Origin of the sequence: Peribacillus acanthi, from assembly GCF_003073175.1 — a bacterium.
GTDB classification, from domain to species: domain Bacteria; phylum Bacillota; class Bacilli; order Bacillales; family DSM-1321; genus Bacillus_BN; species Bacillus_BN acanthi.
Genome location: NZ_QBBX01000011.1, coordinates 51,345 through 152,203 on the forward strand (window position 1 = coordinate 51,345; position 100,859 = coordinate 152,203).

General features: G+C 36.0%; 98 protein-coding genes, 1 other RNA gene and 1 riboswitch. Of the genes, 83 read left to right on the forward strand and 16 right to left on the reverse strand.

All coding sequences use genetic code 11. The features are described 5' to 3' along the window. The 4 genes from DBX25_RS12495 to DBX25_RS12510 all read left to right on the forward strand — a co-directional run. A partial coding sequence (locus DBX25_RS12495; protein WP_240620291.1) for a menaquinol-cytochrome c reductase cytochrome b/c subunit occupies positions 1 to 645 on the forward strand: 645 nt, incomplete at its 5' end. A 100-nt stretch (positions 646 to 745) separates the two neighbouring features. Then, positions 746 to 1,336 (forward strand): lipoprotein heptaprenylglyceryl N-acetyltransferase LhaT, encoded by a 591-nt coding sequence (gene lhaT / locus DBX25_RS12500; RefSeq protein WP_108671139.1) that lies wholly within the window; start codon positions 746 to 748, stop codon positions 1,334 to 1,336. 84 nt (positions 1,337 to 1,420) lie between these two features. Next, positions 1,421 to 2,212, forward strand: a complete 792-nt coding sequence (gene ypjB / locus DBX25_RS12505) for a sporulation protein YpjB (RefSeq protein ID WP_108671140.1) — start codon at positions 1,421 to 1,423, stop codon at positions 2,210 to 2,212. A gap of 55 nt (positions 2,213 to 2,267) precedes the next feature. Next, entirely contained in the window at positions 2,268 to 2,942 is a 675-nt protein-coding gene (locus DBX25_RS12510; RefSeq protein ID WP_108671141.1) for a zinc metallopeptidase, read from the forward strand. A gap of 288 nt (positions 2,943 to 3,230) precedes the next feature. Here DBX25_RS12510 and DBX25_RS12515 read toward each other — a convergent pair whose 3' ends face one another. Beyond that, positions 3,231 to 4,103, reverse strand: coding sequence for a YitT family protein (locus DBX25_RS12515; protein ID WP_108671142.1), 873 nt, complete (start codon positions 4,101 to 4,103; stop codon positions 3,231 to 3,233). A gap of 255 nt (positions 4,104 to 4,358) precedes the next feature. On the opposite strand from DBX25_RS12515, the gene DBX25_RS12520 reads away from it, so the two are divergent. From DBX25_RS12520 to DBX25_RS12605, 18 genes are all read left to right on the forward strand, one after another. Continuing rightward, positions 4,359 to 4,712, forward strand: a complete 354-nt coding sequence (locus DBX25_RS12520) for a nucleotide pyrophosphohydrolase (protein WP_108671143.1) — start codon at positions 4,359 to 4,361, stop codon at positions 4,710 to 4,712. Continuing rightward, a complete protein-coding gene (dapB, locus tag DBX25_RS12525; protein ID WP_108671144.1) occupies positions 4,699 to 5,499 on the forward strand; it encodes a 4-hydroxy-tetrahydrodipicolinate reductase in 801 nt (266 codons plus the stop codon). The genes DBX25_RS12520 and dapB overlap by 14 nt, the downstream gene beginning before the upstream one ends. Positions 5,500 to 5,511: 12 nt before the next feature. After that, positions 5,512 to 5,925, forward strand: a complete 414-nt coding sequence (gene mgsA, locus DBX25_RS12530) for a methylglyoxal synthase (RefSeq protein ID WP_108671145.1) — start codon at positions 5,512 to 5,514, stop codon at positions 5,923 to 5,925. Further along, positions 5,922 to 6,635: a bacillithiol biosynthesis deacetylase BshB1 gene (gene bshB1 / locus DBX25_RS12535; protein ID WP_108671146.1), complete on the forward strand. Its 714-nt coding sequence runs from the start codon at positions 5,922 to 5,924 to the stop codon at positions 6,633 to 6,635. The genes mgsA and bshB1 overlap by 4 nt, the downstream gene beginning before the upstream one ends. Next, a complete protein-coding gene (gene bshA, locus DBX25_RS12540) occupies positions 6,635 to 7,762 on the forward strand; it encodes an N-acetyl-alpha-D-glucosaminyl L-malate synthase BshA (RefSeq protein ID WP_108671147.1) in 1,128 nt (375 codons plus the stop codon). Before bshB1 ends, bshA begins: the two co-directional genes overlap by 1 nt. Positions 7,763 to 7,782: 20 nt before the next feature. Then, entirely contained in the window at positions 7,783 to 8,973 is a 1,191-nt protein-coding gene (locus DBX25_RS12545; protein ID WP_240620297.1) for a CCA tRNA nucleotidyltransferase, read from the forward strand. Continuing rightward, on the forward strand, positions 8,958 to 9,938 hold the full coding sequence (locus tag DBX25_RS12550) for a biotin--[acetyl-CoA-carboxylase] ligase (RefSeq protein ID WP_108671149.1): 981 nt from the start codon (positions 8,958 to 8,960) through the stop codon (positions 9,936 to 9,938). Before DBX25_RS12545 ends, DBX25_RS12550 begins: the two co-directional genes overlap by 16 nt. 248 nt (positions 9,939 to 10,186) lie before the next feature. Beyond that, positions 10,187 to 11,020 (forward strand): 3-methyl-2-oxobutanoate hydroxymethyltransferase, encoded by an 834-nt coding sequence (panB, locus tag DBX25_RS12555; RefSeq protein ID WP_108671150.1) that lies wholly within the window; start codon positions 10,187 to 10,189, stop codon positions 11,018 to 11,020. Beyond that, positions 11,020 to 11,865 (forward strand): pantoate--beta-alanine ligase, encoded by an 846-nt coding sequence (gene panC, locus DBX25_RS12560; protein ID WP_108671151.1) that lies wholly within the window; start codon positions 11,020 to 11,022, stop codon positions 11,863 to 11,865. The genes panB and panC overlap by 1 nt, the downstream gene beginning before the upstream one ends. Before the next feature lie 73 nt (positions 11,866 to 11,938). Further along, complete coding sequence (gene panD / locus DBX25_RS12565; RefSeq protein WP_108671152.1) at positions 11,939 to 12,325, forward strand: aspartate 1-decarboxylase; 387 nt, start codon at positions 11,939 to 11,941, stop codon at positions 12,323 to 12,325. A 353-nt stretch (positions 12,326 to 12,678) separates the two neighbouring features. Beyond that, positions 12,679 to 15,468: an ATP-dependent DNA helicase DinG gene (gene dinG / locus DBX25_RS12570; protein ID WP_108671153.1), complete on the forward strand. Its 2,790-nt coding sequence runs from the start codon at positions 12,679 to 12,681 to the stop codon at positions 15,466 to 15,468. 405 nt (positions 15,469 to 15,873) lie between these two features. Next, positions 15,874 to 16,044, forward strand: a complete 171-nt coding sequence (locus DBX25_RS12575) for a YpmA family protein (RefSeq protein WP_108671154.1) — start codon at positions 15,874 to 15,876, stop codon at positions 16,042 to 16,044. A gap of 14 nt (positions 16,045 to 16,058) precedes the next feature. Beyond that, entirely contained in the window at positions 16,059 to 16,535 is a 477-nt protein-coding gene (locus DBX25_RS12580; RefSeq protein ID WP_108671155.1) for a cell wall elongation regulator TseB-like domain-containing protein, read from the forward strand. An 18-nt stretch (positions 16,536 to 16,553) separates the two neighbouring features. Beyond that, positions 16,554 to 17,744 (forward strand): pyridoxal phosphate-dependent aminotransferase, encoded by a 1,191-nt coding sequence (locus DBX25_RS12585; protein WP_108671156.1) that lies wholly within the window; start codon positions 16,554 to 16,556, stop codon positions 17,742 to 17,744. Between the two features lie 457 nt (positions 17,745 to 18,201). Then, positions 18,202 to 19,494 (forward strand): asparagine--tRNA ligase, encoded by a 1,293-nt coding sequence (gene asnS, locus DBX25_RS12590; protein ID WP_108671157.1) that lies wholly within the window; start codon positions 18,202 to 18,204, stop codon positions 19,492 to 19,494. Positions 19,495 to 19,718: 224 nt separating this feature from the next. After that, positions 19,719 to 20,408 carry a DnaD domain-containing protein gene (locus DBX25_RS12595; RefSeq protein ID WP_108671158.1) on the forward strand — a complete coding sequence of 230 codons (690 nt, stop codon included), beginning with the start codon at positions 19,719 to 19,721 and terminating at the stop codon, positions 20,406 to 20,408. A gap of 14 nt (positions 20,409 to 20,422) precedes the next feature. Then, positions 20,423 to 21,094 (forward strand): endonuclease III, encoded by a 672-nt coding sequence (gene nth / locus DBX25_RS12600; protein WP_108671159.1) that lies wholly within the window; start codon positions 20,423 to 20,425, stop codon positions 21,092 to 21,094. Beyond that, positions 21,075 to 21,614: a YpoC family protein gene (locus DBX25_RS12605; RefSeq protein WP_108671160.1), complete on the forward strand. Its 540-nt coding sequence runs from the start codon at positions 21,075 to 21,077 to the stop codon at positions 21,612 to 21,614. Before nth ends, DBX25_RS12605 begins: the two co-directional genes overlap by 20 nt. Positions 21,615 to 21,639: 25 nt before the next feature. On the opposite strand, the gene DBX25_RS12610 is transcribed toward DBX25_RS12605, so the two are convergent. Further along, on the reverse strand, positions 21,640 to 24,270 hold the full coding sequence (locus DBX25_RS12610) for a penicillin-binding protein 1A (protein WP_108671161.1): 2,631 nt from the start codon (positions 24,268 to 24,270) through the stop codon (positions 21,640 to 21,642). Between the two features lie 42 nt (positions 24,271 to 24,312). Continuing rightward, entirely contained in the window at positions 24,313 to 24,924 is a 612-nt protein-coding gene (recU, locus tag DBX25_RS12615) for a Holliday junction resolvase RecU (protein ID WP_108671162.1), read from the reverse strand. A gap of 134 nt (positions 24,925 to 25,058) precedes the next feature. Between recU and DBX25_RS12620 the strand changes: the two genes are divergently transcribed. The 4 genes from DBX25_RS12620 to DBX25_RS21370 all read left to right on the forward strand — a co-directional run bounded on the left by DBX25_RS12620 (position 25,059) and on the right by DBX25_RS21370 (position 28,196). Beyond that, positions 25,059 to 26,042 (forward strand): DUF2515 family protein, encoded by a 984-nt coding sequence (locus DBX25_RS12620; RefSeq protein WP_240620293.1) that lies wholly within the window; start codon positions 25,059 to 25,061, stop codon positions 26,040 to 26,042. Positions 26,043 to 26,691: 649 nt separating this feature from the next. After that, complete coding sequence (locus tag DBX25_RS12625) at positions 26,692 to 26,958, forward strand: hypothetical protein (protein WP_108671164.1); 267 nt, start codon at positions 26,692 to 26,694, stop codon at positions 26,956 to 26,958. 68 nt (positions 26,959 to 27,026) lie between these two features. Beyond that, positions 27,027 to 27,389 (forward strand): YppE family protein, encoded by a 363-nt coding sequence (locus tag DBX25_RS12630; RefSeq protein WP_108671165.1) that lies wholly within the window; start codon positions 27,027 to 27,029, stop codon positions 27,387 to 27,389. Between the two features lie 132 nt (positions 27,390 to 27,521). After that, on the forward strand, positions 27,522 to 28,196 hold the full coding sequence (locus tag DBX25_RS21370) for a YppG family protein (RefSeq protein WP_240620294.1): 675 nt from the start codon (positions 27,522 to 27,524) through the stop codon (positions 28,194 to 28,196). A 197-nt stretch (positions 28,197 to 28,393) separates the two neighbouring features. Here the strand turns inward: DBX25_RS21370 and DBX25_RS12640 are convergent, their stop codons facing one another. Then, complete coding sequence (locus DBX25_RS12640) at positions 28,394 to 28,870, reverse strand: Hsp20/alpha crystallin family protein (RefSeq protein ID WP_108671166.1); 477 nt, start codon at positions 28,868 to 28,870, stop codon at positions 28,394 to 28,396. A gap of 201 nt (positions 28,871 to 29,071) precedes the next feature. Between DBX25_RS12640 and hcp the strand changes: the two genes are divergently transcribed. The 13 genes from hcp to DBX25_RS12700 all read left to right on the forward strand — a co-directional run bounded on the left by hcp (position 29,072) and on the right by DBX25_RS12700 (position 45,402). Then, a complete protein-coding gene (gene hcp, locus DBX25_RS12645; RefSeq protein ID WP_108671167.1) occupies positions 29,072 to 30,361 on the forward strand; it encodes a hydroxylamine reductase in 1,290 nt (429 codons plus the stop codon). Between the two features lie 239 nt (positions 30,362 to 30,600). Continuing rightward, positions 30,601 to 32,862 (forward strand): DEAD/DEAH box helicase, encoded by a 2,262-nt coding sequence (locus tag DBX25_RS12650; RefSeq protein ID WP_108671168.1) that lies wholly within the window; start codon positions 30,601 to 30,603, stop codon positions 32,860 to 32,862. Between the two features lie 59 nt (positions 32,863 to 32,921). Further along, positions 32,922 to 34,196, forward strand: coding sequence for a ribonuclease H-like domain-containing protein (locus tag DBX25_RS12655; protein WP_108671169.1), 1,275 nt, complete (start codon positions 32,922 to 32,924; stop codon positions 34,194 to 34,196). Positions 34,197 to 34,625: 429 nt separating this feature from the next. After that, positions 34,626 to 35,108 (forward strand): CotD family spore coat protein, encoded by a 483-nt coding sequence (locus tag DBX25_RS21715; protein WP_338066684.1) that lies wholly within the window; start codon positions 34,626 to 34,628, stop codon positions 35,106 to 35,108. A 191-nt stretch (positions 35,109 to 35,299) separates the two neighbouring features. After that, the gene (locus tag DBX25_RS12665; protein ID WP_108671235.1) at positions 35,300 to 35,851 is read left to right on the forward strand and encodes an SLOG family protein; all 552 of its coding nucleotides are present in this window, start codon (positions 35,300 to 35,302) and stop codon (positions 35,849 to 35,851) included. A gap of 120 nt (positions 35,852 to 35,971) precedes the next feature. After that, a complete protein-coding gene (gpsB, locus tag DBX25_RS12670) occupies positions 35,972 to 36,283 on the forward strand; it encodes a cell division regulator GpsB (protein WP_108671170.1) in 312 nt (103 codons plus the stop codon). Between the two features lie 69 nt (positions 36,284 to 36,352). Continuing rightward, positions 36,353 to 36,739: RNase P RNA component class B (gene rnpB / locus DBX25_RS12675), an RNA gene on the forward strand. A gap of 173 nt (positions 36,740 to 36,912) precedes the next feature. Further along, complete coding sequence (locus DBX25_RS12680) at positions 36,913 to 38,988, forward strand: sensor domain-containing protein (RefSeq protein ID WP_240620295.1); 2,076 nt, start codon at positions 36,913 to 36,915, stop codon at positions 38,986 to 38,988. 13 nt (positions 38,989 to 39,001) lie between these two features. Then, on the forward strand, positions 39,002 to 40,141 hold the full coding sequence (locus DBX25_RS12685; RefSeq protein ID WP_108671171.1) for a THUMP domain-containing class I SAM-dependent RNA methyltransferase: 1,140 nt from the start codon (positions 39,002 to 39,004) through the stop codon (positions 40,139 to 40,141). Positions 40,142 to 40,211: 70 nt separating this feature from the next. Then, on the forward strand, positions 40,212 to 40,385 hold the full coding sequence (locus DBX25_RS20645; RefSeq protein ID WP_157950963.1) for a hypothetical protein: 174 nt from the start codon (positions 40,212 to 40,214) through the stop codon (positions 40,383 to 40,385). A 320-nt stretch (positions 40,386 to 40,705) separates the two neighbouring features. Further along, entirely contained in the window at positions 40,706 to 42,637 is a 1,932-nt protein-coding gene (locus tag DBX25_RS12690; protein ID WP_108671172.1) for an ATP-dependent DNA helicase, read from the forward strand. A gap of 240 nt (positions 42,638 to 42,877) precedes the next feature. Beyond that, positions 42,878 to 44,392, forward strand: coding sequence for a carboxypeptidase M32 (locus tag DBX25_RS12695; protein WP_108671173.1), 1,515 nt, complete (start codon positions 42,878 to 42,880; stop codon positions 44,390 to 44,392). A gap of 107 nt (positions 44,393 to 44,499) precedes the next feature. Next, on the forward strand, positions 44,500 to 45,402 hold the full coding sequence (locus tag DBX25_RS12700; RefSeq protein WP_108671174.1) for a DMT family transporter: 903 nt from the start codon (positions 44,500 to 44,502) through the stop codon (positions 45,400 to 45,402). Between the two features lie 51 nt (positions 45,403 to 45,453). On the opposite strand, the gene DBX25_RS12705 is transcribed toward DBX25_RS12700, so the two are convergent. The 3 genes from DBX25_RS12705 to DBX25_RS12715 are packed head-to-tail and all read right to left on the reverse strand — an operon-like array spanning position 45,454 to position 47,753. Continuing rightward, positions 45,454 to 47,106 (reverse strand): b(o/a)3-type cytochrome-c oxidase subunit 1, encoded by a 1,653-nt coding sequence (locus DBX25_RS12705; RefSeq protein WP_108671175.1) that lies wholly within the window; start codon positions 47,104 to 47,106, stop codon positions 45,454 to 45,456. Further along, entirely contained in the window at positions 47,106 to 47,582 is a 477-nt protein-coding gene (locus DBX25_RS12710) for a cytochrome c oxidase subunit II (protein WP_108671176.1), read from the reverse strand. Before DBX25_RS12710 ends, DBX25_RS12705 begins: the two co-directional genes overlap by 1 nt. A 21-nt stretch (positions 47,583 to 47,603) precedes the next feature. Next, complete coding sequence (locus tag DBX25_RS12715) at positions 47,604 to 47,753, reverse strand: cytochrome c oxidase subunit 2A (RefSeq protein WP_108671177.1); 150 nt, start codon at positions 47,751 to 47,753, stop codon at positions 47,604 to 47,606. Between the two features lie 744 nt (positions 47,754 to 48,497). On the opposite strand from DBX25_RS12715, the gene DBX25_RS12720 reads away from it, so the two are divergent. Beyond that, positions 48,498 to 49,271: an SDR family NAD(P)-dependent oxidoreductase gene (locus DBX25_RS12720; protein ID WP_108671178.1), complete on the forward strand. Its 774-nt coding sequence runs from the start codon at positions 48,498 to 48,500 to the stop codon at positions 49,269 to 49,271. Positions 49,272 to 49,374: 103 nt separating this feature from the next. On the opposite strand, the gene DBX25_RS12725 is transcribed toward DBX25_RS12720, so the two are convergent. Further along, entirely contained in the window at positions 49,375 to 49,827 is a 453-nt protein-coding gene (locus DBX25_RS12725; RefSeq protein ID WP_108671179.1) for a chemotaxis protein CheX, read from the reverse strand. Between the two features lie 195 nt (positions 49,828 to 50,022). Between DBX25_RS12725 and DBX25_RS12730 the strand changes: the two genes are divergently transcribed. The 8 genes from DBX25_RS12730 to DBX25_RS12765 all read left to right on the forward strand — a co-directional run bounded on the left by DBX25_RS12730 (position 50,023) and on the right by DBX25_RS12765 (position 58,535). Next, positions 50,023 to 51,117, forward strand: a complete 1,095-nt coding sequence (locus DBX25_RS12730) for a type III polyketide synthase (RefSeq protein WP_108671180.1) — start codon at positions 50,023 to 50,025, stop codon at positions 51,115 to 51,117. Beyond that, positions 51,110 to 51,634 carry an isoprenylcysteine carboxyl methyltransferase family protein gene (locus tag DBX25_RS12735; RefSeq protein ID WP_108671181.1) on the forward strand — a complete coding sequence of 175 codons (525 nt, stop codon included), beginning with the start codon at positions 51,110 to 51,112 and terminating at the stop codon, positions 51,632 to 51,634. Before DBX25_RS12730 ends, DBX25_RS12735 begins: the two co-directional genes overlap by 8 nt. Positions 51,635 to 51,984: 350 nt before the next feature. Further along, a complete protein-coding gene (locus DBX25_RS12740) occupies positions 51,985 to 55,650 on the forward strand; it encodes a dynamin family protein (RefSeq protein ID WP_108671182.1) in 3,666 nt (1,221 codons plus the stop codon). Between the two features lie 13 nt (positions 55,651 to 55,663). Beyond that, positions 55,664 to 55,975 (forward strand): DNA polymerase beta superfamily protein, encoded by a 312-nt coding sequence (locus tag DBX25_RS21645; RefSeq protein WP_108671183.1) that lies wholly within the window; start codon positions 55,664 to 55,666, stop codon positions 55,973 to 55,975. 7 nt (positions 55,976 to 55,982) lie between these two features. Next, the gene (locus DBX25_RS21650) at positions 55,983 to 56,429 is read left to right on the forward strand and encodes a DNA polymerase beta superfamily protein (RefSeq protein WP_276309607.1); all 447 of its coding nucleotides are present in this window, start codon (positions 55,983 to 55,985) and stop codon (positions 56,427 to 56,429) included. Positions 56,430 to 56,443: 14 nt separating this feature from the next. Then, complete coding sequence (locus tag DBX25_RS12755) at positions 56,444 to 57,280, forward strand: sulfurtransferase (protein WP_108671185.1); 837 nt, start codon at positions 56,444 to 56,446, stop codon at positions 57,278 to 57,280. Between the two features lie 15 nt (positions 57,281 to 57,295). Next, positions 57,296 to 58,198, forward strand: coding sequence for a 5'-3' exonuclease (locus tag DBX25_RS12760; protein WP_108671186.1), 903 nt, complete (start codon positions 57,296 to 57,298; stop codon positions 58,196 to 58,198). Between the two features lie 70 nt (positions 58,199 to 58,268). Continuing rightward, the gene (locus DBX25_RS12765; RefSeq protein WP_108671187.1) at positions 58,269 to 58,535 is read left to right on the forward strand and encodes a DUF6123 family protein; all 267 of its coding nucleotides are present in this window, start codon (positions 58,269 to 58,271) and stop codon (positions 58,533 to 58,535) included. 53 nt (positions 58,536 to 58,588) lie between these two features. On the opposite strand, the gene DBX25_RS12770 is transcribed toward DBX25_RS12765, so the two are convergent. Both DBX25_RS12770 and DBX25_RS12775 read right to left on the reverse strand, forming a co-directional pair. After that, positions 58,589 to 59,509 (reverse strand): DMT family transporter, encoded by a 921-nt coding sequence (locus DBX25_RS12770; protein ID WP_108671188.1) that lies wholly within the window; start codon positions 59,507 to 59,509, stop codon positions 58,589 to 58,591. A gap of 5 nt (positions 59,510 to 59,514) precedes the next feature. Beyond that, complete coding sequence (locus DBX25_RS12775) at positions 59,515 to 59,907, reverse strand: reverse transcriptase-like protein (RefSeq protein ID WP_108671189.1); 393 nt, start codon at positions 59,905 to 59,907, stop codon at positions 59,515 to 59,517. A gap of 315 nt (positions 59,908 to 60,222) precedes the next feature. Between DBX25_RS12775 and DBX25_RS12780 the strand changes: the two genes are divergently transcribed. The 5 genes from DBX25_RS12780 (at position 60,223) to DBX25_RS12800 (ending at position 64,660) form a co-directional block, all read left to right on the forward strand. Continuing rightward, on the forward strand, positions 60,223 to 60,876 hold the full coding sequence (locus DBX25_RS12780) for a reverse transcriptase-like protein (protein ID WP_108671190.1): 654 nt from the start codon (positions 60,223 to 60,225) through the stop codon (positions 60,874 to 60,876). Between the two features lie 15 nt (positions 60,877 to 60,891). Next, entirely contained in the window at positions 60,892 to 61,068 is a 177-nt protein-coding gene (locus tag DBX25_RS12785) for a zinc-finger domain-containing protein (RefSeq protein WP_108671191.1), read from the forward strand. Positions 61,069 to 61,168: 100 nt separating this feature from the next. After that, positions 61,169 to 63,334: a DNA topoisomerase III gene (locus tag DBX25_RS12790; protein ID WP_108671192.1), complete on the forward strand. Its 2,166-nt coding sequence runs from the start codon at positions 61,169 to 61,171 to the stop codon at positions 63,332 to 63,334. Positions 63,335 to 63,430: 96 nt separating this feature from the next. After that, complete coding sequence (mntR, locus tag DBX25_RS12795; RefSeq protein ID WP_108671193.1) at positions 63,431 to 63,862, forward strand: transcriptional regulator MntR; 432 nt, start codon at positions 63,431 to 63,433, stop codon at positions 63,860 to 63,862. Positions 63,863 to 63,979: 117 nt separating this feature from the next. Further along, entirely contained in the window at positions 63,980 to 64,660 is a 681-nt protein-coding gene (locus DBX25_RS12800; protein WP_108671194.1) for a class I SAM-dependent methyltransferase, read from the forward strand. Between the two features lie 60 nt (positions 64,661 to 64,720). Here the strand turns inward: DBX25_RS12800 and metA are convergent, their stop codons facing one another. Further along, the gene (gene metA / locus DBX25_RS12805) at positions 64,721 to 65,629 is read right to left on the reverse strand and encodes a homoserine O-acetyltransferase MetA (protein WP_108671195.1); all 909 of its coding nucleotides are present in this window, start codon (positions 65,627 to 65,629) and stop codon (positions 64,721 to 64,723) included. A 212-nt stretch (positions 65,630 to 65,841) separates the two neighbouring features. On the opposite strand from metA, the gene DBX25_RS12810 reads away from it, so the two are divergent. From DBX25_RS12810 to DBX25_RS12885, 15 genes are all read left to right on the forward strand, one after another. After that, positions 65,842 to 66,396 (forward strand): hypothetical protein, encoded by a 555-nt coding sequence (locus DBX25_RS12810; RefSeq protein WP_108671196.1) that lies wholly within the window; start codon positions 65,842 to 65,844, stop codon positions 66,394 to 66,396. 97 nt (positions 66,397 to 66,493) lie between these two features. Next, positions 66,494 to 66,970, forward strand: coding sequence for a glutathione peroxidase (locus DBX25_RS12815; RefSeq protein ID WP_108671197.1), 477 nt, complete (start codon positions 66,494 to 66,496; stop codon positions 66,968 to 66,970). A 193-nt stretch (positions 66,971 to 67,163) separates the two neighbouring features. Then, positions 67,164 to 68,009 carry a DegV family protein gene (locus DBX25_RS12820; protein ID WP_108671198.1) on the forward strand — a complete coding sequence of 282 codons (846 nt, stop codon included), beginning with the start codon at positions 67,164 to 67,166 and terminating at the stop codon, positions 68,007 to 68,009. A 141-nt stretch (positions 68,010 to 68,150) separates the two neighbouring features. Then, the gene (locus DBX25_RS12825; protein WP_108671199.1) at positions 68,151 to 68,855 is read left to right on the forward strand and encodes an SGNH/GDSL hydrolase family protein; all 705 of its coding nucleotides are present in this window, start codon (positions 68,151 to 68,153) and stop codon (positions 68,853 to 68,855) included. Positions 68,856 to 69,017: 162 nt separating this feature from the next. Beyond that, complete coding sequence (locus DBX25_RS12830; protein ID WP_108671200.1) at positions 69,018 to 69,665, forward strand: HD domain-containing protein; 648 nt, start codon at positions 69,018 to 69,020, stop codon at positions 69,663 to 69,665. After that, a complete protein-coding gene (locus DBX25_RS12835) occupies positions 69,662 to 71,551 on the forward strand; it encodes an ABC-F family ATP-binding cassette domain-containing protein (protein ID WP_108671201.1) in 1,890 nt (629 codons plus the stop codon). Before DBX25_RS12830 ends, DBX25_RS12835 begins: the two co-directional genes overlap by 4 nt. 13 nt (positions 71,552 to 71,564) lie before the next feature. Further along, entirely contained in the window at positions 71,565 to 72,695 is a 1,131-nt protein-coding gene (locus DBX25_RS12840) for a conserved virulence factor C family protein (RefSeq protein ID WP_108671237.1), read from the forward strand. A 438-nt stretch (positions 72,696 to 73,133) separates the two neighbouring features. After that, a complete protein-coding gene (gene ilvD / locus DBX25_RS12845) occupies positions 73,134 to 74,846 on the forward strand; it encodes a dihydroxy-acid dehydratase (RefSeq protein ID WP_108671202.1) in 1,713 nt (570 codons plus the stop codon). A gap of 241 nt (positions 74,847 to 75,087) precedes the next feature. After that, positions 75,088 to 75,522: a BrxA/BrxB family bacilliredoxin gene (locus DBX25_RS12850; protein WP_108671203.1), complete on the forward strand. Its 435-nt coding sequence runs from the start codon at positions 75,088 to 75,090 to the stop codon at positions 75,520 to 75,522. 71 nt (positions 75,523 to 75,593) lie between these two features. Next, the gene (locus tag DBX25_RS12855; RefSeq protein WP_108671204.1) at positions 75,594 to 76,376 is read left to right on the forward strand and encodes a class I SAM-dependent methyltransferase; all 783 of its coding nucleotides are present in this window, start codon (positions 75,594 to 75,596) and stop codon (positions 76,374 to 76,376) included. A gap of 263 nt (positions 76,377 to 76,639) precedes the next feature. Continuing rightward, a complete protein-coding gene (locus DBX25_RS12860; protein WP_108671205.1) occupies positions 76,640 to 77,254 on the forward strand; it encodes a YpjP family protein in 615 nt (204 codons plus the stop codon). Positions 77,255 to 77,765: 511 nt separating this feature from the next. Continuing rightward, positions 77,766 to 78,512, forward strand: coding sequence for an anthrax toxin lethal factor-related metalloendopeptidase (locus tag DBX25_RS12870; RefSeq protein ID WP_240620296.1), 747 nt, complete (start codon positions 77,766 to 77,768; stop codon positions 78,510 to 78,512). A gap of 58 nt (positions 78,513 to 78,570) precedes the next feature. Next, a complete protein-coding gene (locus tag DBX25_RS12875; RefSeq protein ID WP_108671207.1) occupies positions 78,571 to 79,365 on the forward strand; it encodes a thymidylate synthase in 795 nt (264 codons plus the stop codon). Continuing rightward, entirely contained in the window at positions 79,362 to 79,862 is a 501-nt protein-coding gene (locus DBX25_RS12880; RefSeq protein ID WP_108671208.1) for a dihydrofolate reductase, read from the forward strand. Before DBX25_RS12875 ends, DBX25_RS12880 begins: the two co-directional genes overlap by 4 nt. Positions 79,863 to 79,865: 3 nt before the next feature. Continuing rightward, positions 79,866 to 80,612 (forward strand): lysophospholipid acyltransferase family protein, encoded by a 747-nt coding sequence (locus DBX25_RS12885; RefSeq protein WP_108671209.1) that lies wholly within the window; start codon positions 79,866 to 79,868, stop codon positions 80,610 to 80,612. A gap of 260 nt (positions 80,613 to 80,872) precedes the next feature. Here the strand turns inward: DBX25_RS12885 and DBX25_RS12890 are convergent, their stop codons facing one another. Continuing rightward, complete coding sequence (locus DBX25_RS12890) at positions 80,873 to 81,106, reverse strand: hypothetical protein (RefSeq protein ID WP_108671210.1); 234 nt, start codon at positions 81,104 to 81,106, stop codon at positions 80,873 to 80,875. A gap of 161 nt (positions 81,107 to 81,267) precedes the next feature. On the opposite strand from DBX25_RS12890, the gene ilvA reads away from it, so the two are divergent. The 4 genes from ilvA (at position 81,268) to DBX25_RS12910 (ending at position 84,331) form a co-directional block, all read left to right on the forward strand. After that, positions 81,268 to 82,536, forward strand: coding sequence for a threonine ammonia-lyase IlvA (gene ilvA, locus DBX25_RS12895; protein WP_108671211.1), 1,269 nt, complete (start codon positions 81,268 to 81,270; stop codon positions 82,534 to 82,536). Between the two features lie 174 nt (positions 82,537 to 82,710). Then, the gene (locus tag DBX25_RS12900) at positions 82,711 to 82,905 is read left to right on the forward strand and encodes a twin-arginine translocase TatA/TatE family subunit (RefSeq protein ID WP_108671212.1); all 195 of its coding nucleotides are present in this window, start codon (positions 82,711 to 82,713) and stop codon (positions 82,903 to 82,905) included. 103 nt (positions 82,906 to 83,008) lie between these two features. Further along, entirely contained in the window at positions 83,009 to 83,761 is a 753-nt protein-coding gene (tatC, locus tag DBX25_RS12905; protein WP_108671213.1) for a twin-arginine translocase subunit TatC, read from the forward strand. Between the two features lie 318 nt (positions 83,762 to 84,079). Next, on the forward strand, positions 84,080 to 84,331 hold the full coding sequence (locus DBX25_RS12910) for a DUF2535 family protein (RefSeq protein WP_108671214.1): 252 nt from the start codon (positions 84,080 to 84,082) through the stop codon (positions 84,329 to 84,331). Positions 84,332 to 84,367: 36 nt separating this feature from the next. Here the strand turns inward: DBX25_RS12910 and DBX25_RS12915 are convergent, their stop codons facing one another. Then, positions 84,368 to 84,883, reverse strand: coding sequence for a PCYCGC motif-containing (lipo)protein (locus DBX25_RS12915; protein WP_108671215.1), 516 nt, complete (start codon positions 84,881 to 84,883; stop codon positions 84,368 to 84,370). A gap of 170 nt (positions 84,884 to 85,053) precedes the next feature. Here DBX25_RS12915 and DBX25_RS12920 point away from each other — a divergent pair, with 170 nt between their 5' ends. From DBX25_RS12920 to DBX25_RS12935, 4 genes are all read left to right on the forward strand, one after another. Continuing rightward, complete coding sequence (locus tag DBX25_RS12920; protein WP_108671216.1) at positions 85,054 to 86,013, forward strand: nucleoside hydrolase; 960 nt, start codon at positions 85,054 to 85,056, stop codon at positions 86,011 to 86,013. Positions 86,014 to 86,169: 156 nt separating this feature from the next. Next, entirely contained in the window at positions 86,170 to 86,754 is a 585-nt protein-coding gene (locus DBX25_RS12925) for an SCO family protein (RefSeq protein WP_108671217.1), read from the forward strand. 228 nt (positions 86,755 to 86,982) lie between these two features. Then, positions 86,983 to 87,807 (forward strand): SGNH/GDSL hydrolase family protein, encoded by an 825-nt coding sequence (locus tag DBX25_RS12930; protein ID WP_108671218.1) that lies wholly within the window; start codon positions 86,983 to 86,985, stop codon positions 87,805 to 87,807. A gap of 25 nt (positions 87,808 to 87,832) precedes the next feature. Beyond that, positions 87,833 to 88,411 carry a YpmS family protein gene (locus tag DBX25_RS12935; protein ID WP_108671219.1) on the forward strand — a complete coding sequence of 193 codons (579 nt, stop codon included), beginning with the start codon at positions 87,833 to 87,835 and terminating at the stop codon, positions 88,409 to 88,411. Between the two features lie 53 nt (positions 88,412 to 88,464). Here DBX25_RS12935 and DBX25_RS12940 read toward each other — a convergent pair whose 3' ends face one another. Continuing rightward, the gene (locus tag DBX25_RS12940; protein WP_108671220.1) at positions 88,465 to 89,223 is read right to left on the reverse strand and encodes a DUF4397 domain-containing protein; all 759 of its coding nucleotides are present in this window, start codon (positions 89,221 to 89,223) and stop codon (positions 88,465 to 88,467) included. 187 nt (positions 89,224 to 89,410) lie between these two features. Between DBX25_RS12940 and msrA the strand changes: the two genes are divergently transcribed. Genes msrA through DBX25_RS12955 form a run of 3 tightly spaced genes read left to right on the forward strand, consistent with a single transcriptional unit; the run spans position 89,411 to position 90,907 of the window. Next, entirely contained in the window at positions 89,411 to 89,947 is a 537-nt protein-coding gene (msrA, locus tag DBX25_RS12945) for a peptide-methionine (S)-S-oxide reductase MsrA (RefSeq protein WP_108671221.1), read from the forward strand. Then, complete coding sequence (gene msrB / locus DBX25_RS12950; protein WP_108671222.1) at positions 89,940 to 90,365, forward strand: peptide-methionine (R)-S-oxide reductase MsrB; 426 nt, start codon at positions 89,940 to 89,942, stop codon at positions 90,363 to 90,365. Before msrA ends, msrB begins: the two co-directional genes overlap by 8 nt. 44 nt (positions 90,366 to 90,409) lie before the next feature. Next, positions 90,410 to 90,907, forward strand: coding sequence for a PTS sugar transporter subunit IIA (locus DBX25_RS12955; protein ID WP_108671223.1), 498 nt, complete (start codon positions 90,410 to 90,412; stop codon positions 90,905 to 90,907). A gap of 32 nt (positions 90,908 to 90,939) precedes the next feature. Here DBX25_RS12955 and DBX25_RS12960 read toward each other — a convergent pair whose 3' ends face one another. Both DBX25_RS12960 and DBX25_RS12965 read right to left on the reverse strand, forming a co-directional pair. Then, on the reverse strand, positions 90,940 to 91,512 hold the full coding sequence (locus tag DBX25_RS12960; RefSeq protein ID WP_108671224.1) for a DUF502 domain-containing protein: 573 nt from the start codon (positions 91,510 to 91,512) through the stop codon (positions 90,940 to 90,942). Between the two features lie 8 nt (positions 91,513 to 91,520). Further along, positions 91,521 to 92,618, reverse strand: coding sequence for an SGNH/GDSL hydrolase family protein (locus DBX25_RS12965; protein ID WP_108671225.1), 1,098 nt, complete (start codon positions 92,616 to 92,618; stop codon positions 91,521 to 91,523). A 205-nt stretch (positions 92,619 to 92,823) separates the two neighbouring features. Here DBX25_RS12965 and DBX25_RS12970 point away from each other — a divergent pair, with 205 nt between their 5' ends. The 4 genes from DBX25_RS12970 to DBX25_RS12985 all read left to right on the forward strand — a co-directional run bounded on the left by DBX25_RS12970 (position 92,824) and on the right by DBX25_RS12985 (position 100,631). After that, entirely contained in the window at positions 92,824 to 92,964 is a 141-nt protein-coding gene (locus DBX25_RS12970; protein ID WP_108671226.1) for a YjcZ family sporulation protein, read from the forward strand. A gap of 316 nt (positions 92,965 to 93,280) precedes the next feature. Next, a riboswitch (purine riboswitch) is annotated at positions 93,281 to 93,379 on the forward strand. A gap of 83 nt (positions 93,380 to 93,462) precedes the next feature. Further along, a complete protein-coding gene (gene guaC / locus DBX25_RS12975; RefSeq protein ID WP_108671227.1) occupies positions 93,463 to 94,446 on the forward strand; it encodes a GMP reductase in 984 nt (327 codons plus the stop codon). Between the two features lie 377 nt (positions 94,447 to 94,823). Next, positions 94,824 to 99,044, forward strand: a complete 4,221-nt coding sequence (locus DBX25_RS12980; RefSeq protein ID WP_108671228.1) for a C39 family peptidase — start codon at positions 94,824 to 94,826, stop codon at positions 99,042 to 99,044. Between the two features lie 168 nt (positions 99,045 to 99,212). Continuing rightward, positions 99,213 to 100,631: an aldehyde dehydrogenase family protein gene (locus DBX25_RS12985; protein WP_108671229.1), complete on the forward strand. Its 1,419-nt coding sequence runs from the start codon at positions 99,213 to 99,215 to the stop codon at positions 100,629 to 100,631. Positions 100,632 to 100,859 lie beyond the last annotated feature (228 nt).

Genomic DNA, 100,859 nt, shown 5'->3' on the forward strand with positions numbered 1-100,859 from the left:
AACTTCCTATTAAAGGAATGGATGGTTGGTGCTGTTTTCCTTGTAGGTTATTTATGTTTGACAGTAGCTCACCCGTCTCCACTTGAGAGAATCGCTGACCCTACTGATACTGGGTATATTCCATTACCTGACTGGTATTTCTTATTCTTATACCAATTACTGAAATATACTTATGCTTCTGGTCCATATAATACAATTGGTGCATTGGTTATGCCTGGTCTTGCATTTGGTGCATTACTATTAGCTCCATTCATCGATAAGGGACCACACCGTCGTCCATCTAAGCGTCCAATCGCTGTTGGAATGATGTTATTGGCATTAGCAGCTACAATTTTCTTAACTTGGGAATCTGTTGCTCACCATGACTGGGAAGCAGCTAAAGCTCAAGGACAAATTGTTAAAGGCGCTGAATTCGATAAAGAAGACCCTGGATACAAAGCGTATGAAGCTCAAGGCTGTATCAACTGCCATGGAGCTGAATTGACTGGTGGAGCTGCTGCTCCATCACTTGTTGGCACAGGCTTACCTCCTGAAGAGGTTGCAAAGATCGCTAAAGAAGGTCAAGGCGGAATGCCAGCTGGAATGTTCAAAGGTACTGATGAAGAATTGAAAGCTCTTTCTGAGTTCATTTCTGGTCTTGAATAAGATTTTTGTAAAAGCTGACGGTTTCCGTCGGCTTTTTCTTTTTTTTCTATCAGCCTTACTTTATAGTTAAACTTAGTAAAGAAAAAAGTGAGGGAATTGTATGAATTGGATATATCAGTATCTCGGTAATATACATATGATAAGACTACTGTTAGGAATAAATGTTCTAGGAACTTTATATGGGTATTACTGGTATAAATCTCAATTGGAAACAACAGCCACTATCTTCATTCCGTTTGTTCCCGATAGTCCTACCGCATGCCTTTTTTTTGTAATTGCTCTAATTGGGTTTACACTAAGGAAGAACTGGGGGCTTTTTGAGGCACTTGCTGTCATATCATTATTTAAATATGGTATATGGGCTGTCGTCATGAATTTGTTTACTTTAATAGAGGCAGGAAGCTTGCATTGGACCGGATATATGTTAATTGCATCTCATTTAGCTATGGCTTTCCAAGGTTTACTATATGCTCCTTTTTATCGAATAAAAGCATGGCATATCGTTGTAGCAGCCATTTTCACATTGCATAATGAGATGATTGATTATGTCTTCGGGCAAATGCCATGGTATGGAGATCTTGCTTATTACATGAGTGGTATTGGCTATTTCACATTTTGGTTGAGCATTCTATCTATAGCTTTATGTTACCTTGCTGCATTTAAAGTAAATAGAAAAAATATTTTTTATTAATTCGTGAAAATCTACTAAATAACAGGTCTATACTTTTCCTCTCAATCATAAGTTTTAATAGAACTATGAGGAGGGACAAGTATTATGGTTATTAGAATCCTATTATTCGTTTTAGCACTGGTTTTAGCTCCTATTTCAACAGTATTGGCTCAATCCTCTCCTGACTTGAAAAAATTGGATGAAATTTCAGATGAAGCATTACAAATGGTCAAAGTAAAAAGATATGATGAATCTGAAAAATTATTAGAATATTTCTCGACTCAGTTTTTGAGCATGACAGTGGAAGCAAAGTTTTTTAGTATGGATGAATTGCGTATCATTACCGTTGCTCATAATGAAGCTTTAGTTACGGTCCAGGATGAAACTATTTCCTATGAAAAAAAGGTGAATGCTGTAACGAAGCTTAGGTTGGTAACAGATGCAGTATATTCTAACCATCAGCCTTTATGGACTGAAATGGAAGGGCAAATTATGAGTACCTTCAATCAGACCAAAATTGCCATGAAGAACAAGGATTCTGATGGTTTCCATAGTTATATAAATCGATTGCTTAATCAATATGATTTAATTTATCCAAGCTTAAAAGTAGACTTAGCACCTGAAAAAATTCAAAAACTAGATGCTAGAATGAGCTTTATCGATCAATACAGACCTCAAGTATTTTCTGACACAACAAGTCAAAAAGAACTGGATGCGTTAGAAAAAGATTTGGAATCGATTTTTGACGAAATGACTGAAGATGAAACAGATCCATCTCTTTGGTGGGTAATCATTTCCACAGGAAGTATTATTATTTTGACATTATCTTATGTAGGTTGGAGAAAATACAAAGGTGATAAGGAAGAAAAAAAATCAGATAAAGAGCTAAATCATTGACAATCCTTTCTGATTTTTTTTACTATTAGAGTAAATACATGTTCAGGAGGCAACAATGTTTTTAATTTATTTCGGTATCATCATCCTCGTGCCCATCATTGCACAACTAATGGTAAGAGGTTCATACAAAAAGTATTCAAAGGTTGCATCTTCCACTGGAATGACCGGTGCTGAAGTCGCTCGTAGAATATTAGATGACAATGGTTTGTATCATGTTCACGTTGAAGAAGTAAGAGGATTCTTGAGCGATCATTATGATCCACGTTCTAAAACAGTTCGCCTTTCTTCTGATAACTACCATGGGCATTCCTTGGCCGCTACTGCAGTATCTGCCCATGAGGTAGGGCATGCAATTCAAGACCAACAAGACTATGCTTTCCTTCGCTTTAGACATGCTCTTGTGCCGGTAGCTAGTATTGGATCCAATTTTGCATGGATTTTTATCCTAATTGGAATTTTTGCATCACTATCAGGGATGATTTTATTAGGAATCATCATGATGGCTGCAGCAGTCGTATTCCAAATTGTTACACTTCCTGTAGAGTTTAATGCCTCAAATCGTGCAATGGATCAAGTTGTTTCCCTAGGCATCATTCGTAATGATGAAGAGAGAGAAACGAAGAAGGTCCTAAATGCAGCAGCAATGACTTATGTAGCTGCAGCAGCAGTTGCTGTGCTTGAATTAGCTCGTCTAATCCTAATTTACACAGGCATGACAAGAGAAGAATAAAATCATAGCTAAAAGTCGATTCGGAGTCCTTGCTGACCTGAATCGGCTTTTTTATTTGAACCATTATTGCTATTGTGCTGCTTTTCATACTAGGCAAACATGCTTTACGCAATTTACATTCGAAATTCAAAAACTACAATCCAATCATGTGAAAATACTTTCGAAAAGGCTCAAAGTACTTTCGAAAAAGCCTATAATACTTTCGAAAATCAAGAAATACCGATTTTTCGACATATCTATCTCTGAATCCTATAGAAAAAGCACACCTGTCAAAAGGTGTGCTTTTACTTATCGTTCAATCGGATTCTTATTTTCATCCAAGGTAAACCCTTCTCCAAGCACATCATGGACGATACTTACAGATACAAAAGCATGTGGGTCAACGGAAGTGATGGAATTTTTTAAACGGACTATTTCATTTTTCCCGACCACACAATATAGAACTTCTCGTTCATTTTTAGTGAATGATCCATACCCTTTGAGTACAGTTACTCCTCGTTCTAAATCCTTCATGATTTTTGCAGCAATTTCATCATTTTTGTCACTAATTATCATTGCGCCTCTTGCGGAATAAGCACCTTCTTGCATGAAGTCTATGACTCGTGCTCCGATAAATACGGCAATTAAAGTATACATTCCTTCTTTATATTTTAGGTAAGTCAGTAATGAAGCAACAATGACAATTGCATCAAATAAGAACATTGTACGACCCATACTCCATCCGATGTATCGATGTGCTAATCGTGCAATAATATCAACTCCACCTGTAGTGCCTCCATAACGGAAAATGATACCCAATCCTACACCGATAAATCCACCGGCGAATAATGCGACAAGCATCAAATCATCATCCAAGTCAATAATGATTTGATATCTTTCAAAAATCCATAACCAAACGGATAAACCAACTGTCCCTATAATGGTATAGATAAATGAAACTCTCCCAAGGAATTTCCAACCAATCAAGAACAAAGGGATATTCAATATCAAGTTAGTATAGGAAGGGTTGATGGAGAATAATTGATACAAAATCAAAGTTATTCCGGTGAAACCACCTTCAGCCAAATGATTCTGCATGTTGAAATGTACTAAACCAAAAGCAAATATCATTGCACCGAATAAAATAAACACAATATTCTTAACCTTAAGTCCCGAAAACATATATAGCCTCCACTTTCTATATTAGTAGAAAAAAGCTTTGGCGGTTTAACCGATAAGCTCAATGCTCATAATTATAATGGAAGAATTGAGTTACCAGCAACCCTGTTTCTTGTATATTTTTCAGTTCGGCATCAGATTTCATCCCTTTGCGTTCAATTATTGTTGTAGAGTAAAAATGTTTGTCAATATTAGGAGTTTTAGCTAACATGAAAGAGTGTTGGAATCGTAATATCCATTTATAGAAAGAGTGGTACTATGTCAGATCAAAAAACGATGCAGCAGCTTCAAGCTGAAGTGGATGAATACATAAGTCAATTTAAAGAGGGATATTTTAGTCCCTTGTCCATGCTTGCCAGAATGACAGAAGAAATTGGGGAATTGGCAAGGGAAATTAATCACCATTATGGAGAAAAGCCTAAAAAAGAAAGTGAAAACGCAAAAGAAATCAAAGAAGAGATGGGAGATTTGCTTTTCGTACTGATTTGCTTTGCAAATTCATTAGGAATAGACTTACAGGATGCACATGATGCAGTGATGAAAAAATTTAATGAACGTGATAAAGATAGATGGACTAGAATTGAAGGAGGAAATCAAGATGGAGAAAATTAGAATAGTCATTGCTGGTCCTAGAGGTAGGATGGGGCAGGAAGCAGTAAAAATGGTACACGAAACAAATAGTTTTGAATTAGTAGGAGTTATAGATCGAAAAAAAGAACATAGCAATTTAAATGAACTTGAAGGATTTACTGGAATATCTGCTCCAATATATGTAGAAATGGAAAATTGTTTAGTGGAAACTAAACCCGACGTGCTAATTGATTTAACATCACCTGAAACGGGCATGTTCCATACTCGTTTAGCCCTTAATCACGGTGTAAGACCGGTGGTGGGAACAACAGGATTCTCGAATGAAGACCTCCTAGAGCTTGAGCAGCTTTGTGAAAAATCTGGACTTGGATGTATTATCGCACCGAATTTTGCAGTAGGGGCTATCTTGATGATGAAGTTTTCCCAAATGGCAGCAAAATATTTTGATGATGTTGAAATCATAGAATTACATCATGATCAAAAATTAGACGCTCCATCTGGTACAGCCATAAAAACTGCAGATATGATATCGAAAGTAAGACCTTCAAAAGAGCAAGGGCATCCAAATGAGAAAGAAACTCATATGGGAGCTAGAGGGGCGAATATTGATGGCATGAGAATTCATAGTGTAAGATTACCTGGATTAATCGCACATCAACAAGTGATGTTCGGAGCAGACGGCCAAACATTATCCATTCGTCATGATTCATTTAATCGAGCCTCTTTCATGTCAGGAGTTAAACTTTCAGTTGAACAGGTCATGAAGTTGGATGTTCTTGTATATGGTTTAGAAAATATTCTTGAATAGGGGGTCGTAGAAATGAATATTGCTTTAATCGCCCACGATCGAAAAAAAGAAGATTTGATTACCTTTGTAACTGCATATAAGGGAACTTTTGAAAAACACACATTATTTGCAACTGGTACAACTGGATTAAAGTTAAATGAAGCCACAGGACTGGATATTCATCGCTTTCAATCTGGTCCTTTTGGTGGTGACCAGGAGATTGGTGCGTATGTAGCGAATAATAAGATGGATTTAGTCATTTTCTTTCGAGATCCTCTTACAGCTCAGCCTCATGAACCAGATGTGACAGCTCTTATCAGGTTATGTGATGTATATGCTGTTCCTTTAGCAACCAATATGGGCACAGCAGAAGTGTTGATTCACGGTCTGAAAAGAGGAGACTTCAATTGGAGAAATAATGTTAGGAATAAAGGTGGAAGTAAATGAACTTAGCTAGCATAGATATTCTTTGTTTCGGCGCGCATGCAGATGATGTCGAAATTGGGATGGGTGGAACAATCGCTAAATACTCTAGTATGGGGAAAAAAATTGTTATATGTGATTTGACTGATGCAGAACTTTCATCGAATGGAACAGTCAAGATTAGAAAAGAAGAAGCGAAAAAAGCTGGTGAAATATTGGGGATTTCTGAGCGATTAACTTTAGGATTGCCTGACCGAGGACTATATATGAATGAAGAGTCTGTAAAGAAAATCGTTCGTGTAATAAGAACATATAAGCCAAAGTTAGTTTTCGCCCCTTATTTGATTGATCGTCATCCGGATCATGGTAATTGTGCTAAATTGGTTGAAGAAGCTTATTTTTCTGCTGGAATACAAAAATTTGATTATGATCGTGATTTGTCTGGGCATAAATCAGTCAGAATGTATTATTACATGATTAATGGATTTCACAAACCTGATTTCCTGGTAGATATTTCGAGTGAAATGCCCAAAAAGCTTGACGCGCTGAAGGCCTATGAAAGTCAGTTTGTAAAGTCGGCAAATACAATAGATACCCCATTGGTAAATGGATATATAGAATCCGTTGAAGCGAGGGAACGTTTATACGGAAAAGAAGTAGGAGTACAGTATGCAGAAGGTTTTATGACAAAGACTCCAATCCTTCTCTCAAATGATTTATTAGGAGATACGTAATGAAGCTAAAAATAGGAATTACATGTTATCCAACAGTAGGGGGCTCAGGGGTAGTGGCTACCGAACTTGGTAAGCTACTTGCTGAAAGGGGGCATGAGATTCATTTTATATCAACAAGCATGCCTTTTCGTCTAAAAAAGATGTATCCAAATATCTTCTATCATCAAGTTGAAGTCAATCAATATTCTGTATTTCAATATCCACCTTATGATTTAGCGCTTGCAAGTAAAATGGCAGATGTAGCAAAAAGAGAGAAATTGGACATTCTTCATGTTCATTATGCTATCCCACATGCAGTATGTGCGATTTTAGCAAAGCAAATGTTGAATAACGATTTGAAAATCATTACGACGTTACATGGAACAGATATCACAGTATTGGGATACGACCCATCTCTATCTGAATTAATTAAATTTGGTATTGAAAAATCCGATGTTGTGACTGCAGTTTCTAATTCACTTGTTCAACAAACTAAAGAACTATTAAATCCAGATAAAGATATACATACGGTTTATAATTTTATAGATGAACGAGTCTATAAAAAACGTGAATCCTCTCGCTTGAGAAATGAGTTTGGAATCAAACCAGATGAAAAAATTATTATCCATGTGTCCAATTTCAGAGCTGTAAAACGCGTTCAAGATGTGGTTAATGCATTTTCATTGATTGAAAAAAATATCAAAAGTAAGCTTCTTCTCGTCGGAGATGGTCCAGAAATTACGGTTGTATGCAAATTAGTTAAAGAATTAGGGCTTGAAAAACGAGTATTGTTTCTTGGGAAGCAGGATAATTTAGAGGAACTCTATTCTATTAGCGACCTGATGCTCCTCCTGTCTGAAAAAGAGAGCTTTGGACTAGTGTTACTTGAGGCAATGGCATGTGGTGTACCTTGTATAGGCACCAAAATTGGTGGAATCCCAGAAGTAATACAAGAAGGAAAGACTGGATTTTTGTGTGAACTTGGCGACTATCAATCGGTTGCTGAAAAAGCGATTAGCTTATTAAATGATGAAAGCACACATAGAGAATTTTCAAATGCTGCCATTGAGGATGTTAGAACAAGATTTAAATCTGATATTATTACTGAGCAATATGAATCTATATACTTTGAATTACTTAAAGACTGAAGGGTGGTACAACCATTTTGATGGATCCACTATTTATTAAGGCACTCCCAATCCTAAAAACAATCGAGGATGCAGGGTTTGAAGCCTATTTCGTTGGAGGGTCGGTGCGTGATTCAATATTAGGCAGACCGATTCATGATGTGGATATTGCTACTTCTGCAACACCTGAACAAGTTAAAGAAATATTTACAAAAACAATCGACGTTGGCATTATGCATGGAACGGTCCTTGTACTATGGAAAGATGATTCATATGAAGTTACAACATTTAGGACAGAAACAGGGTATAGTGATTTCAGACGTCCGGATGCAGTTGATTTTGTTACGTCCATTTCAAAAGACTTACAAAGACGAGATTTCACAGTTAATGCTATGGCAATGGATAGGTTAGGATCAATCCATGATCCATTCGGTGGTCAACATGATATAGAAAAGAAAATATTAAGAACCGTTGGATTAGCGGATGAAAGGTTCAAAGAAGATGCCTTGCGCATGATGAGGGCAGTACGCTTTGTGGGTACACTAGGATTTACTTTGGATCGAGATTCCCTTTCATCAATGAAGAAAAATGTGTCATTATTAGCCAATATCTCAATTGAGCGGAAAACTGTGGAATTTGAGAAACTACTGGAAAGTGACTTTGCTGATGAAGGATTAAGAATGTTAATTAAGGCAGGTATTCATCAATATTTGCCTGGATTGAAAGATAAAGAGGATGCTCTTAATACATATGTTCGACTTGAACACAAAGCGCTTTTATCTTTACACTCTAAATGGGCGCTCATACTCTATCTAATTCAAACTGAACAGCCGGAAGAAACCTTAATCCAATGGAAGCTTCCAACCAAAAAAATCAAAACCATTGTAGAAATTCATTCACATTTAAAGCAAAAAACAGACTGGTCCAATAAAATCCTTCTAGGTACAGGTATTGATATAGCAATCCAAGTTGAGGCTATTCGGGCCATTCTGTCCAACTTCCCTATTCAATCGGCACAAATAAAGATAAGTAAGATGTGGGATGATCTTCCTATTAAAAAAATGAAAGACCTGATGGTAAGTGGAAATGATTTAATGGAATGGACTGGTCGTAGTAGAGGCATATGGATCAAAGAAGAGTTGGACAGAATCATAGATGCAATTTTGCAAGGGGAAATAGATAATTCTCCAGCTTCAATAAAAAGGTGGTGGGAATCATGCAATCAGAAATAAGAAATAAGCTGCTCGATGCATTTTCAAAACAAGATAGTGGTTTCGTATCGGGACAACAAGTTGCTGATTATCTTGGTTGTTCGAGAACGGCTGTCTGGAAACATATTGAAGAATTAAAAAAGGACGGCTATGAAGTAGAGGCAGTAAGGAAAAAAGGTTACCGGATTCTTAGCACTCCAGGAAAAGTCAGTGAAAGTGAAATTAGGATGGGATTGAATACAAAAAAGATGGGAAAAGTCATTTCGTACTTTGAGACCATCGATTCAACCCAAAAAGTTGCTCATACACTTGCGAATGAAGGGGCAGGAGAAGGAACTATCGTTATTGCTGAGGAACAGGTACAAGGTAAAGGAAGAATGGCAAGGAATTGGCACTCACCGAAGTATACTGGAATATGGATGAGCACAATTTTAAAACCAAATATCCCAATACACCGCGCTCCACAGTTAACTCTACTTGCAGCAGTTGCAGTGGTACAAGCGATCGAAGAGGTTACGGATTTATCACCGATGATTAAGTGGCCCAATGATATCCTAGTGAACGGAAAAAAAATCACTGGTATACTTACTGAGATGCAAGCTGAAAGCGATAAAATTAACTCCATTATATTGGGTATAGGCATAAATGTGAACCAAAAAAGAGAGGATTTCCCAGAAGAGTTACAGGAAAAAGCCTCTTCCTTAAATATAGAAACAGGCAGTGAGTATTCAAGGGCGAAAATAGTTCAAACCCTCTTGGCAAAGCTCGAAACTCTTTATGAGTTGTATTTAAGTAAAGGATTTATCCCTATCAAACTTCTATGGGAAAGTTATGCAATCAGTATTGGAACGGAAATCACTGCGACTACTATAAATCAAGTCCTTAAAGGGAAAGCGATCGGTATTACGGATGAAGGTGTACTATTATTACAGGATGATGAGGGGACTACTCATTCCATTTATTCCGCAGATATACACCTTGCATAAAAATTGATTTCTATTTACTTACAAATAATATTAGCTCTCTTTTTATTTAATTTGTTATAATGTTTATGGGCAGTATCATTTGAACTGCACCTGATAAATACTAACTAAAAATAGATTCTGCCTAGATCCATGTATGGACGGGGACAGAGGGATGAAACTTTTTTAACAACGACGGGATCCTTCTGCAAAAGAGGGGTTTTTTTTCGCCATCAAACGTTTCGTCTCCTCGTAAAAAAGGAGGAAAAAAGATGAAGCTTGCCAGTCACTTTTTTAAAATGAAAGAACAAAGAGAAAAGATTGTAATGCTTACCGCATATGATTATCCTTCTGCAAAGCTTGCTGAATCTGCTGGTGTAGACATGATTTTGGTTGGTGATTCATTGGGCATGGTGGTATTAGGCTATGAATCAACCATACCAGTAACGGTTGAGGATATGGTCCACCATACAAAAGCTGTAAAACGAGGTGCTCAGAATACATTTATTGTCACTGATATGCCTTTCATGAGCTATCATTTATCCATTGATGAAACCTTGCGAAATGCTGCAAGGATTATCCAAGAAAGTGGTGCCGATGCTGTCAAGGTGGAAGGTGCGGATGAGGTACTATATAAGATAGCTGCCATGACAAAAGCTGGTATACCAGTAGTTGCCCATTTAGGTTTGACTCCTCAGTCTGTTGGTGTTCTTGGTGGGTATAAGGTACAAGGGAAAAGTGTCGATGATGCGAAGAAACTAATTGAAGATGCTAAAAAATGTCAGGAAGCTGGTGCAATTGCTCTTGTTCTAGAATGTGTTCCTTACCAAGTGGCATCCATTATTTCTCAAGAACTGCACATTCCAACAATTGGCATAGGAGCTGGTATAGGTACGGATGGTCAAGTTCTAGTTTTCCATGATGTCATCAAATTTGGTGTAGACCGAGTTCCAAAGTTTGTCAAAATCTATGGAAATAGTAATGATGAAATATACAATGCACTTTCTGCTTATGTTAAGGACGTAAAAGATCTTTCCTTCCCTGAAGAAAAGCATTCTTTTACGATGAAAGATGAAGATCTTTCATCTCTATATGGAGGAAAATAATGAATATTATTACGAATGCATCAGACATGCAAAAGACCATGCAAAAATACAAATCTGAGGGAAAATCAATTGGATTTGTGCCAACGATGGGATATTTGCATGAAGGTCATAAAAGCCTATTGCAAGAGGCTAGGAAGAGACATGATATTGTAGCTTTAAGTATATTTGTTAATCCTTTACAATTTGGGCCCAATGAGGATTTTGACACCTATCCCCGAGACTTGAAACGGGATGAAACCATTGCTTCGGAGATGGGAGTCGATGTTATATTTTATCCAACTGTACAGGAGATGTATGGTGAGGAATTGACTGTAAGTGTCAAGGTAACGAATCGTACTGATGCTTTATGTGGTAGAAAAAGACCTGGTCATTTTGATGGTGTAGCGACAGTATTAACAAAGCTTTTTAATATCGTTCTGCCTGACGAAGCCTTCTTTGGCTTGAAAGATGCTCAACAAGTGGCAATTGTTCAAGGTATGGTAGAAGATTTTAATTTTCCAGTAAAAATTGTACCAGTTACGACAGTACGTGAAGAAGATGGTCTTGCAAAAAGTTCTAGAAATGTGTATTTATTAGAAGAAGAACGTAAACAAGCTCCTCAACTTTACCAAAGTCTTCTTTTAGCTAAAGAATCCATTGAAGAAGGAGTTACCAATTCCTCATCAGTTGTTAGTTTAATTGAAAGTCATATTAAGGAAACGACTAATGGAATCATTGATTATGTAGAGGTATATTCGTATCCGCAATTAAAAACAGTAGAGCAATTATCTGGTAAAATCATTATCGCTCTAGCTGTTAAATTCTCAAAAGCTAGGTTGATTGATAATATCATTTTCGAGATATAAGTTTTAAATTTAAGCTATAACACTGATAAGGATTGAAGTGTTTAGGCTGTACAGACACACAGGGGGGAACAACATGTTTAGAACGATGATGAACGGAAAAATTCATCGAGCACGAGTTACAGAAGCTAATTTGAACTATGTAGGAAGCATTACGATTGATCAAGATATTTTGGATGCGGTCGATATGTTGCCTAACGAAAAGGTTAGCATCGTCAATAATAATAATGGAGCACGTTTTGAAACTTATATTATTGCTGGGGAAAGAGGTAGTGGAGTGGTGTGCTTAAATGGCGCAGCAGCTCGTTTAGTTCAACCAGATGATGTTGTCATTATCATTTCCTACACAATGATCGCAGAAGAAAAAGTAAAACAACATAAGCCAAAAGTTGCAATCATGGATGAAAATAATAATATTACTCAAATGATTGATTATGAGCCAGAAGCAACAGTTCTAGTTTAAACATAAACCTTGTCCATTAATATGGGCAAGGTTTATGTTTTTTAAACAACAAAAAGTATAACTTTTAAAGTTAGAGCAGTGTCTAGCTCCGACGCACAGGACGTGCTAGTGCCGACATCGCCATAGGACGTGGCGTTTTTGTCGGCCAGCGCCCAGCGACTAGTGTACTTCGCCCACCTCCCTAAGATAAGTCAACATCGAATCACTAACGTTCTTCGTGTTTCCTTTATCTCAGTCGGAGTGCTCCAGTCCTGTCGTGCGCTAAACGGGCGCTTCCGCTTTTCTAATAAATTTTATTTATTTTTGAAAATACTATAGAATGGATGTAGTATTTTGAATTTTGAGGTGTAAAAATGGCCCAGCGATATGTGGTTGTTGATCTTGAAACAACCGGAAATTCCCCTAAAAAAGGAGACCGAATCATCCAGTTTGCTGGAGTTGTTATTGAAGATGGAATAATCACGGATCAATTCTCTACATATATCAATCCGGGGAGACCGATATCTATTTTTATAGAGGAGCTAACTGGAATTAACGATTCCATGGTTATTGATTCTCCGACCTTCGAGGAAGTCGCCCCGAAAATCATTAGTTTGTTACAGGATTCTTGTTTTGTTGCACATAATGTTTTATTTGACCTTTCGTTTCTACAGGACGAGCTAACTAGATGTGGTTTTGAAGGGTTCTATGGTTCTACTATTGATACTGTTGAACTTGCGCGTATAATGAGGCCAACTGCTGATAGCTATAAACTTTCTTCATTGGCTGAAAAAGAAGGTTTGAATCATGATAGACCGCATCAAGCCGATAGCGATGCATTAGTGACGGCACAACTGTTTATAAAATTATACGATGACCTAAAGGTTCTACCTTTAGTTACCTTAAAACATATGTTGCGATTATCCTACTCATTGAAAAGTGAAATATCGGAGCTACTTTCAACTATTGTTAAAGAAAGAATGACTCATCATATTTTGCATACGGATGATGTCGTTGTCTTTAGGGGCATTGCTCTTAAAGACTGTAAGGAAAATGAGTTAGAGGGAGGAAGTATTCCAGACTATCCATTTAAACATAATCAAAAAATGGAATACTTCAAGAAAGGCTTTCTTGATGCGGAGGAAAGACAGAATCAATTAACAATGATGGATTTGGTCTACAAGTGCATGGACGAAAAGAAATCTGCACTAATTGAAGCAGGTACGGGTCTTGGAAAAACATTAGGATATCTTATACCTGCTGCATTCTATTCTAGAAAACATCATCAGCCTGTTATAATTAGTACAAACACCCTTCAACTACAAGGTCAGCTATGGTCAGTAGAACTTCCGAAATTGGAAGCCATGCTACCTTTCGCTATAAGGTCAACAATTCTTAAAGGAAAAAACAACTACCTAAGTTTGCCGAAATTTGAGCGAGCCCTAAAAAGCAAAGATAATCACTATGACACCGCTTTGGCAAAATTACAGATTCTTGTATGGTTGACGAATACGGAAACCGGAGACAAGGATGAATTGAATTTTTCAAGTGGTGGAGAATTATTTTGGGAAAAATTACAAAACGATGACTATATGATTCCTGCATTTGAAGCTCCTTGGCAGCCTGTAGACTTTTATGCTAGGGCGAAACGTAAAGCTCAAGTCTCTGATTTGATATTTACCAATCATGCCTTTTTAATGGCAGATATTCTTTCAAAAGACGACTCTGTAATCAAAGATGGAATCATGATTATTGATGAAGCCCATCAACTAGAAAACGCTGCGTCTAGATTTTTAGGCGAGAATATTGATTATGATTACATGAAAATGATGCTAAATAAATGGGGAACTATCGATCAACGTCAACTTTTTTATAAAGGTATAGAAATTACGAAGTCCCTCCATTTATCTGTGTCATCTAGTAGTGATTCCTTCGTACAAGATATTCAATTTGAGATGGACGAGTTATTTTTTATGGTTTCCAATCGAGCTCGTCAAAGACTAGCAGGAAAGGGTTTCACGAAAGAAACTATACTTTTAAGAAGTTTATGGGAGTCAGATAGAACAAGGGAATCTTTTATTAATGCTGCAGAAAGACTATCTTCTTCCATCCAAAAACTAGTTCATGAAATGAGGAAAATTATCCATTTAATCTGCGATAATGAACATGATTTAAGTAAAAATAATATGTATTACATAAGTGAAGTCAACTTATTGATACAATATTTTACGGAACTATCGAATCGTTTCATTCATTTTGCAAAAGAATCTGACAAGGATTACATCATATGGGTTGAATTTAATAAAAATAGTCCGCATCATGGAGTCAGCTTCTTTTCTCAACCTATTTATGGTGGAAAAAACCTATGGCAACGATTTTTCTCAAATCAAAAATGTAATATTTTAACTTCGTCTACATTAACGACAGGCGGTTCTTTCCAATTTATCAAAAATCAGCTTGGTTTATCCGATATCCCTTTGCAAACAGCGATTTACCCATCACCGTTTGCCTATCACGATAAAGTCAAGTTATTAATCCCTGTTGAGATTTCAGATATAAATTCTGTTTCAAATGACGAGTATATAAACCAGACAGTAGAGCATATTTCCATTGCGACCATTGCTTCAAAAGGAAGGACTTTAGTATTGTTCAATTCCTATGACATGTTGCGAAAAGCATACGTCGAAATGAAAAATGATCCGAAACTCTCGGACTTTAATATTTTTGCACAAGGTATCACAGGTGGAAGCCGGACAAGAATTATCCGTAATTTTCAAAGTATGGATCGGGCGGTGTTATTAGGTACGGCTAGCTTTTGGGAAGGTGTGGATATACCTGGTGAGAAATTATCGTGTGTTATGATGGTTAGATTGCCATTTTCATCGCCTACTGAACCGATCACAGAAGCTCGCTGTAATGACATTAAAGATGCAGGGAAAAATGCATTTTCATCTTATTCCTTACCTGAAGCAATCCTTAGATTCAAGCAAGGTTTTGGAAGACTTATAAGAACCGAAAGAGATAAAGGACTGTTAATTGTATTAGATAGGAGAATCATTACAACTGAATACGGTAAATCCTTTATTAAATCCATTCCAAAAATCAATCTGCAAGAAGTAAATAAGGATGAGATGGTAGAAATTATCAATGAATGGCTCTGTTAATGATCCACAGTACTAAATTATATAATGTCTCTAATAAAAACTATGTTAAAGTCCCGCTATTTTTTGATTGAAGTGGAGTGGAAGACGTTTACTCCTGGGGGATTAGCGCTACATGCTCGGCGAACACCCACCGAAAAAGCAAGCATCTGGAATGAAAATCAACAGGTAAATTAAACAGAGTTTAACAAAAAAAAGCAGCTCTAGAGCTGCCAACAGTGTGTGTGAATTAGAACTATTAATTAGTGGTATACCAAAAGCTACTTACTAGGTTGAAAATTTGGGTAAACATTATCCTAACGCTTTTCAACCTGTTATAATGATGTGAGAAAGAATCATTGTACAAATAGTATGAGTCGTACATAGGCTGTCTATGATTAACAAATTCTTCTGCCTCAGGAGGTCAATATGGAAAGCAAAATTGAAGTAATTTCAACAGTGAAGATTCAAAATACCCCTGATTTATATAAGGTTGTCGATGCGTTAAATCGTACCTTGAAGGATCGGGATTTAATGTTTGGACTTGCATTAGATCAAGAAGATAAAGAAAAAGCGATTTTTACGATTTACCGTACATAGAAAGTGTGAATAAAGTGAAAAAATGGTTGGTTTTTATAGGAATAGCTGTATTTTTGATAGGCGCGTTAATATTGAACAGTTATATCCAAGGCATAAATGTTAAAAAAGAACGTTATGAACATGCCGTATCAATTGCTAAAAAAGACGGAGAGCTTGTCGAGATAAAACAATTCCATCTCTATAACGGCATGGAAACATACTATGTGGTACAGGGAATCGATAAAAACGGTAAGGAAAAAACCGTCTGGATCCCTGAAGATAAGAAAAAAGAAATAACCATTCGTTTTAATTCCTATGGCAAATCAAAGGAAGATATCGTAAGAATAGTTAATAAAGAATTAAATCCATATGAAATCATTGCGATAAAGCCTGGAATGGAAAAGGATACACCGCTTTGGGAAGTAACCTTTAAGGATAATAAGGGCCGTTTTAATTATTATTACTTTGATTTCCGTACTGGAGAATGGTTAAAATTTTATCGAAGCATATAGGATTAGGGGGATCATTTCATGAAACTTTCAAAAAGAGTGGCTGCATTGACACCATCTTCTACTTTAGCCATTACAGCTAAAGCAAAAGAATTAAAGTCACAAGGATTTGATGTGATTGGTTTAGGGGCAGGGGAGCCAGATTTCAATACTCCTCAGCATATTATTGACGCTGCTTTTAAATCTATGGTTGAAGGACAGACGAAATATACTCCTTCAGCTGGATTGCCGCAATTAAAACAAGCGATTGTCAATAAACTGAAAAGAGACCAGGGTTTAGACTATAAACCCTCTCAAGTAACTATTGGATCTGGTGCAAAGCATTCACTTTATACTCTTTTCCAAGCTATTCTCGATGAAGGTGATGAAGTACTTGTTCCTATTCCATATTGGGTAAGTTATCCAGAGCAAGTAAAGTTGGCTGAAGGAATCCCGGTTTATATTGAGGGAAAAGAAGAGAATCAATTTAAGATTACTCCTCAACAGATTGAAGAATCTGTAACAAATCGTACAAAAGCTATTATCATCAACTCTCCAAGTAATCCAACTGGGATGCTATATACAGAATCAGAATTAGCTGAAATTGGCGAGGTCTGCATCAAGCATGACTTATTAATTGTTTCTGACGAGATTTATGAAAAACTAATTTATGGCGAAAATAAACACGTTTCAATTGCTCAGCTTTCTGAGGATTTAAAGGTACGTACCATTATCATTAATGGAGTTTCAAAATCTCATTCCATGACTGGTTGGAGAATTGGTTATGCTGTTGGGAACCAAGAAATCATTGATGCTATGACAAATCTCGCGAGCCATAGTACTTCAAACCCAACTACGACTGCACAATACGGAGCAATTGCTGCTTACGAAGGGCCACAAGACGCAGTTGAAGAAATGAGAATAGCATTTGAAGAAAGATTAAATATTATCTATGACAAATTAGTAGCCATCCCTGGTATTACTTGTTTAAAACCACAGGGTGCATTTTATCTATTTCCGAACGCTAAGGATGCAGCCCAAATGACAGGGTTTGATAACGTTGATGATTTTTCGACTGCATTGCTTGAGGAAGCGATGGTTGCGGTTATTCCTGGGTCAGGTTTTGGTTCGGCAGATAATATTCGTCTTTCATATGCAACATCACTGGATGCATTAGAAAAAGCAGTGGAACGAATCCATCACTTTGTTGAGACGAAATCAGTTTCTAAATAATGTAAGGTTTATCTAACTGAGGGTGACTCATAGATTCTGCCTACTACAAAATAAAAAATGGTTATTTTTCTTAAAATTTGTTGCGTTGTCTGTAATTTACCTTTAACAATTTGAGTTGATTGTAGCGGAGGGCACTTGACTCCTGCGGGAAGTAGAGGGAAGTGGGAGACCCCACAGGCGTTTACGCCGAGGAGGCTCTCACCCTCCCCGCGGAAAGCAAGTGCCAGGAGCGCAAAATCAACGGTCAAACGTTATTGTCTAAATACAACATTCTCTTCGAAATGAGCCTGAAGAATATCCGTTTTAATTTTTAATATTTTTTTTATTAAATTTGTGGGGTCAGATACTAAGTATAGAGTCACCCATTTTTATACTCATTGCTTGTATTTAAAGGTGAATGTATAATAGTAAAGATTATAGTAATTGATATGGTTTATTTTTTGGAGGGAACGTAGCATTGAAAACAACAATTTCTCAAGTACATAAATTTATCGATCAGCAAGTCACAATTGGCTGCTGGATTGCAAATAAACGTTCAAGCGGTAAAATCGCATTTTTACAGCTTCGTGATGGAACAGGCTTCATTCAAGGTGTAGTCGTTAAGGCTGAAGTACCAGAAGATGTTTTTGTAGTATCGAAATCTGTCACACAAGAATCTTCTGTTTATGTAACAGGTACAGTTCGTGCAGACGAGCGTTCTCCGTTCGGATATGAACTGCAAGTCACGAATGTTGAAGTAATTCATGAATCAGTGGATTATCCAATCACTCCTAAAGAACACGGCACAGAATTCTTGATGGACCACCGTCATTTATGGCTTCGTTCTAAGCGTCAGCATGCTGTAATGAAAATTCGTAACGAAGTAATTCGTGCAACTTATGAGTTCTTTAATAAAGAAGGTTTTGTAAAGGTTGACCCACCTATCTTGACAGGAAGTGCTCCTGAAGGGACAACGGAATTATTTGCAACGAAATACTTCGATGAAGATGCTTATTTATCACAAAGCGGACAATTATACATGGAAGCAGCAGCTATGGCGTTAGGAAAGGTATTTTCCTTCGGACCAACATTCCGTGCAGAAAAATCTAAAACACGTCGCCACTTGATTGAATTCTGGATGATTGAACCAGAAATGGCATTTTATCAATTCGAAGACAATTTAGTCGTTCAAGAACAATATGTTTCTTACATTGTGCAATCCGTATTGAATAATTGTAAGCTTGAACTAAATACTCTAGGTCGAGATGTGTCCAAGTTAGAAAATATTAAGGCGCCGTTCCCTCGTATTTCTTATGATGATGCCATTAAGTTCTTAAAAGAAAAAGGATTTGATGACATTGAATGGGGAGATGACTTCGGTGCTCCACATGAAACGGCTATCGCAGAGGCTTACGATAAACCAGTGTTCATCACTCACTATCCAAAAACGTTGAAGCCATTCTACATGCAGCCTGCACCAGACCGTGATGATGTGGTTCTTTGTGCAGATATGATCGCTCCAGAAGGATATGGAGAAATCATTGGTGGGTCAGAACGTATCCATGATGCAGAATTACTAAAAGAAAACCTAGAAAAGCACAACTTAGGTATGGACGCTTATAAGTGGTATTTACAATTACGCCAATACGGTTCAGTTCCTCACTCAGGCTTCGGTTTAGGGTTAGAAAGAACTGTTGCATGGATTAGTGGAGTAGAACATGTTCGTGAAACTATTCCGTTCCCACGTTTATTAAACCGTCTATACCCATAATGAGGTAAGAATATAAAAATAGGCTGTTGAGCCAAATGGAAAAAGAGCTGAAAAGTAACAGCTCTTTTTTCCTTCTAATATTTAAATTTAACGGAGCGGGAAGCTTTTATACCATGAGGTTGAATTATTAGATAGCAATGTTAATGCCAACTCATGTAAGTTTTTGTCAACTACTTTATCCCTCATCATTTCATGATATACTAGAATGAAAGAGGTGTCTGTTAATGTCCTATGAAGATTTATTAGCTTGGAACAAAGAAGGTAATTTTACAATTCCTTCTTTTCTTTTGACTCATTATTCGAAAATGGGTTTAAATGAAAAGGAGATGCTTCTATTATTACACTTACAATTTTTCCACGATCAAGGGAATGATTTTCCCACTCCAGATGAAATTGCCGAACGTATGTCGGTTTCTCCTTTCGATTGTTTAAATATATTAAGAAGGCTGGTCCAACAAGGTTTTGTTGAAATTCTTGAGGAAATGTCAGACACGTCTATTTTAGGAGAAAAATACTCATTAATGCCTTTACAAGAAAAAATGATGCAGTTTTTCTTACTAGAGCGAAATAAATTAAAAAATGTGACGAGATTACAATCGGAAGAAAGTCTATATACAATATTTGAAAAAGAGTTTGGTAGAGCATTGTCTCCATTTGAATGTGAGAGTTTAAGTATGTGGATGGATGAGCATGAAAATCATAGTGTTATAAAAGCCGCATTAAGAGAAGCTGTAATATCAGGTAAATTAAATTTCAGATATATAGATAGAATCTTGTTCGAGTGGAAGAGAAATGGAATTAAGACTGAAGAACAAGCTGTAGAGTATTCTCAAAAATTTAGAACGTATCAAAAAAGAGAGAAGAAAGAAGAGCAAATCCAGCACGTTCCTTTTTATAACTGGCTCGAAAAATAAGGTGGAGAAGTACGATGCTAAATAAATCTCAAGTTCGAATATGCTTGGATAGTATGGCTGAAATGTTTCCAGAGGCTCATTGTGAATTAAATCATTCCAATCCATTTGAATTAGTTATCGCAGTGGCTTTATCTGCACAATGTACAGATGCATTAGTAAATAAGGTGACCAAAAATCTTTTTGAAAAATACAAAACACCTGAAGACTATTTAGCTGTAACGTTAGAAGAATTGCAAAATGATATCCGTTCAATTGGGTTATATAGAAATAAGGCGAAAAACATCCAAAAGCTATGTCAATTGGTCAAGCATGAATATGGAGGACAAGTTCCAAAAGATCGTGATGAACTGACTAAATTGCCTGGAGTAGGTCGGAAAACAGCCAACGTGGTTGTTTCTGTCGCATTCGGTGTGCCAGCAATAGCGGTCGATACTCATGTTGAGAGGGTGTCGAAACGATTAGGTTTTTGTCGCTGGAAAGATAGTGTATTAGAAGTCGAAAAAACATTGATGAAAAAAATTCCGATGGAAGAATGGTCTGTAAGCCACCACAGAATGATATTTTTTGGACGATACCACTGTAAGGCCCAAAATCCTCAATGTGAAACTTGTCCTTTACTTGATTTATGCCGAGAAGGTAAAAAAAGATTAAAAGGCAAGGTGGATCATGGAGCAGCTAATCGTTAAGATAACGGATGAACACGAACTATTCCATCCTTTTTTCTGGGGCGAAAAATCAGAATTACATTTGAATATCTTTGAATTAGAAGAAATGGATGTAAACTATGATCCTACAAGCTTTCTTTATGAATTGTATCATTCCATGAGGGTTGTAGAAGCATTTAAACCATGGGAGTCGGCATCCTCAATAGAACTATTATTAGAACAATGGCAATCCTATTATAAGAGCTTACATGCTTCATTTCAAAAGCGTGACTTTGAATTGCTTCTCCCATTAATGAAGAAGGGGATTGCATGTTGTTTTTCCATATTATTTTGGACGAACAAACAACCTGTAAGTTTAAAGAATTGGCAAGCAATGGCTGAATCCTTTACTTATAAACCGATAAATTTTAGTGAAAGAATGAACTTCATACTTTCAAGACCAAAATTGTTTCACTCATTTATACAACTATCAGAATTAATGGACGAACTAACCAAAATTTATCATAAAAGTATAATTCTTAATAAACGAAAAAACGTCTAAGCATAATGCTTAGACGTTTTTTCTATTAGCTTTCATCTGTACTTGATATGGAAGCATTACTGTCTGATGAGCCATTTGGTATGACACTGACATCATCATCACCTTCATCGTCGTTACCATCCTGGCCATTATTTCCACCGCTTCCATTACCATTACCATTACCAGGAGGGGTTGTGCCAGGAAGTGTTCCAGGGAAGCCATCGGTAGCTCCCTCACCATCATCACCTTCACCAACATCTCCATCTTGTTGTCCTTCATCCCATTGATCCTCAGCTTCTGTCATTGGATCAGGTATAGTTATTGTCGTAGTTGCTGGATCACTCTTTTGGTCTCCTACGATTGCAGTGACCTTAAACGTATAAGTTCCACCACCCACTGGACTTAACAGTCTTAATGCCATATCCTCAGTTAATGAAAGTACTTTTTCAGGTCCTTCATCAAGACTGTATTTAACTTCGAAAGTAGGTTTTGTGAGGTTTGTTTCATCCTCATCTCCAGTTTCTTGTGGATACTTCCATTCCAACATGATTTCATTAGTAGCTTCTTGATAGGAAGCTTTTAAATCCTGAGGAGCATCCAATTTATCAAAGGTTTCTGATACCTTAGTTGGTTCTGTTCCTTTTACAAAATACTCCGTCACAATCATATCCTTTGGAGTGAATTCGCTTGGAAGTCTTGGAGGGTTGCTTCCTTTTTCAACGCTCACTTTTTTTACAGAGGAAGGCTTTTTGAAATCCTTCGTTTTAACGTCTTGAGATAGGTGACCCATAACATTCTTAAACATTTTTTTAGCAAGCTGTTGCGAATCGTTCCCCAAATATTCTTTTTGATCGGAGTACCCATTCCATACTGCTATCGTGAAGTTTGTAGTGTAGCCTGCAAACCATGCATCTTTTGCAGCTCCGCTTGGAATATCCCACTTTTCCTTCTCATCAGCAGAATAGTTTGTTGTCCCAGTCTTTCCTGCAAGTGGCAGACCTGAAACATTTGCAGCGCGTCCGGTACCGTATTTTACAACTGACTTTAACATATCCGTGACCATGAACGCAGTATAGTCCTTCATAACAACTTCTTGCTTAGGTTTTGTAGTAATCTCGGTGTTTTTATCTTTAAAGACAATTTTTCGGACTGCATGTGGCTTAGTATATATACCATTATTACCAAAAGCACTGTATGCACCTGCAAGCTGCATAGGGGAGATTAAGTCTCCACCACCGATGGCATTGGACTCATACATATCTTCTTTTAGAGGAAGACCCAATTTAACACCAAAATTTCTTGCTTTATCTTTACCCACTGCATGCATAGCCTTCAATGCAGGAATATTCAATGACTTAGCCAAAGCATCACGAGCAGATACTTGACCGATGTGTTTTTTATTATAGTTATTAATCTTTGTTCCATCTGAATACGTATAAGGTTCGTCGATAATTTGTTCATAGGTGGACCATTTCAAATATTCAACAGCAGGACCATAATCTAAAATCGGTTTAATGGTTGAACCTGGCTGTCTTTTAAGGTCTGTAGCAAAGTTGAAACCACGTTTAACCTTTTGATTTCGTCCACCACCGATAGCAAGAATTTCACCTGTTTTAGTATCTAAAACAGTTAATCCTGCTTGGAATTCTTCACTAGGATAGTTGATGATTTCATCAGAATTCAGCATTTTATATACATACTCTTGTGCATTTGTATCAAGAGTAGTATGAATTTCTAGACCATCTGTAAAAATATTTAAATCTTTTCCGATGTCTTCCACTTCATCAATGATTTGATCAATAAAAGCATCGTATGGTGCAGTATCTTTTTCTCGTTTTTCTTCTTTTATTAGAGCAGTGTCAATTTTTGTGCTCTGCGCTTTCTCCATTTCTTCCTTACTGATAAACCCATGCTTATTCATAAGCATTAATACGATATCACGACGCTTTTTACCACGTTCTGGGTTATCAAAAGGGCTGTAATTGTTTGGACTTTGTGGTAGCCCAGCCAATAATGCAGCTTCATCAAGCGTAAGTTCATTTAACTCTTTACCGAAGTACATTTTAGAGGCTGTAGCGACCCCATATGCACCTTCTCCAAAGTAAATCTTATTTACATACATTTCGAATATTTCTTCTTTTGTATATTTTTGCTCGATTTGGAAAGATAACCAAAGCTCTTGTGCTTTCCTTTTTAGTGTTTTTTCTGGTGTTAAGTATGAACGTTTTACTAATTGTTGAGTGATAGTACTTGCACCTTGTGATCCAAAACCTTGAGTCACGTTGGCAATCACAGCACTTCCTAAACGTAATATATCTACCCCATGATGTTCGTAGAAACGAACGTCTTCAGTAGCTAGGAATGCTTCTTCCACCGTTTTGGGAATTTCATTAAAAGGTACGTATTCGCGATTTTCTTTTCCTAGCTCAAAAACTACTTTATCGTTTCTGTCTAAAACCTTAGTTGATAAAGGATCTTTTAAGGCAGCTTCATTCACTTTAGGAGCATCGCTAATGAAAAAGGCAAATGTACCAACTCCTATTACCATTCCAACAATAGCTAAAGCAATTAAGCTTAAAAAAATCTTTTTAATAAGTCCTGTTTGCTGTTTTTTCTTTCCTTTTTTACCTTGTGCCTGTTTGCGTTTTTCTTCTCTTGTTTTATATTGTTCAGACATTTAAAGGTTACCTACCTTTCTTATTGCACGATAATCTTATCCTTAGTCCATCATCAATTGATCGACCGCGGCAAGATAATGAATTCTAGGTTGAAATCCAATCGAAATCGGAATGCATGTGTCGATAATTTCTTCCTTTGTTATTGATTTTCTCCCACCAGACTTCATCCGATTCCAAAAATGGATTAAATCGGTTGCTTTCATGAGGTATATTTCTGCATCTTCGGAAAAACATAGAATAATAAATGAAATACCATCTTGTTTTAGGACTTGCTCCATATGATTGATTTGATGCTCATGAAAATTCTTTAAAGGAAATGAAGTACGATTTTGTGTCTCTTTTGCTTCGAAGTCTATATATTTCCCTTTATAGACACCATTGTAATCTGTAGTGGATGCCTGTTTGAAATAAGCTTCCTTAATGACAGCAGCACTCCGTTTGGGATAATGAACATCTACAATTTGTATAGGTGTCGGCTTCTTATGAATCACTGCAATCCCGTTTGCCAGGTAAAAGTCGTTACTTACGTTAATATCTTCTTCCAATGTCATTCCGCGATTAGAATAACTTGGTTTTTTTAACGAAGGTGCATCACGGTTTGAAGTGGATGGTTTTGCAATAAACTTCTTACCATTCGGATAGTGTATAGCCAATTGATTCCCTCCTTGACCACTCATCTATGATAACAGAAAAGAAAAGGAAATGTAGAATAAAACATTACATATCAATGAATCCTAATAGAAAAACTGATAATATCATTTATTTCTTACATTTAGAAGGTGAGGAAGTGCTTGATTTAGGACCGTTTCATCAAACCACTAATGAAAAATCACTCATACATACGATAAGAAAAATCACATCAAAATGGAATAGAGATAATATATCAAGAACAAAGGCCTATGCAAACTATTTTAATCTTCACCCTGAAGTACAATGGTCTTTTTTAGCGAGTATGGTGTCAAGAAATGCAGGCTATAATATGTGTGATTTAGAAGGTGAATGGTTCCCTAAAGTTCTCCCGACAGATTTTAGACATACACTTTTTATGACTTATGAGCGTGCAAACTGGCTCATTTTTCAAGATGTATTCCCACAGTTATTGCTCTATCATTATTCGACGAAGTTAGGTATCCCTTTGTTTCATCTGGGTGTTTATTTCCATAATTCAGAATTTATTATTAGTGAATGGAAGACATTTTGGGAAAAGCAAGATGAAAAGCGACTGATGATATCTCTTATAATTAATGAACAAAATGTCATCCAAGAACCAGTAATTGAACATCGGAATTTAAACAAAAATGTTTTTCATTCTTTTGTATTTGGAATTCAAGATTATTTTCATTTTAGTACAGTCATTTTTCCAACACTGAATGGAGATATATATGGTGCAAGTGTTTCGAAGTTTAGAAAACTAGATTGTCGAATTGAGTTAGGGAAGAGATTGGCTTCTATTCTATTCAATCAAGAATTATTCCCATTATTCTATAAGTTTTCATTACATACAGAGCACACTGGATCAAGAATGGATTACGAGCAATACTTTTCATACAAAAAAAGGAGGACGACGCCCTTCCTTAGAACCACGTTTCCTATCATTACCCATTCAAATACACAAATCAACATATGGGACAAAGGAAAAAAAATAAAAAAAAGATGGTATGCACCACCAACTTTTAACGAAACGATCTTATTGAATGATTGGTATCGAAAGAAACAACTACAACTTCAAGCTCTATTATCAATTGAAAATCTATTTAAAAAAAGTGATTAATTGTTAATCAGTCCAAGATTGTAGATAAACTCGAACATTTTCGAGTTTGTCTACAGTTTTTTTCTTTTACCAAAGAAGGGTACTAAGAACCAAGCAAGATGATTTCCACACCCGGGGGATCGGTTTCAGAAAAGCAAGCACCTGATGTGGAAATAAACTTTTTTCACCTACAGCTTATATTAAAAAAACAAAAGGGATCAGGAGAGTGTACTCTCGATTCCTTTTGTCTCTAGTAATTCTTTTTTTATGTAGAAGGTCGGTTAGGTCCTGACAATTTTGGATTTCCATATGCTGCTTTTGTTTCCGCATCATTCTTTTTAGGTTGTTTGTTTTTGTCATTTTGATTCTTCGCCATTTCATTCACCTCCTCTCTCTTTATTGTTTCAAGACAAGAGTATTGTATACAAGGTTTACAAAGTATTGGCTTTCGAATTTTTAATGGATGTATCGCTACAACGCACAGGAAGAGTCGGTACTTAGTTGACCCTTTTCTTTTAAGAGCATACGTTTTTTGGGGTTGTCGAATCTATTGCGAAATATGACAGTTAGACACTTTCTTTGGCGATTTACTTCTAGTTTTGTCAGTGTGGAAGGTGATAGAAAAGACAGGGAGAAATACTATATACAATGATAATTAGGAGGAAATAATATGAATCAAAGAATCGGTAAACAAGAAATCATAAATATGTTAGAAGGAATTTCATTACAGCTTGATGCATTGGAAGTTGCTATTTCTGATGGGGTGAAAAATGAGCAAAATCGATTTATTAATCATCAACAGTCTATGATTATGAAGTTAGAACACAATCTGCAAGCTTCTGAGAGAAGATATCGAATTAGCGAACAGCAAAACACGAAAAAAAGGAAGAGAAGCGCAAATCCTACCATTCAAATCCAGCCTAAACTAGGTTACTAGAATATTTACAGCTATTAACAGATTCTTTATACTTGTTTCATACACATAGAAGGGATTGTTGATGGCTGGTGACATATAAATCATTACATGAGACGACAATAGAGCTACTTCAATATGCAAATGAATGCATGAATAGATACGAGTCAGTACGGAATAATTTAGAGTTGAAATTTGACTTTTACTCTGATATTAAACCTTTTTGTGATAAGGTGTACCATTTAGCAAAAGAATGGGAAGAGCTTTCTCAAAACTGGATAAAAAAAGAACAACCAAGATACACAAATATGAGTGGAATCATACAAACCATAGATAATTTAAATAATGTGGCAGTGAGTTCTTTTGATAGGAAAACCAGTTATAAAAGATTCATCGATCATTATCAATCGGTTACATTCCATTTAAATAAGGTCGCAAATTCCACGCGTGTGTAATTTCCATACGAAAGGAAAACGTTGATTCTAAACAGAATAAGGTTTCTTGAAGAGTGAATGGAAGGACATTCACTTTTTTTATTTGCCTACATATAGTAATATCATCTATCTCTATGAAGGAAAGAAGGGAAAATGATGTTTCAGATCCATCCTCGGCAGGTGCAAGATCAAAGAAACCTTCCCTATTCTTATGCACCTCAGGAATACTCTGGTTTTACCTTGAATCATCCTATGATGCAACAAAATATGGAGTCTAACAGTCATTATCATCCAACTCCAATTTTCCAGCAACATGGTGTGGTAGGGTACGATCAATTTCAGAATGGGTTTCCACACGAAAGTGCAGGATTTATAGGAAATGGTTATCCTGGCCATTATCCAAATGCTATTCAACCTTTTACACCCCAAGGCGGTCAACAGGTTCAACAACCCATGCCTGTCCAGCCAAACTTCGGAGTAAACATTCCTAACCCATATATGCACCAGCAATTTGCTCATACTCCACAACCACAAATGGGATATGGTCCAAAACATACGCAAAATTTATTTGCCAATCCGTTACAACAACACCCTGAACAAATAAATAATCCAGGTATGCAATATCCAAATCCCTATCCGAAAAAAAGCTTTATGCAAAAACAACAGCCATCAGGTATTCAATCTATTATGAACCAATTTAAAACGCAAGACGGTTCTATTGATATTAATAAAATGATGAATACTGCGGGACAAATGATGGGGACAGTCAATCAAGTATCGGGTATGTTCAAAGGACTTGGAAGTTTCTTTAAAACCACTGCAGTTTAAAAAAAGATAGGATGTCTGAAATGACCTTTATGACATTTCAGACATCCTATTTGTTTTTCTTCTTTATAAAAGTATAAATAGGCAGCTAAGAAATAAGTTGATATAGTGGCCAATTTTAGGAGTATTGTATAAGTGCAAACAGGCAAACGCCTGCGCTTTAGGCTTGACGTTAGCCAAGTTTTCTAATCATGTAAATCCTATAAATCAATGACTGTCCCTTTTTGTTTAGGAATCGTTATTTCTAAAATTCCATCTTCGTGTTTAGCCTTTATTTTGTTTGACAAGATCGGTTTAGGGAAGGAAATGGACCTAGATAGGGTTTGGGATGAGGACTTACTAAATAAGGTCCCTTTTTCCATATTTTTTTCTTGAATCATTTCTTTTTGGTGAACGGTAATAAATAAAGCTTGATCAAAGCACTCAATTTCGATTTGACTTTTTTTAACTCCGGGTAACTCTGCGGTTATCAAGTATTCATTTTGATTTTCTGCAAACTTAATTGGAAGGCCTCTTGATAATGAAGCATTCGAGAAAAAGGAATCCATAGATTGTAAAATACCATTGATTGGCTTTTCGCCAAAAAGACCGTCGATGGTGTTCATCCATTCCGAAAAAACGTCTTTCTTATCGCGTTTTGCTATGCCATTTTGCTCATCATTTTTATGGGTCATCATTGAAACTCCTTTCTCACTGATAGGCAAAAGCCCGATACAATACAATCATATGCATGATGAGAAGTGAAGGTTCCTGTTCAGTCTTTAATGGATAACAACTATGAACGATTTGTGAACTCTATAAAAATGTGATGTACATCACATGAATCTTCCAGAATATCCTGTAAGCTTAAATTATCAAATGAAAAGCGAGGGGATTGTATGTTTTGTCATCAATGTGAACAGACGCCATCTGGAGGATGTCAGATCATCGGAGTGTGTGGGAAAGATGAAACGATTTCAAGTTTGCAGGATACTATCATATTTGCTTTGAAGGGAATTGCAGCATATCGAAATCATGCATCACAATTGGGTTATACTGACCCATTCGTGGATAAAGTTACTCACGAAGCATTATACATGACACTTACCAACTCAAATTTTAATGTTCAAGAACATATAGATATGGCTATGAAAGTCGGAACATCCGCATTAAGGGTGATGGAATTGCTCGACCAAGCGCATACCGAACGTCTTGGTATCCCAGAACCAATTCGTGTATCACAAAACAAAATTGAAGGGAAATGTATTGTGGTTACCGGACACAACCTCTTTGCCTTAGAGCAATTGCTCATACAAACCGAAGGAAAAGGGATAAACGTATATACTCATTCTGAAATGTTACCAGCACATGGATATCCTGCTCTGAAAAAATTCTCACATTTAAAAGGAAATATCGGTAAAGCTTGGTTTGATCAGCGTCGTTTGTTTGAAAAATTCCCAGGTGCAATATTGGCAACCACTAATTGTGTAATGCCTATAAAGGGTTCCTATAGTGACCGCTTCTTCTCTTATGAAGTTGCAGGGCTTGAAGGCGTTGTGAAAATTGAAAACGATGATTTCACCCCTTTAATAACTAAAGCATTGGAACTTCCAGAAGCAAGGATGGAGTCAGATGAGACATTACTAACTGGCTTTCACCATAATACGGTGCTAGGCATTGCCCCTGAAGTGATTGATGCTGTTAAAGCAGGTAAAATTAAGCGTTTCTTCGTAATCGCTGGCTGCGATGCTCCTGGAAAAGGTGGCGAATACTATCGTGAATTGGCAACGAGTCTTCCACCTGAAGCGGTCATTTTGACTACATCATGTGGAAAATATCGATTCAATGATATAGATTATGGAGTTGTGCCCGGCACAAATATTCCTCGATATATTGACCTCGGCCAATGTAACAATTCAATATCAACAATTAAAATTGCAGCCGCACTAGCTGATGCCTTCGGTTGTTCTGTCCATGAACTGCCTGTTAGCATTGTACTTTCTTGGTTTGAACAAAAGGCGGTCGCTATATTATTAGGATTATTCAGTTTAGGAATTCAAGATATTCGAATTGGTCCGAAGCCACCTGAATTTATCTCTGAAGGTGTATTAAAAGTATTGCAAGATAACTTTAACCTTCAGCTAATCGGGGATGCACAAGAAGATATGAAAGCAATGTTATCTCTATAATTTGATAGGAGGAAATAGGGACTCTTCATGGATGGGTCTCTTTTTCTATGCAGATTTTTCTTTTGAAGTTTTACTTGATTTTGGTAACCAAGGTCGACTCCCATTCAGGTTGACATGAAGTTATCTCTCGTATTAATCAAATGACAAAAGAATGAATGATAATTCTGTTGAATTTCCAGTATTTCCTCTTTTTATCCGAACGTTCATTCGCTACAATAGGAATAATGAGGTGAAGCGAAATGAGAATAAAAAAAGACTTGTCAGAAATGATAAAGAACTTAAAGTCACACCCTGATTTTAAAGATTCAATTGTTCATTGGCATACCATGGAAGAGAAAGCGGCACGGACTGAATCTTTTCCTAAAGGAATGCACGTTAAACTTAAACAAGCGCTTATTAAAAGAGGAATCAATGAGTTATATACCCATCAGGCATCTGCATTTGAAACAGCTTCTGCGGGCAAAAGTATGGTAGCAGTTACTCCAACAGCATCAGGTAAAACACTTTGCTATAATCTACCTGTTCTTCAAAGCATTTTAGATGATTCACGGTCAAGGGCATTATACATATTTCCAACGAAGGCATTGAGTTATGACCAAAAAAGTGAATTGCATGAAATGATCGATGAAATGGATGCCGAAATTAATAGTTATACATACGACGGTGATACCCCTTCTAATATAAGACAAAAAATTCGAAAAGCAGGCCATATTGTTATAACTAATCCAGATATGCTTCACTCAGGAATTTTGCCACACCATACTAAATGGGTTTCGCTATTTGAAAATTTGAAATATGTGGTGATTGATGAACTACATATCTATAGAGGAGTATTCGGTAGCCATACTGCAAATGTGATTCGACGATTAAAGCGCATTTGCAAATTTTACGGAAGTGATCCAATTTTTATTTGCACTTCAGCTACTATTGCCAACCCGAAAGAGCTTGCAGAGCAAATTACAGAAAAAGATGTATATCTCATTGATAATAATGGTGCTCCAAGAGGAAAGAAACATTTTGTTTTTTATAATCCTCCAGTTGTGAACAAACCATTGAACATTCGTAGGAGTGCAGTTTTAGAAGCCAAAACATTGGCAATGGAATTCCTAAAGAATAGAATTCAAACCATAATCTTTGCACGAAGTCGTGTGAGGGTTGAAATACTATTAACTTATTTACAAGGTATAGTGGCAAATGAACTCGGGCCGAAATCTATTAGAGGATATCGAGGTGGATATCTTCCTAAGCAACGTAGGGAGATTGAAAAGGGATTGCGTGAGGGTAGTATATACGGTGTTGTAAGCACAAATGCATTAGAATTAGGTGTGGATATTGGCCAATTGCAGGTTTGCATCATGACGGGTTACCCAGGTTCTATTGCTAGTGCTTGGCAGCAAGCAGGACGAGCTGGAAGAAGGCACGGTGAAGCTTTGATTGTCTTAGTAGGAAGCTCCAATGCATTAGATCAATATATTATCCAAAATCCTGATTATTTCTTTAATAGCAATCCAGAGTCTGCAAGGATTAATCCAGATAATCTTGTTATCTTAGTAGATCATATTAAATGCGCGGCTTATGAACTTCCTTTTAGCCAGGAAGAATCTTTTGGTGGAATGGATATTGAAGATATCCTTGAATTTTTAGTTGAGGAACGAGTTCTCGTCCAGAACGGTGACAAATGGTATTGGATGAATGATGCTTTTCCAGCTCACAATGTAAGCCTTCGTTCAGCGTCGCAGGAGAATGTCGTCATTATTGATCAAACAGCATCACCCAATAACAAAGTCATTGGAGAGATGGATCGATTTAGCGCTATGACTTTACTCCATGATGAAGCGATTTACTTACACCAAGGTATCCAGTTTCAGGTAGAATACTTGGATTGGGATGAAAAAAAAGCGTATGTACGAGAAGTGAATGTTGATTATTATACAGATGCTAACCTAGCCGTTTCTTTATCCGTCTTAGAGATTGATAAGGAAAAAGAATCCAACGAATCGCTTGTTTCATATGGTGATGTTTCAGTGCGAGCAATGGCCACTATCTTTAAAAAAATCAAGTTTGAAACTCACGAAAATATAGGTTCTGGACCTATAACTCTGCCAGAAGAAGAGCTACACACATCCTCAACGATTCTTTCTTTAAAATCTATTCCTAAATGGGAAGACTCAAGATTAGAAGAGGGTTTAATCGGTGCTTCCAATGCATTGAATTATGTCATAGCTCTTTCAGTAATGTGTGATCCTCATGATATTCACGTGTATCCGCAGGTAAAAGCTTCGCATAATGAATTACCTTCTATATTCATTTACGACCGCTACCCAGGTGGAATCGGCTTAAGTGAAAAGGTGTTCGAAAATAATGTAGATATTTTACAAAAAACACTGAAATTGATAAAGTACTGCCCTTGTGAAACTGGGTGTCCTTCATGCATAGGTACGGATAGTGGTTCAGCTACAACAAAGAAAGATAGCCTTCGGTTGTTACAATCTTTCCTCTAGACTTATACTTAATGCGAAAAAGCTGAAATAACATCCTAGCCAGAAGGGAAGTGAACTCATTGTCTTTAAAGAATAAATTGAATCGAATGAAAGCTCATCTCTCGGTAAGTGATGAAAGCTCTACAAAATCTATGGCTGCAGTAATACACAAAGAAAGTGATGATCATAGTCCATTTGAAATCCCTTATCTGTCAAAATGGAAAGAAAATCAAACATCTGTGTATTGGCATAAAAATCAATACTGCTTAATTAGGGAAATACGATATCCAATTACTCATCAGCACGGTCTCTATACTTTTCAAGAATTAGAAAAGGTAGTAAACCATTGGAATAAAAGCAATTTACAGCACCCTTTATCCTCTAGCGGGATTGCTCATGATCAGTTGTTCTTTTTTGATACAGAGACGACAGGCTTAGGTGGAGGAGCAGGTACCTCTATTTTCTTATTAGGCTATGCCTTTATAGATAATAAAGAAGTAGTAGTCAGACAACATGTCCTTCCTAAGCCAGGAAATGAAGTAGCATTTTACTCGAGCTTTTTAGAGAGTGTAGATTATCACAGCTTAGTTACTTATAATGGCAAGGCCTTTGATTGGCCGCAAGTTAAAACACAACATACCTTGATTAAAGAACATGTTCCTAGGTTACCTTCATTTGGTCATTTTGATTTGTACCATGCATCTAGACGGTTTTGGAAAGGAAAGCTAGAGAGGGTCAAGCTTGCAAACGTTGAAAAAGAATTGCTTCAAATCGAAAGGATAGATGATTTACCTGGATACTTAGCGCCATTAATATATTTTGATTTCGTTGATAGACAAGATCCCGAGGGGCTTTTTGGAATAATGAAGCATAATGAATGGGATGTGCTTTCCCTCATTACTTTATATATTCACTTGTCTCGTTTGATTCTTGAGCATGGTGAAAAGGGCAATAGAGAGGAAGCATTAGAAATTGCAAATTGGCTCTCATATGTTGGGGAGAATAATGCTGCAAAAAATGCCTACGAAAAAATGATAGAACAGCATCATGTTAAAACAACATCAGCTAAACTTTCTTTGTCCATGTTTTATAAAAAAATGGGAGATTCAGAGAATGCAATATCGCTTTGGAAAGAGATATTGGAAGTGGGATCGGATCAAGAAAAAATACACTCCTCAATAGAATTAGCAAAATGGTACGAACATAAGGGGAAAAACATAGACTTAGCTGAACACTTTTCAACAAGAGCTTTAGACTGTGTAAGGAATACAAAGGATCTGTCAGAAACAAAACGGCTAAAATATTTAAAGGAAATAACAAGACGTAAAGAAAGATTATCAAAAAAAAGCAACTAAATGTTGGCAAAAATACAGGACCATTCGCTCATTTTTTGTAAATTCAATTTTTTTCTAAAAATTTTATTGTCGATGCTTGTTGAAGTATGTAAAATGAGGAATTGTGTGATGTTTCTTTAATTTTACTAACTATCTGAAAGTTTTGTTTTGCATTGAAGATAGAAATATTTTTAAGACATTATGCAGAGTAAGACAATTTTTTAGAACTATGGAATTTACATAAAGCGGGGTCTTTTTATTATGTATAAAACAATTATGTTTTTATTTTTTGTCGTGCTATGTTTAACTGTAGTATTATTTTCCACGATGAAAGAACGTTTTTATACTTTTTTATTATAAATTGGGTCATATGTCCAGTACGGTTGGGTTGTCCTATTCATAGTTTGTTAATGTAATACAAATCAAATTATGAAGAAAGGGGACACTCTAATGGAAAATATGCCTAAAGGAGTTCCAACGAACGTAGCCGGCGCTGGTATGATGGGTGGATACTGCCCTAAGCCAGGTGGATTCCCTACACAAGTGAGTCCTGCTGGAATGGGACCAATGGGACAAATGCCTTCACAAGTAAGTCCTGCTGGAATGGGACCAATGGGACCAATGGGACAAATGCCTTCACAGGTAAGCCCTGCTGGAATGGGACCTGTACCAACACAAGTTATGCCAACTGTAATGCATCCGACACAAAATGTGGTACAACAAAATGTTATTAAACACATTGTTCCTCATGTTCATCCAACGCACACAACAACAGTTAATCACCATGTGTACCAACACCAACATTATTTCCCGCAAACACAATCTGTTGTAAACCAATGTTCAAATCAGCATTTAAATTGTACGGGTATGCCACCGCAAGTATCACCGATTGGTCACTGTCCACCAAGACCAAGACCACCGTTCTGTCGTTAATAAATACAAGGGCTGAAATTTTTTAGCCCTTGTTTTCTTTACATATGGTATGATTGCTAGAAAATGTGTTCTATTGGGTGATTTTGCTTTTTTTGATAATTACATATTAACATTTAACAGTCTAAATTCTAGTCTAAAAACAATTATACAAAAGAGCAGCCTGTAACAATAAGGAGGAACTCTGCATTTTGATAAAAGTTCTTTATTTGACGGGTTACAAATCATTTGAGTTGGGTATCTTTAAAAACAATCATGAAGGTGTAAACTATATAAAAAAGGCAATAAGAAAATCTTTAACTCCCTTAATTGAAGACGGTCTTGAATGGGTGCTAGTTAGCGGTCAAATGGGAGTGGAGCTATGGGGGGCTGAAGAAGTCTTATCATTGAAAAAGGAGTACCCCGAAATTCAATTAGCAGTATTAACCCCATACTTGAAGCAAGAACAAAAATGGAATGAACAAAATCAAGATTACTACCATTCGATTATTAGTAAAGCGGATTATGTGGATTCAATATCGAAAAAGCCCTACGAAAATCCTCATCAATTACGGATCAAAAATCATTTTTTACTGAATAAAAGTGATGCCTTGTTAATTATGTATGACGAAGAAAGACCTGGTTCACCTCGTTATACGTATGAGGATGCAAAAAAACATAAAGAGCAGAAGGATTATCCTATTTTCCAAATTACTTTTTACGATTTACAACAGCAAGCGGAATCATATGATACTATTTATGACTAGGTACTTAAGATGTGAAACCAAATGATCAAATTCACAAATAAAGATAAATTGACAAAAACCCATGATTTTGAAAAAATAAAAATAAAAGTCGATAAATGGCGAAAGTTCGAGGTGTGCTAAATGCTATCCGATAAAGTAAAATTAACGGCTAAAGACATTCTTGAAAAAGAATTCAAATCCGCAATGCGAGGATATAAGCAAGAAGATGTTGATCAGTTCCTTGATTTGATCATAAAAGATTATGAACTATTCCATCAGGAAATTGAGGAATTAAGGCAAGAAAACATGAGATTGAAAAGATTATCTGAAGAAACAACAAGACGATCATCAGTGCAACAACCGTCAGCCACTCCGGGTACAACAAATTTCGATATTCTTAAAAGATTATCCAATCTTGAAAAACATGTTTTCGGTAGTAAGCTTTACGAGTAAATGTTTTGGTGATATTTTCCATTGAATTAGTCCTCTAAAGAGACTATAATAAGTTTTGTTATGTGATTGACGTTCGGGTAATCGCTGCAGAATTTAATTCTGTAGAGGAAAGTCCATGCTCGCACGCGCTGCGATGCGCGTAGTGTTCGTGCCTGGCGAAACAATAAGCCAGGGCAACCAGGAAGCTGGTTGACGGCCGGGAAAATGCCTAAGTCCTTGTGATATGGCATGAATACCTATAAAAGTGCCACAGTGACGGAGCCTTCCCAGAAATGGGAAGGGTGGAACGCGGTAAACCCCACGAGCGAGAAACCCAAATTATGGTAGGGGCACCTTTTCATCCGGAATTGAACGGGGATGAGGACAGGCTTTTTAGCCTGTAGATAGATGATTACCACCTTTGTACGAGACATTATGTCGATTGTAGTACGATGGAACAAAACATGGCTTACAGAACGTTAAATACCATAATCTTAATGAACAATAAGCAAGCTCTCCTCTGTGAGGAGAGCTTTTTGTTTCGTTTTCGATTATCTGTCATATTTTCTTGTTAAATACGGTGTTAATTAATTTATCATTATATATAAAAAATACATACATTTTCCATGTACAAAGATGGAGGAGTAAAAGTGGCCAAGAATAATATGAATATGGACCTTGAGCTAAAAGACTCTTTGGCTAACTTGGTGTTTGAAACAATGGACGATGCTGTATTGATGGTTGAAGATACAGGGGAAATTGTATTTACAAATCGTTCCACTGAAAAGATTACGGGTTTTTCTAATTCAGAATTGATAGGGAATTCCCTTTCGGTATTATTTAGTTCGTCAACAGAGTTTTTATCTTTTTGGGAAAAGGCAAAGAGAACACCTAAATGGTCAGGAGAATATAGGACGAGAAACAAAAAAGGAACTGATATCATTTCTAGAGTGAAAACCCACCGTTTCAGCTCAGAAAACTTAAAAAGTAATTATTTAGTGTATATGAAGGATATTACTGACTTAAAGAAAAAGACTGTGGATCTTCAATTAACCAATAAAATTTTTGAAAATACTAGTGAAGGTGTCCTAATTACAGATGCTAGGGGAAAAATATTATCGGTAAACCCTGCATTTCAAATTGTAACGGGCTATTCCGAAGAAGAGGTTATTGGAAAAAACCCTAGTATGCTTCAATCTGGCTTGCATAATGAACAGTTCTACTTGGAAATGTGGAAAGAAATAAAAGAAAAGGGTATTTGGAAAGGAGAAATCTGGAATAAAAGAAAAAATGGAGAAGTATTTCCAGAATGGATTTCCATTATCAGAATAATTGATGATTCTGGAAAGACTTCGCATTATGTCGCGGTATTTTCAGATTTAAGTGACCGAAAGCATGCAGAAGAGCAATTAAGAAAATTGGCTCATTATGACGCTTTGACAGGTGCGGCCAATCGATATTTATTAAATAAGAGCTTGGAAAGATTATTGATTACTGCAAAGAAATACAATCAAACACTTTCCGTACTTTTCTTAGACTTGGACCGTTTTAAGCAAGTTAATGATACTTTAGGGCATAACTATGGTGATTTATTGTTAAAAAAGGTGTCTGCACGGCTAAAAAGTCTTTTGAAAAATAAAGATATTATTGCTAGGCTTGGTGGAGATGAATTTGTCATTGTATTACCAAACATAAAACATCCTAAGGAAGCAGTAGCAGTATCTAAAGAGATTATTAAAGCGTTGAACACACCATTTTTATTACACGATCATGAGGTATATATTTCTACAAGTATTGGAGTATCGTTGTTTCCTTATGACGGTGACGATGTTGAGACATTATTAAAGAATGCTGATAGGGCGATGTACCAAGCGAAATCGAATGGTAAAAATAGGTATGCCTTATATCATAATGACTTACATCAAGAAAATGAAACAAGACAGATGAAAATCCAAAATCTTATGAGGAAGGCATTGGTAGAGAAGGAGTTTTCGTTATGCTATCATCCCCAAGTTGAAACGAGAACAGGCACGATTGTCGCCATTGAAGCTCTTTTACGTTGGAATCAAAAAGAATTAGGATTTATTTCACCTGCAGAGTTTATTCCCATAGCAGAAGAATCAGGACAAATCATTCCGATTACCGATTGGGTATTAACAAAAGCATGTGAGACGGGAAAAATGCTTCATTTAGCAGGCTTCCCTTCCTTGAAAATCGCGGTTAACATCTCAGGCTTATATTTTAACCAAGAGGATTTTGTTCAAAGGGTCAGCTCTATTATCCAAAACACGAACTTTGTACCACAATGCTTAGAATTGGAGCTTACTGAAAGTATCATCATGCCAAATGCACCAGAAACTATCAATAAGCTTGTAAAACTGAAGGCTCTAGGTGTAAAATTATCTGTTGATGATTTTGGTACAGGATATTCATCCCTTAGCTATTTGCATAAATTCCCAATTGATAGTTTGAAGATTGACCAAAGCTTCATAAAGAATTTGAACGTATATAATGATGATGCATCGATTGTTAAGGCTATTATAACGATGGCGCAGAGACTTCATCTCGAAGTGGTTGCCGAAGGTGTGGAAGGAAAACAACAATACAAATTCCTGCAGCAAGAAAATTGTGATTATGTACAAGGATATTTTATAACAGAACCCCTACCATATACCGAATTACTAGATTTTATGGAACTATGGGATTATGAAAACTTAAACTTATAAGAGTGGTGGAAGAATGAGAAAGTTTGAATTGATTGCAACGGCTGCGATGGGGCTTGAAGCCATCGTAGCAAAAGAAGTAAGAGATCTGGGATACGATTGTACGGTTGATAATGGTAAAGTATTATTCTCTGGTGATGTTAATGCCATTGCAAAAGCCAATATGTGGTTAAGAACGGCAGATCGCATCAAGATAAAAATTGGTGAATTCAAAGCATACACCTTTGATGAGTTATTTGAGAAAACTAAGGCGATACCATGGGAGCATTATCTACCTGAAAATGCTGAATTCCCGGTATCAGGAAAGTCATTGAAATCTAAATTGTTTAGTGTACCTGACTGTCAAGCTATCGTAAAAAAGGCAATTGTAGAACGTTTGAAAAGAGCATATAGCCGAACTTCTTGGTTTGATGAAAATGGACCATTATTCAAAATTGAAGTAGCTATATTAAAAGATGTAGTTACTCTTACATTAGATACTTCTGGCGCAGGGTTGCATAAGCGAGGCTATAGAGCAGAGCAAGGTGAAGCCCCTCTAAAAGAAACATTAGCCGCTGCACTCATTCAATTAACCAATTGGACTCCGGATAAACCTTTTGTCGATCCTTTTTGTGGGTCAGGGACCATCCCAATTGAAGCTGCTATGATTGGTCAAAACATCGCACCCGGTTTTAATAGGGAATTTATCTCTGAATCGTGGCCTTGGATCCCATCACAGGTTTGGGATGATATAAGAAATGAAGCGGAAGATGTCGCAAAATATGATCAACCACTAGATATATCCGGATATGATATCGACCATCGAATGGTTGAAATGGCAAAAGCGAACAGTTTTGAAGCGGGATTTGCTGATATAATCAACTTTAAGCAAATGCAGGCTAAAGATTTCACAACAAAAAAGGAATATGGTGTATTAGTTGGAAATCCTCCATATGGTGAGCGGATTGGGGAAAAAGCAGTAGTGGATCAATTGTATCGGGATTTGGGACAAGTTTATGGCAATCTAGATACATGGTCGATTTATATCCTTACTTCAGACGAAAATTTTGAAAACCTATACGGAAGACAAGCTACAAAAAAACGAAAACTATTTAATGGTTTCATTAAGACAGATTATTATCAATATTGGGGAAAACGCCCTCCTAGAAATTCGTAATATCAAATGAATGAACCCTCCACAATGTGAATATACTAACCGTATCTTTGCATAAAAGGGGTTGTGAAAAATGATTGGGAATTCATTAGATTTCCACCTCATTTCGAAGGCAATCCATTCTACCTACAATGAAATAAAGGATAGTGGGAATGCTTCTGATCATAAGTGGGGAGAGATTGAAAAAGCAGAAAAAAATCTTTCTGAAGCCCTATCTTATTATCTGCAGAAAGATTTTATTGAGTAATAGTATGAAGGGAATAGTAATGTTTCTAAACAATTGAGTGTCTGGTTTTACTAGCCAGCCACTTTTTGTTTTGAAAAGATATAAACGATTGGTGTTTGACGTGCTTAAATAGTTGAATTTCAGACGTAGATTTGAGAAAATATAAGTTCCTGTGTAAGATTATAAATTTTTTATATAAATTGATGAATTAATTCGTATTTATGAGTGTCAATTGATTCAATAGATACTCATTTGCTGACATAAGAAGCGTTTCTGTTTATGTACGCATCTTTATTTTGCCCCTTATTAATTCCATTGGTGTTTTAGAAAGGAAGAAAAACATGTTAAAAACTTTGCCTTTTACTGTTTCAAAAACTGATTCCTTCTATGATAAATTTTCAGAGTGGATAGGAGATGTGTTCTACGATATTCTTCCTGATAAGGGCTTTGAATTAAGGGACGAACAAGTATATATGGCTTTCCAAATGGAGAAAGCTTTTAAAGATAAACAAGTAATTTTTGCCGAAGCAGGTGTTGGAACTGGAAAGACCTTGGTATACCTGTTATATGCAATTTGTTATGCGAGGTACATGAATAAGCCGGCAATCATCTCATGTGCAGATGAAACTTTGATTGAGCAGCTTGTTAAGGAAGAAGGCGACATCGCTAAAATCAAAAAAGCTCTAGGGCTTGAAATCGATGTTCGAATGGCTAAAGCAAGAGATCAATATTTATGTTTGAAGAAGTTAGATCATGCTATTGATATCGGTATTTCTGAAAATATCGACCAAGTTTATGATGAGCTTCCACCTTTTGTTCATGACACAGGTTCGATGTTATCCTATGAAGTGTATGGAGATAGAAAACAATATTCTTACCTGAATGATGAAGATTGGGCACATGTTGGATGGGATCAATTGCAGAATTGTGTAAGTTGTGATAAACGACATCGTTGTGGTCAAACACTATCAAGGGACTTTTATCGTAAATCAATGGATTTAATTATTTGTTCTCATGACTTTTTCATGGAGCATGTGTGGACAAAAGAATCGAGAAAGAGAGAAGGGCAGTTGCCTTTATTGCCCGATTATAGTTGTGTAGTATTTGACGAAGGTCACCTTCTTGAATTTGCAGCACAAAAGGCATTGACTTATAAAATTTCAGAAAATACGATTTCTACTATCTTAGAAAATTTGATGGCAAATGATGTGCGTGAAGAGACGCTTTATCAAATGGAAGATTTAGTGGACTATAATGTAGAATTCTTTTCTCTGCTTTCTCAAATTTCTGTTCCAGTTAAGGGTTCAGACCGACATGAAATTACAGACATGGATAAAGCAAGAAAAGTGGCTACTAAACTTCATAATATGATAGACCAGCTACAAGAAAGCTTAGTTTTTGAAGCGGAATTATATACGATTAATGATTATGATTTGAAAATAAGTGAAGAATATTTAGATCAAATCTCACATTCATTATCATTATTTATCACAAATCTTGAGGCTATTTCCTGGTTCGAACTATTAGAAGATACAAGAAATATCGTAATTATGCCTAGACTTGTAAATGATATCTTATCAGAACAAGTGTTTTCTAAGAAAGTTCCATATGTCTTCTCTTCAGCGACATTGTCAGAAAGTGGTTCTTTTGAATATATAGCTAAAAGTCTAGGAGTAAAAGATTATTTAAGCTTCTCTGTTGCCTCACCGTTTGAGTACGAAGAAGTAATGTCTATTCAAATGTCTAAATTAGGTAAAGAAGATTTTGATAAAAAAATTCAATACACATTAAACAGTATTGAAGAGAACAATGGTAGTACTCTTGTCCTTTTCTCATCGAAAGAAGATTTATTGAGATTTAAAGAAATGGCAAGCTTCATACCTCTAAACATACCTTTCTATTATGAAGGGGATGAAGAAATCAGTACGTTAGTTAAGAAATTCCAAGAAACACCTCAGTCCGTTTTATTGACCTACCATCTGTGGGAAGGGCTAGATGTTCCTGGAGAATCTTTAATAAATGTCATAATCTTTTCATTACCATACCCACCACAAGATCCGGTATTCCAAGCGAAAAGAAAGGCTTCAACAGAACCGTTCAAAGAGGTGGATCTTCCATATATGATTTTACGATTACGTCAAGGGATTGGAAGGTTAATTAGAACGAGTGAAGATTCTGGTACCATCCAAATTTTCATTGAACAGGAAATCAAACAAGAGGTCTTTGACCGCGTGTTGGAAGTGTTACCAGTATCACCAAAAATGTTAAATTAATTGGACATTCGCAAAGAAAGATTATAGATTTTTAAAAAATCTATAATCTTTTTTTATGGTTTTGCTTTGGTTGTTTTCGTAAACTTTATATCTTTTTAAAAAGTCTGAGTTGATTGTGGCGAATGCACTATCCTACTCAAACATACATACAGAGATATAACATATTAGAAAATTTAAAATTAATGGAAAATACCGTTAGTTTATATGATAAAATGGTTGTTACAAAAGGGGGATATACATATGACTACCACTGTAAATAAAATCGAACAAGAATTTTTAGATTATGTTAAAAAAATGACAGCCTATAATGAGGCACTTTCACTTATATTTTGGGATTTGAGAACAGGGGCTCCTAAAAAAGGGATTGAGCAACGATCTGAAGTAATCGGAATGCTTTCCTCCGAGGTTTTTGCTATGTCTACAAGCCAAGAAATGGCCTCTTTCATCGCACGATTGACACAAGAAGGGGAAAAGGAACTTTCAGAAATAACGGTAAAATTATTAGAAGAATGTAAGAAAGAATACGATAAAAATAAAAAAATTCCAGCAGATGAGTACAAGGAATATATCGTGCTCCTTTCTAAATCTGAAAGTAAGTGGGAAGAGGCAAAAGCAGCTTCCGATTTCGGAATGTTTAAGCCTTATCTTGAGAAAGTGATTGAATATAATCGTAAATTCATAACTTATTGGGGCTATGAAGGAAATAAATACAACACGCTATTAGATCTTTATGAGCCTGGTATGACAGTAGAAATATTGGATGAAGTGTTTGGAAAGTTACGTTCAAGAATCGTACCTTTGGTCAAAAAAATTGCTGAGAGCCCAAATAAACCAGAAACGGCATTCCTATTTAAGCATTTTCCTAAGAGTAACCAGCGAGATTTAAGTCTGGAAATCCTGGAGGAGCTCGGCTATGATTTTGAAGCTGGACGCCTAGATGAAACTGTACATCCTTTCGAAATTACATTAAATAGTGGTGATGTACGTATTACAACTAAGTATGATGAAGCGGATTTTCGTACTGCAGTTTTCGGAACAATCCATGAATGCGGGCATGCAATTTATGAACAAAATGTTTCTCCAAAACTGAATGGGACTTTGTTGGCTTCAGGTACTTCAATGGGGATTCATGAATCACAGTCCCTATTCTTTGAAAATTTCATTGGCAGGAACTATAGCTTTTGGAAGAAAAATTTTGGATTGTTGAACAAGTATGCAAAGGAACAATTCAAAGATGTTTCATTAGAGGACTATTATCGTGCGATTAATGAATCCAAGCCATCATTGATTCGAATTGAAGCCGATGAATTAACATACCCATTACACGTTATGATTCGATATGAAATTGAAAAAGCGCTATTTAATGGTGATCTTCAAGTAGATGACCTACCAAGAGTTTGGAATGAGAAATATGAAGAGTATCTTGGTGTGACTCCTTCGAACGACGCTGAGGGTGTATTGCAGGATGTTCATTGGTCTGGTGGTAGCTTTGGATACTTCCCGTCTTATGCTCTTGGATACATGTATGCGGCACAGTTTAAGCACAGTATGTTAAAGGATTTACCAAACTATGACGAGCTTTTAGAGAGTGGCAATATCGGCACAATCAAAGAATGGCTATCAACAAAAATTCATAAGCATGGTAAAATGAAAAAGCCATTTGAACTATTGAATGAAATTACAGGAGAAGAATTAAACGCTAATTACTTAATTGAGTATTTAGAAGAAAAATATACGAAAATCTATTCTCTATAAAAGTTATAAAGGGATGAGTTTTAAATCATCCCTTTTAACTTTTTACAAGGAGTCAACAATAGAGATCATGATATTTGAAAGGTTTTTGTATTAAAAGGAGAAAGGGAATGTCAAAAAAAGATTATGCAATATTTTATATTATCATCGCCGCCATCTTTTGGGGGATGATTGGCATTTTCGTCAAAGGTTTAAAAGAAATAGGCTTTGAATCAATGGAAATCGTAGCAATACGAGCCATAAGTACAAGCGTGATTTTAGTAGTTTATGGTTTATTAACCAATAGAGGAAGCTTAATTGTTTCATGGAAAAGTGTCCCTTCATTTATTGGGACCGGAATTTTTAGTATAGTATTTTTTAATTGGTGCTATTTTTATAGTATGGATAATCTTTCAATTTCAACAGCTGTAATTCTCCTTTATACAGCTCCCATATTTGTAGTGTTATTATCGTCCATTTTCTTGAATGAAAAATTGACCCTAAAAAAATTGACTCTAGTTGTAATTACGGTTATTGGCTGTGCATTTGTAACTGGTTTGGATTCTACTAGAATAGATTCTGATCATATTTTAGGTTATTTGATTGGTCTAGGTGCAGGGCTTGGGTACGCCATGTATAGTATTTTTGGGAAGTTCGCTTTAAAAATGCACTCATCTTTTACAGTAACGACTTATACTTTCATATTTGCTGCCATAGCATTGATTCCATTTACTAGGCTATGGGAAAAGAAAAGCTTGTTTTTCAATCTAGAAGTGTATCTGCATATTTTTGGACTTTGTATCATTTCGACAATCGCAGCCTATTTGCTATATACTGCAGGATTAAATAGGATGGAGAGTAGTAAAGCCTCCTTACTTTCAACCATCGAACCCGTTGCGGCAATGTGTGTGGGTTTCTTTGTTTTTAATGAAAGTTTAGATATGTATCAATGGATAGGTGCGATCCTCATATTATCTGCAGTGGCGTTATTCAGTATTCCTTATAGAGCGAGAGTAAAATCAATTCTAAAATGATATGAAACTAAAAAAAGGTGTGAATCTTAAGATTCACACCTTTTTTACTTATTACCAAAGCTTATATCCTTTGGAGCCTGGAGGAGCGTTTTGGATCATATCTATGAACGGTATTGTGTAAGCAAATAAGATCAGAACGACTGTGATGCCAAGCCATAGCTTCCAGTTTTCGAAAACCATAGGTGTTTTTTCTGCTTGATCGGCAACTTCACCAATAGGGAATTCTTGCTCACCTTTTGGTGCAAAGAATGCAAGATTTACAAAGATGTATAACACTAAGATGATACCGATGAAAAGAATTGAGCCACCTACAGCTTGAGCAATTTGGTAAGGAATCCATTCATGTGCTTGTGCTGCATCTCCATAAGTTGAGAATGAAGAACGACGAGGTGCTCCTAGTAAACCAACCGCATGCATGGCTCCTGACATGAAGGACATCCCTACAGACCATACAATTGCTTGGATGATTGCAAGCTTGTTCATTTGTTTAGTTAGAACACGGCCGGTTAAATGAGGCACTAACCAATATGAGATACCAAAGAATGTAAGAACTACGGATGTTGCTAAAGTTAAATGGAAGTGACCAGTAACCCAAATGGTATTGTGTACTACTTGGTTTAATTGGTGAGATGCATTGACCATACCACCAGCACCTGCTGGAATAAAAGCCAACATACCAATAAATGGAACTACAAAGCGAGCGTCACCCCATGGTAGCTTTTTAAACCATCCAAAAAGACCCGTTGCACCTTTTGAGCGTCCGTACATTTCAAATGTACCGAACAATGAGAATGCAGTCATCAGAGAAGGGATGACAACCAAGAAAGTTAATATTACTTGTAAGAATTTCCACGCTGGATCAATACCAGGCTCCATTAACTGATGGTGGAATCCAACTGGAATAGAGAATAATAAGAACAAGATGAAAGACATACGAGATAACGAATCTGAGAAGATTTTTCCGCCAATTACTTTAGGAATTACTACGTACCAACACATATATGCAGGTAGTAACCAGAAATACACCAATGGGTGACCAAAATACCAGAATAGAGTACGACTTACTAATACGTCAATTGTATCAACCCATCCTAAAGACCATGGTAACATCTGTAATAATACCGTTGCAGCGACACCAATTGTTGCAACAATCCAGAGTACAGTATTAACGACAACCATAAATGTTAACAATGGACTAACTTTACCAGGGTTATTTTTACGCCACTTAACATAATTTGAAATCATTGCACCCCCAGCAACCCAACTTCCAACGACAACTAACGTTAAACCGATGTAGAAAATAGGGTGAGCTTGTAAAGGAGCATAGAATGTGAATAACACGGAAGCTTCATTTAATAAAATCATTGCCGCAGCCATTGCTGTACCGAGAGTCATTAACCAAAAGCCAACCCAGCCCGTCTTACGTGCGCCATTTGAAAGGGCACCAGCTGTACGGCTAACTGCTGCAAACTGAAAACCTAGAATAAAGAATGTTGTAAGAACAAGTCCAAGTAAAACACCATGTACAGTTAAAACTTGATAATAACCAATTCCAAACGGAAGTTGCCATTTGCCTGAACGAACTAGTACTTGAAGTAAACCAGCGAGGCCTCCTAATGCCAGTGCTATGAAAGCTACATAAAAATGGGCCATGGATAACTTCGCATCGCGAGGATCCACTTTGCTAATTGTTTGGTTTAACATTATTCAACCACCTCGATTCTTGAATTCATCATATGGTGACCTACTCCACAATATTCATTGCAAAGGATCAGGAATTCTCCTGTTTTATCAAAAGTTGCTACGTATTCTGAAATAAAGCCTGGCTCCAACATCATGTTTATATTAGTACCAGCTACTTCAAAACCATGAATAACATCTTTTGTAGTTGCCATGATTTTAACTTTAGATCCTTTTGGTATTTCTACTTTTCCAGGATTGTAATTGAATGCAGATGCTACAAAAACCAATTCATAATCCCAATCCTTACCTTCGACTTTTTTTAGTCCAGGTTCATTGAATGGCGCTGTAGTATCCACTTTTTCTGGATCAATAGTAGCTAAGCAACTCGGTGGCTGATTTCCCATATAGAATGCGCTGACTCCTATTACAGAAAGGAATACAAGTAAAGTTCCAACCCCAAATATGAGCCATATTTTTTCGAATTTATGCATATGCATGGCTTTTTCCTCCTCAATCTCTTATAAACGGTCTAAAAATAAGAAGTAAACACTTACCCATGTAATTACCAAGAAGAATCCTAAAATGAAAACTGATGCTAATGTGCCTTTCAGAGAAGAATGATCCTCAATTTGGGTCTTTGCTTTATTTTTTAATTCTGGCTGAGCCATTTTCTCCACTCCCTTCAGTGAGATTCAATTAATGATTACAAATTCATCATACAAAACAATTTGTGGAATTCTAGTTGGTTTTTCCTGTTTCACAAATTGTTCATTCGTTTCTTATCTACTATCTTAATAGGATAAAATTGCTACAACAGTGATTAATGTCACTCTTACCTAGTGTAAGATGTGAAATAAATGTGAAGTTTTGTTTTTTTATAGATACTTTTGGAATAAGGATTGATGTGGCTCAGTGGTAGCGATGGTTCGTAGTAATTGCTTATGGAATCAAATAGCTGGGGATTGTAATCTTTACTAGCAACAAAAGTCGGAACAAAAAGGTTTAAAAATCATAAGATCTTTTTCATTATTCATTAACCATTTGATAAGCAAATAAATATACTATTACAATTATATTTGTAAAAAGGAATGGTGGTTTTGAATACTCGCTATTGTATATTTTGCAAGACTTTATCTGAAAAAGGAAATCGATGTTCCGCATGTGGAAGATCTGAATTTCAACTTATTGAAATTCAAGTGCAAAAGCATGACCAATTTATCAAGCCAGAGACTTTTAATAATGATAAAAAGTAAAGTATAGGGTGACTCATAAAAAATAAACCATTATATCTCTAACTTAGAGTGAATGGGGTTTTAGAGTCCCCCTTATCTTATTCTTTTGAAAACGAAATACTTTAAGATAATGTGAATGCATGATTAAATAAAAGTATTAATGTTTGGGAGGGAATGTATATGTATTTGCCAAGTTTTAATTTGAATGGAAAGACGGTATTGGTTACTGGTGCGGGAAGAGGAATTGGACAAGCTATTGCGGTAGGAATGGCTGAAGCAGGAGCAAATATAGTTTTACTGGCACGTACTGAAAAGGATTTGTTACATACGTCCAAAACGATTCAAGAAAAAGGAAAGCAAGCGTTACCAATAGTAACTGATGTTACTAATCGTGAACAGGTTCAAAAAGCAGTCAAACAAGCAGCTGAACATTTTGGAACTATTGATGTTCTTGTTAATAATGCTGGAATGAATATTCGCTCAAAAGCATTGAATGTTACTGACGAAGAGTGGGGAACAATCATGGACACCAATTTAAAATCGGCTTTCATGCTTTCTCAAGAAACAGCTAGAATTATGAAGGAAAACGGTACTCAAGGAAGTATTTTATCTATTTCTTCTGTAGCAGGGCATATAGCTTTGAGGACGGGGGTAGTGTATGCTTCAACGAAAGCCGCAATGATTCAAATGACTAAGGTTCTTGCTTTTGAATGGGCTGAATATGGCATTAGGGTCAATAGCATTGGACCTTGGTATTTTAAAACCCCATTGACCGAGAAGCTGTTAGCGGACGAAGAATACCTAAAAGACATCTTAGCAGTAACACCTCTTAATAGGGTGGGAGAACTTTCCGAGCTAGTCGGACCAGCTGTCTTCTTATCATCTGAGGCTGCGAATTATATTACAGGACAGACATTGTTTGTTGATGGTGGGATGACCATCCAAGGATTTTAAATTTCTACATCTGAAATAGAAGCGAAAAAGGTTGTAGAGGTAAAGTTTTACTTTATCCCTACAACCTTAAAAAATGAATCTAAAAATTAATAATACAAACTTATTAATTTTCTACCATTAGGATAATGCTCATTTTTCCAATATCCTCAAACGATAATGGGAGGCAAAGAGCTTTTTCGAAACCAAATAATTTAGTTTCGCCTAATAGCACTGTTGGTGGGGTAATGTCCATTTCTACCCCTTTCTGTGCGATGCTTGTCGCTAAGTTTCCTGCTAGCATATTCCCCAGCTCTCCAGCAAAAGATTGTAGCATCTCACCTTCAATAGGCATGCCGAACATAGATTGTCCAATTCTTCCGATTACTTCTTCATTTCCTTCAATGATCAATCTTCCTCTTACATCACCGGTCATGCCAATTAGGACTCCTAAAGAAACCTGCTTATAAGGTTGTTTTATCAGCGTTGGCTTATCTATTTGAATAGGAAGGGGAATCACAGATTTTACCGAATCGATGGTACCATTCAAAACATTGGTAATAGATGCACTAATTGACATTTGAACTTCCTCCAAAACGATGACTTACATCTAATAATACCAAAAAAGATGAGTATAAAGTCTATGAAAATAATAAATTTTTTGATTTTTATTAATATATTCATTAAAAAGTCACGACTTACTTCCTAGAAGATAAAGAATCAAAAATATGGAATTGGATAAGATATCCTTATCATAGTAAAAGGTGGAAGATGTATGCCCTCTATAATTAGTATGTCTTCAATAAAATTGCCAAATAAAATCTCCCAATCGAATGCAATGGAATTTGCTCACGAAATGTTTGGAAATTCCTTCAAGGATATTAATAGATTGATGAAAATCTTTGAGAATGGCCAGGTCGATTCCAGACATTTTGCCATGCCACTTGATTGGTTTAGAAATCGACATGGATTTGAAGAAAAAAATGAATTATATATTAAAATTGCTACGGAATATGGAGCAATGGCAATTCAGGAATGCCTATGTAACCCACAATTTCTTACAAATACATATCATAAAGAACAAATTGATGCTTTCATATTTGTCTCCAGCACTGGAATCAGCACCCCAACCATCGATGCTCGAATCATGAATCATCTTTCTTTTTCACCACATATAAAGCGAATTCCTTTATGGGGGCTAGGATGTGCTGGGGGGGCAGCAGGATTGGCTCGGGCTTTTGATTACTGTAAGGCATATCCAAAAGAAAGCGTACTCGTTCTTTGTGTAGAACTATGCAGTTTAACATTCCAAAAAGATGATATATCTAAAAGTAATTTAGTCGGGACCTCGTTATTTGCTGATGGTATCGCTTGCGCATTAGTCTGCGGTGATGAATCAAATGCAAGAAATTATGTAAAATCCAATCATGTTCCGCAAATTTTAGCTACCTGTTCGACACTAATGCCAGATTCTTTGGATGTAATGGGGTGGGAGGTTAAGGATAATGGGTTGTACGTAATTTTTTCTAAAGATATACCAACTATTATTGAAAGCTGGCTTAAGCCTAATGTTGAAGAATTCTTACAAGACAATGGACTATCTTTACATGATGTATCGCATTTTATTGCGCATCCAGGCGGTAAAAAAGTGTTGGATGCTTACCAACATTCACTTGGTTTTAATGAAGATATGCTAAAGGTTTCTTCAGAAGTATTAAAGGAGTTTGGAAATATGTCTTCCGCTACCATTTTGTATGTAATGGAAAGGTTTATGGAACGGAATGTTTCAGAAGGCGAATATGGATTAGCTGCCGCACTTGGCCCTGGTTTCTCTTCAGAACAAGTATTGGTGAGGTGGGAGAATGTTTAAATGGTTTTTATTATTTATCCTTCTACAACGTGCCATTGAATTAGGGATTGCTAAAAGTAATGAAAAATGGATGAAAAAAAATGGTGGGGTGGAATTTGGGCAGACGCATTATATTTGGATGATTGCTATGCACACTCTATTTTTCATATCCTTGTTTATGGAAGTGACATTATTTCATAAATCTCCATCTAGGATTTGGCTATTACTTTTAATCGTATTTATACTTGCCCAGATTATTAGAGTATGGGCTCTTTATTCTTTAGGAAGGTATTGGAACACTAAGATAATAGTTATTCCAAATGCAAATATCGTTAAAAAGGGACCATATCGTTACTTGCGACATCCAAATTATTTAATTGTTGCACTTGAAATTGCAGTGGTTTCTCTATTATTTAATGCAGTCTTCACCTTCGTTCTATTTTCATTTGCAAATGCTGTAATGATGTTAGTAAGAATTCCGATGGAAGAACAAGCTTTAAGAACATTAACAAATTATAGTGATCATTTTCGAAAATGAAGTTGGAATGAAAGCATAAGTTAACTATGGTAAAAAAACTTATTGAAAATGATTATCGTTTTTGATACTATCTAATTGAACATGAAAATTATTCTCATTTAAATTAAACTGTCAAAGGCGGTGCATGACATGGTGTGGTTATTAGTGGCATCAACGATTGCTACATATAGTCTTGTAATGAAACACGTTCTAAACAACGTTCAAGGCGCAGTGAATTCAAATAATTAAACGATTTAATATCATAAAAAGTAATTTTGTTTATGACCAGAGCATTTGCCCCTGGTCATTTTATTTTGTTCAGAAATCGATTACAATGAAGGCATATCGTAAAACAAGGGGAAAAAATAATAATGATTAAAACAACTATGAATCATAACACTTTAATTCAATCTCTCTTTTCAATATTTCAAACATTTGAGAAAAACGGAGATTTGCAAAGTGCAGAAAAAATGAAACAGTTAATACAAAAAACCAATGAAAGGGAACATATTATAGCTCTTTGTGGTCATTTTTCAGCTGGAAAATCGAGCATGATCAACTTTCTGCTGGGGGAGCAAGTATTGCCTTCTAGTCCAATCCCAACTAGTGCAAACCTAGTTAAAGTCATGAGTGGAGAGGAATTTGCTAAAGTATTCTATTTTCATGACGAACCTGCACTGTTTCCTGCCCCATATGACTTAAAAGAAGTAAAAAAATACTGTAAGGATGGAGACGCAGTAAAGGAAATTCATATTTCCTCCCCGGTGTTTCCATTACCTTCTAAATGCTCTATTATGGATACACCAGGCATTGACTCTACAGATGATGCCCATCGAGTGTCTACAGAATCAGCATTGCATTTAGCGGATATCATTTTTTATGTAATGGACTATAATCATGTACAATCTGAAGTGAATTTTTTATTTACGAAAGAACTGACTGATGCAGGGAAAAAACTATACTTAATCGTCAACATGATTGACAAGCACGAAGATAAAGAATTGAGCTTTGATACATTTCAAAATTCGGTGGAACAAGCTTTTGCTGAATGGAATGTTAAGCCAGAAGGAATATTCTATACGTCAGTAAGAGATTTGGATCATCCAAAAAACGATATCCAGACTGTTAAATCACTCATGTTTGAAAGTGTAAATTGGAGTGACGATTTCACACTTAATTCTATTTTTAAATCAGCTGAAAGATTAGTAGAACAGCATATACATTGGCTACAAGACCAAAATGAAGAGCGGCTTTCTGAAGAAATCCAACTTCTAGAATATATCGATGTAGATTCATTAATGACGATGGAAACAGAGCTAACAAATCTCAAAAAATCAAAGCAGGTAATATATTCAAGCCGATTGGAAATGGAACAACAATTTCAAGAGGAATTAAGCAAAACGCTAAACAATGCGTACTTAATGCCAGCGGAAACACGTGAATTAATTCGTATGTTTATTGAATCTCAGCAAAAAACCTTCAAAGTAGGGCTTCTTTTTTCAAAAGGGAAGACTGAACAAACACGATTGGATAGAGAGAAAAATCTATTTGACAGTCTCAAAGAAAGAATTCAGACACAGCTTGACTGGTCCATTAAGGAACTCTGTTTGTCTGCAATCAATAATTTGAATTTATATTTGCCTAATCTTGAAAAGTCCATTCAAGAGATATCAATAGCACTTCCTGAACAACAAATTAAAGACATGGTTAAGGAACAATCAACAATTACAGGTGATTATGTCCTTCTATTTAGTAACGAAGTGGCGGATTTATTAAAAAAACAGGCAAGACAATTGGCTAGGAGATTTTTTGAAGAAATTCAGAAAGAGCATAATAAAGCATTAGAAGAGCAATTGTCCCAGATGACAGCAAGAATGAATGAAATAGAGAAATTTGTTGTTGCGAGTGAAAAAGTAAAACATGGAAAAATACGTTTAGCACAATATTCACAGGAGTTTCAACAAGCTCTCACACATGCTCCTGAAAACATGGATCCACAACCAATCTTAGAAAAATGGGCAAATGATGAAAAGATAATGAGAATTATCTCAAACCCAAAAGAAGAGTTAGCACCATCGATTAATACAAAAGAAGAAGTTGCAAACGAGGTTATGGTTCATGGAGATCATACTCAAGGAAATGGGAAGCATAAGCTTGAACTAGCAACAAAGAAGCTAATTCAAGCAGCAAGGTTTCTATCACCTGTTAAAGGCTTTTCACAACTTGCAAAGGAATTACAAGAAAAAGCGAAGCGACTAGATAATCAAACCTTTACCATTGCTTTGTTTGGTGCATTCAGTGCAGGTAAATCAAGTTTTGCAAATGCATTAATAGGAGAGCGAATCCTTCCAGTATCACCAAATCCGACAACTGCTGTCATCAATAAAATCGTTCCTCCAACAGAGGGGCACGACCATGGTACTGCAAAAGTACGTTTGAAAAGTGAAGAAATGTTATTTGAAGACATCAAAATTGCAATGAACGCTTTTAAATTGTCTCCAAAGGATTTAGAAGATGCTTACCATATTTCCCGCAATTTTAGTTATGATGATAGTGGGGATGGACGAGAAAAAGCCCATCTTTCATTTATTAAAGCATTTGCTTCTGGCTATCCGTTATATAAAGGACAGTTCGGAACTGAAATAATGGTTGATATGCAAGAATTTCAGGATTTTGCAGCGAATGAAACAAAGTCCTGTCTAGTAGACTGGATCGAACTTTACTGGGATTGTGAATTTACTAGAAATGGTATGGTACTTGTTGATACACCAGGTGCAGATTCCATTAATGCGCGCCATACGGACGCAGCGTTCGAATATATTAAAAACTCCGATGCCATTTTGTTTGTCACATATTACAATCATCCATTCTCAAAAGCCGATCGAGAATTCTTAATTCAACTAGGTAGGGTAAAGGATTCTTTTGCAATGGATAAAATGTTCTTTTTATTAAATGCAGTGGACTTGGCACAGACTGAAGAGGAATGTGAAGATGTTAAGACATATATTCAAGAGCAGTTATTAGGATTTGGAATTCGATTTCCTAAGATTTATCCGATATCTAGTAAGGAGGCAATTGCTGAAAAAACAGGAAATACTTGTTTCCAGCATGCTTTCTTGAAAGATAGTGGCATGTCGCATTTTGAAGAGGCATTTTATAGGTTCATTTCTTATGAACTAACAGACCTAGCCATTTCTTCTGCTATGAACTCTGTTTCCAATGCAGTGTTAATGCTTGAAGATATGCTGATGACCGCTAAACAATCTCATGAGCAAAAGGAGCAGACAAAACAAGCCTTTAAAGCAGAATTAGCAGCTATGAGAAGTGTTGTTGATGAAGTAGATTCTGAGGTTGAATTGGGAAGAATGCATAAGGAAGTAGATGAGCTATTATTTTATGCAAGACAAAGGGTATTCTTAAGATTTAGTGATTTCTTTAAGGAGTCTTTTAATCCAGCTGTTATAAAGGATGACGGTAGGGACTTAAAGCAAGCATTACAAGCCTCTTTTACAGAGTTAAAGGAGAGCTTAGGGTTTGATTTGGCCCAAGAGATGAGAGCAACAGCCTTCAGAGTTGAATTATATATTCAAAAGCTATTACAGCAAAAACAATCTGCACTATTACAAGAAATTCAAAAGGTAAGAAGAGGTATTAATCTCTCTTTTTTAGAACTGAAAAAATTAGAAGCCTTACACTTTGAAGATGCTTTCAAGACGCTAAAAGCGAGTGATTTCAAGAAAGAACTTTCGCTATTTAAAAACACTAAAAGTTTCTTCGAAAAGAATGAGAAACAAAAAATGTCAGATGCCCTTCAAGAGGGTTTGAAAAATCCAGCGCAAGATTATGCGGACCAACAAGGTCATTCCTTAAAAACCTACTACGGATCAAGTATTGAATCAGAAATTCTAGCCATTAAACAACACTTCATTAGAAGCGTAGAAGAGATATTCGAAGGTTATAATGAGACGTTACTAAATTCCAGTAACATTGAAGAATATGAAATCCTTGTAAAAGATATGAAAGAACTGCTGAAATAGTAGGAGTGATTTCTTGCATCTAAAAGTAATGGAATCTATTCAAAAGCAAGCAGATATGGAAAATAAACAAGTTCTTTTTGCATCGATCGTAGGAAGTCATGCCTATGGATTATCAAATTCCAACTCAGATTTTGATGTGAAATGGATTTATGTCGAAAAAGACAGAAGAAAGTATCTATCCTTAACTAGACCAAGCGATGTTTTATTACAAACATGTACACCTATTGAAATGGAAGGGTGGGATATCTTTAAGGCATCTCATCTTTTCCATAAAAGCAATCCGGGAATGTTCGAATGGTTGACGACAGGAACTTGTTCTGTATGATGAAGGCATTGGTGACACTCTTCGGAGGTCAATGGAACAACATTATTCCTTGAAATCATTAGGCTATCATTACTATCAAATGCTAATAAAAAATGTGAAAAAACTTGAGACGATGGAGCAGGTTGGGATAATGGAAGTAAAAGTTTGTATCCAGGCTATTCGATGCTTTTGTATGCTAAGGAACCTGTTGAAGCACCGAAAACTAGTCAAAAGTCTGCAGTTATCAACTTTACTAGATCGCATACCAATCGAAGGTAGGGTTGCTGAGGATTTTAGACTTGCTATTGCTAGTAAAAAGCATTGTACAGGTATAGAGGAAGTTCCAATACACAGCATTCATGATTTTCTAAATAAACAACTCCCCGGGATTGAGAACGAATTAGCACAACTCCCGATTGGTGAAAATGCGGAATCGTTATTGAACCGAGAAATCTGGCGGATTTTGCAAGTATGAGTAGGGGGCCTAATATGAGCATTTTTGTTGAAAAAGAGTGGGTAATGAATCAATTAACAAATAATAATATCATTTTAGTAGACTGCCATTTTCAATTAGGAAATCCTACATTCGGAAAAAATCATTTTTTAAAGGAGCATTTACCTGGTGCGGTATTCTTTGATTTAGAGGAAGATTTGTCTGGGCCAGTCCAAACACATGGAGGACGGCATCCATTACCAGATTTACATGTTTTTCAAGAAAAGCTTCAGCAAAGTGGAATTTCTCCCAGTGATACCATTGTTGCATATGATGACGGATTAAGTCCTTATGCATCTCGTTTTTATTGGATGATGAAATATGTTGGCCACGAAAAGGTATATATCTTAAATGGTGGACTTGCCGATTGGAAGAAGTCAAATTTACCTTTGGAAAAAATAGAAAATCAAAGAGAAAGAAGCAACTATTCTTTGAATATAAATCCTCAGATTCTTGCAGCATATAATGAGGTGAAGAGTTTCAGTCTAGGGCAACTTTCAAATTCCATCTTGTTAGATTCAAGGGATGAGAAACGTTATAAAGGTATAGAAGAACCAATTGATCGGATTGCGGGTCATATTCCTGGAAGTATCAATAATTTCTGGATGAACGGATTATCTGAAGGGAAATTTTTACTATCTGAAGAACAAAAGGAACGATTTAAACACCTTGATCCTAATAAAGAAATCATCGTTTATTGCGGTTCAGGGGTAACGGCTGCTCCTAATTATGTAGCTTTAAAGGAAGCTGGATTCCCAAAAGTCAAGGTATACATTGGAAGTTATAGTGACTGGGTTTCTTACCCTGAAAATCCAGTAGAAAAGGAAACTTAAAGTGAGGTATTCAATTTGAAAGAATCAAAGTCTACTTATATGTTAATTGATGGCATGGCACTTCTATTTCGTGCATTTTATTCTACAGCGATGACAGGACAGTTCATGTTCAATTCCAAAGGTGTCCCAACCAATGCTGTACAAGGGTTTCTTAAGCACATGCTTATGGCTGCGGATAAATTCCAGCCGGCCCGTTTAGCAGTTTGTTGGGATATGGGCTCTAAAACTTTCAGAACAGAAATGTACCAGGATTATAAGGGCAATCGCCCTGCTCCTCCTGTAGAATTATTGCCACAATTCGATTTAGTAAAGGAAGCTGTTGAAGCTTTTGACATCCCGAATATTGGTTTAGAGGGATTTGAGGCCGATGATTGCATTGGATCTCTTACTAATTCACATAAAGAGGAACACCATATTCAAATTTTGACGGGAGATCAAGACTTATTACAACTTTTAGATCCTTCCGTTTCAGTGATTCTTTTGAAAAAAGGATATGGCAATTACGAGGTCCATAACGAGGAAACGTTCTTTGCATGGAAAGGAATTACACCAACTCAGATGGTTGATCTGAAAGCTTTGATGGGTGATCCATCCGATAATTATCCAGGTGTAAAAGGGATCGGTGAAAAGACGGCTATTAAGCTTCTTCAACAGTTTGACCATATTGAAGGAATATTAGAGAACATAACACAACTGACTAAAACTCAACGTGCAAAGATTGAGGATGCTGTAGAACTTCTTCATATGTCAAGAAAGCTTGCCGCAATAAAATGCGACGTTCCGATTTCGTGTCCTTTGGAAAGCGCAATCTACAAATATGACAATGAAAAAGTACAAGCTATGCTCAAGTTCCATGAATTTAAGACGGTTTATAGGTATATCCCAAGTCCTTCCTCTGATCCTTTTGCATTGATATAGTCATACTATTGAATCTAGGGTATTATGTAGGAGGGAAAAAGAAACAGTTTTGTGAGGGATCAATCAGAACATGAAGACAGTTGAAGACTACATTTACTTCTTAGAGGACAAAGGGTTTCATTTCGCAGATGAAGCAATAGGCTTTATCTATTTTGGCAAGCAATATACAAATGCACCAGATTGGCTAGTGAATGTCTGTATAGAAATGACCTTGAAAGCTCAGAAACAATTTGATGGGAGTTTTTATGTTTCCTTGCTTGAATCCATGACACACCAGAAAGTGGAGAATCGGCAGCAAGCATTATACGTGGCAGAACAATTTGGAGTTTTGGTATAAAGAAACAGTAAAATAAAAGCCGTTGGAAATACCAACGGCTAAATAGTACAAATTTATGCAGACACCTTTTCTTTAATCAAGGTGTCCTTTTTTCGTGGTTTATTTGGTAATTCAGCCAGTATCATCCCAGCAAAGATTAACAAACAGCCAATCAAGGTGGTTGTAGTGAATCGTTCTGAAATCCATAAGTAAGACGTAATAGCAGCAAATACGGGTTCCATAGCAAATATCAGGGCTACTCTTGTAGGTGATGTATAGCTTTGGAAGAAGGTTTGGGCCAAGAACGCGAAAGCAGTAGCCAATACAGCAGTAATAACCAAAGCCGAAAGTACTTCTGGTTGAGATAATATGCCTATATCAATCATTCTGCTAAAATCTTCTGTGCCTACACTAAAGCCAGTAGATAGTAAACCAACCGTTAGAATTTGAATTAATGTCAATTCTAAAGCGGGAAAGATGCCAGCAAATTTTGAGGTAGTAATGATATGCATGGCAAACCCAATTGCACAAATAAAGACTAAAATGTCTCCTGTATTAATGTTCGACGTTTGGATAGCTGTCATTAAATATAGTCCTGTCGCTGCAAATACTACCCCAATGACAGCATTTCTATGAGGTTTTTGTTTTAGTAGGAACAATGAAAATAAAGGTACAAGGATCACGCTCAACCCTGTAATAAAACCTGCCTTAGCTGGGGTTGTATATAAAAGTCCAAACGTTTGGAAGGCATATCCAATGAATAACCATATTCCCATTTTTATTCCTGCAAACAACAAGGGTTTAGAAAATCCAACGCTATGTTTTTTCCTTACTAAAAACCATAAATATAGAATAATAAAGGCCAGTATAAAACGGACAGCATTGAAACTAAATGGCTCTAAATAAGAAATCGCATCTTGGACGAGGACGAATGTAGCTCCCCAAATAAAAACAACCAATAATAATGTACTATCTGCAAGAAGTTTTTTATTCATCGTTTTCACCCTTTATTTAATTGTACAGCCTTTCGAGCTAATTCATCAGCAGTCTTATTTTCAGAGCTCGGTATCCACTTTATAAAAAAAAGTGGAATTTGTTGATAAAGGTCCATTGCCTTTGCAAGTAAAGGAGCATAACGTTTGTTCTTAGCAAATTCCTTTTCTACCGCTGAACTGATTGCTTGTGAATCTGTTCGGAACGATACCGTTTGAAACCCTTTTTCTACACAAATTTCTAAGGCCTTAATTAACGCATGATATTCCGCTTCGTGATTTTCCATTTCACCTAAAGGAATAGAGAATCTCTCTACCTGCCCATTGTTTTTTATGAATATGCCAGCTCCACTAGGACCGGGATTGCCTGCACTTGCACCATCAATATAAACTTCTATCATGACAAAGATGCCTCCCTAAGTATATACCTATGTAGTTTATCATAAATTATATGAAAAATAGTGGTTATATAAAGTATTTAAAAATGCATTTCAATGCTTATAAAAAAAGTTAATAATGAAGGATAATAATCTATTTTGGGTAATATGAGAAATATCATAATCAAAGTCTCTGTACCAAATTTTTTGAAAGTTTGTTTTCGTAATCTTTGTTGTTTTTTTTGTTTAATTATTGTTAAAGTCTGAGTTGATAGTATTTGAATAGCGTTTATAAAAACGACTAAATAGTAACTTCTCAAATGTGGAAGGAATGATAGCATGCAGGTGAAAATACAATGGAAATTCACGCAGTCTAAAAAACCATCAACTATATTTTATTCCGAGTGGTTACAGGCTGGGGAAGCAATTGTCATTATGGAAGACCTTGAAAAAACAGGGCGAGCTTATGAAATAGAATTCCAAGATGAAATCGGTACAATATGGACGAAAAAAGAATTGAAAAAATTATTAGAAGAAACAAAAGATGATCCACAGGATGTCGTCGTTTATTTTGATGGAGGATACCTAAAGGAAGAGGGAATGGCAGGGAGTGGGCTAGTCATTTACTATACACAAAATGGTAGAAAACTACGATTAAGATTGAATAAAGTATTAGAAGGACTGTCATCGAATAATGAAGCGGAATACGCTGCTTTTTACGATGGTGTATTAGCGTTAGAGGATTTAGGAGTTCACCATCAAGCGGTAACTTTTAAAGGAGATTCACAAGTAGTGTTAAATCAGTTAGCAGGTGATTGGCCATGCTTTGAAGATGATTTCAATAAATGGCTTGATCGAATTGAAGAAAAACTTCAAGCCTTATCCATTCATCCAAAGTACGAACCGATAAGTCGAAAGCTTAACAGTGAAGCGGATAAACTAGCCACACAGGCCCTTCAAGGGACGATAATCAAAAGTACACTTGAGATATAGAAAGGGTTAACGGAGATGAATCGAAAAAGGATATTCAATGAAGTCCAAGACGTTTTGACATCTTATTGTGAAGGCTGCTTTGTATATTCCCATCATAGAAAAGAGTTAGGAAGGAATAATGCCCATAAGTTTTGCATCACAAACTGCACAGTAGGTCAAAAGCTAAAAACTATTGGAAAGAAACTATCATAGACATTTGACAAGGAGGTGAATTACACCTCCTTTTTATTACCCCAAAAAAACAATTATGATACTATTAAAGTAACAAAAGGATGGTCGTAAGAGGTGAAACATGAAACTAATCATTGCAGAAAAGCCCGATCAAGGGTTAAAGCTGGCTGCACCATACAGCTTTAAGAAAAAAGATGGGTTTGTAGAAATTACACCTAATGATACATTCCCAAAAGGTGCATTTTTAACTTGGGCGATTGGTCATTTATGTGAATTGATACCTCCCGAGGAATATGATGCATCATGGAAAAAATGGAAGATTGATACCTTACCTATCATACCTAATAAATTTCAGCATCGTGTTATGAAAGCAAAATGGAAACAATTCAAAGTCATTCAGGGGCTTGTTCAGAATCCAAGTGTATCAGAAATCATAATTGCAGGTGATGCTGAACGTGAAGGGGAGGCAATCATTCGGATAATTCTAGGTCAATGCAGAAACCATAAACCATTGAAAAGGCTATGGATTTCCTCTTTGACTGAAAATGCAGTAAAACAAGGGTTTTCTAATCTTTTAGAAGAAGATAAAACAAGAAATCTTTATCATGAAGCGTTAAGTCGGCAATGTGCGGATTGGCTAATTGGCATGAATGCATCAAGGGTTTACACATTACTTCTTCAGAAAAAAGGCATCCAGGACGTGTTTTCTGTTGGAAGAGTTCAGACACCTACATTAGCGTTAATTGTCAAACGGGAAAAAGAAATTCAACAATTTACTTCCAAGCCGTTCTGGGAAGTCATTTGTGATTTTTCAATAAACGGGAAAAAATACTCGGGGAAATGGCATAAAGATAAGGAAACTCGCATTGAAGATGAAAAGATGGCATTAGCCATTCAAAAATTCTGTTTGGAAAAGCCGGCCACTATTTCAAGTATAGAAAAGGAAAGAAAAGAATATCTTCCCCCATTTTTATTTAACTTATCTAGCTTGCAAGCGACAGCAAACAAATTATATAAATTCCCTCCCAAAAAAACCCTTGATATTGCTCAAAAACTCTATGTCCAAGGCGTGATCTCTTACCCGCGAAGTGATTCTAGCTTTGTTACTAAGGAAGAGGCCAATGGTTTTCCGGACATTTTGAACAAGCTTTCGAAATTCAAAGATTTTTCATCTCTTTTCCCATTGCCTAAAGAATCTATCATGAATGACAAAAGATATGTGAATGAAAAAAAGGTAACGGACCATTATGCAATCATCCCTACTGAACAAGTCCCGAAAGAGGGAAGATTAAGTGGAGATGATTGGAAAATTTATGAATTGATTGCAAAGCGGTTAATTGCGGCGCACTATCCTAAAGCGATATTTGACTATACAACCGTTCATACGTTGGTAGATAAGAGAGCTGAATTCATAACAAAGGGTAAAGAGAAAATACAGGATGGTTGGCGAAAAGTTTTATTTGAAAAAGAAAGCAAAGAAAAAGATGAGGAACAAGATCTGCCTACTCTTGAGTCGGGTGAGGAAGGTAGTGTCAAAAAAGCTAAAGTGAAAAAAGGAGAAACACAACCTCCCAAACGGTACACTGAAGGGCAGCTAATTACCCTAATGAAAACGGCTGGTAAACATATTGAGGACCAAGAGCTTCAAGCCATGCTAAACAAGACGGAAGGATTAGGCACTGAAGCCACACGAGCAGGAATCATTGGAATTCTAAAGGATCGAGGTTATATTTCAGTTGTAAAGAACCAAGTTTATGCTACAGATAAAGGAATGGTTTTAATCGAGGCAGTAGGGAAAACCATACTAGCTTCTCCTGAAATGACGGCTAAATGGGAAACAAGACTTGAAGAAATAGGAGATGGGAATGCAGCTCCCTCGGAATTTATGAATCAAGTAAAAAAACTTTCCACAAAGCTAATACATGACGCCATTGAAAACGAAGCAAGTTGGGATTTTAAAGAATTTGATATGGAAAGCATGTCAAAAACAATGGTTCGAAAAGGAAAAAAAGTAGTTAAAAAAGCTAATCCACTTGGAAAATGCCCCGTATGTAATGGGAGTATTATAGACAAAGGAACTTTCTTTGGTTGCAGTGAATATACAAAGAACCAGTGCAAGTTTACGATTTCGAAAAAAATGCTTGGTAAATCTATAACACAAAAAAATATTCGTCTACTCTTAAAAGATGGAATCACTGAACAAATAGAAGGGTTTAAAAAAGAAGATAAAGTGTTTACTGCAAGGCTTTGTTTGAGAGAAGGAAAGGTTTCATTCCAGTATGGATAATCTCCTTACGATGGAAAAAGAGTCCCAATCCTTGTTATGTCCATAATAGTATAGTAAAATTTTTAATGATATGTGTTTTGAATGGGAGGATAAGGGATGCCAACACCTAGTATGGAGGATTATATAGAACAAATTTATTTACTGATTGAAGAAAAAGGATATGCAAGGGTTTCCGACATTGCAGAAAACTTGTCAGTACACCCATCCTCCGTGACGAAAATGGTTCAAAAGCTAGATCAAGAAGAATATTTAGTTTATGAAAAATATAGAGGATTAATTTTAACTCCAAAAGGCAAAAAGATTGGCAAAAGACTTGTATATCGCCATGATTTGCTAGAACAGTTGTTAAGAACAATTGGTGTAAAAGAGGAAAATATCTATAGAGATGTTGAAGGTATAGAGCATCATTTAAGCTGGGATGCGATAGACAGGATAGGGGATCTAGTTCAATTTTTTGAAGAGGATGAAAAAAGAATTAATCAGCTCCAAGCCATCCAAAAACAAAATGAGGACAATCAAAAGAATTAAAATGTAAAAAAGGGTTGCATAGACTATTACTGTGCAATCCTTTTTTGTTAGCTAATTGTTTGAATATTGATATAATTAACGGTACAGGAATGACAGAATAGTGAGGAGTGCGTATCTATGAATTCTTGGCATAAAGAAGCTGAAAAACAATGGGACCAATTTGCTGCAGAATGGTCGAGCAATGCTAAAGAAATGTGGGAAAAGGGAAGTAGAAAAACTATTATTCCGTTCTTTGTGAGTCATTTGGAAAATGGAGCTTTTATCGCTGACTTAGGTTGTGGTGACGGATATGGAACAATAGAACTTGCACGACATGGAATGAAAGTTATAGGATTGGATTTATCAAGTGAAATGGTGGAAACAGCAAACGAAAAGGTCAAGGGTTTAAACGAGGTTCATTTTATACAAGGCGATTTGAATCAGCTTCCATTGGATCCGGAATCATTGGATGGAACTATGGCCATCAATTCTTTAGAATGGACTGAAAATCCATTACATTCCTTGAATGAAATCAAAAGAATAGTAAAGCCAGGTGGCGTCTCCTGTTTTGGGATATTAGGTCCGACTGCTGCACCAAGAAAGGCGCATAGTTATAAACGTCTTTACGGTGAACAGATTATTATGAATTCTATGATGCCTTGGGAGTTCGCTAGATTGGCAGAAGAAAATGGCTGGGAACTAATTGCTGACCTAGGTGTTGAAAAAAGAGAAGCTAAACTGGAACAACTGATGTATTTGCCGAAGGAATTGCAACAGGCAGTTTGTTTTATGTGGTTATTCATATTAAAAAAGAAATAGTGCCAAAAAGGATCAATCTCAATCATGAGAAATGATCCTTTTTTGAGATGAACTAGTGGGCTATTTCCATTGATAAGGTGTCTCCTGGTAGACATAATAGTTAAGCCAGTTTGAAAACAGTAAGTGCGCATGGCTTCTCCATTGCTGCAAGGGAATTTCTTTAGGGTCATCGTTAGGAAAATAATTTTCCGGTACATGAATATCGAGACCTTTCTTGCTATCTCTTTCGTACTCATCCCTTAATGTTTCTACGTCATATTCCAAATGCCCAGTGACCATAATTCGTTTACGATCCTTAGAAGACACTAACAAGATTCCTGCCTCTTTTGATTCTGCTAGAATCATTAAGTCATTCCTACTAACCAATGAATTGCGCGCTACGTCGGTATAACGTGAATGAGGGGCAATAAATACATCATCAAACCCTCTGACTATTTTTTCATTTCTATTGGTAACAGAATGAGCAAATATTCCCGAGCATTTTCTAGGTAATTCATATTTCTGTATGCCGTAATAATGATACAACGCAGCTTGAGCTCCCCAACAGATATGTAGGTTGGACGTAACATTTTTTGTAGACCAGTCCATAATTTCTTTTAACTCTTCCCAATAATCCACCTCTTCAAAATGTAGTTTTTCTACTGGTGCACCAGTAATAACTAAACCATCGAATTTGTGGTCCTTAACCTCAGAATAAAACTTATAAAACTTATCCAAGTGGGACTTGCTCGTATTTTTTGACTGATGTGATGCTAATTTAATAAATGTGACATTTAGTTGAAGGGGAGTATTTCCTAACAATCTTAACAATTGTGCCTCAGTCTTTTCTTTTTCCGGCATCAAGTTAAGAATGGCTATATTTAATGGTCGTATATCCTGGTGGTCCGCACGTTCTTCATCCATTACAAAAATTTGCTCTTGTTCTAAAATTTCCTTCACGGGTATCCCATTTGGTATTTTAATTGGCAAGAAACATAACCTCCGTTCATAAGACTGAAAATTCAAAATCGGTTAATGACTTCATTATATATAGATTCATTGTTTTATCAATGTCATTTTAATTATTTAATTTAATTACAAGTCCCATATAGGAGTAATTAATGGAAATTCAAAAGGAATATGTATAAAATGTGTTCATAAACCAACAAAATTTTGATATCTGTAGAAAGCAGTGATACAACATGTTTGATCCGACAGCCTTTGATAATATGAAAACGGTCCTTGAGGGTGCTGTGTATGATCAAGATTTAGATGGGGTTATCTTGGTAAACAATCGTAATGATACATTGGACTTAGCGCAATTATCTAGATGTTTCAAAATAGCCTTTAATCTTAGACCTTCTAAAGAAACAAAGAATCCGAAAATAACTGCGAGTTTAGTATTGATGTCTTCTTTAAATAATTTAGCAGCCGAATTACTAGCGAATGAAAACTCATCTGTTGGGAAGAATGCTGGTGCGAATTTAAAGATACATTTTGCTATCCCGGTGATATTGCCCTCAATGGATAGCATTCAAAAATTGACATCAGTACTTAAGGATCAGTGGGGAGAAACCCGTGACATTATTATTAAAGAAGAAAAGACATTTGAAAATGGTATTTATCGGGATAGTCTAATATATTCAACGGTCCAGTTTGCAAGACTTGTGACTGAAGACCAATTGAATGAATTATCTGGTCTTGTTACCCATGTAATTAAGTCTTTGGAAGAATTAGAGAGTCACACAGAAATATAAATGTAGCATAGTATTAGTTTTCAAAGAAATACTGAAATTGGAACAGTTTATTTTTCTCATGTACAATTAAATTATTTCCGTATTGGAGGGCAAACCAATGTCTATTTATGAATATGAAGCAAAAAGCATCGATGGATCCAGCGTGTCTATGGAAGATTATAAAGGTAAAGTCCTTTTGATTGTGAATACAGCCAGTAAATGTGGATTTACGAACCAATATGATGAACTTCAAAAGCTCTATGAAAAATACCGTAATCAAGGATTTGAGATTTTAGGTTTTCCCTGTAACCAATTTATGGGTCAAGAGCCAGGGGACGAATTAGATATTCAGTCTTTCTGTCGCTTGAATTATGGTGTGACTTTTCCTATGTTTTCTAAAATCGATGTGAATGGAGAGGATGCACACCCGCTATTTAAGTATTTGGCGGATGAAGCTCCGGGCCTTTTAGGTTCCAAAAGCATAAAGTGGAACTTCACCAAATTCCTCGTTGACCGTAAAGGAAAGCCAGTGAGTAGGTTCGCTCCGAAAACAAAACCATTCGAATTCGAAAAAGATATTGAAAGTTTATTATAATATTTTTCATTTGGCCTAGCGTAATTCGCTTGGTCTTTTGTTTGTGTGAATTAAAAAATTAGAATAATCCAATAATATTATTCAATGAAAAGTATTTTTTCTGAAAAAATAAAGGAAATTTCCAATAAAGTTAGAAATCTAAATAGTAATGAATGAGCATAAACTAGATTACTAGTTAAAAAGGGTGATTAATATGACAGAAAAAATAGCTTGGGTTACCGATAGCACAACTTTTTTAGATGAAGAATTAAAGGACCATCCAGATGTATTCGTAATTCCAATGATGGTATTTGTAGAAGGGAAAGAATATTTGGACGGAGTAGATATTCATCCTAAGGATTTATTTGCTTTAATGGAAGAAAAGAAAGCGGTTCCAAAAACCTCTCAACCTTCTGTAGGAACGTTTTATGAATTGTATAAGAAATTAGAAGAGTCCTATGACAGAATTTTTTCGTTCCATGTTTCAAGCTTTCTAAGTGGAACAGTTTCTTCAAGTCAACAGGCTGCACAAATGGTTAATATCCCGGTCCATACAATTGATACATTGATTCTATCGTACCCTATTTCCTTTTTAATGAAAAAAGCTATGAAATGGCTGGCTGAAGGTATCTCCACTGAAGAAACATTAGGTAAGATCGATGAAATGAAACAGAAAAATGAGACTTATGTTTTGATAGGAGACCTAGTCCAGCTGCACAGAAGCGGAAGAATGAATGGTGTACAATACTTCTTGGGCAGTATGTTAAACGTTAAACCGATAATTTCCATTGAAGCTGGTAAGCTTTCTAGTAAAGAAAAAGTTCGAAGTGAAAAACAGGCTCAAAAGAAAATCTTTTCATATTTACAAAGAGCTATATCAGAGGGTGAAGTGAAAGAGTGCATGATCCTTTATGGAAATGATGAATCCCAAACAACAGAATGGTATGAAGAACTTACTTCGCTTTATCCTAACATCTACTTTCACAAATGCGCATTAGGTACAGCAATTGGTGTCCATGCAGGTGGAAATACTTTAGGTATTAGCTGGTATAATGAGTAGGATATAGAGAGGGCCCTTTAATGGGGCTCTTTTTTTGAGATTGATTTGATGGCAGAAAAACTGAATATTGAAACCCTTTCTTTATTAACTTTTAATTTTATATTAATTATGACAAAATGTGCTTAAGTAAGGGGGAAGAAATTGAAGAAAATATTACTAAGTTTAACTATTGCTGCCAGTCTCTTATTTTTTGTAAATACATCCAAAGTTGAGGCAGATGGTTTTGTAGCTTATGGAGACAGCAATACCATTGGTTCCTATTTTGAAACCTACGGATACGATTTAAATAATCGATGGATTATAAAGACTGGAGCCATCAATGCAGGGGTAAGTGGTGATTATACAAATCGAGCTTTGAAGAGGTTCAACGTCGACGTGCTGTCAAAAAATCCTGATACCATCTCAATCATGTTCGGATTAAACGATGGCTTGTTATTTGACAATGGAAAGCCACAGGTTGATAAAATAACCTTTGAAAAAAATATCACTAGCATGGTTACGCAATTAAAAGCAAAAAAAGTCAAAGTTTTGTTAATGACTAATATTCCGGTACAACAATCACTCTATTATAGTAAATATCCTCAAAAGAAACATTTGTATGCAGATAAAGGTGGAATACGCATATGGATGAACGGCTACAATGAAATTATCCGCAAAGTTGCTAAAGCACAAAAAGTACAACTTATTGATAACTATGTAAATGCCTGGATTAAAGCGGGAGGCGGTGCGGGTTCAGATGCACAGCTTTTGAACAGTGGTCTAGTTGCGCCTGATGGATACCATTGGTCCCAAAAAGGGCATGATATGATTTCTTACTCAGTTAAATATTATTTAAGTAGAAATTAAACAAGTAAAATATGTTATAGCATTACAACATACAAGGAATTGAAGACTCATCATGAAAATGGGTCTTCTTTTTTTGTTTTGTTTTTTAATCAAAATCCATCATTCCTCATTATTCAACTAATCGTGGTACAATAGGGTCATTGCAATGTTAAGGAGATCGAGATGCAAAAAAAGTTAATAAAAGAAGCTGAGTTGTTTGTGAAAACCAAATTAGGCAAAGATGCCTCTGGCCATGATTACCACCACTGTGACAGAGTCCGAAAGCTTTCCATAAAAATAGCCATTAAAGAAGGAATTGCCGATACAAGTGTCATAGAATTAGCGGCACTATTGCATGATGTTCCAGACGAAAAATTGAATGATGGGACTGAGCAAGGGTGGAAACTGCTTGATGAATGGTTTACTGGACAAGAAGTTCCAATACAAATAAGCAATCAAATAAAAACAATTATCCAAGAAGTGTCATATAAAGGTGGTCATAATTCCCCACCAACCTCACTAGAAGCAGAAATCGTTCAGGATGCCGATCGTTTAGAAGCAATCGGTGCTATTGGAATTGCACGGGCTTTTGCCTATGGAGGCAAAAAAGGAAGACCGTTATTTGATCCTTCTATTTCTGTTAGGGAAGAGATGACACTTGAAGAATACCGTAATGCTAAGTCGTCTACTATCCATCACTTTTACGAAAAGCTTTTGAAGCTATCAGCCCTTTTTAATACAAAGACTGGTAAAGAGATGGCTCAAAAAAGGCACGATTACATGGAATCATTTTTGGAACAATTTTATAAAGAATGGGATGCAGAAGTATGAAGATTTTTTCAATGGAAGATGTAAAAAAAACAGTAGGCGATAAAACCTTATTTGCTGGACTTTCTTTTTCTATTAGAGAAGGTGACAAAATAGGGATTATTGGTGTCAATGGTACTGGGAAGTCAACTTTACTAAAAATTATTTTTGGACAAGAAGAAGCCGACCAAGGCATAAAAGACCATCCACGTGATTATACAATCTCTTATTTACCACAAGAGCCAGAGTTTGATGAGAATGAATCAATCATCGATCATCTATTTAAAAGTGAAACACCTTTGTTTAAACTAATACGTGAATATGAGGGTGCTCTACAGGATTTACAAGAACAACCTGAAAATGAAACTGTTCAACAAAGATTATTTAAACTACAGCACCAAATGGATGAAATGAATGGCTGGGAAAGAAATGCAGAAGCCAAATCAATTCTGACAAAACTAGGGATGAATGATTTCAATGCTATGATTGGTAACCTATCAGGTGGACAGAAAAAGAGGGTTGCATTAGCCAAAGCGCTTATCGAAAATTCTGATCTTCTCATACTAGACGAACCGACAAACCATTTGGATTTTGAAAGTATTCAGTGGCTTGAACAGTACATAGGGAAGTACCAAAAATCTGTTTTATTTGTTACCCATGATAGATATTTTCTTGACAATATTTCTACGAAAATATGGGAACTAGCTAACGGGAACTTATACGAATATAAAGGGAACTATGCTGACTACCTGGAATCGAAGGCAATCCGCGAAGAGAATGAACAGAGTATGCAATTAAAAAAAGAGAGTCTATTTAAAAAAGAATTAGCTTGGATTAGACGTGGAGCAAAAGCTCGTACAACCAAGCAAAAAGCCAGGATTGACCGATTTAACCAACTCGAGACAGAAGTCAGTCAAAGGTCTTCTACAGAAAAATTAGAAATGGACTTAATGGGAAGTAGACTTGGAAAAAAAGTAATCGAATTGAAGGATGTTTACAAGGATTTTGGAAATAAAAGTGTCTTAAAGGATTTCTCATATTTATTAAAGCCAGGTGACAGAGTTGGGATTGTTGGTAAGAATGGTGCTGGAAAGTCTACCTTATTAAATATCCTCGCTGGTAAGGAAACGATTGATGCTGGTGAAATCGAGCAAGGGACAACGGTTAAAATAGGGTATTATACACAGGAAACCGTCGACCTTAATGAAAGTATGAGGATGATTGAATATATCCGTGAAGAAGCAGAAGCAATTAAACTTAAAGATGGATCATTAGTTTCAGCTGCTAATATGCTCGAAAGATTTTTATTCCCATTGCATTCTCACGGAACTCCTATTTCTAAATTGTCCGGTGGGGAAAAAAGAAGATTGTACCTATTAAGAATATTGATGTCATCACCCAATGTATTATTAATGGACGAACCAACGAACGATTTAGATACTGAAACTTTAACAGTCTTAGAAGACTTTTTGGAAAGTTTTTCAGGAGTTGTGATTACAGTCTCCCATGACCGATATTTCCTCGACAAAGTGACAACTGAACTTCTTGTTTTCTTAGGAAATGGTGAAATTTCTCGTTACTATGGAACGTACACTGAGTATTTGGAATCAGGAAAAATAGAAGAGCCCACAAACACGGAAGAGAAAACACAGGCTCTTGAACCTGCTCCAATCAAAGAAACGAAAAAGAAGAAAAGATTAAGCTATATGGAAATGCGCGAATGGGAAACAATTGAATCCGATATTCAAAAAGTTGAGGAAAGATTAGAAGTTATTGCAAAAGAAATTCAGCAAACAGGATCGGATTTTGAGAAAGCAGCCGCGTTCATGAAAGAGGAAACTGAATTAACGGAAAAACTGGAATCTTTGATTGAACGATGGTCTTACCTATCAGAAAAAATGGAAGAGTAAAGGACGTGATCAAATGAAGATTATTTCTATAGAACCTACTCCTAGTCCAAATACAATGAAAATTACACTAGATGAAGAGCTTACTGCTGGAAAAAGTAATAATTATAAAGTTTCAGATAAGGATCATGCACCTAGCTATATAAAATCTATTTTAGAAATCGAGGGTGTAAAAGGAGTCTATCATGTGGCAGACTTCCTAGCGATTGAGCGTAATCCTAAATTTGACTGGAAACAAATTCTGGCTTCAGTTCGTCGTGTATTTGGCGAAGGAGATTCTGAAATGGGGCAAGCCGAGGAAGGACCGTTGTCTCATTATGGGGAAATATCTGTGCATATACAGATGTTTAAAGGGATACCGATGCAAATCAAATTGAATGATGGAGAACAGGAAGTGCGAGTGGGGTTACCAGAGTATTTTATAACGGCTGTTTCAGCTGCAAGGCTTCCTGAAGATAATGTGGTTATGCTTCGTCAATGGAAAGACTACGGAGTACGATACGGAAATACGGATGAGGTAGGCAATACTGTACTTGAAGAAATTACAGCTGCATATCCAACGGAACGACTACAAGAATTAGTCAAAATAGCTTTGGACACTGAGCAAAGGCAGCAAACATTAAGAAAGCGTGAAAAGAAAAAATTAACCTCTGAAATATTAAAAGATGAGGATTGGAAAATCCGCTATCAAGCTTTAGAGCAAATGGAGGATCCAGAGTTAGAAGATTTGCCTCTTTTGGAAATGGCAATTGACGATGAGAAAGCTTCTATTCGAAGACTGGCTACCGTTTACTTAGGGATGATTAAAGATACCTCCGTTTTACCTGCTTTATATAAAGCCTTGAAGGATTCGTCAGTTTCTGTCCGTAGAACAGCCGGAGACTGTTTATCAGATCTTGGATTTAAAGAGGCTATGAACGAAATGAGTCTTGCTTTGAAAGATAGCAGCAAACTGGTACGTTGGCGCGCTGCAATGTTCCTTTATGAGGAAGGCGATGAGTCCGTGCTACCTGCACTTCAAGAAGCAGAAAATGATCCTGAATTTGAAGTAGCAATGCAAGTGAAAATGGCAATTGAAAGAATTAAAACTGGTGAAGAAGCAAAAGGATCCATCTGGAAACAAATGACTGAGCTTCGTGAAAATTAGTTATTTGGTAGGGACTCAAAGACTTATTATTAAGGCTTTGGGTCTTTTTTGTACTTTTTAATTAGAATATAATTTCAAGAGAGAATTAGATAGCTGGAGAGGCTAGAAGCTAGATTGGTAATCGACTTGTTACACTAAGGCATACGTCGAACAATCGGAAAAAATGATCGTTTCGAAAGTATTTTTATGAAAGCTGAAAGTAAATCTTATGTTTTGAAAGTATTTTTATGAAAGTTGAAAGTAAATCTTATGTTTTCGAAAGTATTATTAACTGTTATTGAATACATGGGGTGCTCCAATAGTTCATATGGACCCAACACTAACTAGTTTTTTCAAGAAAGAAGATATTAAGTTAAATTAATTAAATTTTATGAAAATTATTGCAATTAATTCAAAAAAACTCTATATTGGAATATAAAAATATGGAGGGATCAGCAAATGGCTAAAGATCTAAGGTTACGAAGTAAGGTTATCAGTGAGGGAGAGACGAAGGCACCTAATCGAGCCATGTTGCGTGCGGTTGGATTTACGGATGAGGATTTCAAAAAACCGATGATTGGAGTTGCCAGTACGTGGAGCGAAGTGACACCATGTAATATTCACATCGATGAACTGGCACGTAGGGCGAAACAAGGAGCAAAGGATGCTGGTGGAGCACCTATGATATTCAATACAATCACTGTTTCAGATGGAATCTCCATGGGAACTGAAGGTATGCGATACTCATTGCCTAGCCGTGATTTGATTGCTGATTCGATCGAAACAGTAGTTGGTGGAGAAAGCTTAGATGGTTTTGTTGCAATTGGTGGTTGTGACAAAAACATGCCAGGCTGTATGATGGCGATTGCAAGGATGAATTTACCCGCAGTATTTGTTTATGGAGGGACCATTAAGCCAGGACGATTACATAATCAAAATATTGATATCGTTTCCGCTTTTGAAGGGGTAGGAAAATACAATCAAGGCAGTATTGATAAAGAAGAATTACATAAAATTGAATGCCATGCATGCCCAGGTTCAGGATCATGTGGAGGAATGTATACGGCAAACACAATGGCTAGTGCGATTGAGGCTTTAGGAATGAGTTTACCAGGTAGCTCATCCAATCCTGCTGAAACCACTGAAAAACATGATGATTGCTATTTAGCAGGGAAGGCAGTCTACAATTTGTTAGAAAAAGATATTTATCCAAGAGATATTTTAACAAAAGAAGCGTTTGAAAATGCAATAACGGTGGTTATGGCCCTTGGCGGCTCTACTAATGCTATCCTTCACTTGATGGCTATTGCTCATTCTGCTGAAGTGGATTTATCTTTAGAGGACTTTGACCGTATTCAGAAAAAAGTTCCGCATATCGCTGACTTAAAACCAAGCGGTAAATATGTAATGCAAGATTTACATGAAGCTGGAGGTGTATCTGCAGTAATGAAACTTCTGCTAAAAGAAGGTTTATTACATGGTGATTGCTTGACTGTTACAGGAAAAACGCTCGCAGAGAACCTTCAAGATCAGCCTGATTTAGTAGAGGGCCAAAAAGTTATTTATCCAGTGAATGAACCTTTGAAAAAGCATGGGCCATTGGTTGTTTTGAAAGGAAATCTTGCACCAGAAGGAGCGGTTGCAAAAGTATCTGGTTTGAAAGTCTCTTCTATGACAGGACCTGCAAAGGTATTTGATGATGAGCCAAGTGCAACAGAAGCAATCCTTAAAGGAGATATCGAAGCTGGGGATGTATTGGTAATCCGCTATGAAGGACCAAAGGGCGGGCCAGGTATGCCTGAAATGCTGTCCATTTCAGCTATGTTAGTTGGAAAAGGATTAGGTGAATCTGTTGCATTACTAACAGACGGCCGCTTCTCTGGCGGGACGCATGGGCTTGTTATTGGCCATATTGCACCAGAAGCTCAAGTTGGAGGACCAATTGCTTTTATCGAAAATGGTGATTTGATAACGGTTGATAGTGTTAGTCAATCGCTCACAGTTCACGTGACAGGTGAAGTTTTGGAAGAACGTAGAAAAAATTGGACGGCACCACCACTCATGGCTAAAGGTACACTTGCCAAATATGCTAGATTAGTTAGCAGTGCTTCTAAAGGAGCAGTGACCGATTTATTTGAAGTAGAATCGATTAGAGAGACGATAAAGTCCTAATAAATATATAATGAGGTGTCTACAACTCCAATTTTCAGGGGCAGTAGACACCTCATTGATTTGTAAATCAAAAAAAGAGCCAAGCACATGTAAAGCTTAGGTCGAATGAATATTTCTAAATGCGTAATTTCATGATAAAAACTAATTTCGACTAATATTGCAAGGATGAAAAGATTGAAAGTGTCAAAAGGAATATAGTATGCTTACAATACTGAATAGATCTTGAATGGAGCGATGAAGAATGTCAATGGCATATGAAGAATATATGAGACAAATGGTGCAACCAATGAGACAGGAATTGGTGCAAGCAGGATTTAAGGAACTGGTGTCCGCTGAAGAAGTAGAAACCTTTATGGAAAGTGCGGAAGGTATGACTCTTGTAGTGGTAAACTCTGTTTGTGGATGTGCTGCAGGATTGGCAAGACCTGCTGCAACTCAAGCTGTTGTTCGTACTGAAAAAGAACCGGATCATCTTGTGACAGTTTTCGCTGGACAAGATAAGGAAGCTACAGCTAAAATGCGTGAATATTTTACTGGGTTTGAACCATCATCTCCATCAATGGCTGTTTTGAAAGGGAACAAAGTCGTTCATTTTATCCCACGTCATGAGATTGAAGGTCATTCTATGGAAGAAATCATGGATAATCTATTACAGGCTTTTGAAAACAATAAATAATGTTATAGTTGAGGGGAACGGTACTAGAAGAGACCGTTTCTTTTTCATATTTTTACAAATAGAGGGATCTTATGATAGTAACTACTGCAGGTAGAACGAACGAAGAATGGACAGCTATTGCAAAGGAAGTCGCCAAAGATTTGAAATGCTCCTTTCAAAAAAGGAATAAGCAGTCCGTTATATCATTAATTGATCGTTTTCAAGAGGATGTACTTGTAATCGGTAAGCAACGATTTGAACTGTATAAGAAAGACCATTCAGAACCATTCTTTTTCCATCCTAATATGGCTATTGTACGTTTAAAGCGTTTAATGCAGGGAGAAAGAGATTCAATGCTTGATGCTATGGAGCTTTCTTCAGGAATGTCCTTTTTGGATTGTACGATGGGTTTAGGTTCGGATTCAATCGTAGCGAGTTTTTGTGTAGGTAATACGGGAAAAGTGAATGCGGTTGAAGGAAATCCATTCGTAGCCTATTTAGTAAAAAGAGGATTGGCAACCTGGGATGGAACAACGCCTCAAATAGAAGATTCGATGAAAAGAATCCAGGTTAATGAGGCAAATCATCTAGATTTTCTTAAATCTCAAGGTGATAACAGCATTGATGTGGTATATTTTGATCCAATGTTTAATGAATCTATTCAAGAGTCAAATGGGATACGACCATTAACAGAATGGGCAGAATATAGTGATTTATCAACTGATTCGATACAGGAAGCTCTTAGAGTTGCTAGACATAGGGTTGTCCTAAAAGATCATTATCAAAGTCCACGGTTTAAAATACACGGATTTCAACAAATTATTAGAAAAACGGCTTTATTTCATTACGGATTCATTGATGTACAAAAAGACTAAAAAAAAGAAGGAAGTCAATTTCCTTCTTAATCTGCAAATGAAAGATAGACAAAATATGCTAGTAATAAGAAGCTAAGTACAACAACGACAGTTCCAAACTCCATCAATCCAGCCTCCTAATGATATGTATTAGTTAAACTAATTATTTTATTATTACCCAATGGAGATTTTTTGAAACCTTTTATAGTTTTCTTTCGTATTATTTAGTAGTAGCCTGTATAATAGAGAAAAGGTTAAAAGATTTTTAAAGGGAGTACTTGGATATGAAATTTCCTAAGTGGATGAAAAAAAGTCTAATAATTTTAATATCGGTTTTAACCTTTGGTATGGTGACTCCTTCCGAGCTTCATTGGCTGGAGGAAGCTTCTGCAAATAAAAACACGAATAAAAAGTCAGTTGAGGAATCCAAAAACGTAGGTGATGGAAAACAGCATTCTTTTTCAAGCTATCATCACATAACAAAAGATCAAGTGATTCTGACCATGATAGAAAAAGCGGAAAATACATCCTACATAAAATTTGGCGAAAAAATCGCCCCTAAAATACAAGATGAATTTAAAGATGTAATCCTACCAAAAATGGAAGAAGCCATTTCTGATGTTACTGCGAATTACAATGACCGCGAACTTAGTCAATTGGCTATCTCTGAAAAACCAGCAGGTGGAACTGGGGAAAAAATATTCCATATATACAATATGGTTTCTGGAGAAGACATTATCCGTTTCCATGTTAGAAGGGAAAACCCACCTCAGCAAGGTCATTGGTTCAATTTTCATTATCACTTAAGTAAAGATGGTTTTGTTAAACACCATGATCTTGGTAAAATCTATTGGGATAAAAATACCCCTCCAAAATGGGGGGCAGGCACACTTCATTAAGAAAAGAAAAGCATCCGGCTAAAAATCGGATGCTTTTTCTATGCTTTTTAGGTTAAATAAACCATTATTCTTTATGTTTTGGCCTGAATTTTCTATGAAAAAAGGAGAATATCAGAAAAAAAACAATTGGTAGAAGAAGAAAGTAAACCCATGTATGATTTGACACAAAAAGGATCAATCCAAGTAAAACGGAGAATAACAAGAGGTCTAGAAAAATAAAGATTTCACTGCCTACTACACCCATCACTTGTTCGACCATTTCTAGTTCTTGTTCTTGAATTGTCCTATTGATCCCTTTTCTCAAATCGATACACCTTCTTTATTAATGTGTTATAGATATAATATGTGAGTTTGAACAGGATGTTCAAGAAGATTTTCTAGGTAGGAGCTATATAAAAAATTGGAAGGAAGCAACAACATATTTCATTAAAATCGTATGATATAATTTTAAGAGACTTTTAGAATGCAATTTTTATAAACAACAAGAATTTCTGCTTGAAGGTGAGAACAAATGGCTGAACCGATAATATTACCATCCAAAAAGAAAATGAATGTAAAACATGTTTTGCTGCTTGTCCTAATATGCATGGTAGCTTTCTTGTTTTATTCCACCATTTTTGCCTCTCATGAGGGGAAAACCTATCGTTCTTTACCATTAAATCATGCATTAAAAAAAGACGGAATTTTCAGAAAAGAACCATTGCTACAGAAATTATTTTTATTCCCAGAAGAGTCATTTGATGCAGCTGAAGTGGATTCGATTGCAACTAGAATTAGTCACCTTCCACCACATATGTTAACACGTTTAAATGAAAGAGAAATAAAGATTAAAGTGTTTAATGGAGCACTGACCGATCAAAAGGAAGCTGCGCATTTAGCTGGTATTAAACCTAGAGGCTATAAAAAAACGGGTGTGAACTGGGATCATGTCCCAGGTATGGGTGGTAATAAAATGGTGTTCGTAAAGATAGGCGCAAGTGAAATGGGTAAGGGACATGGATCAGTTAACCTTGAACTTCATGAATTAGCTCATACAATTGACCGATTAATTTATGATAACATTCGCTACAAAGAGGAATTCCTCCGAATATGGAAACAAGAAGCTCCGGTTTATTTTAAAGGGCGTGATTATTTTATTAAATATCCAGAAGAGTACTTTGCAGAGGTATTCGCAATGTACTACTTAAACGATACGACTAAACAAGAATTAAAAAACGGTGCACCACAAACTTATAAATTCATTCAAAACCTCAATTGATATTGTCGAGAAGTTAGTTTACGATATTCTAAGATAATGATAAAAGGTGTGAATATTTTTGAGACAATATTTGGATTTATGCAAACATGTTTTGGATAATGGCGTACAAAAGAATGATCGCACGGGTACCGGAACAATTAGTACCTTTGGTTATCAAATGAGATTTGATTTACAAAAGGGCTTTCCATTGCTTACGACAAAGAAACTAGCATTAAAGGCCATCATACATGAGCTTCTTTGGTTTTTAAATGGAGACACTAACATCCAATATTTAAAAGACAACGGTGTACGCATTTGGAATGAGTGGGCAGATGAGAATGGTGATTTAGGCAAGATATACGGACACCAATGGAGGTCATGGGGAAAGGCCAATGGGGAGACGGTTGACCAAATTACAGACTTAATCCACACCATCAAACACAATCCGGATTCTCGCAGAATGATTGTTAGTGCGTGGAATGTAGGAGAACTAGATGAAATGGCATTGCCACCTTGTCATGCATTCTTTCAATTCTATGTAGCAGAAGGCAAATTATCTTGTCAGCTTTATCAGCGTTCAGCGGATGTATTTCTTGGCGTCCCTTTTAATATTGCCTCCTATGCATTACTGACGATGATGATTGCTCAAGTCTGCGAGTTGGAGCCAGGAGAGTTCGTCCATACATTGGGTGATGTTCATATTTACAAAAATCATGTAGATCAAGTAAATCTACAATTAGAAAGAGAACCACATGATTTACCTATGATGAAAATCAATCCTGAGGTAAAAGACATCTTTTCGTTTACTTTTGAGGATTTCCAATTGGAAAACTATAATGCCCATCCTCATATTAAAGGAGTGGTGAGTGTATGATTTCGTTTATTTTAGCTATGGATGAAAATAGAGTCATAGGTAAAGATAATCAATTACCTTGGCATTTACCTGCTGATCTGAAATATTTTAAAACAGTTACCATGGGACATCCAGTAGTCATGGGAAGAAAAACGTACGAATCAATTGGAAGGCTATTGCCTGGACGTGAAAATATTATCCTAACAAGAGATACAGAATATTCTGTTGAGGGTGGGACTGTATTTCACTCTGTTGAAGAATTGCTAGATTACACTAATCAAAACCACGAAGAGGAATACTTTGTTATTGGTGGGGCAGAGATCTTTACTTTATTGATGAATAAGGTTGATATTTTATATATCACTGAAATACATGCAGAATTCGAAGGGGACACTTTTTTCCCAGAAATTAATGAAGATATTTGGACATTAGTCTCTTCAGAAAAAGGTATGATGGACGAAAAAAATCTTTATCCTCACACCTTTTTAGTTTATAAAAAAATTGTTGATAGGAATTAAAATATGTTTAGAACTGGAGCTTTTTTTGCATATTTCTTTGGCTTTTTGCTATACAGCATTCCTCATCTAAGACAAGTCAAAGGTCTAGAGGAAACTAGTGTTTCAGTCGAAGAAAAAGATAAGAAAATTAATGTTTTTCCCAAGAAGTGGGCCAACACACTTATTCGAATCGCTGGTTGTAATGTAAAGGTTCTAGGGGAAGAAAATATTCCAAATGGTCCAATATTGATTGTTTCCAATCATGAAGGGAATTTCGACATTCCCGTCCTTATCGGTTCAATCAATAAACCTTTTGGATTTATTTCAAAAAAAGAAGTAAAAAAGATTCCAATTGTGGCCAAATGGATGGATGCGATGAATTGTATTTTCATGGATCGAAAGGATCGAAGACAGTCCATTCAAGCAATCCGTCAAGGAATAGAAAAATTAAAGCAAGGTCATTCGCTTGTAATATTTCCTGAAGGGACAAGAAGTAAAGGTGGACCCATCCAAACCTTCAAGTCCGGAAGTTTTCGCCTAGGAATTGATGCGAAAGTTCCTATCTTGCCTGTTGTTATTAGTGGCACGTCAACAATTATGGAAAAAAACAATGGAATAATCGTGCCAGGTGATGTGACAGTTTCCATTCTACCTGCGTGGATGCCGTCCCAATATGAAGGGATGGATATTAAGGACTTGTCTAAAATTGTAGAACAACAAATTAAGACTGAAAAAATGACGCTGGCAACTAGAAAGACAAAGATTGGTTAGCCATTAGTTGAGAACAGAATACAAATGAATGAAAGAACCAGGCACTTCTACAAGAGGCACCTGGTTCTTTTAGCTGTGTTAAAGACCATTGTTGATTTTTAGCTATTGGTTGATTGAAGAGGATACGCTTGACTCTTGGGGGATTAGCGTTACAGGACAGACCTCGTGGAGCTTTAGCTGCAAGGAGGATCGGACAAACGCCCCTCTAAAATGCAACCGTCTGGAACGGAAATCAACAGGTAAATTTTACAGCCAAAAAATTAAAATTGTCCTGCTTCATATTGAGAAAGCTTGATTAGTAAAAATAAATAATCTTCCTTTGTACAAAATTCTTCTTCCTTCATATTTTGCCGAATCCACGATATTAATTCGGTAGCAGTATTAAAATATTCACCGCTCGTATCGCTTTTGCGAATCATATACCTACCATTATCCTCGTCGATAGTAATTTCAATCGGCAATGCACAATTCACCGAACACAATGAAATTTCCACTTAGCCACCTCCAAACACCTGATAATAAATCATATTAATTTTAATGAACAAAAAATACTAAGCAATCGAACTAAAATTTTTTAAATTTTTAGAAAAATAAATGGAATCACCGCATTAACGTGATATAATGTACAAATTATAGAGGAAGGTGAGGGAGCTTTATGGGTCAAATGATTAATGTTAATAAAGGGGTACATGTCGAAGATATTTTGATTGCATATCAACAATTGAAAGAAATCGTTACTCATACCCCTCTTCAGAAAAATGATGTTTTATCTGAAAAATATCAATGTAACGTGTACATAAAACGTGAGGACTTACAGCATATCCGCTCTTTCAAACTAAGAGGGGCATACCATAAAATAAAAAGTTTATCAAAAGATGAATTGGTGAATGGAATCGTTTGTGCAAGTGCTGGAAATCATGCACAAGGAGTAGCTTTTGCATGTAGACAGTTAGGAATCCATGGGAAAATTTACATGCCTGCTACTACCCCAAGACAAAAAGTCCACCAGGTCCAAATGTTCGGAAGAGGTATGGTGGAGATTCACCTCGCTGGAGATACCTTCGATGATTCATTTGTGATGGCACTTACTTGTTCGAAAGAAGAAAATCGGACATTCATTCATCCATTTGACGATGAAAAGGTCATTTCAGGTCAAGGGACTGTCGCTGTAGAAGTACTTAATGATAGTGAAGAACCCATTGATTTTCTATTCGCTGCAATCGGAGGGGGAGGTCTAATGGCTGGGCTCTCCACATACTTTAAAGCGATTTCCCCAAATACGAAATGCGTAGGTGTAGAACCGTTTGGTGCGCCGTCCATGAAAACATCACTGGAAGCAAATGAAGTGATTCCATTGGAGGAAATAGATAAATTTGTTGATGGTGCAGCAGTAAAATGTATTGGAAACCTTACCTTTGAAATTTGCCATAAATTATTGGATGATATAGTGGTAGTACCCGAAGGCAAGGTATGTACTACGATTTTAGACCTTTATAATGAACATGCCATCGTAGCTGAGCCAGCAGGAGCTCTTTCGATTGCGGCATTGGAATTTTACAAGGAACAGATCAAAGGCAAGACGGTTGTTTGTGTGATAAGCGGTGGGAACAATGATATTGACCGAATGCAGGAAATTAAAGAACGATCATTACTTTATGAAGGATTGCTATACTATTTTATCGTGAATTTCCCACAACGTGCAGGAGCGTTGAGAGAATTCTTGGACGAAGTTTTAGGGCCAACTGATGATATCACTAGATTTGAATATACTAAGAAGAATAATAAAGAATCTGGACCTGCATTAGTCGGAATCGAACTAAAAACTAAGGAGGATTACCAAGAACTTATTATTCGGTTGAACAAAAAAGGATTTCAGTATAAAGAAGTCAATAAAGATAGTAATTTGTTTAATTTATTGATTTAACTGGCATTGCATCTAAATTTACGATACAATGTATGGGACTTAGCCAATGCCTTTTTCTATAGTAAAATAAAATGTGAAATTTCCTTGAACAATTTCATAAAAAGACCATTATTTTGTGGAAAAGTACTATTATGAAGGTAGTATTGTTTAATACAACTTGAAGGGGATGTTCTCATGCTTTCAAACATCGGAGTACCTGGTCTTATTTTGATTCTAGTACTTGCTTTAATCATATTTGGACCTAAAAAGTTGCCTGAAATAGGCCGTGCTTTTGGACAGACACTTCGTGAATTCAAAAAGTCGACTCGTGAATTAACGAGCGATGTTATGGACGAACTAGACGAAGATAAGAAAAAAGTAACGAAATAAATAGACTTGGGTGTAAGATGAACGCGTCTTGCACCTTTTTATTGGAAATTATGTAATTCATATATCTAAGTATGGATGCTTTTTACGGAAAGGCCTGAACAAAATGGAAGATAAAGAATTGAACTTAACCGACCATTTAGAGGAATTACGAAGACGACTGATTGTAACTGCTCTATCTTTTATCGCTTTTTTTATTATTGGATTCATCTATGTTGAAGATATCTATCACTGGTTTGTTAAAGATCTAGATGTGAAGTTGATTGCTCTAGGACCAAGTGACATTATTTGGGTTTATTTTATGTTAGCCTCTGTAATCGCAATAGCTGCATCGATTCCGATAATTGCTTTGCAAATCTGGCTATTCGTTAGACCTGCACTTAGGCCATTTGAAAGAAAAGTCACTCTTTCTTATGTTCCAGCGCTATTTATCCTATTTGTATTAGGTTTAAGTTTTGGGTATTTTGTCATTTTCCCAACAGTGATGAATTTCCTTATTGACCTAAGTGGAGAAATGCTAGTAACAAACTTTACAGCCGAAAAATACTTCCGATTTATTATGAATATGACATTACCATTTGCGATTTTATTTGAATTGCCAGTAGTTGTAATGTTTTTGACGTCAATCGGAATTATCAATCCATTTTTCTTACAACAAATACGTAAGTATGCTTATTTCATTTTAGTAATCATTTCAGTGACCATAACTCCACCAGATTTGGTATCAGATTTTCTAGTTACGATCCCACTGTTATTACTATACGAAATTAGCATAACACTCTCGAAGATTGTTTATAAACGTAGGTTGAAAAAACTAGCCGAATATCCAGAAGAGTACGAACTGGAAGATTATCAGTAAAATTAGAGCTATTCCTTTTATAAGGAATGGCTCTATTTGTTGTTTGTATTGAAATTCATATATATTTCTGAGTTTATTGTAGCGGAAATTAACGGGCAAACTTTAGAGTCTAAAACAACAAATTATACTAAAAGATCCTAAAAGAAGAAGATAATAAGCAAACTCTTAATTCTAAGAGTTAGACTTCAGTCAGGAGCAATTCCTTTTATAAGGAATTGCTTAAATAAAAATTTTTCATAAAAATGAGCACATTTTGACATGTTCCGACTTTACTCTGGTGTATAATATAAACAAACGGTGAAAAAGAGGATTGATATCTTGCTATTTAAAAGCCTAGAGTTCAAAAATGAAGTTGGACAGAAGGTTAAAGTCATTGATATTCCAGTATTGGAGGAAGATAGTACATTTCGATTTATGATTACATCAAGATTGGAATTGTTCATTCGATCCGTTTATCTAGACAAAGGTAAAGCAAGAGTACACTCATTTAAAGAATATCTGCGAAGAACTATGAAGTGGCCTCATTACGAAAAGCTGTTTCAAGAAACCGAGCTGAAAAATAATGCATAAAGAAAAACACCTCAACCTGAGGTGTTTTTCTTATCATTAGCCTTTTGGCATGGGAGTTGGAGTCGGTTTAGCAAAGCCTTCTTTATATTTTTGATCAATATAGTCTCTAATTTCTTTTACGGATTTTCCATCCTTTAATTGTAAAATCGATTCTACCGCTGTCTCCAAGCATACACCACAACGTGTTCCATGATCGTCCCAAACCACTCTGCCATCCTCTTTATTGTCATGAATGAAGCAATCATAGTTATCCCTATGACCAGCAGAATCACCGCATCCACAATAACATGGGATTTGTTCTAAAAGTTCCTTATTATTTGCAGCTGCTAAATATATAGTTTTCATATCTTCAGGCTTTTCGTTCAGAAATTTTGGTGCGATATCCTTAGAAGATGTTGTTTCCTGTAAATCTCCATTTTTCGCATGAGAAGTATGAGCGTTCTCATGGTCCTTATTATTTTTAGTTGTTTCTTCGTTTGATTTAGCACACCCCGTCAATGCAAACCAAAAAACTAAAGAACAGACTATTAACAAATATCTTGCCTTTTTCATTTAATCACCTACTATTCAAAAGTCATGTTCATTTTAACATAACCTAGTTGCGTTTCATATTTGATTTCTCGAATCGTCACTCTTCTTTAATAATTAGACACTTAGTCCTATAAATTCCAATATTTTCATATTAGCGTGTGAAATGCAATATATTGATATGGGGGTGTAATATGGGGAAAAAGGTATTATTTTTCGGTGATTTTGGAATTGATGATATTATTGCGCTTTTATATGCATTATACTGTCCGCAAATCGATGTCATAGGAATTGTGGCAGACTATGGGAATGTGTCAAAATATGATGCAATTCGCAATGTGAAATATTTAATAGAAGCCACGGAGAAAAATGATTTAAAAGTGATCGGTGGAGCAGGAAGAGCTCTAACAGGATACGAACCTATATTTTACCCGACAATCCATGGACCTGAGGGATTAGGCCCATTTCAACCAGAAGACAATAACTTTGATAACAACTTTGAAAATTTCTATGAAATTATTAATATTATTGAAAAATATCCTGATCTGGTGCTAGTGAATGTTGGGAGACTAACATCGTTAGCGACAGCTTTTATACTATTTCCAGAAGTGATGAAAAAGGTTTCCGATATTTATGTGATGGGTGGAGCCTTTAACTATCCAGGCAATGTGACTCCTGTAGCAGAGGCGAATTTTCATGGAGATCCTTTTGCAGCAAACTTAGTATTTACCCTAGCGTCCAGTCCAATCAAAATCATTCCCTTAAATATCACCCAAAGAGCAGTTATTCCACCACATATAATTACTATGTTGGACAATGAATTCACGAAAAAAGGTGATAAGGTTGGGCAAATGATAAAACCGATGTATGACTTTTATTATTCATCCTATAAAGATATGATTCCATCCATTGGAGGAGGTCCAATTCATGACCTTGTCGTCATGTGGGCAGTCGTCGAATCTCAAGAAGTTAAATACAAGAAAGTTCCCGTTTCAATTGTTACACAAACTGGACTGGCTTTTGGCCAAAGTATAGGTGATTTTAGAGAGTTAACGGAAAAAATCAATAGTCCAAACCATTATGTAGGTGTGGACTTTTCATATTGGAAATTTGTAAACTCCTTTGTTCATACACTATTAACGGGGACATGTTAGTCAACTTAAGGGGGAGATTGTTAAATTTTTTATTTTAAAAACTTAAATATGTCTAGTTTGTGAAGTCTATCCAGATTTCTTTTAATAAAAAGCGTAGTTTGTTAATATTAGAGGGTGAAAACATTTTTATTAGGGAAGTCAGAGGATGATTCAGTGATGAAAAAATTAAATACAATGATCTCCATGTTTATAGTGTTGGTATTGATTGTCGGTTGCAGTCCCAAAGGGGTACCAAATGCGAAGAATTGGCAAATCAATGATTTTACATATACTAACCAAGAAAATAAACAGTTTGGATTGCAAGACCTTAAAGGTAAAGTATGGATTGCAGATTTTGTTTTTACTAATTGTACGTCTGTATGTCCACCAATGACTGCAAACATGTCGAAGTTACAAAAAAAGCTGAAAGATGAAGGAATCAAAGATGTAGAGCTCATTTCTTTTAGTATAGATCCAGAAACAGACACACCCGAAGTACTTAAAGACTATGGAAGAAAGTACAATGCTGATTTCTCAAACTGGCACTTTCTTACAGGGTATTCTCAAGCAGAAATTGAAAAATTTGCCCAAGAAGATTTTAAAGCCTTTGTGAAAAAACCAGAATCAGATGATCAAGTTATCCATGGAACAGATTTTTATTTGGTCGACCAAAATGGGAAAATCATTCAATATTATACTGGTTTAGCCGATATTCCAATGGATGAAATCGTAAAGCATATAAAAATATTACAAAATTACTAACAGACGGATATTCCGTCTGTTTTTCTTTTTCTATCCGGCTTAATCAAAAAAGTACAAATATTTATGTGGTAAGTTCCTATTAAATTTCAGTCCCATTTTTTTCTACCAGAGGTTCACAGTAAGAACTACTGATGGTTTTTGTGTATAATGGAATGAATGCCTTTTTTATATAGTATGAATAAAATAACCTATCGTTATAGGAAATTAAAGAGATGGTAGGTGGGAATAATGAGAACACTATTACTTATTTTAGTATCCCTTTTGTCGCTTTCAGCCTGTTCCATATTTCAACCGGAACAAAAAGTGACAACCTTTCATAAAGAGAAGGATACTAAACTCACTTTGAAAAACGAAATTCCTTCGGATTTTTTTCCTTTTGATATACATATCGTTTCATTAGGAGATTCTCTAACGAAGGGTGTTGGATATAGTAAGAATACAGGGGGCTATCAATCTTACTTAATCGATTTATTAAAGAAAGAGAAGCAGTTAAGAAAAGTCACAGTTTCGAATTATGGTGTAAGAGGAAATCGATCTGATCAATTGTTGAAAAAACTAAACAAAGAAGAAATCCAAGAGGATGTACAAAAAGCAGACAGTGTAATCATTACCATAGGTGGAAATGATGTAATGAAAGTGGTTAGGGACCATTATTTGAATTTAAAGTTAATGTACTTTGATGACCAAAAGGAATTATATGAAAAACAATTAATTCAAATATTAAATAAAATCAGATACTTAAATCCTGAAGCAGACGTTTATATTGTTGGTTTATACAATCCATTTTCAAAATGGCTGGTCACTTTAAAGGAACTAGATTTCATTATGGAGGATTGGAATGCTTCCACCCAATCAATCGCATCCAATTATCATGATGTTTATTATGTTGAAATTCAGGATATATTCAATAACTCAAATGAAAATTTGCTATATGAAGAGGATTACTTTCATCCCAATGACCGTGGGTATGAATTGATGGCAGAAAGGATTTATTTTAAATTCAGAAAAGAAACCGTCCAAAAGTATGCTAAGGATAACAAATCCCTTCAATAGTATATAAAGGAGTGACAACATTAGATTGAAACGTAATAATTGGAAAACAGCTTTTTACATTCTATTTGGGATAAATGCCTTACTGCTGATTATTCTTCTAGCGTTTGTCCTTATGCCTGTGCAGGATAAAGAAGTTGAAGAGTATGGAAAAGAACACGCGAATGTGAAATTTCAAGTGAACACCAATAAACGGGATTTAACGACGCTTATCAATTCCTACCTGAAAAAAGAGGGATTGACTGGGCCGATCAATTATCATATTTTTCTCCAGGATGAGGTGGAGTTTTACGGTTCCTTGCCGGCATTCGGAAAGGAAATCCAATTAAAAATGACCTTTGAACCCATTCCTTTGGAGAATGGTGATTTAATTCTCAAACAAAAGACGATGGAATTAGGTAAAGTGAGTCTACCAGTTGGATACATTATGAATTTTTTACAAAAAAAATATAAAACCCCCAATTGGGTATCTATAGATCCGAAAGATGAACAAATCTACGTTGCGCTACAAAAATTAACATTGAAAAGTGATGCAAAAGTAAAAGTGAAAGAATTCGATTTGAAGGAGGATCGTATTTCTTTTGACTTACTAATACCAACGAAATAGCAAAGAACCCGGAAGTCCGGGTTCTTTACTTTTGTTTAACAATTAAGATTTAATCATGGGGATAAAATAATCGCTTCAAGCGCTGGAGTGCCTTCTGCCAAACCTATGGCATAAATCGTATAACCCATGTTTGGAAGGAGAGAAACTGCTGGTAATGACAACACAACACTGTCTGAACCGGCTAATCTCACTTCTAAATCTACTGTTAACGGTGTAACACCTAGATAATCGGTTACTTTCCGGTAAGAGATATTTGAAAATACGACATCTCCCCCTTTAACAGCAACGTCTACTGCAGGTGCGTCAGGAGAAAAATGGACAAACCGAACCTTAGACTCTCCTGATGGAGTATGTGTAGAATCTTCAATCGGTTGCAATGTTAGATTTTTTTTAGCGACTGAACCAATGGCAGCCAATGTATAGCTTTTTCCACCTTCTACATTAATTCGTCTACTGATTACTGTATTGATAGATTCTCCAGTAGGATAAATATCAATATGATAACTACCTTGAGGTAATGGTAAGTATTCAGTCATTCTTTTGTATGGAAAATCCTTTAATATTTTTGTTCCATTTACATAAACATCTACATTAGGCGCATCTGGAGCTGCATGTAGAACACGAATTCTACCTTGGGCACCATTGGGTTGAACACGCTTGTGCTTGTATGCTTCAGCAGCTTTTTGAAGGTTCTTAAAGTGTTTTTGATAATACTCCATATGAAGATCAGGGTTAGTATACTTATAATAATCAGCTAGCATTCCGTACATTGAGGCTTTTTCAAAATATTCCTCGGGTTTTCTGCTGGTCATGTTATGTCTCCCTTCGATAAAATCATTACGTATTATGAATATGCGTAACTACTTGGGCATGTGTCATGTTCTCGTAATAATACTGTTTTAGGCAACATAGTTTACCGATTGACTCCTGAAGGGTAAAATGCTTGCAATGGGTAAATTAACAAAATCGACTTTATGGATAGATTGGAGGAAAACCATTATGACGGAACTTAGAAAAGCAACATTCGCTGGGGGATGCTTTTGGTGTATGGTAAAGCCCTTTGATACTCAACCAGGAATTCATTCTGTACTTTCTGGATATACAGGTGGGACAAAAGAAAACCCTACATACCAGGAAGTTTGTAGGGAAGACACAGGACATTATGAAGCAGTGCAGATTACATATGATCCTAATGTATTTCCATACGAGCAGCTATTAGAAATATTCTGGAGTCAAATCGACCCGACTGATAGTGGAGGGCAATTTTATGATCGTGGACATTCTTATAAAACAGCCATCTTCTATCATGATCAAGACCAGAAAGAAAAGGCGGAAATGTCTAAGAAATTGCTACAGGAAAGTGGACGTTTTTCGAAGCCTATAGTAACGGATATCCTTCCTGCTTCTGTTTTTTACAACGCGGAGGAATACCACCAACACTATTACAAAAAAAATCCTACCCATTACCAGTCCTACCACCGTGGATCTGGGAGGGAAGCTTTTATTCAAAAACATTGGGGGAAAAGTCATGAATAAAGATGGATTAAAAAATAAACTAACTCCTATTCAGTATGAGGTAACTCAAAATAATGGAACGGAGCCACCTTTTAGAAATGAGTTTTGGAACCATGACGCAGAGGGGATATATGTTGATATTGTTTCTGGAAAACCATTATTCTCATCTAAAGATAAATACGATGCAGGGTGTGGCTGGCCAAGCTTCACAAAACCGATTGAGGAAATTGAAGTAATCGAAAAGGCGGATTTTTCCCATGGAATGAGAAGGGTAGAAGTTAGAAGTAAGACTGCAGATTCACATTTAGGACATGTATTTACTGATGGACCTGGTCCAAATGGCTTGCGTTATTGTATAAACTCGGCGGCTTTAAAATTCATCCCAGTCAATAAACTTGAAGAAGAAGGATATGGGGAATATAATAGACTTTTCTTGTGAGAGTAAAGTAAACAACTTAGATTGTACTTGAAAGGGTGTCACTCGTGTTTAAAAAATTATTTGGAAAAAAAGCGGAGCAAAACACCGATGTTTTGACTTCACCAGCAACAGGAAAAATCGTTCCACTTGAAGAAGTACCAGATCCAGTGTTCTCTGAAAAAATGATGGGTGATGGACTTGCAATAGAACCAAGTGAAGGAGTGATTGTAGCTCCAGTGGATGGGAAAGTAATGCAAGTATTCCCAACTAAACATGCACTAGGACTTATAACAAATGCAGGAACTGAAATCCTGATCCATATCGGTTTAGAAACTGTAGGAATGAAGGGTGAAGGCTTTGAAGCGCATGTAAAAGAGGGCGATCTGGTGAAAAAAGGTGATACATTAGTAACCTTTGATCTGAACCTTGTCCGTGAAAGAGCTAAAAGTCTTATTACTCCAATCATCATTACAAACAGTGCTGAAATGCAGTCATTGGAAAAAGCGTCTACAACTGAAGTAGTAAAAGGAGAATCAACGTTTATTACGGTTACTCCTAAATAACGAAAAGGTGCTCATCGATGAGCACCTTTTCGTTATTTGGATGTCATACCACCTGATAAGACAAATTTCATTGCGTCCTCGGCTTTTACTTCTATAACAGTCACTTGATCCTTTGGAACTAAAAATGTAAAACCAGCAACTTGGAAGGTCTGAGGAATGTACACAGCCACATATTCTTTATATTCATTATAAAAATCTCCAACATTCTCACTTGTAATAAATCCAACACTTGTTAAATGGGAATTTGGCTGTTTGATCAGAACCACTTTAGAAAAAGATTTCTTTTCTCCTAAAAACGAGTGGACAGTATCTTTAATGACAGAATAGATAGTCTTTACAATAGGTATTTTGCTTAAAATCCGATCAATAAATCTAAATAAACTGCCTAAAATGAATTGGGTAGAAAGCCATCCAATTAAGGTAATACTAAGGATTGTCAAAATAATGCCAATCCCAGGGATATAATCTTCCTTCATATAACTTCTTAAATAATTTCCTAATAACCCATCAAAAAATACAAACATTTTGTACACTACATAAATGACTGCTGCAATTGGGACAATTAATAAAATACCATTAACAAAATTCTTTAATATACGTTTCATTTTCCACCTCAATGAGTTTCATCAATATTTTTTCTTAAGATGATAGAAGACAAACGAATGACGGACTCATTAGATATATTTCGTTCGCTTTTTTCTCCGGTTACTTCAAAACGGACTGTGTGTAAGTCATTAGACAATCCGTTAGATATATATAAATATCGTTCTCTTTCAAAAGGCCACCAGGTGCTCAATGAAGTATAAAATTCTCCATCGATGATCACATTAACTACGCCTCCATCAGGGCTTCTCAATAATTTTAAACCTAAGACTGAACCATAAAACGAAAATTCTACATAACTACCTTTTTTACTGCTTACTAAATAATTGTTCTGTAATTCAAAGCCCTGTTGTTCGGTAAAATCAGCTAGTACATCAAAGCTCATATCAGTATTTTGCATTAATGGTACCGACAAAGAAGCAACTTTTTTATTTTCATTAGTATGGTTCTTTACTTTGTTCATGATTTCTTCTGCATATAAAGAGTAGCCTAATCCATTTGGATGAATGAGATCCTTTGTCAATTTTGTTACAGGAAGTCCACTTTTTTGGAAAGGAATCCTCATATCTATGTTAATAGCATTATAATGGTTGGATACATTCTCAATCACTTCAGCAAATTCTGGATTAGAAAGGCAGCTTTCGGTAAAGGTAATAATCTCAGCCCCAGGATAAATGGAAAGGGATCTTCGAATTAAAGATTCATATAAGAGACTAAAATCATGAGCCTTCATATATTTTCGATCATTTTCGCCAAATACAATAAATACAGCATCAATAGATGTATCTATAGTTTCGGTTTCCATTTTATATAATCCTTCAAAACTAGTGGCCCCGCTTTGTACAATAAATTTGCCAGAAGCATCTGAGCCATATTCATGCTTTAACAGTCTTTCCATCTGTCGATACCATTTTAAACTCGGCTTCTCCGCACCAGAGCCTCTGCCAATACTATCGCCGATGATTACATAACGAATGGGCATTCCTTTATTTAATTTTTCAAATAGAGTAAGAGAATCAGCCACTTCAGGAAAAGAACTTCCCTTTAAAAAAGTTAATGTCAAAAAGCATGAAATGATTCCCGTAGCTATCCTAAAAATGTTTTTCATGCAGAATCCCACCAAATATTATTCTAGAAATTAGTATTTTATTCAGCTTAATGAATTTAACGATATTAATCAATGTTTTTGATACTCATCAAATATATTTTACTAACTTTTTAAAAAATGGGCGAATGCACATGCAGACAAACACCCGGTTTACATATGTTATGAGTGTAGTAAGACATACAGAAACTTTGAGGAGTGATTAAATATGTATTATGGCGGATATGATCAATGTTGTTACCCAGGTTATGGTTATGGTGGCGGTTGGGGTGGAGGTAGTTTCGCACTAATCGTTGTACTATTTATCCTTTTGATTATCATCGGAGCTTCTTTTGTAAACCACTGCTAATAAATATCGATAAAACCGGCCAAATCGGCCGGTTTATTGTTTGTTTTGAATTAATCAATATTTTTACCAAAAGGGTAGTGAACACAGCTCCATTCCTTAATTAAGTGAATGAAGAAATTTCATCTACCCATAGGGTATCAATGGGAAGGTCTATTAGGTTCAATCAATGGCATGAATTTGGATATTCCCCTTTTATTTTGTGAAAACCAATTTTTTAGATGACATTGTACTAATATCTAATTTTTTTCAATAAAAAAACCGAACAATAAACGTTTACATATAATAAAAGTTCGGTTATAATCAAACTTGTGTTTAATTAAAATTATTTTAAATCATTCGTATATTCTTAGAAATATGGCCTAAGAGTTTCTACAAGGAGCCGAAAATCCTAACTACGAATGGGTGGGACAACTCTACCCATTTGTAGTTAGGATTTATTTGTTTCTATGATTTTACGAAAATAACTATTAAAATTTTTACTATTCAGGAGTGTGCATTATGGAAAATGTTTTTGATTATGAAGATATTCAGTTAATTCCAAATAAATGTGTCGTTAACAGCCGTTCTGAGTGTGATACTACTGTGACACTAGGAGGTCGTCAATTTAAGCTTCCTGTTGTGCCAGCTAATATGCAAACAATTATTGATGAAAAGATTGCCCTTTATCTTGCTGAGAATAATTATTTTTATATAATGCACCGCTTTGAGCCAGAAAAACGTCAATCATTTGTAGAGGATATGCAGGAGAAGGGTCTTTACGCTTCAATTAGTGTTGGAGTGAAGGAAGAAGAATATCAATTCATTGAAGAGCTTGCAAAGGCAGAGCTTATCCCCGAATTCATAACAATTGACATTGCACACGGTCATTCGAATGCTGTCATTAATATGATTCAGCATATTAAAAAATTCCTTCCTAAGAGTTTTGTAATTGCAGGAAATGTGGGTACTCCTGAAGCTGTGCGAGAACTAGAGAATGCTGGTGCTGATGCGACAAAAGTTGGGATTGGTCCTGGTAAAGTCTGTATCACAAAAATTAAAACAGGATTCGGAACTGGAGGTTGGCAGTTGGCAGCTCTTCGTTGGTGTGCAAAGGCAGCCACTAAACCAATTATTGCTGATGGTGGAATACGAACACACGGTGATATTGCCAAATCAATTCGTTTCGGTGCATCGATGGTCATGATTGGCTCCCTTTTTGCCGGACATGAAGAATCGCCAGGCGAAACCATCGAAATAGATGGAAAGTATGTGAAAGAATATTTTGGATCTGCTTCTGAATATCAAAAAGGGGAAAAAAAGAACGTTGAAGGTAAGAAAATGTACGTGGAGCATAAAGGCTCATTACAGGATACGTTAACTGAAATGGAACAAGATCTACAATCTTCTATTTCATATGCAGGTGGAACTACTTTAGACTCTATTCGTCACGTAGATTATGTTATTGTCAAAAACTCTATTTTTAATGGAGATAAAGTATATTAAGGCCATATTTTAAAAAAGCTTCTAAAGTTTAGAATATATATTTTTATGGTGAAAATTAGCTGGACAAGCACTACAGCATACTTAATCCACAGTGATTAAATATGCTGTTTTTTTATTTTGTCAAATTGTATGTGCGAACCTATCATCTTCTGATTCTCTCCCTAATAAGGTACTGCGTCTTTGGTAATTCGAATAGTTATTAAAGTATAATAAGTTTTACTCTATTAATAATCTTTATAGAATTCTCAATCCTAAAGCACCCGAAACTAAAAACGTTATTACCAATGCTCTTTTTTTATCTCTTATCATTTTTCTGTTATGATAAAAAGAACCATAAGATTATTTTTATTAAAAGCACTAGATAAAAGGAGCTACGTATGAATATTACGCAATTAAAAACCTTTTATGATAATAAACAATATCAAGCAGCTCTGGACATTATATTAGCTGAAATAGATGAAATCATAAAAATTGGAAAAATCTCATTTTTAAAGAAAAAGTTGAATGAATTGACTGATGAAAATTCGTTTCACACGGTCATAAGAGTGTTAGACCATGGATTGATGTATCACTATAGTAATCTCTTATCACGATTCGCCCATAAAAAGTTTGCTTCTGTACAAACCCTGGCATGGATTGCAGATGACTTAATGGATCAAGGGAAATATTTGGAGGCGGCTAACGAGCTTCAAAGAAAAATTGAAGAATCAGATATGGATGCTCTTTCAATTGAAAAACAAGGAAGAGTTTATTTTGCACTTGCTCGTGTATTAATAGAGTTAAAACAGTACGATGAAGCTAAAGAACAGTTGAGAAAAATTGAAACCCTGTCTGGCCAAAAGGTCATAGATAAGTGGGGTTATTTTCATCTTCACAGTGGGGACCGCAAGAAAGCCGTTCAGGTATTGGAGGCAGGACTTGATGATTGTAAGTTCGGCCATATTTGCTATTTATTACTGACTGACGCACTTGCTTCAGATGGTCACCATGAATTGGCTCTTAAATATTTGGAAGATGGAGAAAAAAAATATCCTGAAGTACCTAGTTTCCTTCTTGAAAAGGTTAGGAGATATCGTGACCTTAGAAGATGGGGATCAATGATGCAGACGATTCAACTAATTGATTCTTCTTTGCCATATCATATATTTAAAAAATATTTTGCAAAGTTAACGGCAGACTATTTATTTGAGAGCGAACAATATATTGAATTAAAAGCTCACTTAGAAATGAACAGCAATTTAAAAGAGCTTCCTTATAAACAGATAGAAATTAATAGAGAAAAAAAGATGATTTCTATTATTCCAATTGTACAAAAAAGTAATTATTGTGTTCCTGCAAGCCTTGAAATGATCCTTGGTAAGCATGGTGTTAGGATGGACCAGGATGAAATTGCTGAAAAGATATTTGATGTGACTGGCTCAAAGCTTTCTACTACCGTTGAATTTTGGGAATCGGTTGGCTTCAGTTGTCGTTTTTTCATCGCAACCCTTGAAAAGGTTAAGGAATTAATTAAACAGGAAATACCGATTCTTTTGAGCGTGGATTTCGAGCAAATGTCTCATGTTCAAGTCATTACTGGCTTTGACGATCGGATTCAAAGTTTGTATATCCAGGACCCTAACATGCTTGAACCAATGATAGTGACGTATGAAGATTATGAACGGATTTATTTGAATACTTCATATATGGCAATAACGGGCGTATTAAAAAATGAAGTTGAAAAAATATCTGTATTATCAGAGTCAGAAGACCAATATTTTAGAAAGCTGCATGAACTTGCTGAAAAAATTGATCAAGATGAGGAAGGATATTATAAAATTTTCTTCTCATTTTTAGATCAACATTTTGATATTCTTTATACTCCATTGTATGTTGTAAAGCATTTGGCCCACGAAGAATCAAAAGAGCTTTTTGAAAAGAGTCGAGTATTCCTAATGGATAAATATCCTGAGGATGATAGCATCCGTATGCATATTGCTCAAGGACTAAGTCGTTATGGCAAGCTTGATGAAGCGATTGAGCTTCTAGAAAGTGTTAAAACAAAAACGAATAGCCCGATGTATCATTATTTAAAGGGACGGATTGCCCTTGATCAAGATGACTATTATGAAGCGAAGACTGAATTTGAAGCTTCATTAAAATTAGATAGTGACCAACACATCACCTGGAGCTATTTCGCACTTGCGAATCTTTATAGTAAAGATTTGAAAAGTGCATTATTGGCGTCTGAGATGTCATTGAAACTCCATAGCGAAGAGATTTTTGGATTAATTAACCATGCTGTAATATTAATGGAAGCAGAGCGGTTTGAAGAAGCAAAGTCTTTTTTGATAGCTTTACTTGGAAAAGAAGGTGGAGATGAAGCATACCTTTGGTTCCAAATCGGAAAAACTGAAGAGGGTCTTCATCGGGTGGAAGATGCTGAAAATGCATATTTAAAATCTAAAGATCTGGATCCGAAATTACCTTTCTCATATTTAAACTTAGCGGACTTATATGAATTTGGTATGAACGACCTTGAAAAAACTGAGTTCATCTTAAAAGAAGGTGTAGAAGCTTCACCTGAAGCAGATGAAATATACAATCGACTAGGTCATTTTTATCGTGTCCATGAAAAGTTAGAAAAAGCTTGCGAAACGTTCCGACGTTCCATTGAACTATATCCAGAAGAAGTATTTTTATATCTTGGATATGGAGATGCGTTGAAGGAAGCAGGAAAGATCGAAGAGGCTAAAGATTTCCTTATAAATGCTGAAGAAAGATTTGAAGGCAATAGTGAGTTTTATGTTAATGTAGGTAAGCTCTTATGGGATATTTGTGACGAGCAGAACGCGAATGAATTAGAGAAAATTCATGCATTAGAAACGATGGAAAAAGGACTTCTTCTAATGCGAGGCAATTTTGAGGAAGCTCTTGATATTTACGTTGATATTATTTTGAGACATGGTTATCTTGAAAGAGGTCTCGATACCTTTGAAAGACTAATAGATAAAAAACCTGTATTTAAATATGTATTTTTAACCTATAAAGGCATTGTCCTGGATGAACAAAATGATTTGTCATCATTGGATCTATATAAAGAATCCTTGTCCTTACAAGAAGATTCATTCACATACTTTCGTTTAGGGGAAGTTTATTACCGATTGGAAGAGATGGAGAAAGCGCAGGATGCATATCTATCTTGTTTGGAATTGAATCCATCCGAAGCAAGAGCTTTAATAAAACTTGCTGAGCTTCATGCTATTAAAGAGGAACATGAACAAGAATTATTTTATTTAAAACGGTTATTCGATGAAGAACCTTCTATGTTAAATGTAGAGTATTTCTTATCAATTTGTGAAAAAGAAGACATTGAATCGTTTATTTCACAATTGAATAAGATGAAAGGAAGCTCACCTGAGACATGGAGATTAAATAGCCTTGCATATGCAAATGGGGCTTTAGGGCATGACAAACAAGAACTTAATTGGATTGATAATGGATTAAAGTTAGACCCGAAAAATGAGGATTTACTATGGCATAAGGTAAAATGGTTGAATGTACATGATTTCAATAAAGAAGCAAGAGTCATTCTCCTACAATTAATTTCAACTAATCCAATGAATGAAGAGTACTTTGAAAAGTTGACTAGAATAGACTATTCTACTGGCAAGTGGCTTACTATATCGGACACTTTGAAAAAACTACAAATTAATAATGAAACTGCAAGTGTTGCCTATCTTGCAATTGCGAATAGTTTACAAACTTTAGTGTTGGCCGATATGGAAGATGAACATCAACATAGTATTTTTAAGAGATTGTTCCATAAGGTTACTAAAGGCCCGAAACAAATTGCCAAATTGGGCGTAGTGATTGACTTATATGAAAAAGCCATTGAATATGATGTCACGAATGTGGATGCTTATATGGATTTTGCAAGCTTCTATGAGGAAACTAACCTTAACGAAGAAAGCATCAGTATTTTGGAAAAAGGAATAACGCATACAGATGATTTTGATTTAAGATACCGACTAGCCTATCAACATTTTATCATTACTGAAGAATCAGAAGATCCAAATTATCACATGGACCGAGCGATAGAGATTATGGAAGCTCTCACTGTGGATTTCTCTCAAGATCTTCGTGCCTGGTTATTTTATTCTGACCTACTACTTAGAGCGAACCGGACGAATACAGCAGAAAAAGTGACGAGGAGTATAATTCATCAATTTCCGAATAGTGGAGACGGTTTTGCAATGAGGGCAAGATTTTATTCATCAAAGGGGAATGTTGAAGAAAGTTTTAAAACCATCGAATTGGGTCTACAAGTTGATCCTGACAATACTGATTTATATTTTGAATTAAGTAATCATTACTTTAAACAAGGCGATGCAAAAAAAGCCCTTGAAATTAGTAGACATATTTTAAGTCTTGATGAGAATTATTTAGCTGCTGAATATAATGTAGGTTGTGGGTTATGTCTATTAGGGCATTACGATGAAGCGATAAATGTCCTTCAAGCTGTTTTTGAAAAAGATGACTCCGAATATTTCTGGAACTTGGCGTTGGAAGATGACGATTTGAATCCTATAAAAAATGAGTTGTTTTATGAAGACTAGATTCATAAAAAAAGTGCTGTTTAATAAAATTTAAACAATTGGAAAGGTTGATTCCCTATTTAACTATGGGGAATCAACCTTTTTCGTGTATGATGAAATGGTTAAATCTACAAATTTAAAGAATATAAAACAATCCTAGAAAAGTTTTTATATTAAAGGAGGGTTTGTATGAAAAGGAAATTATGGATTAATGGTAAGGAAATCGATTCGAATTCCTATTACCGATTACATTCACCATATGATGATTCATTATTGGCAGAAGTGGCTATTGCTGATTTAGAACAGGTGAATGCAGCCATTTCTTCAGCCTGCATGGCATCAAAACTTTTGAGAGAAATGCCTGCCCACCAGCGAGCTAGCATCCTTGAAAAAGTCGTGGAATTGTTGACGGAACAAAGGTTAGAATGTGCTCAAATCATTTCTAATGAAGCATCAAAACCAATTAGGGCGGCAATAGGGGAAGTCGATCGAACAATCATGACTTATAAGTTTGCAGCCAATGAAGCCCGAAACATTCATGGGGAGACCATACCGTTGGATGGAGCACCTGGTGGTGAAGGAAGGATGGCATTTACTATACGCGAACCACTAGGGGTAATTGGGGCGATTACACCATTTAATTTCCCGATGAACCTGGTTGCACATAAAGTAGGCCCTGCCATAGCAGCCGGCAATGCTGTTGTATTAAAACCAGCAAGTCAAACACCAATGTCAGCATATAAAATTGCGGAATTTTTCCATCAAGCAGGGTTACCAGCTGGCGCTCTAAACGTTATAACAGGCAGCGGCAAAACAATCGGCGATGCTCTCGTTACTGATGATAGAATGAAAATGATCACTTTCACCGGTAGTCCTTCAGTTGGGAAGAGAATAAGGGAAAAAGCAGGTTTGAAAAAAGTGACATTGGAACTAGGATCAAATTCGGCTGTAATAATAGATAAAAACATCAATCTTTCAGAGGTTGTCCCAAGAATTGTAACAGGTTCTTTCGTTTATCAAGGACAAGTTTGTATTTCCGTTCAAAGAATCTATGTCCATGAAGAAATAGTACAGGATTTTGCCAATCTGTTTGTTGAGGAAACCAAAAAGTTAACGATGGGTCACCCATCAGATGAGAGTACGGATATTTCTTCTATGATTTCTAAAGAAGATGTATTACGAGCTAAAACTTGGATAGATGAAGCTGTTCAAAATGGCGCGAGACTCCTTTTTGGCGGCGACATTGAAAACAATGTACTTTGCCCTACTGTTTTATTTCAGGTAAAGGATTCCGATAAAGTTTCATGTGAAGAAATATTCGCTCCAGTGGTCTCCATAAATTCCATTTCCTCTATTGAAGAAGGAATTGAACGAGTGAATTCCTCTAAATATGGTTTGCAGGCAGGAATATATACAAAGGATATCCAAATTGCCTTTCATGCTGCAAAAGCTCTGGAGGTAGGAGGAGTTATGATAAATGATTTTCCGACATTCCGAGTAGACCATATGCCATATGGTGGGGTTAAAGAGAGTGGAACTGGACGAGAAGGGATTCGTTACGCGGTAGAAGAAATGACAGAATTGAAATTGATAAGTTTTAAGCTATAACACAGGAAATAATCGGTAATATAAAGTGTCTCAATGTAATAAGGTTGTTTTCGAGGCTGACTCAAAAGGTTGAAAACCACTTGAGTCAGCCTCTTTTTAGGCTCTATAATATTTGTTGGGGTATAGACACTATTTAGAATGCATAAAAAAACACGCAAACCCCTCATTCTTTTATACTTGAATTGTCGAGAAACAAGTCTAAAGAATGGAGTTGCGTGTAAATGAATT

Coding starts and splice junctions, on each gene's coding strand:
- DBX25_RS12920 (WP_108671216.1), top strand. CDS start 85,054: ATGGGGAAAAAGGTATTATTTTTCGGTGATTTTGGAATTGATGATATT.
- mgsA (WP_108671145.1), top strand. CDS start 5,512: ATGAATATTGCTTTAATCGCCCACGATCGAAAAAAAGAAGATTTGATT.
- DBX25_RS12800 (WP_108671194.1), top strand. CDS start 63,980: ATGAATTCTTGGCATAAAGAAGCTGAAAAACAATGGGACCAATTTGCT.
- DBX25_RS12725 (WP_108671179.1), bottom strand. CDS start 49,827: ATGTCAATTAGTGCATCTATTACCAATGTTTTGAATGGTACCATCGAT.
- DBX25_RS12815 (WP_108671197.1), top strand. CDS start 66,494: ATGTCTATTTATGAATATGAAGCAAAAAGCATCGATGGATCCAGCGTG.
- DBX25_RS12835 (WP_108671201.1), top strand. CDS start 69,662: ATGAAGATTTTTTCAATGGAAGATGTAAAAAAAACAGTAGGCGATAAA.
- DBX25_RS12625 (WP_108671164.1), top strand. CDS start 26,692: ATGAATCAAAGAATCGGTAAACAAGAAATCATAAATATGTTAGAAGGA.
- DBX25_RS12855 (WP_108671204.1), top strand. CDS start 75,594: ATGATAGTAACTACTGCAGGTAGAACGAACGAAGAATGGACAGCTATT.
- dapB (WP_108671144.1), top strand. CDS start 4,699: ATGGAGAAAATTAGAATAGTCATTGCTGGTCCTAGAGGTAGGATGGGG.
- msrA (WP_108671221.1), top strand. CDS start 89,411: ATGACGGAACTTAGAAAAGCAACATTCGCTGGGGGATGCTTTTGGTGT.
- DBX25_RS12715 (WP_108671177.1), bottom strand. CDS start 47,753: ATGGCTCAGCCAGAATTAAAAAATAAAGCAAAGACCCAAATTGAGGAT.
- DBX25_RS21370 (WP_240620294.1), top strand. CDS start 27,522: ATGATGTTTCAGATCCATCCTCGGCAGGTGCAAGATCAAAGAAACCTT.
- mntR (WP_108671193.1), top strand. CDS start 63,431: ATGCCAACACCTAGTATGGAGGATTATATAGAACAAATTTATTTACTG.
- DBX25_RS12960 (WP_108671224.1), bottom strand. CDS start 91,512: ATGAAACGTATATTAAAGAATTTTGTTAATGGTATTTTATTAATTGTC.
- DBX25_RS12915 (WP_108671215.1), bottom strand. CDS start 84,883: ATGAAAAAGGCAAGATATTTGTTAATAGTCTGTTCTTTAGTTTTTTGG.
- DBX25_RS12970 (WP_108671226.1), top strand. CDS start 92,824: ATGTATTATGGCGGATATGATCAATGTTGTTACCCAGGTTATGGTTAT.
- DBX25_RS12940 (WP_108671220.1), bottom strand. CDS start 89,223: ATGACCAGCAGAAAACCCGAGGAATATTTTGAAAAAGCCTCAATGTAC.
- DBX25_RS12770 (WP_108671188.1), bottom strand. CDS start 59,509: ATGAATAAAAAACTTCTTGCAGATAGTACATTATTATTGGTTGTTTTT.
- ilvD (WP_108671202.1), top strand. CDS start 73,134: ATGGCTAAAGATCTAAGGTTACGAAGTAAGGTTATCAGTGAGGGAGAG.
- hcp (WP_108671167.1), top strand. CDS start 29,072: ATGTTTTGTCATCAATGTGAACAGACGCCATCTGGAGGATGTCAGATC.
- DBX25_RS12515 (WP_108671142.1), bottom strand. CDS start 4,103: ATGTTTTCGGGACTTAAGGTTAAGAATATTGTGTTTATTTTATTCGGT.
- DBX25_RS12820 (WP_108671198.1), top strand. CDS start 67,164: ATGACAGAAAAAATAGCTTGGGTTACCGATAGCACAACTTTTTTAGAT.
- DBX25_RS12520 (WP_108671143.1), top strand. CDS start 4,359: ATGTCAGATCAAAAAACGATGCAGCAGCTTCAAGCTGAAGTGGATGAA.
- bshA (WP_108671147.1), top strand. CDS start 6,635: ATGAAGCTAAAAATAGGAATTACATGTTATCCAACAGTAGGGGGCTCA.
- DBX25_RS12980 (WP_108671228.1), top strand. CDS start 94,824: ATGAATATTACGCAATTAAAAACCTTTTATGATAATAAACAATATCAA.
- DBX25_RS12700 (WP_108671174.1), top strand. CDS start 44,500: ATGTCAAAAAAAGATTATGCAATATTTTATATTATCATCGCCGCCATC.
- panB (WP_108671150.1), top strand. CDS start 10,187: ATGAAGCTTGCCAGTCACTTTTTTAAAATGAAAGAACAAAGAGAAAAG.
- DBX25_RS12785 (WP_108671191.1), top strand. CDS start 60,892: ATGAATCGAAAAAGGATATTCAATGAAGTCCAAGACGTTTTGACATCT.
- DBX25_RS12545 (WP_240620297.1), top strand. CDS start 7,783: ATGGATCCACTATTTATTAAGGCACTCCCAATCCTAAAAACAATCGAG.
- DBX25_RS12755 (WP_108671185.1), top strand. CDS start 56,444: ATGAGCATTTTTGTTGAAAAAGAGTGGGTAATGAATCAATTAACAAAT.
- DBX25_RS12510 (WP_108671141.1), top strand. CDS start 2,268: ATGTTTTTAATTTATTTCGGTATCATCATCCTCGTGCCCATCATTGCA.
- msrB (WP_108671222.1), top strand. CDS start 89,940: ATGAATAAAGATGGATTAAAAAATAAACTAACTCCTATTCAGTATGAG.
- DBX25_RS12610 (WP_108671161.1), bottom strand. CDS start 24,270: ATGTCTGAACAATATAAAACAAGAGAAGAAAAACGCAAACAGGCACAA.
- DBX25_RS12810 (WP_108671196.1), top strand. CDS start 65,842: ATGTTTGATCCGACAGCCTTTGATAATATGAAAACGGTCCTTGAGGGT.
- DBX25_RS12930 (WP_108671218.1), top strand. CDS start 86,983: ATGAGAACACTATTACTTATTTTAGTATCCCTTTTGTCGCTTTCAGCC.
- dinG (WP_108671153.1), top strand. CDS start 12,679: ATGGCCCAGCGATATGTGGTTGTTGATCTTGAAACAACCGGAAATTCC.
- DBX25_RS12685 (WP_108671171.1), top strand. CDS start 39,002: ATGAGAAAGTTTGAATTGATTGCAACGGCTGCGATGGGGCTTGAAGCC.
- DBX25_RS12900 (WP_108671212.1), top strand. CDS start 82,711: ATGCTTTCAAACATCGGAGTACCTGGTCTTATTTTGATTCTAGTACTT.
- DBX25_RS12650 (WP_108671168.1), top strand. CDS start 30,601: ATGAGAATAAAAAAAGACTTGTCAGAAATGATAAAGAACTTAAAGTCA.
- DBX25_RS12850 (WP_108671203.1), top strand. CDS start 75,088: ATGTCAATGGCATATGAAGAATATATGAGACAAATGGTGCAACCAATG.
- ypjB (WP_108671140.1), top strand. CDS start 1,421: ATGGTTATTAGAATCCTATTATTCGTTTTAGCACTGGTTTTAGCTCCT.
- DBX25_RS12780 (WP_108671190.1), top strand. CDS start 60,223: ATGCAGGTGAAAATACAATGGAAATTCACGCAGTCTAAAAAACCATCA.
- DBX25_RS12765 (WP_108671187.1), top strand. CDS start 58,269: ATGAAGACAGTTGAAGACTACATTTACTTCTTAGAGGACAAAGGGTTT.
- DBX25_RS12710 (WP_108671176.1), bottom strand. CDS start 47,582: ATGCATATGCATAAATTCGAAAAAATATGGCTCATATTTGGGGTTGGA.
- DBX25_RS12740 (WP_108671182.1), top strand. CDS start 51,985: ATGATTAAAACAACTATGAATCATAACACTTTAATTCAATCTCTCTTT.
- panC (WP_108671151.1), top strand. CDS start 11,020: ATGAATATTATTACGAATGCATCAGACATGCAAAAGACCATGCAAAAA.
- nth (WP_108671159.1), top strand. CDS start 20,423: ATGCTAAATAAATCTCAAGTTCGAATATGCTTGGATAGTATGGCTGAA.
- panD (WP_108671152.1), top strand. CDS start 11,939: ATGTTTAGAACGATGATGAACGGAAAAATTCATCGAGCACGAGTTACA.
- DBX25_RS12965 (WP_108671225.1), bottom strand. CDS start 92,618: ATGAAAAACATTTTTAGGATAGCTACGGGAATCATTTCATGCTTTTTG.
- DBX25_RS12790 (WP_108671192.1), top strand. CDS start 61,169: ATGAAACTAATCATTGCAGAAAAGCCCGATCAAGGGTTAAAGCTGGCT.
- lhaT (WP_108671139.1), top strand. CDS start 746: ATGAATTGGATATATCAGTATCTCGGTAATATACATATGATAAGACTA.
- DBX25_RS12575 (WP_108671154.1), top strand. CDS start 15,874: ATGGAAAGCAAAATTGAAGTAATTTCAACAGTGAAGATTCAAAATACC.
- DBX25_RS12735 (WP_108671181.1), top strand. CDS start 51,110: ATGTTTAAATGGTTTTTATTATTTATCCTTCTACAACGTGCCATTGAA.
- DBX25_RS12840 (WP_108671237.1), top strand. CDS start 71,565: ATGAAGATTATTTCTATAGAACCTACTCCTAGTCCAAATACAATGAAA.
- DBX25_RS12985 (WP_108671229.1), top strand. CDS start 99,213: ATGAAAAGGAAATTATGGATTAATGGTAAGGAAATCGATTCGAATTCC.
- DBX25_RS12730 (WP_108671180.1), top strand. CDS start 50,023: ATGCCCTCTATAATTAGTATGTCTTCAATAAAATTGCCAAATAAAATC.
- DBX25_RS12880 (WP_108671208.1), top strand. CDS start 79,362: ATGATTTCGTTTATTTTAGCTATGGATGAAAATAGAGTCATAGGTAAA.
- DBX25_RS12595 (WP_108671158.1), top strand. CDS start 19,719: ATGTCCTATGAAGATTTATTAGCTTGGAACAAAGAAGGTAATTTTACA.
- DBX25_RS12605 (WP_108671160.1), top strand. CDS start 21,075: ATGGAGCAGCTAATCGTTAAGATAACGGATGAACACGAACTATTCCAT.
- ilvA (WP_108671211.1), top strand. CDS start 81,268: ATGGGTCAAATGATTAATGTTAATAAAGGGGTACATGTCGAAGATATT.
- gpsB (WP_108671170.1), top strand. CDS start 35,972: ATGCTATCCGATAAAGTAAAATTAACGGCTAAAGACATTCTTGAAAAA.
- DBX25_RS12585 (WP_108671156.1), top strand. CDS start 16,554: ATGAAACTTTCAAAAAGAGTGGCTGCATTGACACCATCTTCTACTTTA.
- DBX25_RS12695 (WP_108671173.1), top strand. CDS start 42,878: ATGACTACCACTGTAAATAAAATCGAACAAGAATTTTTAGATTATGTT.
- DBX25_RS12705 (WP_108671175.1), bottom strand. CDS start 47,106: ATGTTAAACCAAACAATTAGCAAAGTGGATCCTCGCGATGCGAAGTTA.
- DBX25_RS12870 (WP_240620296.1), top strand. CDS start 77,766: ATGGCTGAACCGATAATATTACCATCCAAAAAGAAAATGAATGTAAAA.
- tatC (WP_108671213.1), top strand. CDS start 83,009: ATGGAAGATAAAGAATTGAACTTAACCGACCATTTAGAGGAATTACGA.
- DBX25_RS12885 (WP_108671209.1), top strand. CDS start 79,866: ATGTTTAGAACTGGAGCTTTTTTTGCATATTTCTTTGGCTTTTTGCTA.
- DBX25_RS12830 (WP_108671200.1), top strand. CDS start 69,018: ATGCAAAAAAAGTTAATAAAAGAAGCTGAGTTGTTTGTGAAAACCAAA.
- DBX25_RS12550 (WP_108671149.1), top strand. CDS start 8,958: ATGCAATCAGAAATAAGAAATAAGCTGCTCGATGCATTTTCAAAACAA.
- DBX25_RS12690 (WP_108671172.1), top strand. CDS start 40,706: ATGTTAAAAACTTTGCCTTTTACTGTTTCAAAAACTGATTCCTTCTAT.
- DBX25_RS21715 (WP_338066684.1), top strand. CDS start 34,626: ATGGAAAATATGCCTAAAGGAGTTCCAACGAACGTAGCCGGCGCTGGT.
- DBX25_RS12640 (WP_108671166.1), bottom strand. CDS start 28,870: ATGATGACCCATAAAAATGATGAGCAAAATGGCATAGCAAAACGCGAT.
- DBX25_RS12775 (WP_108671189.1), bottom strand. CDS start 59,907: ATGATAGAAGTTTATATTGATGGTGCAAGTGCAGGCAATCCCGGTCCT.
- bshB1 (WP_108671146.1), top strand. CDS start 5,922: ATGAACTTAGCTAGCATAGATATTCTTTGTTTCGGCGCGCATGCAGAT.
- DBX25_RS20645 (WP_157950963.1), top strand. CDS start 40,212: ATGATTGGGAATTCATTAGATTTCCACCTCATTTCGAAGGCAATCCAT.
- DBX25_RS12860 (WP_108671205.1), top strand. CDS start 76,640: ATGAAATTTCCTAAGTGGATGAAAAAAAGTCTAATAATTTTAATATCG.
- guaC (WP_108671227.1), top strand. CDS start 93,463: ATGGAAAATGTTTTTGATTATGAAGATATTCAGTTAATTCCAAATAAA.
- DBX25_RS12925 (WP_108671217.1), top strand. CDS start 86,170: ATGAAAAAATTAAATACAATGATCTCCATGTTTATAGTGTTGGTATTG.
- DBX25_RS12720 (WP_108671178.1), top strand. CDS start 48,498: ATGTATTTGCCAAGTTTTAATTTGAATGGAAAGACGGTATTGGTTACT.